At 57.3% G+C, this 106,708-nt stretch carries 86 protein-coding genes, 2 tRNA genes, 2 rRNA genes and 1 pseudogene (1 of these 91 running past the window's edge); 55 read left to right on the top strand and 36 right to left on the bottom strand.

Translation table 11 applies throughout. The annotated features are described in order from the left end of the window. The first annotated feature begins 25 nt into the window (after nucleotides 1-25). The 5 genes from AC3IUF_RS20555 to mrdA all read left to right on the top strand — a co-directional run bounded on the left by AC3IUF_RS20555 (nucleotide 26) and on the right by mrdA (nucleotide 5,731). Nucleotides 26-102, top strand: a tRNA-Ile gene (locus AC3IUF_RS20555). A 30-nt stretch (nucleotides 103-132) separates the two neighbouring features. Further along, a tRNA-Ala gene (locus AC3IUF_RS20550) sits at nucleotides 133-208 on the top strand. A 247-nt stretch (nucleotides 209-455) separates the two neighbouring features. Beyond that, a 23S ribosomal RNA gene (locus tag AC3IUF_RS20545) occupies nucleotides 456-3,349 on the top strand. 151 nt (nucleotides 3,350-3,500) lie between these two features. Then, nucleotides 3,501-3,616 (top strand): 5S ribosomal RNA (rrf, locus tag AC3IUF_RS20540). Nucleotides 3,617-3,838: 222 nt separating this feature from the next. Beyond that, nucleotides 3,839-5,731, top strand: coding sequence for a penicillin-binding protein 2 (mrdA, locus tag AC3IUF_RS20535; protein ID WP_489279164.1), 1,893 nt, complete (start codon nucleotides 3,839-3,841; stop codon nucleotides 5,729-5,731). Between the two features lie 65 nt (nucleotides 5,732-5,796). On the opposite strand, the gene AC3IUF_RS20530 is transcribed toward mrdA, so the two are convergent. From AC3IUF_RS20530 to AC3IUF_RS20510, 5 genes are all read right to left on the bottom strand, one after another. Continuing rightward, on the bottom strand, nucleotides 5,797-6,468 hold the full coding sequence (locus AC3IUF_RS20530) for a hypothetical protein (RefSeq protein ID WP_447786489.1): 672 nt from the start codon (nucleotides 6,466-6,468) through the stop codon (nucleotides 5,797-5,799). A gap of 85 nt (nucleotides 6,469-6,553) precedes the next feature. Beyond that, nucleotides 6,554-6,760: a helix-turn-helix domain-containing protein gene (locus AC3IUF_RS20525; protein ID WP_007910409.1), complete on the bottom strand. Its 207-nt coding sequence runs from the start codon at nucleotides 6,758-6,760 to the stop codon at nucleotides 6,554-6,556. Nucleotides 6,761-6,769: 9 nt separating this feature from the next. Further along, the gene (locus AC3IUF_RS20520; RefSeq protein ID WP_256588454.1) at nucleotides 6,770-7,354 is read right to left on the bottom strand and encodes a hypothetical protein; all 585 of its coding nucleotides are present in this window, start codon (nucleotides 7,352-7,354) and stop codon (nucleotides 6,770-6,772) included. Nucleotides 7,355-7,944: 590 nt separating this feature from the next. Continuing rightward, the gene (locus AC3IUF_RS20515; RefSeq protein ID WP_489279163.1) at nucleotides 7,945-8,349 is read right to left on the bottom strand and encodes a lysozyme inhibitor LprI family protein; all 405 of its coding nucleotides are present in this window, start codon (nucleotides 8,347-8,349) and stop codon (nucleotides 7,945-7,947) included. 57 nt (nucleotides 8,350-8,406) lie between these two features. Continuing rightward, nucleotides 8,407-9,327 carry an ADP-ribosylglycohydrolase family protein gene (locus AC3IUF_RS20510; RefSeq protein ID WP_489279162.1) on the bottom strand — a complete coding sequence of 307 codons (921 nt, stop codon included), beginning with the start codon at nucleotides 9,325-9,327 and terminating at the stop codon, nucleotides 8,407-8,409. Between the two features lie 196 nt (nucleotides 9,328-9,523). Between AC3IUF_RS20510 and AC3IUF_RS20505 the strand changes: the two genes are divergently transcribed. Together AC3IUF_RS20505 and AC3IUF_RS20500 are read left to right on the top strand one after the other, a co-directional pair. Then, on the top strand, nucleotides 9,524-10,012 hold the full coding sequence (locus AC3IUF_RS20505; RefSeq protein ID WP_007910417.1) for an SRPBCC family protein: 489 nt from the start codon (nucleotides 9,524-9,526) through the stop codon (nucleotides 10,010-10,012). Beyond that, complete coding sequence (locus AC3IUF_RS20500) at nucleotides 9,999-10,814, top strand: aminoglycoside phosphotransferase family protein (protein WP_489279160.1); 816 nt, start codon at nucleotides 9,999-10,001, stop codon at nucleotides 10,812-10,814. Before AC3IUF_RS20505 ends, AC3IUF_RS20500 begins: the two co-directional genes overlap by 14 nt. Nucleotides 10,815-11,160: 346 nt before the next feature. On the opposite strand, the gene acnA is transcribed toward AC3IUF_RS20500, so the two are convergent. Next, nucleotides 11,161-13,902, bottom strand: a complete 2,742-nt coding sequence (gene acnA, locus AC3IUF_RS20495; RefSeq protein ID WP_123377059.1) for an aconitate hydratase AcnA — start codon at nucleotides 13,900-13,902, stop codon at nucleotides 11,161-11,163. Between the two features lie 222 nt (nucleotides 13,903-14,124). Here acnA and rlmM point away from each other — a divergent pair, with 222 nt between their 5' ends. After that, a complete protein-coding gene (rlmM, locus tag AC3IUF_RS20490) occupies nucleotides 14,125-15,198 on the top strand; it encodes a 23S rRNA (cytidine(2498)-2'-O)-methyltransferase RlmM (protein WP_007910422.1) in 1,074 nt (357 codons plus the stop codon). Nucleotides 15,199-15,363: 165 nt separating this feature from the next. Then, nucleotides 15,364-15,615, top strand: coding sequence for a sulfurtransferase TusA (tusA, locus tag AC3IUF_RS20485; RefSeq protein ID WP_007910424.1), 252 nt, complete (start codon nucleotides 15,364-15,366; stop codon nucleotides 15,613-15,615). 136 nt (nucleotides 15,616-15,751) lie between these two features. Here tusA and AC3IUF_RS20480 read toward each other — a convergent pair whose 3' ends face one another. Continuing rightward, entirely contained in the window at nucleotides 15,752-17,161 is a 1,410-nt protein-coding gene (locus AC3IUF_RS20480; protein WP_095124316.1) for an MATE family efflux transporter, read from the bottom strand. 159 nt (nucleotides 17,162-17,320) lie between these two features. Between AC3IUF_RS20480 and pdxB the strand changes: the two genes are divergently transcribed. Continuing rightward, entirely contained in the window at nucleotides 17,321-18,463 is a 1,143-nt protein-coding gene (pdxB, locus tag AC3IUF_RS20475; protein ID WP_489279157.1) for a 4-phosphoerythronate dehydrogenase PdxB, read from the top strand. A 113-nt stretch (nucleotides 18,464-18,576) separates the two neighbouring features. Here pdxB and AC3IUF_RS20470 read toward each other — a convergent pair whose 3' ends face one another. After that, on the bottom strand, nucleotides 18,577-18,756 hold the full coding sequence (locus AC3IUF_RS20470; RefSeq protein WP_007910433.1) for a PA1571 family protein: 180 nt from the start codon (nucleotides 18,754-18,756) through the stop codon (nucleotides 18,577-18,579). A gap of 255 nt (nucleotides 18,757-19,011) precedes the next feature. Here AC3IUF_RS20470 and AC3IUF_RS20465 point away from each other — a divergent pair, with 255 nt between their 5' ends. Further along, nucleotides 19,012-20,817: an ABC transporter transmembrane domain-containing protein gene (locus AC3IUF_RS20465; RefSeq protein WP_007910435.1), complete on the top strand. Its 1,806-nt coding sequence runs from the start codon at nucleotides 19,012-19,014 to the stop codon at nucleotides 20,815-20,817. A gap of 71 nt (nucleotides 20,818-20,888) precedes the next feature. Here the strand turns inward: AC3IUF_RS20465 and AC3IUF_RS20460 are convergent, their stop codons facing one another. Beyond that, nucleotides 20,889-22,817, bottom strand: coding sequence for a transglycosylase SLT domain-containing protein (locus tag AC3IUF_RS20460; protein ID WP_489279155.1), 1,929 nt, complete (start codon nucleotides 22,815-22,817; stop codon nucleotides 20,889-20,891). A 214-nt stretch (nucleotides 22,818-23,031) separates the two neighbouring features. On the opposite strand from AC3IUF_RS20460, the gene AC3IUF_RS20455 reads away from it, so the two are divergent. Next, nucleotides 23,032-24,954 carry an ATP-binding cassette domain-containing protein gene (locus tag AC3IUF_RS20455; protein ID WP_489279153.1) on the top strand — a complete coding sequence of 641 codons (1,923 nt, stop codon included), beginning with the start codon at nucleotides 23,032-23,034 and terminating at the stop codon, nucleotides 24,952-24,954. Nucleotides 24,955-25,128: 174 nt separating this feature from the next. On the opposite strand, the gene AC3IUF_RS20450 is transcribed toward AC3IUF_RS20455, so the two are convergent. Next, nucleotides 25,129-25,566, bottom strand: coding sequence for a universal stress protein (locus AC3IUF_RS20450; RefSeq protein ID WP_007910454.1), 438 nt, complete (start codon nucleotides 25,564-25,566; stop codon nucleotides 25,129-25,131). Between the two features lie 103 nt (nucleotides 25,567-25,669). Here AC3IUF_RS20450 and AC3IUF_RS20445 point away from each other — a divergent pair, with 103 nt between their 5' ends. The 7 genes from AC3IUF_RS20445 (at nucleotide 25,670) to AC3IUF_RS20415 (ending at nucleotide 34,077) form a co-directional block, all read left to right on the top strand. Beyond that, nucleotides 25,670-26,107 (top strand): hypothetical protein, encoded by a 438-nt coding sequence (locus AC3IUF_RS20445; protein WP_007910461.1) that lies wholly within the window; start codon nucleotides 25,670-25,672, stop codon nucleotides 26,105-26,107. Between the two features lie 528 nt (nucleotides 26,108-26,635). Further along, nucleotides 26,636-28,783 (top strand): fatty acid oxidation complex subunit alpha FadB, encoded by a 2,148-nt coding sequence (gene fadB / locus AC3IUF_RS20440; protein WP_007910463.1) that lies wholly within the window; start codon nucleotides 26,636-26,638, stop codon nucleotides 28,781-28,783. Nucleotides 28,784-28,812: 29 nt separating this feature from the next. Further along, the gene (fadA, locus tag AC3IUF_RS20435) at nucleotides 28,813-29,988 is read left to right on the top strand and encodes an acetyl-CoA C-acyltransferase FadA (RefSeq protein WP_007910465.1); all 1,176 of its coding nucleotides are present in this window, start codon (nucleotides 28,813-28,815) and stop codon (nucleotides 29,986-29,988) included. Nucleotides 29,989-30,087: 99 nt separating this feature from the next. Beyond that, on the top strand, nucleotides 30,088-30,324 hold the full coding sequence (locus AC3IUF_RS20430) for a DUF1653 domain-containing protein (protein ID WP_007910467.1): 237 nt from the start codon (nucleotides 30,088-30,090) through the stop codon (nucleotides 30,322-30,324). Nucleotides 30,325-30,438: 114 nt separating this feature from the next. Continuing rightward, entirely contained in the window at nucleotides 30,439-33,069 is a 2,631-nt protein-coding gene (gene topA / locus AC3IUF_RS20425) for a type I DNA topoisomerase (RefSeq protein ID WP_007949671.1), read from the top strand. Between the two features lie 143 nt (nucleotides 33,070-33,212). After that, entirely contained in the window at nucleotides 33,213-33,737 is a 525-nt protein-coding gene (locus tag AC3IUF_RS20420; protein ID WP_007910470.1) for a DUF6586 family protein, read from the top strand. Between the two features lie 106 nt (nucleotides 33,738-33,843). After that, nucleotides 33,844-34,077 (top strand): hypothetical protein, encoded by a 234-nt coding sequence (locus AC3IUF_RS20415; protein WP_007910471.1) that lies wholly within the window; start codon nucleotides 33,844-33,846, stop codon nucleotides 34,075-34,077. Nucleotides 34,078-34,171: 94 nt separating this feature from the next. On the opposite strand, the gene sulA is transcribed toward AC3IUF_RS20415, so the two are convergent. After that, nucleotides 34,172-34,645, bottom strand: coding sequence for an SOS-induced cell division inhibitor SulA (gene sulA, locus AC3IUF_RS20410; RefSeq protein ID WP_007910472.1), 474 nt, complete (start codon nucleotides 34,643-34,645; stop codon nucleotides 34,172-34,174). A 10-nt stretch (nucleotides 34,646-34,655) separates the two neighbouring features. Further along, nucleotides 34,656-35,264 carry a transcriptional repressor LexA gene (gene lexA, locus AC3IUF_RS20405; protein ID WP_003226590.1) on the bottom strand — a complete coding sequence of 203 codons (609 nt, stop codon included), beginning with the start codon at nucleotides 35,262-35,264 and terminating at the stop codon, nucleotides 34,656-34,658. Nucleotides 35,265-35,493: 229 nt separating this feature from the next. Between lexA and AC3IUF_RS20400 the strand changes: the two genes are divergently transcribed. The 4 genes from AC3IUF_RS20400 to AC3IUF_RS20385 all read left to right on the top strand — a co-directional run bounded on the left by AC3IUF_RS20400 (nucleotide 35,494) and on the right by AC3IUF_RS20385 (nucleotide 41,423). After that, on the top strand, nucleotides 35,494-36,201 hold the full coding sequence (locus tag AC3IUF_RS20400; protein WP_007910473.1) for a TetR/AcrR family transcriptional regulator: 708 nt from the start codon (nucleotides 35,494-35,496) through the stop codon (nucleotides 36,199-36,201). A gap of 158 nt (nucleotides 36,202-36,359) precedes the next feature. Then, nucleotides 36,360-37,370, top strand: a complete 1,011-nt coding sequence (gene nagZ, locus AC3IUF_RS20395; RefSeq protein ID WP_007910482.1) for a beta-N-acetylhexosaminidase — start codon at nucleotides 36,360-36,362, stop codon at nucleotides 37,368-37,370. Nucleotides 37,371-37,382: 12 nt separating this feature from the next. Beyond that, nucleotides 37,383-38,120 (top strand): S-methyl-5'-thioinosine phosphorylase, encoded by a 738-nt coding sequence (locus tag AC3IUF_RS20390; RefSeq protein ID WP_007910483.1) that lies wholly within the window; start codon nucleotides 37,383-37,385, stop codon nucleotides 38,118-38,120. Nucleotides 38,121-38,129: 9 nt separating this feature from the next. Next, the gene (locus AC3IUF_RS20385; protein ID WP_489279150.1) at nucleotides 38,130-41,423 is read left to right on the top strand and encodes a DEAD/DEAH box helicase; all 3,294 of its coding nucleotides are present in this window, start codon (nucleotides 38,130-38,132) and stop codon (nucleotides 41,421-41,423) included. Between the two features lie 148 nt (nucleotides 41,424-41,571). On the opposite strand, the gene AC3IUF_RS20380 is transcribed toward AC3IUF_RS20385, so the two are convergent. Genes AC3IUF_RS20380 through mfd form a run of 3 tightly spaced genes read right to left on the bottom strand, consistent with a single transcriptional unit; the run spans nucleotide 41,572 to nucleotide 48,300 of the window. After that, nucleotides 41,572-44,262: a DEAD/DEAH box helicase gene (locus tag AC3IUF_RS20380; RefSeq protein WP_463543449.1), complete on the bottom strand. Its 2,691-nt coding sequence runs from the start codon at nucleotides 44,260-44,262 to the stop codon at nucleotides 41,572-41,574. Between the two features lie 11 nt (nucleotides 44,263-44,273). Beyond that, a complete protein-coding gene (locus tag AC3IUF_RS20375) occupies nucleotides 44,274-44,840 on the bottom strand; it encodes a CsiV family protein (protein WP_095114304.1) in 567 nt (188 codons plus the stop codon). 10 nt (nucleotides 44,841-44,850) lie between these two features. Then, nucleotides 44,851-48,300, bottom strand: a complete 3,450-nt coding sequence (mfd, locus tag AC3IUF_RS20370) for a transcription-repair coupling factor (RefSeq protein WP_007910487.1) — start codon at nucleotides 48,298-48,300, stop codon at nucleotides 44,851-44,853. 354 nt (nucleotides 48,301-48,654) lie between these two features. Here mfd and AC3IUF_RS20365 point away from each other — a divergent pair, with 354 nt between their 5' ends. Then, the gene (locus AC3IUF_RS20365; RefSeq protein WP_007910488.1) at nucleotides 48,655-50,118 is read left to right on the top strand and encodes a glyceraldehyde-3-phosphate dehydrogenase; all 1,464 of its coding nucleotides are present in this window, start codon (nucleotides 48,655-48,657) and stop codon (nucleotides 50,116-50,118) included. A gap of 182 nt (nucleotides 50,119-50,300) precedes the next feature. On the opposite strand, the gene AC3IUF_RS20360 is transcribed toward AC3IUF_RS20365, so the two are convergent. Then, the gene (locus AC3IUF_RS20360) at nucleotides 50,301-51,602 is read right to left on the bottom strand and encodes an MFS transporter (protein WP_016986740.1); all 1,302 of its coding nucleotides are present in this window, start codon (nucleotides 51,600-51,602) and stop codon (nucleotides 50,301-50,303) included. Nucleotides 51,603-51,722: 120 nt separating this feature from the next. Between AC3IUF_RS20360 and AC3IUF_RS20355 the strand changes: the two genes are divergently transcribed. Both AC3IUF_RS20355 and sthA read left to right on the top strand, forming a co-directional pair. Next, a complete protein-coding gene (locus AC3IUF_RS20355) occupies nucleotides 51,723-52,709 on the top strand; it encodes an FAD:protein FMN transferase (RefSeq protein ID WP_176472377.1) in 987 nt (328 codons plus the stop codon). A gap of 198 nt (nucleotides 52,710-52,907) precedes the next feature. Next, nucleotides 52,908-54,302, top strand: coding sequence for a Si-specific NAD(P)(+) transhydrogenase (gene sthA, locus AC3IUF_RS20350; protein WP_007910498.1), 1,395 nt, complete (start codon nucleotides 52,908-52,910; stop codon nucleotides 54,300-54,302). A gap of 42 nt (nucleotides 54,303-54,344) precedes the next feature. Here sthA and AC3IUF_RS20345 read toward each other — a convergent pair whose 3' ends face one another. Further along, on the bottom strand, nucleotides 54,345-55,067 hold the full coding sequence (locus tag AC3IUF_RS20345) for a glycerophosphodiester phosphodiesterase (RefSeq protein WP_007910500.1): 723 nt from the start codon (nucleotides 55,065-55,067) through the stop codon (nucleotides 54,345-54,347). A gap of 15 nt (nucleotides 55,068-55,082) precedes the next feature. Then, a complete protein-coding gene (locus AC3IUF_RS20340) occupies nucleotides 55,083-55,664 on the bottom strand; it encodes a PilZ domain-containing protein (protein ID WP_007910502.1) in 582 nt (193 codons plus the stop codon). Nucleotides 55,665-55,758: 94 nt separating this feature from the next. On the opposite strand from AC3IUF_RS20340, the gene AC3IUF_RS20335 reads away from it, so the two are divergent. From AC3IUF_RS20335 to AC3IUF_RS20325, 3 genes are all read left to right on the top strand, one after another. Continuing rightward, nucleotides 55,759-57,009, top strand: coding sequence for a lipoprotein-releasing ABC transporter permease subunit (locus AC3IUF_RS20335; protein WP_489279148.1), 1,251 nt, complete (start codon nucleotides 55,759-55,761; stop codon nucleotides 57,007-57,009). Then, nucleotides 57,002-57,700 (top strand): lipoprotein-releasing ABC transporter ATP-binding protein LolD, encoded by a 699-nt coding sequence (gene lolD, locus AC3IUF_RS20330; protein WP_007910506.1) that lies wholly within the window; start codon nucleotides 57,002-57,004, stop codon nucleotides 57,698-57,700. The genes AC3IUF_RS20335 and lolD overlap by 8 nt, the downstream gene beginning before the upstream one ends. A 63-nt stretch (nucleotides 57,701-57,763) precedes the next feature. Continuing rightward, the gene (locus tag AC3IUF_RS20325; protein WP_034156425.1) at nucleotides 57,764-59,008 is read left to right on the top strand and encodes a lipoprotein-releasing ABC transporter permease subunit; all 1,245 of its coding nucleotides are present in this window, start codon (nucleotides 57,764-57,766) and stop codon (nucleotides 59,006-59,008) included. A gap of 119 nt (nucleotides 59,009-59,127) precedes the next feature. On the opposite strand, the gene AC3IUF_RS20320 is transcribed toward AC3IUF_RS20325, so the two are convergent. Continuing rightward, nucleotides 59,128-60,474 carry a heavy metal sensor histidine kinase gene (locus AC3IUF_RS20320; protein WP_489279146.1) on the bottom strand — a complete coding sequence of 449 codons (1,347 nt, stop codon included), beginning with the start codon at nucleotides 60,472-60,474 and terminating at the stop codon, nucleotides 59,128-59,130. Then, nucleotides 60,474-61,154, bottom strand: coding sequence for a heavy metal response regulator transcription factor (locus AC3IUF_RS20315; protein WP_007910514.1), 681 nt, complete (start codon nucleotides 61,152-61,154; stop codon nucleotides 60,474-60,476). The genes AC3IUF_RS20320 and AC3IUF_RS20315 overlap by 1 nt, the downstream gene beginning before the upstream one ends. A 168-nt stretch (nucleotides 61,155-61,322) precedes the next feature. Here AC3IUF_RS20315 and copI point away from each other — a divergent pair, with 168 nt between their 5' ends. Next, on the top strand, nucleotides 61,323-61,850 hold the full coding sequence (copI, locus tag AC3IUF_RS20310; protein ID WP_414915693.1) for a copper-resistant cuproprotein CopI: 528 nt from the start codon (nucleotides 61,323-61,325) through the stop codon (nucleotides 61,848-61,850). A 61-nt stretch (nucleotides 61,851-61,911) separates the two neighbouring features. Next, nucleotides 61,912-62,742, top strand: coding sequence for an NADPH-dependent 7-cyano-7-deazaguanine reductase QueF (queF, locus tag AC3IUF_RS20305; RefSeq protein WP_414915694.1), 831 nt, complete (start codon nucleotides 61,912-61,914; stop codon nucleotides 62,740-62,742). A gap of 86 nt (nucleotides 62,743-62,828) precedes the next feature. Here the strand turns inward: queF and AC3IUF_RS20300 are convergent, their stop codons facing one another. Continuing rightward, nucleotides 62,829-63,092, bottom strand: coding sequence for a DUF4404 family protein (locus AC3IUF_RS20300; protein ID WP_007910520.1), 264 nt, complete (start codon nucleotides 63,090-63,092; stop codon nucleotides 62,829-62,831). Nucleotides 63,093-63,200: 108 nt separating this feature from the next. Further along, on the bottom strand, nucleotides 63,201-63,821 hold the full coding sequence (gene pcrP / locus AC3IUF_RS20295; protein ID WP_489279145.1) for an HAD superfamily inactivated hydrolase PcrP: 621 nt from the start codon (nucleotides 63,819-63,821) through the stop codon (nucleotides 63,201-63,203). A 198-nt stretch (nucleotides 63,822-64,019) separates the two neighbouring features. On the opposite strand from pcrP, the gene AC3IUF_RS20290 reads away from it, so the two are divergent. After that, complete coding sequence (locus AC3IUF_RS20290; RefSeq protein WP_095114310.1) at nucleotides 64,020-64,709, top strand: MlaA family lipoprotein; 690 nt, start codon at nucleotides 64,020-64,022, stop codon at nucleotides 64,707-64,709. A 51-nt stretch (nucleotides 64,710-64,760) separates the two neighbouring features. Here the strand turns inward: AC3IUF_RS20290 and AC3IUF_RS20285 are convergent, their stop codons facing one another. Beyond that, the gene (locus AC3IUF_RS20285) at nucleotides 64,761-65,060 is read right to left on the bottom strand and encodes a PilZ domain-containing protein (RefSeq protein ID WP_123377049.1); all 300 of its coding nucleotides are present in this window, start codon (nucleotides 65,058-65,060) and stop codon (nucleotides 64,761-64,763) included. A 275-nt stretch (nucleotides 65,061-65,335) separates the two neighbouring features. On the opposite strand from AC3IUF_RS20285, the gene rssB reads away from it, so the two are divergent. Beyond that, entirely contained in the window at nucleotides 65,336-66,517 is a 1,182-nt protein-coding gene (gene rssB, locus AC3IUF_RS20280) for a two-component system response regulator RssB (protein ID WP_042705031.1), read from the top strand. Continuing rightward, nucleotides 66,517-66,999 carry an anti-sigma factor antagonist RssC gene (gene rssC, locus AC3IUF_RS20275; RefSeq protein ID WP_003226553.1) on the top strand — a complete coding sequence of 161 codons (483 nt, stop codon included), beginning with the start codon at nucleotides 66,517-66,519 and terminating at the stop codon, nucleotides 66,997-66,999. Before rssB ends, rssC begins: the two co-directional genes overlap by 1 nt. A 216-nt stretch (nucleotides 67,000-67,215) precedes the next feature. On the opposite strand, the gene tal is transcribed toward rssC, so the two are convergent. Together tal and AC3IUF_RS20265 are read right to left on the bottom strand one after the other, a co-directional pair. After that, the gene (gene tal, locus AC3IUF_RS20270) at nucleotides 67,216-68,142 is read right to left on the bottom strand and encodes a transaldolase (protein WP_007910528.1); all 927 of its coding nucleotides are present in this window, start codon (nucleotides 68,140-68,142) and stop codon (nucleotides 67,216-67,218) included. Between the two features lie 202 nt (nucleotides 68,143-68,344). Beyond that, on the bottom strand, nucleotides 68,345-69,301 hold the full coding sequence (locus AC3IUF_RS20265) for a glycosyl hydrolase family 5 (RefSeq protein WP_123377048.1): 957 nt from the start codon (nucleotides 69,299-69,301) through the stop codon (nucleotides 68,345-68,347). Nucleotides 69,302-69,594: 293 nt separating this feature from the next. Here AC3IUF_RS20265 and AC3IUF_RS20260 point away from each other — a divergent pair, with 293 nt between their 5' ends. The 8 genes from AC3IUF_RS20260 to AC3IUF_RS20225 all read left to right on the top strand — a co-directional run bounded on the left by AC3IUF_RS20260 (nucleotide 69,595) and on the right by AC3IUF_RS20225 (nucleotide 79,362). Beyond that, nucleotides 69,595-70,035, top strand: a complete 441-nt coding sequence (locus tag AC3IUF_RS20260) for a low molecular weight protein-tyrosine-phosphatase (protein WP_007910532.1) — start codon at nucleotides 69,595-69,597, stop codon at nucleotides 70,033-70,035. 39 nt (nucleotides 70,036-70,074) lie between these two features. Then, entirely contained in the window at nucleotides 70,075-72,303 is a 2,229-nt protein-coding gene (locus AC3IUF_RS20255) for a polysaccharide biosynthesis tyrosine autokinase (protein ID WP_007910534.1), read from the top strand. A 40-nt stretch (nucleotides 72,304-72,343) separates the two neighbouring features. Continuing rightward, entirely contained in the window at nucleotides 72,344-73,426 is a 1,083-nt protein-coding gene (locus AC3IUF_RS20250; protein WP_489279142.1) for a glycosyltransferase family 4 protein, read from the top strand. Between the two features lie 15 nt (nucleotides 73,427-73,441). Beyond that, nucleotides 73,442-74,554 carry a polysaccharide pyruvyl transferase family protein gene (locus AC3IUF_RS20245; RefSeq protein WP_489279141.1) on the top strand — a complete coding sequence of 371 codons (1,113 nt, stop codon included), beginning with the start codon at nucleotides 73,442-73,444 and terminating at the stop codon, nucleotides 74,552-74,554. Further along, nucleotides 74,551-75,783, top strand: a complete 1,233-nt coding sequence (locus AC3IUF_RS20240; RefSeq protein ID WP_489279139.1) for an MATE family efflux transporter — start codon at nucleotides 74,551-74,553, stop codon at nucleotides 75,781-75,783. Before AC3IUF_RS20245 ends, AC3IUF_RS20240 begins: the two co-directional genes overlap by 4 nt. Further along, on the top strand, nucleotides 75,774-76,877 hold the full coding sequence (locus AC3IUF_RS20235) for a hypothetical protein (RefSeq protein ID WP_007910541.1): 1,104 nt from the start codon (nucleotides 75,774-75,776) through the stop codon (nucleotides 76,875-76,877). Before AC3IUF_RS20240 ends, AC3IUF_RS20235 begins: the two co-directional genes overlap by 10 nt. Nucleotides 76,878-76,889: 12 nt before the next feature. Beyond that, nucleotides 76,890-77,939, top strand: coding sequence for an acyltransferase family protein (locus AC3IUF_RS20230; RefSeq protein ID WP_489279138.1), 1,050 nt, complete (start codon nucleotides 76,890-76,892; stop codon nucleotides 77,937-77,939). Between the two features lie 292 nt (nucleotides 77,940-78,231). Then, the gene (locus tag AC3IUF_RS20225; protein ID WP_489279136.1) at nucleotides 78,232-79,362 is read left to right on the top strand and encodes an SGNH/GDSL hydrolase family protein; all 1,131 of its coding nucleotides are present in this window, start codon (nucleotides 78,232-78,234) and stop codon (nucleotides 79,360-79,362) included. Nucleotides 79,363-79,504: 142 nt separating this feature from the next. Here the strand turns inward: AC3IUF_RS20225 and AC3IUF_RS20220 are convergent, their stop codons facing one another. After that, on the bottom strand, nucleotides 79,505-79,909 hold the full coding sequence (locus AC3IUF_RS20220; protein WP_489279135.1) for a mannose-1-phosphate guanylyltransferase: 405 nt from the start codon (nucleotides 79,907-79,909) through the stop codon (nucleotides 79,505-79,507). 29 nt (nucleotides 79,910-79,938) lie between these two features. Further along, nucleotides 79,939-80,772 (bottom strand): UTP--glucose-1-phosphate uridylyltransferase GalU, encoded by an 834-nt coding sequence (gene galU, locus AC3IUF_RS20215; RefSeq protein WP_007910549.1) that lies wholly within the window; start codon nucleotides 80,770-80,772, stop codon nucleotides 79,939-79,941. Between the two features lie 392 nt (nucleotides 80,773-81,164). On the opposite strand from galU, the gene galE reads away from it, so the two are divergent. The 6 genes from galE (at nucleotide 81,165) to AC3IUF_RS20185 (ending at nucleotide 87,364) form a co-directional block, all read left to right on the top strand. After that, nucleotides 81,165-82,181 (top strand): UDP-glucose 4-epimerase GalE, encoded by a 1,017-nt coding sequence (gene galE / locus AC3IUF_RS20210; RefSeq protein WP_447786440.1) that lies wholly within the window; start codon nucleotides 81,165-81,167, stop codon nucleotides 82,179-82,181. A 230-nt stretch (nucleotides 82,182-82,411) separates the two neighbouring features. Next, a complete protein-coding gene (locus tag AC3IUF_RS20205; RefSeq protein ID WP_007910552.1) occupies nucleotides 82,412-82,648 on the top strand; it encodes a hypothetical protein in 237 nt (78 codons plus the stop codon). A gap of 90 nt (nucleotides 82,649-82,738) precedes the next feature. Continuing rightward, a complete protein-coding gene (locus AC3IUF_RS20200) occupies nucleotides 82,739-83,854 on the top strand; it encodes a polysaccharide biosynthesis/export family protein (protein ID WP_176472376.1) in 1,116 nt (371 codons plus the stop codon). 11 nt (nucleotides 83,855-83,865) lie between these two features. Beyond that, nucleotides 83,866-84,531: a YjbF family lipoprotein gene (locus AC3IUF_RS20195; RefSeq protein WP_489279132.1), complete on the top strand. Its 666-nt coding sequence runs from the start codon at nucleotides 83,866-83,868 to the stop codon at nucleotides 84,529-84,531. After that, entirely contained in the window at nucleotides 84,531-85,289 is a 759-nt protein-coding gene (locus AC3IUF_RS20190) for a capsule biosynthesis GfcC family protein (RefSeq protein ID WP_489279130.1), read from the top strand. The genes AC3IUF_RS20195 and AC3IUF_RS20190 overlap by 1 nt, the downstream gene beginning before the upstream one ends. Then, nucleotides 85,286-87,364 carry a YjbH domain-containing protein gene (locus AC3IUF_RS20185; protein WP_489279129.1) on the top strand — a complete coding sequence of 693 codons (2,079 nt, stop codon included), beginning with the start codon at nucleotides 85,286-85,288 and terminating at the stop codon, nucleotides 87,362-87,364. Before AC3IUF_RS20190 ends, AC3IUF_RS20185 begins: the two co-directional genes overlap by 4 nt. 673 nt (nucleotides 87,365-88,037) lie before the next feature. Here the strand turns inward: AC3IUF_RS20185 and AC3IUF_RS20180 are convergent. The 3 genes from AC3IUF_RS20180 to AC3IUF_RS20170 form a co-directional block, all read right to left on the bottom strand. After that, the gene (locus AC3IUF_RS20180) at nucleotides 88,038-89,432 is read right to left on the bottom strand and encodes an undecaprenyl-phosphate glucose phosphotransferase (protein WP_007950006.1); all 1,395 of its coding nucleotides are present in this window, start codon (nucleotides 89,430-89,432) and stop codon (nucleotides 88,038-88,040) included. A 391-nt stretch (nucleotides 89,433-89,823) separates the two neighbouring features. Continuing rightward, a complete protein-coding gene (locus AC3IUF_RS20175) occupies nucleotides 89,824-90,456 on the bottom strand; it encodes a winged helix-turn-helix domain-containing protein (protein WP_095114323.1) in 633 nt (210 codons plus the stop codon). A gap of 279 nt (nucleotides 90,457-90,735) precedes the next feature. Further along, the gene (locus tag AC3IUF_RS20170; RefSeq protein ID WP_489281684.1) at nucleotides 90,736-91,476 is read right to left on the bottom strand and encodes a winged helix-turn-helix domain-containing protein; all 741 of its coding nucleotides are present in this window, start codon (nucleotides 91,474-91,476) and stop codon (nucleotides 90,736-90,738) included. Between the two features lie 586 nt (nucleotides 91,477-92,062). Here AC3IUF_RS20170 and AC3IUF_RS20165 point away from each other — a divergent pair. Then, nucleotides 92,063-92,896: an undecaprenyl-diphosphate phosphatase gene (locus tag AC3IUF_RS20165; protein WP_489279126.1), complete on the top strand. Its 834-nt coding sequence runs from the start codon at nucleotides 92,063-92,065 to the stop codon at nucleotides 92,894-92,896. Here AC3IUF_RS20165 and AC3IUF_RS20160 read toward each other — a convergent pair whose 3' ends face one another. Both AC3IUF_RS20160 and dusA read right to left on the bottom strand, forming a co-directional pair. Continuing rightward, complete coding sequence (locus AC3IUF_RS20160; protein WP_489279124.1) at nucleotides 92,897-93,268, bottom strand: DUF2388 domain-containing protein; 372 nt, start codon at nucleotides 93,266-93,268, stop codon at nucleotides 92,897-92,899. Nucleotides 93,269-93,343: 75 nt separating this feature from the next. After that, nucleotides 93,344-94,339 (bottom strand): tRNA dihydrouridine(20/20a) synthase DusA, encoded by a 996-nt coding sequence (dusA, locus tag AC3IUF_RS20155; RefSeq protein ID WP_489279123.1) that lies wholly within the window; start codon nucleotides 94,337-94,339, stop codon nucleotides 93,344-93,346. Between the two features lie 795 nt (nucleotides 94,340-95,134). Here dusA and AC3IUF_RS20150 point away from each other — a divergent pair. The 3 genes from AC3IUF_RS20150 to AC3IUF_RS20140 are packed head-to-tail and all read left to right on the top strand — an operon-like array spanning nucleotide 95,135 to nucleotide 99,203. Next, nucleotides 95,135-97,327 (top strand): ATP-binding protein, encoded by a 2,193-nt coding sequence (locus AC3IUF_RS20150; RefSeq protein WP_489279121.1) that lies wholly within the window; start codon nucleotides 95,135-95,137, stop codon nucleotides 97,325-97,327. Beyond that, entirely contained in the window at nucleotides 97,324-98,523 is a 1,200-nt protein-coding gene (locus AC3IUF_RS20145) for a hypothetical protein (protein WP_489279119.1), read from the top strand. Before AC3IUF_RS20150 ends, AC3IUF_RS20145 begins: the two co-directional genes overlap by 4 nt. A gap of 17 nt (nucleotides 98,524-98,540) precedes the next feature. After that, nucleotides 98,541-99,203, top strand: a complete 663-nt coding sequence (locus AC3IUF_RS20140; RefSeq protein ID WP_489279118.1) for a hypothetical protein — start codon at nucleotides 98,541-98,543, stop codon at nucleotides 99,201-99,203. 65 nt (nucleotides 99,204-99,268) lie between these two features. Here AC3IUF_RS20140 and AC3IUF_RS20135 read toward each other — a convergent pair whose 3' ends face one another. Then, entirely contained in the window at nucleotides 99,269-100,333 is a 1,065-nt protein-coding gene (locus AC3IUF_RS20135) for a DNA cytosine methyltransferase (protein WP_489279117.1), read from the bottom strand. A gap of 778 nt (nucleotides 100,334-101,111) precedes the next feature. Here AC3IUF_RS20135 and AC3IUF_RS20130 point away from each other — a divergent pair. Continuing rightward, a complete protein-coding gene (locus tag AC3IUF_RS20130; protein ID WP_489279115.1) occupies nucleotides 101,112-101,474 on the top strand; it encodes a DUF6124 family protein in 363 nt (120 codons plus the stop codon). An 86-nt stretch (nucleotides 101,475-101,560) separates the two neighbouring features. Here the strand turns inward: AC3IUF_RS20130 and AC3IUF_RS20125 are convergent, their stop codons facing one another. The 3 genes from AC3IUF_RS20125 to AC3IUF_RS20115 form a co-directional block, all read right to left on the bottom strand. Beyond that, nucleotides 101,561-102,976 carry an amino acid permease gene (locus tag AC3IUF_RS20125; RefSeq protein WP_134177026.1) on the bottom strand — a complete coding sequence of 472 codons (1,416 nt, stop codon included), beginning with the start codon at nucleotides 102,974-102,976 and terminating at the stop codon, nucleotides 101,561-101,563. A gap of 127 nt (nucleotides 102,977-103,103) precedes the next feature. Beyond that, complete coding sequence (gene ocd / locus AC3IUF_RS20120) at nucleotides 103,104-104,156, bottom strand: ornithine cyclodeaminase (protein ID WP_489279114.1); 1,053 nt, start codon at nucleotides 104,154-104,156, stop codon at nucleotides 103,104-103,106. Between the two features lie 50 nt (nucleotides 104,157-104,206). Then, the gene (locus AC3IUF_RS20115; RefSeq protein ID WP_489279112.1) at nucleotides 104,207-105,241 is read right to left on the bottom strand and encodes a histone deacetylase family protein; all 1,035 of its coding nucleotides are present in this window, start codon (nucleotides 105,239-105,241) and stop codon (nucleotides 104,207-104,209) included. Between the two features lie 119 nt (nucleotides 105,242-105,360). On the opposite strand from AC3IUF_RS20115, the gene AC3IUF_RS20110 reads away from it, so the two are divergent. Continuing rightward, nucleotides 105,361-105,861 (top strand): Lrp/AsnC family transcriptional regulator, encoded by a 501-nt coding sequence (locus AC3IUF_RS20110; RefSeq protein ID WP_007915532.1) that lies wholly within the window; start codon nucleotides 105,361-105,363, stop codon nucleotides 105,859-105,861. 216 nt (nucleotides 105,862-106,077) lie between these two features. Beyond that, nucleotides 106,078-106,708 (top strand): annotated as a pseudogene (locus tag AC3IUF_RS20105) (methyl-accepting chemotaxis protein) (its annotated part continues 644 nt past the right edge of the window); the annotation flags it as partial.

The following is a 106,708-nucleotide window of genomic DNA, read 5'->3' as shown; positions in this document are numbered from 1 at the left end:
AGGTCGGCCTTAGTAGCTCGAAATTGGGTCTGTAGCTCAGTTGGTTAGAGCGCACCCCTGATAAGGGTGAGGTCGGCAGTTCGAATCTGCCCAGACCCACCAATTTTGTGTGGGAAACGCCTGTAGAAATACGGGGCCATAGCTCAGCTGGGAGAGCGCCTGCCTTGCACGCAGGAGGTCAACGGTTCGATCCCGTTTGGCTCCACCACTACTGCTTCTGAAGTTTGAAAGCTTAGAAATGAGCATTCCATCGCTGTGATGATGAATGTTGATTTCTAGTCTTTGACTAGATCGTTCTTTAAAAATTTGGGTATGTGATAGAAAGATAGACTGAACGTTACTTTCACTGGTAACGGATCAGGCTAAGGTAAAATTTGTGAGTTCTCTTAATTGAGAAATTCGAATTTTCGGCGAATGTCGTCTTCACAGTATAACCAGATTGCTTGGGGTTATATGGTCAAGTGAAGAAGCGCATACGGTGGATGCCTTGGCAGTCAGAGGCGATGAAAGACGTGGTAGCCTGCGAAAAGCTTCGGGGAGTCGGCAAACAGACTTTGATCCGGAGATGTCTGAATGGGGGAACCCAGCCATCATAAGATGGTTATCTTGTACTGAATACATAGGTGCAAGAGGCGAACCAGGGGAACTGAAACATCTAAGTACCCTGAGGAAAAGAAATCAACCGAGATTCCCTTAGTAGTGGCGAGCGAACGGGGACTAGCCCTTAAGTGGCTTTGAGATTAGCGGAACGCTCTGGAAAGTGCGGCCATAGTGGGTGATAGCCCTGTACGCGAAAATCTCTTAGTCATGAAATCGAGTAGGACGGAGCACGAGAAACTTTGTCTGAATATGGGGGGACCATCCTCCAAGGCTAAATACTACTGACTGACCGATAGTGAACTAGTACCGTGAGGGAAAGGCGAAAAGAACCCCGGAGAGGGGAGTGAAATAGATCCTGAAACCGTATGCGTACAAGCAGTGGGAGCCCACTTTGTTGGGTGACTGCGTACCTTTTGTATAATGGGTCAGCGACTTATTTTCAGTGGCGAGCTTAACCGAATAGGGGAGGCGTAGCGAAAGCGAGTCTTAATAGGGCGTCTAGTCGCTGGGAATAGACCCGAAACCGGGCGATCTATCCATGGGCAGGTTGAAGGTTGGGTAACACTAACTGGAGGACCGAACCGACTACCGTTGAAAAGTTAGCGGATGACCTGTGGATCGGAGTGAAAGGCTAATCAAGCTCGGAGATAGCTGGTTCTCCTCGAAAGCTATTTAGGTAGCGCCTCATGTATCACTGTAGGGGGTAGAGCACTGTTTCGGCTAGGGGGTCATCCCGACTTACCAAACCGATGCAAACTCCGAATACCTACAAGTGCCGAGCATGGGAGACACACGGCGGGTGCTAACGTCCGTCGTGAAAAGGGAAACAACCCAGACCGTCAGCTAAGGTCCCAAAGTTATGGTTAAGTGGGAAACGATGTGGGAAGGCTTAGACAGCTAGGAGGTTGGCTTAGAAGCAGCCACCCTTTAAAGAAAGCGTAATAGCTCACTAGTCGAGTCGGCCTGCGCGGAAGATGTAACGGGGCTCAAACCATACACCGAAGCTACGGGTATCACCTTCGGGTGATGCGGTAGAGGAGCGTTCTGTAAGCCTGTGAAGGTGAGTTGAGAAGCTTGCTGGAGGTATCAGAAGTGCGAATGCTGACATGAGTAACGACAATGGGTGTGAAAAACACCCACGCCGAAAGACCAAGGTTTCCTGCGCAACGTTAATCGACGCAGGGTTAGTCGGTCCCTAAGGCGAGGCTGAAAAGCGTAGTCGATGGAAAACAGGTTAATATTCCTGTACTTCTGGTTATTGCGATGGAGGGACGGAGAAGGCTAGGCCAGCTTGGCGTTGGTTGTCCAAGTTTAAGGTGGTAGGCTGAGATCTTAGGTAAATCCGGGATCTTAAGGCCGAGAGCTGATGACGAGTGTTCTTTTAGAACACGAAGTGGTTGATGCCATGCTTCCAAGAAAAGCTTCTAAGCTTCAGGTAACCAGGAACCGTACCCCAAACCGACACAGGTGGTTGGGTAGAGAATACCAAGGCGCTTGAGAGAACTCGGGTGAAGGAACTAGGCAAAATGGCACCGTAACTTCGGGAGAAGGTGCGCCGGTGAGGGTGAAGGACTTGCTCCGTAAGCTCATGCCGGTCGAAGATACCAGGCCGCTGCGACTGTTTATTAAAAACACAGCACTCTGCAAACACGAAAGTGGACGTATAGGGTGTGACGCCTGCCCGGTGCCGGAAGGTTAATTGATGGGGTTAGCTAACGCGAAGCTCTTGATCGAAGCCCCGGTAAACGGCGGCCGTAACTATAACGGTCCTAAGGTAGCGAAATTCCTTGTCGGGTAAGTTCCGACCTGCACGAATGGCGTAACGATGGCGGCGCTGTCTCCACCCGAGACTCAGTGAAATTGAAATCGCTGTGAAGATGCAGTGTATCCGCGGCTAGACGGAAAGACCCCGTGAACCTTTACTATAGCTTTGCACTGGACTTTGAATTTGCTTGTGTAGGATAGGTGGGAGGCTTTGAAGCGTGGACGCCAGTTCGCGTGGAGCCATCCTTGAAATACCACCCTGGCAACTTTGAGGTTCTAACTCAGGTCCGTTATCCGGATCGAGGACAGTGTATGGTGGGTAGTTTGACTGGGGCGGTCTCCTCCTAAAGAGTAACGGAGGAGTACGAAGGTGCGCTCAGACCGGTCGGAAATCGGTCGTAGAGTATAAAGGCAAAAGCGCGCTTGACTGCGAGACAGACACGTCGAGCAGGTACGAAAGTAGGTCTTAGTGATCCGGTGGTTCTGTATGGAAGGGCCATCGCTCAACGGATAAAAGGTACTCCGGGGATAACAGGCTGATACCGCCCAAGAGTTCATATCGACGGCGGTGTTTGGCACCTCGATGTCGGCTCATCACATCCTGGGGCTGAAGCCGGTCCCAAGGGTATGGCTGTTCGCCATTTAAAGTGGTACGCGAGCTGGGTTTAGAACGTCGTGAGACAGTTCGGTCCCTATCTGCCGTGGACGTTTGAGATTTGAGAGGGGCTGCTCCTAGTACGAGAGGACCGGAGTGGACGAACCTCTGGTGTTCCGGTTGTCACGCCAGTGGCATTGCCGGGTAGCTATGTTCGGGAAAGATAACCGCTGAAAGCATCTAAGCGGGAAACTTGCCTCAAGATGAGATCTCACTGGAACCTTGAGTTCCCTGAAGGGCCGTCGAAGACTACGACGTTGATAGGTTGGGTGTGTAAGCGCTGTGAGGCGTTGAGCTAACCAATACTAATTGCCCGTGAGGCTTGACCATATAACACCCAAGCAATTTGCGTCGAAGAGACCAGATTGCGGTGTGTGAAGACGAAACGAACCGAAAGTTCGAAAGACTCACAAAACACCAGCTGTCACATACCCAATTTGCTGAAGCGAGGCCACAAGGCCACGACTCAGTACCCGAATTTCTTGACGACCATAGAGCGTTGGAACCACCTGATCCCATCCCGAACTCAGCAGTGAAACGATGCATCGCCGATGGTAGTGTGGGGTTTCCCCATGTGAGAGTAGGTCATCGTCAAGATTAAATTCCGAAACCCCAATTGCGAAAGCAGTTGGGGTTTTGTTTTGCCTGTAGAAAAGTTTTCGCGGGACAACGCTGTCCCAGCCGTCGCAAGAAACGGCCATTGGGGAAATTCCTTCTGAAATGACCGGGCAGTTTTTGGTATGGTGCAGCTCGTTTTTTAACGGACTGATGTCATGCCCACGGATCGGCACTCATTTATGTCAAAGAGTTGCTGTAGAAATGCCTGAACCCATCCCGATCAAGGACCACGAAAAAGAGACGCGCCTGGTCAACAAACGGCTGATCGCCTGCGCCTTGTTCGTCTTCGCCATCAGCTGCGCCCTGGTCGTGCGCCTGTACATCCTTCAGGTGGTGGAATTCGACTATCACTCGACCATCTCCGAAAACAACCGCGTCCACGTCTTGCCGATCCCGCCTACACGCGGTTTGATCTACGACCGCAATGGCGTGTTGCTCGCCGATAACCGCCCCAGTTTCAACCTGACCATCACCCGCGAACGCGCTAACGACGTCAATCAAGAACTGGATGAGGTCATCAATCTCCTGCACCTGCCTGCAGAAGATCGCACAGTCTTCGATAAAGCCATGAAGCAGTCCCGCCACCCGTTTACGCCGGTGACGCTGTTCTATGAGCTGACGGAAGAGCAAATTGCCGTACTAGCCGTCAATGAGTTCCGCCTCCCCGGTCTGGATGTCGAGCCACAGTTCGTCCGCCATTACCCACTTGGCGCGCACTTTGCCCACTCGATCGGTTACGTCGGCCGGATCAACGAAAAAGAATCCAAGACCCTCGACTCGGTCGAATATCGCGGTACCCAATCCATTGGCAAAACCGGCATTGAGCGTTTCTACGAAGCGCAGTTACACGGCCACGTCGGTTACGAGGAAGTCGAAACCAACGCCCAGGGTCGCGTACTCCGCGTGCTCAAACACACCGATCCGGTGCCTGGTCAGAACATCGTCCTGAGCCTCGACATCAAGCTGCAGGAAGCTGCCGAAGCCGCGCTTGGCGATCGTCGTGGTTCGGTGGTAGCGCTCGATCCGTCGACCGGCGAAGTGTTGGCCATGGTCAGCAATCCCAGCTTCGATCCGAATCTGTTCGTCACCGGTATCAGCTCCAAGGAATATTCGGCACTGCGAGATTCGATCGACCGGCCTTTGTTCAACCGCGTACTGCGCGGTCTCTATGCACCGGGCTCGACGATCAAGCCAGAGGTGGCCATCGCCGGTCTAGACGCTGGTGTTGTGACGCCGCAAACCCGCGTCTTCGACCCCGGTTATTACCAGCTCCCGGACTTCGATCACAAGTATCGCAACTGGAATCACAGCGGCGACGGTTGGGTAGACATGGACGCGGCAATCATGCGTTCCAATGACACCTATTTCTATGATCTGGCCCACAAGCTCGGTATCGATCGACTGCACGATTACATGGCGATGTTCGGCCTCGGCGAGAAAGTCTCGCTGGACATGTTCGAAGAGTCGCCCGGCCTGATGCCATCGCAAGCATGGAAACGTGCGACCCGCCGGCAAGCCTGGTTCCCTGGAGAAACGGTCATCCTCGGCATCGGCCAGGGCTACATGCAGGTCACGCCGCTGCAACTGGCTCAAGCCACGGCATTGATCGCTAACAAAGGTGTATGGAACCGGCCGCACCTGGCTAAAACCGTCGATGGCATCGCCCCGGTCGATGAGCATCCGATGCCGAACATCCTGCTCAAGGATCCGCGAGACTGGGAGCAGGTCAATCACGGCATGCAGATGGTGATGCACGATGCCCGGGGTATCGCGCGTGCGGCCGCCGCCGGTGCGCAATATCGCATCGCCGGCAAGAGTGGTACCGCGCAAGTGGTGGCGATCAAGCAGGGCGAGCGATACAACCGCGAGAAAACCCTGGAACGCCATCGCGACAACGCCTTGTTCGTTGGCTTCGCCCCGGCGGAGCATCCGAAGATCGCGATTTCGGTGATGATCGAAAACGGCGAGGCTGGCGGTCGTGTCGCAGGCCCTGTGGTGCGGCAGATCATGGACGCCTGGCTGCTTGATCAGGACGGCCATCTCAAGCCGCAGTACGCCGCGCCGACCAAAGCGCCGGGTGACCCGCACGTTTAACCTTCAACAGTTCACAGTACCGGCTCATGCAAGCTGAGCCGGTACTGTGAACTGTCCTGCAAAGCCTATTTGCAGCGGTAACCCTCGGGCATCGTGACGGTGTAATTGCGCTGCAGACGGTCCTCGAAGTTCAGGTTCTGCAAGCCTTGTTCCACTAGAAAGTCTTCAACCTTGGAGGATTGGCAGTCCTCGTTATAGGACGAAGCGCGGAGCAGGTAGACCGGGCGCTTACTGACATCATCGCGGGCAGTGGCAACAAAGGTGCTGAGCGTGGTGTAACCGGTGCGCTCCGAGGTCCCTACCGGTCCATAGGTCGTGTTCGGTTTACTCGTGCAGGTCAGCCGGTCGTTTTTTTTCTTGCTGGTCTTGCACACGGTAGAGGTGCTGGTCGGCACTTGCCCATAGTCGGTGGCGGTATAGCGGTAGGTCACCTGTCGGCTGCCGACATCGAGGCTGACGGTCATTTTTATCGGCGCATGGTTCTTCGGCAGACTGGCGTCGGTATAGACCTCCTGGAAACCCCTGTCTTTCAGCGCGTTAACCATGTCGCGAAGATAGTAGCGGGCATTAAGAGCGTTTTCGTCGCTGCCACTCGCAGACGTCACCAGCACAATCGCCTTTCGGTCAAAATGATAGTCCGGATCGGGTGTCGCATTTAGCGCTACGTCCATTTGCGTGGCGCAGCCGCTGATCAACGCTGTCAGTAAAAACAGCGCGCAGAGTAAAAACCGGGTCATGACAAAGCCGCCTTATAAACTAAGGATTGAATAAGAGTTAAACGGTGTGGACTGGCGACAATTAACTTGCGCGCCTGCGCAAGGCTCAGTCTTTCTGGTATTCCAGCAAATCGCCTGGCTGGCAATCGAGTGCTGCGCAGAGCTTGTCCAGGGTGGCCATCTTCACGCCCTTGACCTTGCCATTCTTCAGTAATGACAGATTGGCCTCGGTGATGCCCAGCAGGCTGGCCAACTCTTTCGAGCGAATTTTTTGCGTGGCCATGACAACGTCAAGGCGGACGATAATGGTCATTGTATTGTTCTATATGTATTGGCTTTGCTCATCGCTGAGTACTTTTGCATCGCGCATGATAATTGAAAACAAACAGAGCAATACGCCTTTGACAATCTCGTAGGCAGAAGTGGAAGACAGGCCGATCGAGAACTGAAAAATGCGATCTCCAGGTGGCAGATCAATCGACAGTGTCAAACCTTGCAAGGTCTCTACCAGCGGGTAGGCGGCCGGAGAAATGATGCACAGAATCCCTACTCGCCACAGCAGCTTGATGTTGCGCTCGGTCCAGGTTTCGCCGCGGGACAAGCGCAGGAAAAACAACCCTGTCAGCCAGAGTACGTAGGTCGAAAGCAGAACGGGCAGGAAATCCAGAACGACGAGCAGCGCAGTGACCAGTGGCGAGAGCCATGTGTCAGGGGCAAGCAGCGCACCTTCGACAAACGGATCAAGCAATTGCGGCGAGTTTTCGGCGAAGGCGTAGAGCAGAGCCGCGAGCATTTCATCCGTTTTGAAGAACCAGATCGAAGCGTTGCCACCAACCTCGGTCACCCCCAAAACCCAGACAAGAATCGCTGCAAGTAGTCCGACCCAATGCATGCGTTGCAGTGCCAATCCGTTGTTACGAGTACTCATGAAAAATCCTTGCGGTGTCATTGGGAATGACTAATTCTCGATGTTAAATTATCGAATCGCAATAATAAATTGTTCATATTTTGTGAAGATCGCTCTTGGTGTCGAGGTGCCGGGGCTACAGCAGCATCTTCAGTGCATTCGCTTTGGGGGATTTCAATGTCGATAGGCTGTCGAATTCGAAGCAAGTCGAGAGCAGAGGAGGGGCGCGATCCACTCGGTGGGCGCTGGTATCGATGACGGGGCAGGGATTGATTAGAGCGGGGACACACGCCACAGGCATGCTTCAGTCGCCCGCTCGTATAGGGCTTACTTGATTTCGGTAATGAAGTTTTCCCGCGAGCGGCGAACCTTTTTCAAGTTGACCGACCAGTCCCCCTCAGTTGCTTGAGGAAAGTTTGCGCAGTGGTGCACCTGTCGTGTGCGCGAGTGTGCACAGGGCCGAGTCGTAACGGCCTGAGCAGAACATGATCACGCGCAACGCATTGCACGGGCGTTAACCCACATTTGAAATGCATTCCGATGTGGGAGAGAGCCTGCTCGCGAAAGATCCCTCAACACCGCCGCAAAAATCAGGCCCCCGGCACCGGGCAGCTCATGTCACCTTCTTCACACTTCAAATACTGTTTCAGCGCCTCAACCCGCACCTTGGTCACGCTCGTCAGGCAGTTGCTGTAGATCAACGGATAAACGCTCCCGCCAGTAACTCCGGACGATGAAAACTTGCACTCTGCATCGCGAAACCCGATCCACGCCCGTTGTGCACTGACCAACAGCTTCTTGCCATCCGGGTTGTCCTTCAAACGCCCGGTGATTTGCTGATACACCGCGTTCAACGCCTTGTCCGCCGCTTTGAAGTCCTCCCCGGCGCATTGATTCATCGTCGCCTGATCGCTGGCATTCGCGCAGTCGACGGCGGCGTGGGCGAGGGGAGTCAACAGAAAGGGTGACAGGGCCAGAAGCAGGCGTGGGGACATGGTCAAATCTCGCTGTATCGAAGGTAAGTGCCGAGCAGTGTAGCGGCTGTGTCGCGTCTATTCTTGCGGGCGCATTCGGGAAGCCGCGAGCAAACGGTCGGCGGTCGCCGCAATCTCTTCACCGTCGTGCAGCTTTTCCAGCCAGTGTTCAGGAATCCCCCGCACGCCGTAATAGGCGCCGGCCAACTGACCGGTAATCGCGGCGGTGGTGTCGGCGTCATTGCCCAGGTTGGCGGCTTGCAAAATGGCGGCTTCGAAGCTGTTCGTGTGATGAAAGCACCACAACGCCGCTTCCAGCGACTGTACGCTGTAGCCGCTGCCCTTGATGTCCGTCTCGGACAGGCTGAGATAATCACCACGCGCGATGGAAGCGACCTTGGGCTGCGAGAAACTGGCGAATGGCAGTTGACGCAGTTCTGCTTTGCTCGCGCCTTCAAGCGCACTGGCGATCACCGCGGCCAACAATTGGCAGCATTCGATGGCTTCAGGTGCTGCGTGGGTGGTTCGCGAGCTGTCGGCGGCAAAGCTCTGGATTTGCCGGGCGTCGGGAAAGTAGAACAGCACCACCGGTACCAGGCGCATCAGCGAACCGTTGCCGGCGCTGTACGGGTCGGGCGAACCGGCGAAGGGATCAGCGGTTTGTTGATATTGCGCCAGCGCCTGACTGACGGTCATGCCGATATCGAAACACTCACCGGTCGAACTCAGATAACCCCATTGCCACCAGTTGAGGTAGCGGCCCATTTGATCAGCAGCATTGAAACCATTTTTGTTCAACAGGCTTTCCGCCAGACACAGCGCCATCGAGGTGTCATCGGTCCATTGCCCGGGCTTGAGGTGGAATGGGCCACCACCGATCATATCGGTCAACGGTTGGAATGATCCCCGTGGTTTGAACTCAACCGTAGTACCGACAGCGTCGCCGCACGCAAGACCGAGCAGAGCACCGCGGTAACGTTCAGCGAGGGATGGCGGCATGATTCGTCCTTGTAGATTCAAATTCGCTGGAAAAGGTAACAGTTTCGTTGGGCGCAGGGTGTCTGGAACCATCACGGCACCGGTAAAAAAGTGCAGCTTGATGTGTCCTTGCTGGTGAACGACTGCACCGCCCTGATACAACTTCACATTGGACATGTGGTCATACAGGCCTAGTGTTCAGAACAGGAGGTGACGTATGAAACCAGTACCCAATAGTTTCGAACGCAAAATCACGCTCAAGGCGCCGCGTTCGCATGTCTGGCGTGCATTGGTCGATGCCGAAGCGTTTGGCCAGTGGTTTGGGGTGGCGCTTGAGGGCAGACGGTTTATTGCCGGTGAATGGACGCAAGGGCAGGTCACGTATCCAGGTTATGAACATGTGTTGTGGAATGTGCTGATCGAGCGGGTCGAGCCGCAGCAGTTGTTTTCGTTTCGCTGGCATCCGTATGCGGTGAACCCGAAAATCGACTATTCCCAGGAGCCGACCACGCTGGTCAGGTTCGAGCTGGCAGACTTCGAGGGCGGAACGCTGCTGAAGGTCTCTGAATCGGGCTTCGCGCACATTCCCGACATTCGCCAGAAAGAGGCGTATTACATGGATAGCCGTGGCTGGGAAGAACAGTTGAGCCGACTCGAACAGTTTCTTGTCGAGAGCGCCAAGGCCCGCGAGCGTGACGGTGGCTGATATTTTCGAACCTTGGCTCGAGCGCTGGGCACTGGTGCCGGACGGTGCGCCGATCATCACACCCGGCAGCCGTTTGTTGCCGGTACGCCTGAACGACACGCCGGCGATGCTCAAGATTGCGCTGGATGTCGACGAGAAGTACGGCAATCGGTTGATGACCTGGTGGGGCGGTGATGGTGCTGCGCAAGTGTTGGCGCATCACGAAGATGGCTTGCTGATGGAGCGCGCCATGGGCAGCCGCTCGCTGATGCACATGGCGATGAACGGCGAAGACGTCGAGGCGAGCCGGATTCTGTGTTCGGCGCTGGCGCGATTGCATGCCCCGCGCGAAACGCCGCCTCCGCCGTTGGTGGAGTTGCGGCCATGGTTTGCTTCGCTGCGCGTTGCTGCTGACCAACATGACGGTCTCTACAGCCTGAGCCTGCAAACCGCCGAAACCCTGCTCGCCGATCCACAGGATGTGGTGGTGCTGCACGGCGATATGCACCACGACAATGTGCTGGATTTCCAATCGCGCGGCTGGCTGGCCATCGATCCGAAACGGGTCAGGGGCGAGCGCGGTTTTGATTACGCCAACCTGATTTGCAACCCGGACTTGCCGACAGCCACCGATCCCCAGCGCTTTCGCCGGCAACTGGATGTGATTGTCGAGGCTGCCGGGCTTGATCGACGCAGGCTGCTGCAATGGGTATTGGCGTTCGCCGGTTTGTCCGCTGCGTGGTTTCTGGAGGGTGACGCGCTGGAGCAGACCTCAGGGCAGCTGAAAGTCGCGCAGATCGCCGCTTCCATGCTTGATGCCTGACAAGGCTAGGGGTTTTCGGAAGGGTTGCTATGGCGAATGTCTTACACGCACTGGTAGCTTTTACGACTATTGCCGATTGGATCCAGTGGGTAATCTACACACATCAACTGAGACACAGGGAGTGTTTCAGGATCACGGATGATCGACCATTTGCAAGGATCGCTGCCGACAGGGAGTCGATAATGGTCTTGGGAAAAACCCGCTTCGGCGGGTTTTTTTTCGTCCACAGAAAAGTGCACCCCTTTGTAGGAGCTGCCGCAGGCTGCGATCTTTTGATCTGGTTTTAAAGATCAAGATCAAAAGATCGCAGCCTGCGGCAGCTCCTGCATCGGTTATGCGTGATTCATCATGAGGCGATCAGTTGGCGCAGGACGTAATGCAGAATTCCGCCTGACTTGAAGTACTCCACCTCATTCAACGTATCGATCCGGCACAGCACCTCGATCTTTTCCTGACGGCCATCCTCACGGGTGATCACCAGCGGCAAATTCATCCGCGGTGTCAGCTCGACGCCGGTCAGCCCTTGGATCTCAAAGGTTTCCTTGCCGGTGAGGTTGAGGCTCTTGCGATTCTGATCGAGCTTGAACTGCAGCGGCAATACGCCCATGCCCACCAGATTGGAACGGTGAATCCGCTCGAAGCTTTCGGCGATCACCGCTTTCACCCCCAACAGATTGGTGCCCTTGGCCGCCCAGTCGCGGCTGGAACCGGTGCCGTATTCTTGCCCGGCAATCACCACCAGCGGCGTGCCCGAAGCCTGATACTTCATCGCCGCGTCGTAGATCGCCAGTTTCTCGCCGGTCGGAATGTAGATCGTGTTGCCACCTTCTTCACCACCGAGCATTTCATTGCGGATACGGATATTGGCGAAGGTACCGCGCATCATCACTTCATGATTGCCGCGACGTGAGCCGTAAGAGTTGAAGTCCCGAGGCTCGACACCCTTTTCGCGCAGATAACGTCCGGCCGGGCTGTCAGCCTTGATGTTGCCGGCAGGGGAGATGTGGTCGGTGGTTACCGAATCGCCAAGCAGGGCCAACACCCGCGCACCTTTGACATCCTTGATTTCCGGCAGCGGACCGGAAATGTCGTCGAAGAACGGCGGATGCTGGATGTAGGTGGAGTCGTCCTGCCACACGTAAGTCGCGGCCTGCGGCACTTCGATGGCCTGCCATTGTTCATCACCGGCGAACACCTCGGCGTATTCCTTGTGAAACATTGCCGTGCTGACCTGATTCACCGCATCGGCGATCTCTTTGCTGGTCGGCCAGATATCCCGCAGATACACCGGATTGCCTTGCTGATCTTCGCCCAGCGGTTCGCTGCTGATGTCGCTGCGCACGCTGCCAGCCAAGGCGTAGGCGACCACCAAGGGCGGCGAGGCCAGCCAGTTGGTTTTCACCAACGGATGCACGCGGCCTTCGAAGTTGCGGTTGCCGGAGAGCACCGATGCCACAGTCAGGTCGGCTTTCTGGATGGCTTTCTCGATCGGTTCCGGCAGCGGCCCGGAGTTGCCGATGCAGGTGGTGCAACCATAGCCGACCAAGGAAAACCCGAGCTGATCGAGGTATTGCGTCAACCCCGCAGCCTTGTAGTAGTCGGTGACCACTTTCGAGCCCGGCGCCAGCGAACTCTTCACCCACGGTTTGCGGGTCAGGCCTTTCTCCACGGCTTTTTTCGCCAGCAGTCCGGCGGCCATCATCACGCTCGGGTTGGAGGTGTTGGTGCAGGAGGTGATCGCGGCAATGACCACGGCGCCGTTTTTCAGGCGATAGGTGTGGCCTTCGTACTCGTATTCGGTTTCGCCGACCAGATCGGCATTCCCTACCGCGACACCGCCACCGCCCTCACTTTCCAGGCGTCCTTCTTCTTTGCTGGTGGGTTTGAATTGCAGATCGATGAAGTCGCTGAAGGCTTGCGGCACATTCGGCAGCGAGACACGATCCTGCGGTCGTTTCGGCCCGGCCAGACTGGCTTCGACGCTGCCCATGTCCAGCGCCAGACTGTCGGTGAACACCGGTTCCTGACCGGGTAGGCGCCACAGACCCTGAGCCTTGGTGTAGGCCTCCACCAGCTTCACCACCTCAGGCGGCCGACCGGACAGGCGCAAGTATTCCAGCGTCACGTCATCAACCGGGAAGAAGCCGCACGTCGCGCCATATTCCGGGGCCATGTTGGCGATGGTCGCACGGTCGGCCAGGGGCAGATCAGCGAGGCCGTCACCGTAGAATTCGACGAATTTGCCCACTACGCCTTTCTTGCGCAGCATCTGTGTGACGGTCAGCACCAGGTCAGTTGCAGTGATGCCTTCCTTGAGTTTGCCGGTCAGTTTGAAACCGATCACCTCCGGAATCAGCATCGACACCGGTTGCCCGAGCATCGCCGCTTCGGCTTCGATCCCGCCGACGCCCCAGCCGAGTACGCCGAGACCGTTGATCATGGTGGTGTGCGAGTCGGTGCCGACCAGCGTGTCGGGGAAGGCGTAGGTGCGGCCGTCCTCATCCTTGGTCCACACGGTGCGGCCGAGGTATTCAAGGTTGACCTGGTGACAGATGCCGGTGCCCGGCGGCACCACGCTGAAGTTGTCGAAGGCGCTTTGGCCCCAACGCAGGAAGGCATAACGTTCGCCGTTACGTTGCATCTCGATGTCGACGTTCTGCTCGAACGCGCTGGCGGTGGCGAACTTGTCGACCATTACCGAGTGGTCGATCACCAGATCCACTGGCGACAACGGATTGATTCGCTGCGGATCGCCGCCGGCCTTGGCCATCGCTGCGCGCATGGCGGCGAGGTCGACCACGGCGGGTACGCCGGTAAAGTCTTGCATCAAGACGCGGGCAGGGCGGTACTGGATCTCCCGGTCGGAGCGACGCTCCTTGAGCCACGCGGCAATGGCCTTGAGGTCGGCACCGGTGACGGTTTTTTCATCTTCCCAGCGCAGCAGGTTTTCCAGCAGGACTTTCAGCGACATCGGCAGCTTGTCGAGGTCGCCCAGGCTTTTGGCGGCATCCGGCAAACTGAAATAGTGGTAGGTCTTGTCGTCGATTTGCAGGGTTTTGAGCGTTTTCAGGCTATCGAGGGACGGCATTACAATCACTCCTTTGAATCCGCACGGCTACGGATTGAGGGGACGGGCAGAGCTATCAACGTAGCCCTGTTTTCATTAGCTGGCTAATAACTGGACTCTATGGGCAAGTCCAAGGTTCCGACATCGGCTATCATGCGCCGGTTTTCGTGACAGGCTTTGCTTCAGCGCAAGGCCTGAGCATCGCGCAGGGGCCGAATCATCGCCCTCTGCCCAGGAGTAAGAATGAACACCCTATTCATGCATTGCCGGCCAGGCTTCGAAGGCGAAGTCTGTTCGGAGATTTCCGACCTCGCCGCCCAACTCAATGTGGCCGGCTACGCCAAGGCCAAAGCGGCCACCGCGTGCGCCGAGTTTGTCTGCACCGAAGAAGACGGCGCCGAGCGCCTGATGCGCGGCCAGCGTTTTGCCGAGTTGATCTTCCCGCGCCAATGGGCGCGCGGCGTCTTCATCGATCTGCCGGAAAACGATCGCATCAGTGTGATCCTTGCGCACATGGCGGATTTTCCGGTGTGCGGCAGCCTGTGGCTGGAGGTCGTCGACACCAATGACGGCAAAGAGCTGTCGAACTTTTGCAAGAAATTCGAAGGTCCGCTGCGCAAGGCTCTGATCGGTGCCGGCAAACTGGTGGAAGACGCGAATAAACCGCGACTGCTGCTGACCTTCAAGAGCGGTCGTGAAGTGTTTCTCGGCATGGCCGATGCCGGTAATTCGGCGATGTGGCCGATGGGTATTCCGCGCTTGAAGTTCCCGCGTGAGGCGCCCAGCCGTTCGACGTTGAAGCTGGAAGAGGCGTGGCACCATTTCATCCCGCGTGATCAGTGGGAAGATCGGCTGCACAGCGACATGACTGGCGTTGATCTCGGCGCTGCGCCGGGTGGCTGGACCTGGCAACTGGTCAATCGCGGCATGCTGGTGACCGCCATCGACAACGGCCCTATGGCGGAAAGCCTGATGGACACTGGTCTGGTGCAGCACCTGATGGCCGACGGTTTTACCTTCAAGCCCAAGCAACCGGTGGACTGGATGGTCTGCGACATCGTCGAGAAACCGGCGCGTAATGCCGCGATGCTTGAAGAGTGGATCGGCGAGGGGCATTGCCGCGAGGCGGTGGTTAATCTGAAGTTGCCGATGAAACAGCGTTACGCCGAAGTGAAGCGCTTGCTCGAACGCATTGCCGATGGTTTCAAGGCGCGCGGGATCAAGGTCGATATCGGCTGCAAGCAGCTGTATCACGACCGCGAAGAAGTGACCTGCCACTTGCGTCGTCACGACACCAAGAAAGTCAAATCCCGCTGATACACCGCAAAACCCCTGTAGGAGCTGCCGCAGGCTGCGATCTTTTGATCTTAAAAAGCAAAGATCGCAGCCTTCGGCAGCTCCTACACAGGGTGTGGCGTAACGCCACAGATGACCGAATACCTGGCAATGCGCGACAATGCCGGCCAGTTTCAGGAGTGAATCATGAGTGAAATGATCGATACCCCGGTCGACGGCACCCTTGACGCCACCGGCCTCAATTGCCCGGAGCCAGTGATGATGCTGCACCAGCACATCCGTGACCTGGTACCTGGCGGCCTGCTCAAGGTGATCGCCACCGACCCGTCGACCAAACGCGATATCCCCAAGTTCTGCGTGTTTCTCGACCATGAGTTGGTGAGCCAGCACGAAGAGGCCGGTACTTATCTGTACTGGATTCGCAAGAAACACGCCTGAATCCCAGGCGAACGCAAAACCAAATGTGGGAGCGAGCCTGCTCGCGAAGCGGTATCTCAGTCACTATTGATGGCGACTGATTCACCGCATTCGCCAGCAGGCTGGCTCCCACATTTTTTGTCCCGGTTTTAAGGGTTTAGCCCGCCGAGCGACTGATCCGAATACGCTTGCGTGCACTGCGTGTCAGGCGGATCGACAGCATCAACGCCGCGCAGCTCAGGCCAACGATCAGACCCTGCCACAAGCCGCTCGGGCCGCGTGGCTCGCCGAGCCAGTCGGTCAGGCCGAGGGCGTAACCCACGGGCAAACCAATCCCCCAATAGGCGAACAGGGTCAGGATCATCGTCACCCGCGTGTCCTGATAACCGCGCAGTGCGCCGGCAGCGGTCACCTGGATGGCGTCGGAAAACTGGAACAGCGCCGAGTACACAATCAACATCGCCGCAATGTGAATCACCGTCGGGTCAGCGGTGTAGATCGCCGCAATCGGCTCGCGCAGCAACAGCATCATGCTCGCCGACAGACAGGCGTAGGCCAGCGCGGTGCCCATACCGACGCCAGCGGCAAAGCGCGCCTCACGCGGTTCTTCGCGACCCAATGCCTGACCGACGCGCACGGTCACCGCCATGCCCAACGAGTAGGGAATCATGAACACCAGCGAACTGACGTTCAGCGCAATCTGGTGCCCGGCCACTACCGTGGCGCCGAGGCTGCCGATCAACAACGCGATCACGGCAAAAATACTCGACTCGGCAAACACGGCGATGCCGATCGGCAGACCAATTGCCAGCAACCGCTTGATCACTGTCCATTGCGGCCAGTCGAAACGGCTGAAGATTTCGCTCGAACGATAGGCCGGTGCCCAGCGCTCATAACCGGCCAGCCCCAGCGCCATCACCCACATCACAATCGCCGTGGCCCATCCGCAACCAACGCCGCCCATCGCCGGCACGCCGAAGTGGCCATAGATGAAGATGTAGTTCAGCGGAATGTTCAGCGCCAGACCGCACAGGCCCAGTACCATCGCCGGACGCGTACGGCCAATGCCGTCACTGGTGCAGCGCAACACGTGATAGAACGCCACTGCTGGCAGACCGCTGGCGATGCCGTGCAGGTATTGCATGCACGGGCCGATCAGTTCGGGATCGACCTTCATCAGGTGCAGCACCGGTTCGGCGGCCACCAGCATCGCCGTCGCAATCAGTCCGACCACCAGTGCCAGCCACAACGCCTGACGTACAAGCGGGCCGATTTCGCTGTGGGTACCGGCACCGAAGCGCTGGGCAACTTTCGGCGTGGTTGCCAGCAGGGTGCCGGTCATCAGCAGAAACACCGGCACCCAGATCGAGTTGCCCAGCGCAACGGCCGCCAGATCCTTTGGCCCGACGCGGCCAGCCATCACCGCATCGACGAAGCCCATGGCCGTGGTCGCCAGTTGCGCGATGATGATCGGCAACGCCAGGGCGAGCAGGTTCTTGAACTCCAGGCGAATCCGCGCCGGGCGGGTCAGGGAAACAGCGACAGGTTGATCAGTTACAGAATTCACGGGCAAAACGTCCACAGGTGTTGATGCGCAAGGCGCCGCATTCTACGCCGCTGACGCCTTGGTCAGGAAAAATCCTCTGTTGCGGATTTGTAAGCGCAAAGCTCGCTGGCTCAGCGACCGATCTGCACCTAAACTGCCGATCCGCCAAAGGAGCCCGCCATGCTGATTGTTGCCGACGAAAATATCCCGCTGCTCGATGCCTTTTTTGCCGGTTTCGGCGAGATCCGCCGGGTGCCGGGCCGTTCCATCGACCGAGCGACGGTCGAGCAGGCTGACGTATTGCTTGTGCGCTCGGTGACCAAAGTCAACCGTGCTTTGCTTGAGGGTAGCAAGGTGCGCTTTGTCGGCACCTGCACCATCGGCACTGATCATCTGGATCTCGACTACTTCAATGAGGCCGGCATCACATGGTCGAGTGCGCCTGGCTGCAATGCCCGCGGCGTGGTTGATTACGTGCTGGGCAGTCTGATGACACTCGCCGAAATCGAAGGCGTCGATCTGACTCAGCGCACCTACGGGGTCGTCGGCGCGGGTGAGGTCGGTGGACGGCTGATCAAGGTCCTGAAGGGCCTGGGCTGGAACGTCAAAGTCTGCGACCCGCCACGGCAGGCTGCCGAAGGCGGCGATTACGTCAACCTCGAGCAGATCATCGAGCAGTGCGATGTGATCAGTTTGCACACGCCGCTGACGCGCAGCGGCGACGGCGCGACCTGGCATCTGTTTGATCAGCAACGTTTGCAGCAACTCAAGCCCGGCGCATGGCTGATCAACGCGGCCCGTGGTCCTGTGGTGGATAACCTTGCTCTGCGCGAAGTGTTGCTGGAGCGTGAAGACCTGCAAGCCGTTCTCGATGTCTGGGAAGCAGAACCTGAAGTGGATGTTGCGCTGGCCGAACTCTGCGTCTTGGCCACCCCGCACATTGCCGGTTATAGCCTTGATGGCAAACAGCGCGGAACGGCGCAGATCTATCAGGCTTACTGCACATTCCTCGGTCAAGCGGCGAGCATTCAACTCAGTGATCTGTTGCCGGCACCGTGGTTGTCGGAAGTTTCCCTGCACGGTGACAGCGATCCGGCCTGGGCACTGGCGATGTTGTGCCGTGGGGTGTACGACCCGCGCCGCGATGACGCGGATTTTCGCCGCAGCCTCGTAGGCAATGTCGGCGAGCAGCGTGCGGCGTTCGACGTGTTGCGCAAGCAATATCCGGTGCGGCGCGAGATTGAAGGACTGAAGGTGCGCATTGAAGGGGATTCACCGGCGTTGGCGAAGATCGTGTCGGCGCTGGGTGCGGTAGCTGTCTAGAAAGCGAGATGGGCGATTCGCGAGCTTGCTCGCGAATGCCGCGCCACAAATACCTGATCTGCAGACAGAAAAAACCCGGCCAAAGGGGCCGGGTCAGGAAGACGGTGGCTATATCACTCTTGTTCGGCAGGCTTGATCAATCGCTTCTCCAGCTCGCTGCACGCTTGCTGGATCATTTCTTCAGTGATCGGTACTTCACGCCCATCCTTATCCAGTATCGAGCAACCCAGAGATTGGCCGGGCTTGGTGCGGATCACTTGAATCTTGTCATCGCTGCTGTGTTGCAAGGACATGGCCTGTCTCCTCATCAGGTTGTGTACCCAGATTAAAACCGCCACGTGACCAGGCTGTGACAGCGCCTTCGATCCGTCATGAGCGGCCATTCCAGTCCAACAGAAATGACCGTTCGTCTCAACCGCGACGTTAGACCGATAGCAACTATGGCCTAGTCTTTGGGGGCATATTTAACCTGACTCATTGTGATTTACAGAGTTCCACCCCAAAGAAGGTTTACGCTAGCCCTTTCATCAACACGGATGCGTACCTGAATGACCCCGAAGCTTTCTTCAAGGCACCGGCGCGCCCTGCGTCTGACCACTCGATTTCTGGCACCTTACCGCTGGCAAGTCATCGGCGCGCTGCTGGCGTTGATCGTCACCGCCGCCGTTACGTTATCGATGGGGCAGGGGATCAAACTGTTGGTCGACCGCGGCTTCATGACTCAGTCGCCGCATCAGCTCAATCAGAGCATCGGCATCTTCATGTTAATGGTGCTGGGCCTGGCGGTCGGCACGTTCGCACGGTTTTACTGGGTATCGTGGATCGGCGAGCGCTGCGTCGCCGACATTCGCCGTGAGGTGTTCAACCATCTGGTCTATCTGCATCCGGGCTTCTATGAGAACAATCGCAGTTCGGAGATTCAGTCGCGGCTAACTGCCGACACGACACTCCTGCAATCGGTGATCGGCTCGTCGCTGTCGATGTTCCTGCGCAACCTGCTGATGGTCATTGGTGGTGTCATCCTGCTGTTCGTGACCAATGCGAAACTCACCAGCATTGTGGTGATTGCGCTGCCGTTCGTGGTCGCGCCGATCCTGATTTTCGGCCGACGCGTACGCAATCTGTCGCGATTGAGCCAGGACCGCGTCGCCGATATCGGCAGCTATGTGTCGGAAACCCTCGGCCAGATCAAAACCGTGCAGGCCTACAACCATCAGGTGCAGGATGAGCGGCGTTTTGCGACAACGGTCGAGGACGCCTTCGACACGGCACGCAAACGTATCTTCCAGCGCTCATGGATGATCACCATGGTGATCGTGCTGGTTTTGGGCGCGGTGGCAGTGATGTTATGGGTCGGCGGCATGGACGTGATCGCAGGACGTATCACTGGAGGCGAACTGGCGGCGTTTGTTTTCTACAGCCTGATCGTCGGCAGTGCGATCGGCACCTTGAGTGAGGTGATCGGCGAGCTGCAACGTGCGGCAGGTGCCGCCGAGCGGATCGCTGAATTGCTGGGTTCGGAAAATATCATCCAGCCGCCAACCGCCGGGCTTGTGACCCTGCCGGAGCGCGTGCGGGGTGAACTGCAATTACAGGAAGTACGTTTTTCCTATCCGTCGCGTCCTGAAAGCTATGCCGTCAACGGCTTGAACCTGACCATTCGGGCCGGCGAGACGCTGGCGCTGGTGGGGCCATCGGGCGCCGGCAAGTCCACGGTGTACGATTTGCTATTGCGCTTTTATGACCCCGTGGAAGGGCGGATTCTTATCGATGGTGTGCCGCTGACCAGCCTCGACCCGCTGGACCTGCGCCGTCACTTCGCTTTGGTATCACAATCGCCGGCGCTGTTTTTCGGCAGCGTTGAAGAAAATATTCGTTACGGCAATCCGCGGGCGACGCTGGAGCAAGTCAAGGAAGCGGCAAAAATTGCCCACGCTCATGACTTCATCGAAAAAATGCCCAACGGTTATCAGACCCATCTCGGCGATGGCGGTCTCGGTCTTTCCGGTGGGCAGCGTCAGCGTCTGGCGATCGCCCGGGCGTTGCTGGTCGACGCACCGATCCTGCTGCTGGACGAAGCCACCAGCGCCCTCGACGCGCAGAGTGAGCATCTGATTCAGGAAGCTTTGCCGAGCCTGATGCAGAACCGCACCACGCTGGTGATCGCGCATCGACTGGCCACGGTGAAAAACGCTGACCGGATTGCGGTGATGGATCAGGGCAAGCTGGTGGCCATTGGTACTCATCAGGAGCTGATTGCCAGCAATCCGCTGTATGCACGGTTGGCGGCGTTGCAGTTCAATGATGGCAAGAGCGCTTCAACGAATCCTGTCACCGATCCTGCCATTCACTAAGGCCGTGCCCATAAAAAATGCCCGTATCGCGAGATACGGGCATTTTTCGTTATCCGGCACTAAGCGCTGGATCACTGATCATCAAAATACCGCTCATGCCAATCCACCAGCGGCTGTGGCGAGTTGAGCTTCTGGCCGTAGATCACCGAATAAGACAGCACGTTCTGCACGTACTGACGGGTTTCATCGAACGGGATGCTTTCCACCCACACGTCAAAGCTCAGGTGATCGGCGCCGCGCAGCCATTGGCGTACGCGACCCGGTCCGGCGTTGTAGGCGGCGGAAGCGAGGACGCGGTTGCCGTTGAACTGGCTGTGCACCTGGCTCAGGTAAGCGGCGCCGAGCTGGATGTTCTTGTCCGGGTCCAGCACTTGCTGCGGCGAGGCCAGCGGAATGCTGAATTTGCGCGCGGTTTCCTTGGCGGTGCCGGGCATCAATTGCATCAGGCCACTGGCGCCGACGCCGGAACGGGCGTCGTCCATGAAGGCACTCTCCTGGCGGGTAATGGCAAACACCCAGCTCGAATGCAGGCCACGTACCTTGGCTTCACGCACAAGCGTTTCGCGGTGAGCCATCGGGAAGCGAATATCCAGATCGTCCCAGTACTGCGCCTGACTGATGGTGCGGATCGCCGGGAAGTACCATTTCAGGTCGTAAGCCAGTTTCGCCTGGGCAACCATTTCATCGCGATTGAAGTGACGGCTGACGTGGTACCACTCGCGGCGCCCATCGACGATCTGTCCGCGAGCATGGAATTCCAGCGCGCGACGCACGCCCGGCGTGTTACGCACCTTGTTGATCAGCGCCTGACTGAGGACCAATGGCTTGTTGTTCAGCGAGTAGGGCGATTGCGAACGGTCGGCGGCGAGGAAACCGTAGAAATCCCGTTCGCGCGCAAGGTTTTTGTACAGGGTCTGCGCTTCCGGGTTCTGCGGCTGGGCCAGTTCCAGGCTGCGCGCCTGCCAGTAGCGCCAGCGGTTGGTGGTGGCCAGGTCCTGCGGCAGACGGCGAGTCAACTGATACGCATCGTCCCAGCGCGCCAAACGCAACAGCAAGCGCAGGCGCCATTCTGAAACGGTGTTGTCGCGCAGCTCCGGGTCGTATTTGGTCATCACGTCCAGCGCGCGGCTGTCGAAACGCCTCGCCAGAGTCAGGCCGATTTCCCGGGCGATCGCGACTTTTTCATCGCGGGAGAAATGCATGCTGCTGGCGTAGCCGTCGAGCAGCGCCATGGCCTTGTCCGGATCCTGACGCGCGAGGCGGCGCAGGCCGAGGCTGACCACATCGGACATCGGCTCGTCGGCCGGGGTGAAGCGTGAAGGCTGATTGAGCAGTTCCGGCTTTTGCGCCACATCCACCAGTAAATGGCCGCGCGGGGCGAGGGTGGTCAGGCCGTTGACCAGGCTGTTGGCCAGGGGATAGTTACGCGTCTGAGCGGCGAGTTTGGTGCGCTCCCAGCGTTTCTGCTCAGTGAGTTGACCATCGGCGGCCCAAATCCCGAACAGCGCGTCACACGCGGCGGGTTGCGATTTGCCCGTCAGCCACAGCTTGTCGGCGTTGGCATAGCCTTCGGCTTTCTTGTCGTGAGTGATCTGGTACTGCGCGTTGAGGCAGTCCAGTTCAGTGAAGTTGAGTTTCGGGTCGTAGTATTTGACGAAGGTTGCCCAGTCGCCACGGTCGGCGAGCCAGCGCAACCAGCGCAGTTTCATCCAGTTGGCCTGGGGCAGGTCACCGTGTTCGGCGAGGAATTTCTCGATTTCCGCATTGCTCGCGGACTTCAGGCGCGCGGTCAGTTCGTCGTAAGCCAGATACGGTTCCAGCGGATAATCGGCGAGCGCCTGGCTGTAGCGGAAATACGGGCCGGTATCACCCTTGGCCAAGGCGCGCTTGGCTTCATCGTAATACTGGCGTTGGGTGGACAGGTCCACCGCCTGGGCGGATTGAGCGGCAGCGGCGGTAAGTAGCAAACAGGACAAAACACTGAAAAGGCGACTGCGCATGAGACATCCGGGCAGAGAAATCATGACAAGTGCCGACACGAATCAGCACTGAATTGTCTGTAGCTTAGCCTTTTGCCAGCAAGCGGCGAAAGCTTTGCGGGCCTCGCAGCACAAGTTCGCAACAAATGTTGTGCAGAGTGCTTCGACAGACAAATTGCCGGCCTGTTGAAGCCCTAACTCAGGTAGAATGCGCGCCCGGTTTTTGGAGAAGCTCATGACCCTGCTCAAATTCAGCGATGTGTCCCTTGCGTTCGGCGCTATGCCGTTGTTGGACAAGGTGTCCTGGCAGATCGCCCGTGGTGAGCGGGTGTGCATCATCGGCCGCAACGGCACTGGCAAGTCCAGCATGATGAAACTGGTCAAGGGCGACCAGAAGCCCGATGAAGGCTCAGTGTGGCGTGCCCCCGGTCTGAAAATCGGCGAATTGCCGCAAGAATTGCCGGTGGCCGACGATCGGACGGTGTTCGACGTGGTCGCTGAAGGCCTTGATGGCGTGGGCGCGTTGCTCGCCGAATACCATCACCTCGCGCAGAACTGCGTTACTGAAGATGACCTGAACAAGCTGATGCACGTTCAGCAAGACCTCGAAGCCCGTGATGGTTGGCGCTTGCAGACTCTGGTCGAGAGTACTTTGAGCCGCCTGCAACTGCCGGCGGACAAGACCCTCGCCCAGTTGTCCGGCGGCTGGCGTCGTCGCGTGCTGCTGGCACAGGCGCTGGTGTCCGAGCCGGATCTGCTGCTGCTCGACGAACCGACCAACCACCTGGACATCGGTGCAATTGCCTGGCTCGAAGAAGCGCTGAAAGATTTCCAGGGCGCCGTGCTGTTCATCACGCACGACCGTTCCTTCCTGCAAAACCTTGCTACACGCATCCTCGAACTGGATCGCGGTGGCCTGATCGACTGGAACGGCGACTACGCCAGCTTCCTCGTGCACAAAGAAGCCGCACTGGCCGCTGAAGAAACCGCCAACGCGCTGTTCGACAAGAAACTGGCCCAGGAAGAAGTCTGGATCCGCCAGGGTATCAAGGCGCGCCGCACCCGTAACGAAGGCCGCGTCCGCGCCCTGAAAGCGTTGCGCGTCGAGCGTAGCGAGCGTCGTGAGCGCACCGGCAAGGCCAACATTCAGTTGGACACGGCCGACAAGTCCGGCAAGCAGGTGATGGTTCTCGAGAACGTGAGTTTCGCTCACCCGGGCGGCCCGTTCCTGATCAAGGATTTCTCGATGGTGCTGACGCGCGGCGACCGTATCGGTCTGCTCGGCGCCAACGGTACCGGCAAGACCACCCTGCTGAAACTGATGCTCAGCGGTCTGCAACCGACCAGCGGCAAAGTGGAAGAGGGCACGCGGATCGACGTGGCGTACTTCGATCAACTGCGTCATCAACTGGATCTGGAAAAGACCGTGATCGACAACGTCGCCGAAGGTCGCGACTTTATCGATATCGATGGCCAGAGCCGTCACGTGTTGAGCTACCTCGGCGACTTCCTGTTCAGCCCGCAGCGTGCCCGCACGCCGGTCAAGGCGCTGTCGGGCGGTGAGCGTGCGCGTCTGTTGCTGGCCAAGTTGTTCAGCAAGCCGGCGAACCTGCTGGTCCTCGACGAACCGACCAACGACCTCGACGTGGAAACCCTCGAGCTGCTCGAAGAAGTGCTGCTGACTTTCAACGGCACCGTGCTGATGGTCAGCCACGACCGGGCATTCCTCGACAACGTGGTCACCAGCACGCTGGTCTTCGAAGGTGAAGGCAAGGTGCGTGAGTACGTCGGCGGCTATCAGGACTGGATCCGTCAGGGTGGTTCGCCGCGCCTGTTGGGCGTGACTGAAAGCAAGTCGGGCAAGGCTGACTTGAATTCGGCGGTGGTCACTGCCGAGCCTGCTGTAGTTGCAGCACCTGTCGCTGCTGCCCCGGCTGCCAAGAAAAAGCTGAGCTACAAGCTGCAACGCGAGCTGGAAGCGTTGCCCGGTGATATCGACGCCAAGGAACAGCAGATTGCTGCCGTGGAAGCCGAAATGGCTGAAGCTGGCTTCTATCAGCGCCCTGCGGCTGAAACAGCCAAGGTGATTGCTTCGCTGGAGCAGTTGCAGGCTGAGCTGGATGCGTTGATGGAACGTTGGGCCGAGCTGGATGCCTGATTGTTCCTGATGTGAAAAAGCCCGGCGCTCAGTAATGAGCGCCGGGCTTTTCATATGTAAACGCAGTTCCCTTGTAGGAGTGAGCCTGCTCGCGATAGAGGTTTAGCATTCAACGAACTCGTCGAGTGTCAGAACGTTATCGCGAGCAGGCTCACTCCTGCATGGAATGGTATTTCAGCGTTTGACCAAGTGTACCGCCAATACATCGCATGGCGCGCCGTGCAGCACGTCATTCGCGGTCGAGCCGAGCAACAGCGCCAGACCGTGACGGCCATGACTGCCGACCACGATCAGATCGCATGCTTGTTCCTTGGCGAAATGATGGATTTCCTGGCGTGGCTGGCCATAAGTCAGGTGACAATTGGCGCCTTCGAGCTCGGAGTACTTGAGTTTCAGGCGCTCGAGGCGTTCCTTGGCCTGATCGAACTGCTGTTGTTGCAGTTGTGACAGATCCATCGGCACGTCGCCGCCGAACGCCATGGCCATCGGCTCGACAATATGCACCAGCGACAGCTTGGCGCCATTGCTCACCGATAGCTCTCGGGCGCGGTGAATCACAGGGTCGCACTCTTCGGTCAGATCTACGGCGACCAGGATGTGGTGGTAGGGCATGAGGTGCTCCTCGTGAGATTTCAATATTGTTAAGTATGGCTGGTTTCAAGCGCATTGGTTCCAAAGTGACACAATGCGCTCACCAAGAATTGGGAATAGAGATATGACGGTCTGGTTGGTGGTGTCAATCCTGCTAGTGGTTTTAAGTCCGCTGGCGTGGCTGCGCCCATCGCGCGCGCAAAGCGGTCGCATCGCCCTGCGCATGGAGGCGCGACGCATCGGTCTGGCCATGCAGCTGGCCCCTCAGGAATGGCCGCACTGGCTGGCGCAAGAGCCGCCGAACCCGTGTGCGCAATATCATCGACCGCGCCGTAGCAAGCAGCCCGTCTGCTGGACTTACTGGCAGAAATCGCCGGGTGTATGGGTCAATCAATGGCAGGAAGTCTGCGAGGATCGTGCGCTGCTCAATCATTTCGAAAAGTTGCCGGGCAACGTTTTCAAAGTCGAGGCAGACAAGCAGATGATCGCTCTCTATTGGGGCGAGAAGGGTGAAGCGACGGTTTTGCAGGATATCGACGCCACTCTGAAAGCACTGGCGTGACGCGCGGACTTTTCGCACTGCAATGGTGTGAAACGTCCGGCAGACGCGCAATAAAAAGCCCGACATGATTCATCGGGCGGGGTTGGCCAGGCAGGCCGGAAACGTTTTTTGATGCTGATGGGGCTTGGAGCGCTCAGCGCATTTCTCTGTAGTCCTCCCAGCGTAGCCCTTTAAACAAGGGCCGCCGCGAATTAGGGCGACTTTTCTAACTATTGATTCTATGAATGGCTTCACATGCAGACGCGTGTTGCGGGTCTTCGTCTGACGGAAATGACCGCAAAGTCGCATTTCAACCCGTATTTTGGGCGATTGACAATTGTTGGAAATTCCGTGAAGGTGACGTACCCAAATCAAACGGGCGTATGAATTGAGCGTTTGTCTTACAGACTGCTCCTACAGAATCCCGACTATCGCGTTGGCGGGTGTGCCGGGTGGATTGGCGTTAGCATCGACGAAAAAGCGTCCTGCCGAGCCATTCGCCTGCGTCCGACGTGTACTGTTCAGCTTCCATATCGTGGAGATCAGTTGATGATTTACGAAGGTAAAGCCATCACGGTTAAAGCTCTTGAAAGTGGCATCGTCGAATTGAAATTCGACCTCAAGGGTGAGTCCGTCAACAAGTTCAACCGTCTAACCCTGAACGAACTGCGTCAGGCCGTAGACACCATCAAGGCAGATGCTTCGATCAAGGGCGTGATCGTCAGCAGTGGCAAGGACGTGTTCATCGTCGGCGCCGACATCACCGAATTTGTCGACAACTTCAAGCTGCCGGATGCCGAGCTGGTTGCTGGCAATCTCGAAGCCAACAAGATCTTCAGCGATTTCGAAGACCTCAATGTCCCAACCGTAGTGGCCATTAATGGCATCGCACTGGGCGGCGGTCTGGAAATGTGCCTGGCGGCTGACTATCGCGTCATGTCGACCAAGGCCAAGATCGGTCTGCCGGAAGTCAAACTGGGCATCTACCCAGGCTTCGGCGGCACCGTGCGTCTGCCGCGCCTGATCGGTGTCGACAACGCCATCGAATGGATTGCCTCCGGTAAGGAAAACCGCCCTGAAGACGCCCTGAAAGTCAGCGCCGTCGACGCCGTGGTTGCTCCGGAGAAGCTGCAGGAAGCCGCTCTTGAACTGATCAAACGCGCCATCTCCGGCGAGTTCGACTTCAAGGCCAAGCGTCAGCCGAAACTTGAAAAACTCAAGCTGAACGCCATTGAACAAATGATGGCTTTCGAAACCGCCAAAGGTTTCGTTGCCGGTCAAGCTGGTCCGAACTACCCGGCACCGGTTGAAGCGATCAAGACCATCCAGAAAGCCGCGAACTTCGGTCGTGACAAGGCGCTGGAAGTCGAAGCTGCCGGTTTCGTCAAGCTGGCCAAGACCTCTGCCGCGCAGAGCTTGATCGGTCTGTTCCTGAACGATCAGGAGCTGAAGAAAAAGGCCAAGGCCTATGACGAAATCGCCAAAGACGTGAAGCAGGCCGCTGTACTCGGCGCCGGCATCATGGGTGGCGGTATCGCCTATCAGTCGGCTTCCAAAGGGACGCCGATCCTGATGAAGGACATCAACGAGCACGGTATCGAGCAGGGGCTGGCCGAAGCCGCCAAACTGCTGGTTGGCCGCGTTGATAAAGGTCGCATGACCGCTGCGAAAATGGCTGAAGTGCTCAACGCCATTCGTCCGACCCTGTCCTACGGCGACTTCGGTCACGTCGATCTGGTTGTCGAAGCTGTGGTCGAGAACCCGAAGGTCAAGCAAGCCGTGTTGGCTGAAGTGGAAGGTCAGGTCAAAGAGGACACCATCCTCGCGTCCAACACCTCGACAATTTCTATCAGTTTGCTGGCCAAGGCCCTCAAGCGTCCGGAAAACTTCGTCGGCATGCACTTCTTCAACCCGGTGCACATGATGCCGCTGGTGGAAGTGATCCGTGGCGAGAAGTCCAGCGAGCTGGCTGTTGCCACTACCGTTGCCTACGCCAAGAAAATGGGCAAGAACCCGATCGTCGTCAACGACTGCCCGGGCTTCCTGGTCAACCGCGTACTGTTCCCGTACTTCGGCGGTTTCGCCAAGCTGGTCAGCGCCGGTGTGGACTTCGTCCGTATCGACAAGGTCATGGAAAAATTCGGCTGGCCGATGGGCCCGGCATACCTGATGGACGTGGTCGGCATCGACACCGGTCACCACGGTCGTGACGTGATGGCTGAAGGCTTCCCGGATCGCATGAAGGATGACCGTCGTTCGGCCATCGACGTGCTGTACGAAGCCAAGCGCCTGGGCCAGAAGAACGGCAAGGGCTTCTACGCCTACGAGGCCGACAAGAAAGGCAAGCAGAAGAAAGTTGCCGATCCGTCGGTGCTGGAAGTGCTCAAGCCGATCGTTTACGAGCAGCGCGAAGTCACTGACGAAGACATCATCAACTGGATGATGATCCCGCTGTGTCTGGAAACCGTGCGTTGCCTGGAAGACGGCATCGTTGAAACCGCCGCCGAAGCCGACATGGGTCTGGTTTACGGTATCGGTTTCCCTCCATTCCGTGGCGGTGCGCTGCGCTACATCGATTCGATCGGTGTTGCCGAGTTCGTTGCCCTGGCTGACCAGTACGCTGATTTGGGCGCGCTGTACCACCCGACCGCGAAGCTGCGTGAAATGGCCAAAACCGGCCAGAGCTTCTTCGGTTAAGCGCCCCCAACTAGAGTGAGAGTGAACTTATGAGCTTGAATCCTAGAGACGTCGTGATTGTCGACTTCGGTCGTACTCCGATGGGCCGCTCCAAGGGCGGCATGCACCGCAACACCCGCGCTGAAGACATGTCGGCGCACCTGATCAGCAAACTGCTGGAACGCAACGCCAAGGTTGATCCTGCTGAAGTCGAGGACGTGATCTGGGGCTGCGTCAACCAGACCCTGGAGCAGGGCTGGAACATCGCGCGCATGGCGTCGCTGATGACCCAGATCCCGCACACCTCGGCCGGCCAGACCGTCAGCCGTCTGTGTGGCTCGTCGATGAGCGCACTGCACACCGCTGCGCAAGCGATCATGACCGGTAACGGTGACGTGTTCGTGGTTGGCGGCGTCGAGCATATGGGCCACGTGAGCATGATGCACGGTGTCGATCCGAACCCGCACATGTCGCTGTACGCGGCGAAAGCCTCGGGCATGATGGGCCTGACCGCGGAAATGCTCGGCAAAATGCACGGCATCACTCGCGAACAGCAAGACGCTTTCGGCGTGCGTTCCCACCAGTTGGCCCACAAGGCAACCGTGGAAGGCAAGTTCAAAGACGAAATCATTCCGATGCAAGGCTACGACGAGAACGGTTTCCTGAAACTGTTCGACTATGACGAAACCATTCGTCCGGAAACCACCCTGGAAAGTCTGGCGGCTCTCAAGCCAGCCTTCAATCCAAAGGGCGGCACCGTGACTGCCGGTACTTCGTCGCAGATCACTGATGGTGCTTCGTGCATGATCGTGATGTCGGCGCAGCGTGCACAGGACCTGGGTATCCAGCCAATGGCGGTTATCCGTTCGATGGCAGTGGCGGGTGTGGATCCGGCGATCATGGGCTATGGTCCAGTTCCGGCGACACAAAAAGCCCTGAAGCGTGCGGGCCTTGGGATCAACGATATCGACTTCTTCGAGCTCAACGAAGCGTTCGCCGCACAGGCCCTGCCAGTGCTGAAAGATCTGAAAGTGCTCGACAAGATGAACGAGAAGGTTAACCTGCACGGCGGCGCGATCGCCCTGGGTCACCCGTTCGGTTGCTCCGGTGCCCGTATTTCCGGCACCTTGCTGAACGTGATGAAGCAGAATAGCGGCACCTTCGGGGTGGCCACTATGTGCATTGGTCTCGGCCAAGGCATCTCCACCGTCTTCGAACGCGTTTAAGCGTCTCGTCGATGGAAGCCGGGGCCAAGTGCCCCGGTTTTTGTTTTTGTGGATTTATTTTGTTTTTATTTTTGAAAAAATTTGAGTGAGGGCCAAACCATGCCGATACAACCTGGGCTCTACCAACATTACAAAGGTCCGCAGTACCGCGTATTCAGTGTTGCGCGGCACTCCGAGACCGAAGAAGAAGTGGTCTTTTACCAAGCCCTGTATGGCGATTACGGCTTTTGGGTGCGCCCTCTGAGCATGTTTCTCGAGTCGGTCGAGGTTGACGGCGAGCAGGTGCCACGCTTTGCTTTGGTGCAAGCCGAACCGAGCCTTTTTTCCAAGGCATGAGGCGAGTGTGCACAGAACCCTGTGCTTGACCTCACCTTGTATCAACTATATATAGCGGTGCCGCGTCAGGCGCCAACCGCCTTTCACTTCTAGAATTCAGGAATTTTCTGATCCATGGGCAAATCGCTGGTCATTGTGGAATCCCCGGCTAAGGCCAAGACCATCAACAAGTATCTGGGTAACCAATACGTGGTGAAGTCGAGTATCGGCCATATCCGAGACCTGCCCACCAGCGGTTCGGCTAGCGCCAGCAAAGAGCCAGCCGCCAAGCGCGGCAAGGCTGCTGCGGGCGAAGGTCCGGTGCTCTCGCCGAAAGAGAAAGCGCGCAAGCAGCTGGTCTCGCGTATGGGTGTCGATCCCGATCATGGCTGGAAAGCCAAGTACGAGATCCTCCCGGGTAAAGAGAAGGTCATCGAAGAGCTGCGCCGGCTCGCCAAAGATGCTGACACCATCTATCTCGCAACCGACTTGGATCGCGAGGGGGAAGCCATTGCCTGGCACCTGCGCGAAGCCATCGGTGGTGACGACAGCCGCTACAAGCGTGTGGTGTTCAACGAAATCACCAAGAAGGCGATTCAGGAAGCCTTCTCGGAACCGGGCGAGCTGGACATCGATCGTGTCAACGCTCAGCAGGCCCGTCGTTTCCTCGACCGCGTTGTGGGTTACATGGTCTCGCCGCTGCTGTGGGCGAAGATCGCCCGTGGCCTGTCTGCCGGTCGCGTGCAATCGGTTGCCGTGAAGCTGGTGGTCGAGCGTGAGCGTGAAATCCGTGCATTCAACCCGGAAGAGTACTGGGAAGTGCATGCCGATCTCGGCACCACCAAAGGCTCGACCGTGCGTTTCGAAGTGGCTCGCGAGAAAGGCGAGGCCTTCAAGCCGCTCAACGAAGCCCAGGCCATGGCCGCGCTGGAGAAGCTCAAGTCTTCCAGCTACAGCATCGTCAAGCGCGAAGACAAGCCGACCAGCAGCAAGCCTTCGGCGCCATTCATCACCTCGACACTGCAACAGGCTGCGAGTAACCGCCTGGGCTTCGGCGTGAAGAAAACCATGATGATGGCCCAGCGTCTCTACGAAGCCGGCTACATCACTTACATGCGTACCGACTCGACCAACCTCTCGGCTGATGCCGTGACGATGGCGCGTACTTACATCGAAGACGAGTTCGGCAAGAAGTACCTGCCGGAAACGCCAAACGTCTACAGCAGCAAGGAAGGCGCACAAGAGGCTCACGAAGCGATTCGTCCGTCCGACGCCAACACCATTCCGAGCAAGCTTGCAGGCATGGAGCGTGACGCTGAGCGTCTCTACGAGTTGATCTGGCGCCAGTTCCTCGCTTGCCAGATGCTGCCGGCGCAATATCTGTCGACCACCGTCAGCGTGGGTGCTGGCGATTTCGAGCTGCGTGCCAAGGGTCGTATCCTCAAGTTCGACGGTTACACCCGCGTTATGCCGCAAATTGCCAAGCCGGGTGATGACGACGTTCTGCCCGATATGGCGCAGGGCGACGTGATGAAGCTGATCAAGCTCGATCCGTCCCAGCACTTCACCAAGCCGCCGGCGCGTTACTCGGAAGCGAGCCTGGTTAAAGAAATGGAAAAACGTGGCATCGGTCGTCCTTCGACTTACGCTGCGATCATTTCGACCATTCAGGATCGCGGCTACGTGACCCTGCACAACCGTCGTTTCTATTCGGAAAAGATGGGCGACATCGTCACCGAGCGTTTGTCGGAAAGCTTCTCCAACCTCATGGACTACGGCTTCACTGCCGGCATGGAAGAGAACCTCGATGACGTGGCACAGGGTGAGCGCGACTGGAAAAGTGTGCTGGACGAGTTCTACGGCGACTTCAAAAAGAAGCTCGAAGTAGCCGAAAACCCGGACAGCGGCATGCGTGCCAACCAGCCGGTCATGACCGACATTCCGTGCACCACTTGCGGCCGTCCGATGCAGATTCGTACTGCGTCGACCGGCGTGTTCCTTGGTTGCTCAGGCTACAGCCTGCCGCCGAAAGAACGCTGCAAGGCCACCGTCAACCTGGTGCCGGGCGACGAAATCGCTGCGGACGACGAAGGTGAGTCGGAATCGCTGGTGCTGCGTGGCAAGCATCGTTGCCCGATCTGCAGCACGGCGATGGACGCTTACCTGCTGGACGAGAAGCGCAAGCTGCACATCTGCGGTAACAACCCGGATTGTGCTGGCTACGAAATCGAAGAGGGCAGCTATCGCATCAAGGGCTACGAAGGTCCGAGCCTGGAATGCGACAAGTGTGGCAGCGAGATGCAGCTCAAGACTGGCCGTTTCGGCAAGTTCTTCGGTTGCACCAACCCTGAGTGCAAGAACACCCGCAAACTGCTGAAAAGCGGTGATGCAGCGCCGCCGAAGATGGATCCGGTGAAGATGCCTGAGCTGAAATGCGAAAAGGTCAACGACACCTACATCCTCCGTGACGGTGCCTCTGGTCTGTTCCTGGCCGCCAGCCAGTTCCCGAAAAACCGTGAAACCCGCGCTCCGCTGGTGATCGAGATTGTGCCGCACAAGGACGAAATCGATCCGAAGTACCACTTCCTCTGCGACGCGCCGAAGAAGGATCCTGATGGTCTGCCAGCGGTCATCCGCTACAGCCGCAAGACCAAGGAGCAATACGTGCAGACTGAAGTCGACGGCAAGCCTACTGGTTGGAAAGCTTACTACGACGGTGGCAAGTGGACGGTTGAAGACAAGCGTACGAAGGCCAAAGCTGAATAAGCATTAGCCTGATACTGAAAGGCCGCATGAGAACCCTTGGGTTTTCATGCGGCCTTTTTGTTTTGTGCTTGCGGTGGGATCGGCTGATCCATGACACTGTCCGGCCTGTGTGAAGCAATTATTTCGTTGTGGGGAGCGCCGTCATGGCTCACGAACTCTATACCCGTACCAATCAGAAGATCTATTTCGCTGGCCTGTCGCTCGAAGCCTTGGCTCGCGCTGAGGAGGGGCGGGCGATGAATTCACTGGCGTTGATTCAGGCCGGACGTGAATCGGCGCTGTTTCACCTGTACGGCGCCTTGCTGGGTCTTTGCCACGAGATCGCGGGTTTCTATCGTCTGCCGCAGGCCAATGCGCCACGGGCTGAGATGCTGCTGACGCGTGAAGTGCTGGAGTCGATTGCGATTCCTGAACTCGCCGAAATGGTTGAGTTGGCGGGCAACTCTGAAACCTGGCTGGCAAAACTGCTGGCTGCGCATTCGGCGCTGTTCCAGCCGCCACGGGTGCCACACAAACCGAAAGGGGATGTGACTCAACCGTTGATTCAGGCGATTAATCTGGATGAAGAGGAAGCGCCGGAAGAGTTGAGTCGAGAGGAGCTGGAGAGCTGGCGGCAGAACTTGAAAGGTCTGGCGATACGTTTTCGCGAAGGCTTGAACGAGTGCTGAGGGCGATTGACACGGTGGCAATCTGAAACATGCTGCTGGTCAAGATCCCGAGCGAAGCCTGAATGATGTCTATATAATGCCTGCCTTTCGTGGAGAACAGACCTTTATGCCAACGTCCTTTCTAGAAATTGTCGAGTTACCAGACGGCCGAATCGAACTGCGCAGGGCTGAGGACGAGGGTTCTTTGGTGACGCTGGATTTCTCCGACGATGCCAAGGCGTTCCTGCAAGGTCAGCATGTGGAAATCGCTAAAGCGATGTTGAGCGTCGGCGTGCAAATGGCCGGTCGTATGGTCGAAGGCGAGTTTGATAAGGAAGAGGGGCCGCGGGTTCTTCATTGATCCCCGCCTTTCTACTGTTTGACGTTACCGCTTCAGATCGGCTTCTCTGTCCCTGGAGAAGCCCTGCGCTTCACACAGCGCGTGCTGCCAGCAATCAACCCAAGCGGATGTTTAGACTCTGAGCGTCGCCCGTGCGTGCAGCGCTGATCAGTTGTTGCCGCGAGTGGGTGTTTAGCGGGTTGAGCCAAGTGACCACGGTATGACTGCGACCCAGCTTCAGAGCTTCGCACGCCAGTTGTTGAGCGCTCTGAGCGCCCCTTGGTTGCAGTAGCAGAATGCGTTCGCGATTCAGCCCGGCATCTCGCAGCCATGTCTGGGTCAGGCTGGCAGGTGGTGCGATCAGCGTCAGCCAGCGCGCGTCCTGATCTTCACTGAGTTCGCGCAGGATCGGGGCGAGCAGGTTCAGGCAGTTCCCGGCAGCACCGCGCAGTGACAGCTCACTGAATACTTCGGGTTCGGCATTCCAAGGGCGTTCGACCACGTCTTTCAGGATCGGCGCCATCGGTTGCGCCAGAAACGCTTCGAATAAAGGCAGTTGTGTTTGCTGAGGGGTGTGTGGGAACTGCATAAAGCCTCCTTTAGCGGCGAATGACGCCGACACTCAAGCCTTCGATCACCAGTTCCTGATCTTTCAGGTCGACTTCGATCGGGGCGAACTCAGGGTTTTCGGCAATCAGCCAGACCTTGCTGCCTTCACGCTTGAAGCGTTTGACCGTCACTTCATCGCCGATGCGGGCGACGACGACCTGGCCATTGCGCGCTTCGCGGGTGGTGTGCACGGCGAGCAGGTCACCGTCGAAAATGCCGATGTCCTTCATGCTCATGCCGTGTACACGCAACAGATAATCAGCGCGTGGATGAAAGAAGGCCGGATTGATGTTGCAGGATTCTTCGATGTGCTGCTGGGCGAGGATTGGCGCGCCGGCAGCGACCCGGCCAATGATCGGCAGAGTGGAGTCGTCGGCCTTGGCTTCGAAGCCGGGAATGCGAATACCGCGAGAAGCGCCAGGGGTCATCTCGATGGCACCTTTGCGGGCCAGTGCCTTGAGATGTTCTTCAGCCGCGTTCGGCGATTTGAAACCCAGTTCCTGAGCGATTTCCGCGCGGGTTGGCGGGTAGCCGTTGTCTTCGAGGCAGCGTTTGATAAAGGCCAGAATCTCGGCTTGGCGTGGCGTCAGCTTTAGCATATTGATCGCTCTGTCTTTTTATACAGTGGCTGGGATTATATACAGTGAATCGCCCTTGGCAATGCCCGTTTTTTCCTGCGCCGCCGGACGGTCGGCTTTCGTGCTTATTAATGCACTGGGCTTGTGTGGTTAAATAGCTGACCGACCATTCCCAAAACGAACAGGCGGGCTTGACAAGGCACAGGCTGAAACGTATGTTTCAAACAAGTGTTTGTCAGGCGGAGTAGCCATGGCCCAGTCGGAAACCGTTGAACGCATTCTTGATGCTGCCGAGCAGTTGTTCGCGGAGAAAGGTTTCGCTGAAACCTCATTGCGTTTAATCACCAGCAAGGCTGGCGTCAACCTGGCAGCAGTGAACTATCACTTCGGCTCGAAAAAAGCGCTGATTCAGGCGGTTTTCTCGCGCTTCCTCGGGCCGTTCTGCATCAGCCTGGACAAGGAACTGGAGCGCCGTCAGGCCAAGCCTGAAAACAAACCGACGCTCGAAGAACTGCTGGAAATCCTCGTCGAGCAGGCGCTCGTGGTTCAACCACGCAGCGGCAACGATCTGTCGATCTTCATGCGCCTGCTCGGTCTCGCGTTCAGCCAGAGTCAGGGCCACTTGCGCCGTTACCTGGAAGACATGTACGGCAAGGTGTTCCGTCGCTACATGCTGCTGGTCAACGAAGCCGCACCACGCATTCCGCCGATCGAACTGTTCTGGCGCGTGCATTTCATGCTCGGCGCCGCCGCGTTCAGCATGTCCGGCATCAAGGCCTTGCGCGCGATCGCTGAGACCGATTTCGGCGTCAACACCTCCATCGAGCAAGTGATGCGCCTGATGGTGCCGTTCCTCGCTGCGGGCATGCGCGCCGAAACCGGTGTCACTGACGCCGCGATGGCCACCGCGCAACTGCGTCCGCGCAGCAAATCTACGCCGGTCGCCGCCAAGGTTTAACCGCGCACGGGTGGGCGCGGCAGCTTGTATCCGCTAAGCTAGCCGCCCATGCCGACTCTCGTTCTGAACCCGAAATCCATAGAAATTGCCGACCTGCCGAGCATGGCTCACGGTAGCGATTTGTTGCGGATCGGGTTTTTCGTTTTCAAGGAATCTCTATGACTGCTGGCCTGCAAGGCTCGTTGATGGTGGACGTCGCCGGTACCTGGCTGACGGCCGAAGATCGCCAATTGTTGCGTCAGCCCGAAGTGGGCGGCCTGATCATTTTCGCGCGCAACATCGAGCATCCGCGCCAAGTGCGTGAGCTGAGTGCGTCGATTCGCGCAATTCGCCCGGATCTTTTGCTGGCAGTGGATCAGGAGGGCGGTCGCGTGCAGCGTCTGCGTCAGGGCTTCGTGCGGCTGCCGGCCATGCGCGCGATCGCCGACAACCCGAATGCTGAATACCTCGCCGAGCAATGTGGCTGGATCATGGCTACCGAAGTGCTGGCGGTCGGTCTCGACCTGAGTTTCGCCCCGGTGCTCGATCTGGATTACCAGCGCAGCGCCGTGGTCGGCACCCGTTCGTTCGAAGGCGATCCTGAGCGCGCCGCGTTACTCGCCGGCGCATTCATTCGCGGCATGAACAGCGCTGGCATGGCCGCTACTGGCAAGCACTTCCCCGGTCATGGCTGGGCTGAAGCCGATTCCCACGTGGCGATTCCGAATGACGAGCGCAGCCTCGACGAAATCCGCGCCAACGACCTCGTGCCGTTCGCCAAGCTGAGCAAACAACTGGCCGCGATCATGCCGGCGCACGTCATCTATCCGCAGGTGGATTCGCAGCCAGCCGGATTCTCCCGGCGCTGGTTGCAGGACATTCTGCGCGGCGAATTGCAGTTCGACGGCGTGATCTTCAGCGACGATCTGTCGATGGCCGGTGCCCACGTGGTCGGCGACGCCGCCAGTCGCATCGAAGCCGCACTGACTGCCGGCTGCGACATGGGCCTGGTGTGCAACGACCGCGCCGCTGCCGAACTGGCCCTGAGCGCCGCACAACGTATGAAGGTCAAGCCATCGGCCCGAATCGCCCGCATGCGCGGTCAGGCCTTCGCCAGCACCGACTACCGTCAGGATCCGCGCTGGCTCACCGCCATTGGCGCGCTCAAAGACGCTCAACTGATCGATTAAGGATTTTTCGCTATGACGGTTTACGCAATCATCGGTGGCACCGGCCTGACCCAACTCGAAGGCCTGACCATTCGCCAATCGCTGGCAGTGGACACGCCCTACGGCGCGCCGTCGGCCGACGTGCAGATTGGCGAATACGCCGGCAAGGAAGTGCTGTTTCTCGCCCGTCACGGTCACCCGCATCGCTTCCCGCCGCATAAGGTCAACTACCGCGCCAACCTGTGGGCGCTGAAGCAGGCCGGGGCCGAAGCGATCATCGCGGTGAACGCCGTGGGCGGGATTCATTCGGCCATGGGCACAGGACATTTCTGCGTGCCACACCAGATCGTCGACTACACCAGCGGGCGCGAGCACACCTTTTTCGCCGATGATCTGGAGCATGTCACCCACATCGACTTCAGCTTTCCTTACAGCGAGCCGCTGCGTCAGCAATTGATTGCCGCGGTAGCTGCCGAGGGCTGCGAGTACAGCGATCAAGGCGTATACGCCTGCACCCAAGGCCCGCGTCTGGAAACGGTCGCCGAGATCGTGCGTCTGGAACGTGATGGCTGCGACATCGTCGGCATGACCGGCATGCCGGAAGCCGCACTGGCCCGCGAGCTGGATCTGGATTACGCCTGTCTGGCGCTGGTGGTGAATCCGGCGGCGGGCAAGACCACGGAAGTGATCACCATGGCCGAGATCGAGCAGGCGCTGCATGACGGCATGGGTAAGGTGAAATCGGCGTTGGCGCGGGTGCTGGCTGGCTAAGGACTGCCCATGAGCATTCTCATCGAACGGCTTAAGTCGTTGGCCTGGCCCCGGGCATTCACTAGCGGCGCGCTGGCCAAGGCCCGGGCTTATGCCGCTGATGATCGGGTAGAGATCATCGAAATCGATGACAGAAAGATTGAGGCGTTCTGCGTCGGTTCGGAAAATCAGGCGTATGAACAAACCATTTACCTGTCCGAAGATCGGCTGGGTTCTGTCAACTTGCGTTGCCTGTGCACCTGTCCTGTCTCAATCGACTGCAAACACTGCGCTGCGGTGCTCTATCACCTGCAGGGCAGTGATCATGAAGCGTCTGAAAGTGACGCACAGATCCCGTTGGGGCGGGCGCTGGAACATTGGCTTTCGACCATCCCCGTTCCGGCCAAGCCTGCCGAAGAAGGCGCGCAAACCGCAGGCACGCGCCTGTTTTACAAACTCAAGCCAACGCCTGTGAGCGGCAAGTGGCTGCTCGATATTTTCAAGGTTTCCCAGCTCAAGAGCGGCGAGTTACGCGAAGTCAAACCGATGTATTCGCTGGCGGAAATGCTCATGCGTCAGCCCGGCTACCTGTCCGAGCTGGATCTGCGTGTCGCCAGGCTGCTGGTTGCCATGCACTCTCACCACGCCTATTACAGCGGCTATCCGCTGGAAGGCAGCAGCGGCGCCGAACTGCTGGAAATGCTCCTGCGTACCTCGCGGCTGTTCCTCGATTTCGAGGATCTGCGACCGTTGGTGCCGGGCGCGAAGCGCATCGGCCAGTTCGCCTGGGCCGAGCAGGCCGACGGCGGTTTCCGCGCGCAGTGGAGCAGTGCCGAGGCTGCGCAGGAAACTGTGCTGGCGCTGGAGCCGCTTTATTACCTGGATCGTGAACAGCGGCAGATTGGCCCTCTGTTCAATGAACTGGAAGAAAAACTGGCCAGCCATTTGACTCTGGCGCCGGACATTCCGGCGCGTCAGGCCATGCAGTTCAGCCATCGCATGAGCGCCGCGACGAGAATCCCGCCGCCACACCAACTGACCGAACGAATCATCGACGACGTATTACCGCAGCCACAACTGACTCTCGTCAGCGGTCGGGAGCGCTCGCGCTGGGAATACGTTCTGGAGCACCGCGCTGCCCTGGTGTTTACCTACAACGGCCAGCCGACGGTGGATCGCAACCCGGAAGTGATGATCCTCAACGGTACCGAAACCCAGCGCATTCAACGCCAGCCGGCGGTGGAAAAGAAACTGCGCCAGATCCTGCAAAAGCTCGGCTTCAAGAAAGCCACGCGCAAGAGCTCGCTGGATCGTCCTGGTGAGATGTTCACGTTGCCGGATGATTCCGCCTGGCTGGGGTTTATGCACGAAGGGCTTGCCACGTTGCGCGCCTCGAACTGGGAAGTGGAGATGAGTCCCGGCTTTCATTTCAATGTGCAACCGGTTGAGCATTGGTACGCTGAGGTCGAAGAAGAGGCCGGGCATCAGTGGTTTGATTTGCAGTTGGGTATCGTCGTCAATGGCCAGCGCTATAGTTTGCTACCAATCCTTCTGCACTTGTTGCGCACCCAGCCGCGCTTGCTTGACCCGGTCAATCTGGCACAGCGCAGCGATGACGAAAAGCTCTTGATCGAACTGAAGCCCAGCGGCTTTGGTGACTCTTCGGGCGCCAAGGTCGCGCTGCCGCTGAGTCGGGTCAAGCCGCTGATGGCCACGCTGGGCGAGTTGTACCTGGGCGGCCATCAGGGCGATGCACTGCGTTTGAGTGTCCCGGATGCCGCGCGCTTGAGTATGCTCGATGGCGTGCCGCTGGATTGGCTGGGGGGCGAGCGGCTGCGCACCTTCGCCAAGCGCTTGCAGAATTCCAGTCACACCCAGGTCGCTGCGCCGGCCGGCCTTAACGCGCAACTGCGCCCGTATCAGCTCGAAGGCCTGAACTGGATGCAAACCCTGCGCGAGCTTGAGGTCGGCGGCATTCTGGGCGATGACATGGGGCTGGGCAAAACGCTGCAAACCCTGGCGCATCTGCTCACGGAAAAACACGCCGGTCGCCTTGATTGTCCGGCTCTGGCGGTGATGCCGACCAGCCTGATTCCCAACTGGCTCGACGAGGCCGAGCGTTTCACCCCCCAGTTGAAAGTATTGGCGCTGCACGGCTCGGGGCGGCAAAAGGATTTCGCTGATCTGGCTGAGTACGATCTGATACTGACCACTTACGCGTTGCTGCCAAGGGATTTGGAGACATTGCAGCCGCAGCTGTGGAGCGTATTGATTCTCGACGAAGCGCAGAACATCAAAAACCCGATCAGCAAAGCCGCGCAGGCCGCACGCGACTTGCAGGCCCGCCAGCGCTTGTGCCTGAGCGGCACGCCATTGGAAAACCACTTGGGCGAGCTTTGGTCGCAGTTTCATTTCCTCATGCCCGGTTGGCTTGGCGACAGCAAGTCCTTCAATCGCGATTACCGCACGCCAATCGAGAAGCACGGCAATGTTCAGCGCATGCAGCACCTGACAGCGCGCATCAAGCCGTTTTTGCTGCGCCGCAAAAAGGATCAGGTGGCCACCGAGTTGCCGCCGAAAACCGAGATTGTCCATTGGGTTGATCTCAGCGACGGCCAACGCGACGTCTATGAAACGGTGCGCGTGGCGATGGACAAAAAAGTCCGCGACGAAATTGCCCGCAGTGGCGTGGCGCGCAGTCAGATCATCATTCTTGATGCCTTGCTCAAGCTGCGGCAGGTCTGTTGCGACTTGCGTCTGATCAAGATGCCGCTGACGGCGAAGGCACTGCGCTCCGGCAGTGGCAAGCTGGTCAGCTTGATGGAGATGCTCGAAGAACTGCTCGGCGAAGGTCGCAGGATCCTGCTGTTCTCGCAGTTCACCTCAATGCTTGCCTTGATCGAGGAAGAATTGCAGCAACGTGACATTGCCTATTCGTTGTTGACCGGCGACACCACGGATCGGCGCACGCCAGTGAAGGACTTTCAGGGCGGTAAGGTGCCGCTGTTTCTGATCAGTCTGAAGGCCGGGGGTACCGGTTTGAACCTGACCGCTGCGGACACGGTGATCCATTTCGACCCTTGGTGGAATCCGGCAGTGGAGAATCAGGCCACCGATCGTGCCTATCGAATCGGGCAAAACAATCCGGTATTCGTTTACAAGCTGATCGCTCGCGGCACAGTAGAGGAAAAAATACAGGCGCTGCAGCAGGAGAAAGCAGCGTTGGCCGGGGCGGTGCTTGAAGGCGGGACGACGGGTGGCTGGAAGCTGGAGCAGAGTGACATTGAGGCGCTGTTTGCGCCGTTGCCTGTTGCCAAGGGCTGAGCCCTAAGTAATAGAGCAATATCTGATGGCCCCATCGCTGGCAAGCCAGCTCCCACAGGGTTTTGAGTCGTACACAAAACTGTGTTCCAACTCGATACCTGTGAGAGCTGGCTTGCCAGCGATAGCTATCTAACCGGCTACGCAAATCTCAACGCTTGTCGAGCTTGTCCGGCAGCGGCGCAAACAACGCTTCGATATCATCACTCTGCAACTTCCAGTCCCCGGCCTTGCGCCCATCCAGCACGCCCGCCGCCAAGTCGGACTTTTCCTTCTGCAGGTGCTGAATCTTCTCCTCCACCGTACCCCGGGCAATCATCTTGTAAACGAACACCGGCTTTTCCTGACCAATCCGGTACGCACGATCCGTCGCCTGATTTTCGGTCGCCGGGTTCCACCACGGGTCGTAGTGAATCACCGTGTCCGCTTCCGTCAGGTTCAAGCCGACACCGCCAGCCTTCAGGCTGATCAGAAAGATCTGACGCTTGCCACTCTGGAATTCCTTCACCGGCGTCCGTCGATCGCGGGTCTGGCCGGTCAACAGCGCGTAGGAAACGTTACGTTTTTTCAGCTCGTCTTCGATCAATGACAGCATCGAGGTGAATTGCGAAAACAGCAGGATCCGCCGGCCTTCCTCGAACAGTTCTTCGAGCATTTCCATCAAGCTGTCGAGCTTGCCGGAGGTGCTGCCGCGAGCGGGCAGGGTGGCGTCGTTGACCAGGCGCAGATCGCAGCAAACCTGACGCAGCTTGAGCAGCGCCTCCAGAATGATGATCTGGCTGCGCGCCACGCCTTTGCGGGTGATCTCGTCGCGGACTTTCTTGTCCATTGCCAGGCGCATGGTTTCATACACATCGCGCTGCGCTTCGTTGAGATCGACCCAGTGGATGATCTCGGTTTTCGGCGGCAACTCGGTGGCCACTTGTTCCTTGGTGCGGCGCAGCAGAAACGGTTTTATCCGACCGTTGAGGTGCTGAAGTCTGACTTCACTGCCGCGCTTTTCAATCGGCACGCGGTAATCGGCGTTGAAGCTTTTCACGTCGCCAAGCCAGCCCGGCAACAGGAAGTGAAACAGTGACCACAACTCGCCCAGGTGGTTTTCCAGCGGCGTACCACTCAAGCACAAGCGCTGACGTGCATTAAGCTCGCGCGCGGCTTGAGCGGCTTTGCTGTTCGGATTTTTGATGTACTGCGCTTCATCCAGCACCAATACGTGCAGCGGCTGCTTGGCCAGCCGTTCGACGTCCTTGGGCAGCAGCGCGTAGGTGGTGAGGATCAGGTCGAAGTCACCCAGGTTGTCAAAATGCTTCTTGCGAGTGGCGCCGTACAGCGCGACTACTTTCAGTTGCGGGGTGAAGTGCGCCGCCTCATCCAGCCAGTTTGGAATCAGGCTGGTCGGCATCACCACCATGCATGGTCGATCGAGACGCCCGGCGTTTTTCTCGCTGAGAATATGCGCCAGGGTCTGTAGGGTTTTACCCAAACCCATGTCGTCCGCGAGAATCCCGCCGACTTCCAGTTGTCGCAGCGATTGCATCCAGCTCAAGCCTTCAAGCTGATACGGGCGCAGCGTCGCATTCAAGCCTTTCGGCGCTTCAACGCTGAAATCACGAATGTCGCGCAGACGTTGAGCGAACGTGCGGATCTGCTCGCCGCCTTCCCACAGTAGCGGAATGCCTTCCAGCGAGTTGAGTCGCGTAGCGTCCGCCTTGCTCAGGCGCAGGGTGGTTTCGCCCGGCTCCTGCAAATAGAACTCGCCGAGCGTCATCAGCACAGGTTTCAGCCGGCCTAGCGGCAACGCCACCTGCAGTGGCCCGTGCTCAATGTTGCGTTGTGGGACGTTGACCAGAATCAGCTCGTCATCGCGGCGGCGCGCAAGGCGTTCGGGATTGAGAATCTCCGCATGCGAGCGCATCAGATTGAGCAGGATCGGTAGCAGGCTCAGGCGCTCACCGTTGACGATGATCCCCAACTCCAGATCAAACCAGTCACGCTCCGGCGCCTGCTCGACCGTGGCGTACCAGTCATCCACAGCGGTCAGGTCAAAGCCGAACTCTTCATCGATCTGCAATTCCCAGCCCTGCGTTCGCAGTTTCGGCAGATCGTTAAGGGTGAACGTCAGCCAGGCGCTGTCGTTGACCATTTCGTACAGCTCGCCCGCGCTCTCCGGTAGCGCTTTGCTCTGGCGAGTGGCGATACGAAAGCCGAGGATTCTTAACTGTTCGCGGTAGGACTGTTCGACTTCCGGGTGACGTTTTATCCGCAGCGTCTGGGTTTCCTGACGGATCAGAATGTCGCTGTTCTTCTGCCCGCTGACGTATTCGTCGAGATAGCTGAACGACAGCGCCGCGCGATGCTGAATATAACGCTGCATCTTGCCGTTGCGTGGTTCGAAAGCGCTGAATTCGACGCTGGCCAGCCACAGGCGCGGCAGCGGCTGAACATTATCGACCAGCACTTGCGGCGGTGCTTTCGGGCCACGATTCTCCAGCACGGCTTGAAGTTTCTCCAACAGCTCGGCGTCTTTCGCAGCGGCGGGGTAATCAAGGGTTTCCTGCACTTTCAGCAGTACCGCTGCGCAGTGTTTGCAGTTGCTGCGAACGGGGCAGGTGCAGCCGGCATCGACCAGCAGCAAGGTGCCTTTGGCTGACTCGCGCAGGTGAATGGTCTGACGGTAAACGTTACCGCCAGAGCCTTCGCAACTGGCGGTGATCGTTGCATCGCCGACCTGGGCGATGCGTACTCGATTTTCCAGGGCGTAGCGTCGGCCACGTTCCAGGCTCTGTTCCTTGAATCGGCTGACCCAGGAGGGCGCCAACGGTTTACTCAGCGGCGGGTTCATAAGGACTTCGATCAGTCCGGAATCGCTTCAGGCGCTTCCCGTGGCGCAGGTGCGGTCAGGGAAGTGATCTTGATCAGCAGGGCCAGATGGCCGTTGTCGAGATAGTTGAGTTGGCCGTTCTTGGTGTGGCTGTCCTGTTTCAGGCGTTCGCTGGCTGTGACCATGCCGTTGCTGTCGATCTGGTTGACCCAGAAATCGGCGCTCACGTCGGTGAAACGCCCCAGTTTCATTTCCAGCGTGCCCTCGATCGGGAACTGACCGAACTGTTCCTGACCGTCGCTGACCGCAACTTTTGCCGGTGCTTCGCCAAGGGTTTGCTGCCAGGCCTTGTGCATCAACACGCTGTAGTCGCCGCTGGCGGTAAGCTTGCTGACAACGTCATTCAGCGCAGGCGTGCGCTTGCTGTCGTCGCCCAAGCGCTGGGCGCCAGCGGCCCAGTCTTCCGGCGCGGCGCGGCTGACGATGGCCGGTACGGCGTTCTGGCGCACCAGAATCATTTCGACCTGATACAGGTCATCGGCGAAAACCGAGGGTGCTACCAAGGTGAGCAGCAAAGTCAGCGAACGAAACAGGCGCATTGGGCGTCCTTCAAACAGATTTCGGGAGGAGGCGCTCAAACAGCGCCTCTACAGTATTAAAGCGCTCTTCCGGGCGTTCCATCGGCACCTGGAACTTGAACATCGTGGCGCCTTCGAATTTGTAGCGTTTTGGCTGGCTCTGGATCAGCTTGATCAGCGTCATCGGATCGACCGGCGTCTGCGCTTCGAACTCGATACGTCCACCTTGCGGACCGCCATCGACTTTTTTGATGCCCAATTGCTCGGCCTGCAACTTCAACGCGGTGATGCGCACCAGATTCTTGGTCGGTTCCGGCAGCAGGCCAAAACGGTCGATCATCTCGACTTGCAGATCCTTCAAGCCTTCCTCGTCGGTCGCCGAAGCAATGCGCTTGTACAGAATCAGGCGAGCGTGAACGTCCGGTAGATAGTCTTCCGGAATCAGCGCCGGCACCCGCAGATTGACTTCCGGGCCACCGCCGAGGGGTTGATCGAGGTTCGGTTGTTCGCCCTTGCGGATCGATTTCACCGCACGTTCAAGCATCTCCATATACAGCGTGAAGCCCACGGCCTGAATCTGCCCGCTCTGGCCATCGCCGAGCAGTTCGCCGGCGCCACGGATTTCCAGGTCGTTGGTGGCCAGGACGAAACCGGCGCCGAGATCCTGAGTATTGGCAATCGCTTCCAGACGCTTTTCCGCGTCCGAAGTGATTTGCTGGCGCGGCGGCGTCAGCAGGTACGCGTAAGCCTGGTGGTGACTACGGCCAACGCGACCGCGTAACTGGTGCAGTTGCGCCAGACCGAACTTGTCGGCGCGCTCGATGATGATGGTGTTGGCGCTCGGCACGTCGATACCGGTTTCGATGATGGTCGAGGCGATCAGCACATTGAAACGCTTGTGATAAAAGTCGCTCATCACCTGTTCGAGTTCGCGCTCGCGCATCTGTCCGTGACCGATGCCGATGCGTGCTTCCGGCACCAGTTCGGCGAGGTCGGCGGCGCACTTCTCGATGGTTTTCACATCGTTGTGCAAGTAGTAAACCTGGCCGCCACGCAACAGTTCGCGGAGCAGGGCCTCTTTGACCGTGCTCTTGTTCTGCTCCATGACGAAGGTGCGCACCGACAGGCGTCGCGCCGGCGGCGTGGCGATGATCGACAGGTCGCGCATGCCCGACACCGCCATGTTCAGCGTGCGCGGAATCGGTGTGGCGGTCAGCGTAAGAATGTCGACTTCGCTGCGCAGGGCCTTGAGCTGTTCTTTCTGACGCACACCGAAGCGGTGCTCTTCGTCGATGATCACCAGCCCGAGGTTTTTGATTTTTACGTCGTCGGACAGCAGTTTGTGCGTGCCGATGACGATGTCGATCTTGCCTTCCGCGAGGTCGGCGATCGCCGCGTTGACTTCCTTGGCCGACTTGAAGCGGCTCATCACTTCTACGGTCACCGGCCAATCGGCGAAGCGGTCGCGGAAGCTGTTGTAGTGCTGCTGAGCGAGCAGGGTGGTCGGCACCAGAATTGCCACTTGGCGACCGCCGTGCACGGCGATGAATGCCGCACGCATTGCCACTTCGGTCTTACCGAAGCCAACGTCGCCGCAGACCAGGCGATCCATCGGTTTCGGCGCGAGCATGTCTTCGCGCACGGCTTCGATGGTCGATTGTTGATCCGGGGTTTCTTCGAACGGGAAACCGGCGCTGAACGTCGCGTAATCGGCTTTCGGGTCGGCGAACGCGTAGCCTTCGCGAGCGGCGCGACGGGCATAGATGTCGAGCAGTTCGGCGGCGACGTCACGCACCTGTTCGGCAGCTTTGCGTTTGGCCTTCTGCCAGGTCTCGGAGCCGAGGCGGTGCAGCGGGGCCAGCGCATCGTCGCTGCCGGTGTAGCGTGCAATCAAATGCAGGTTGGCTACCGGCACGTAAAGCTTGGCGTTCTCGGCATATTCGAGGGTAAGGAATTCGGCAGCCTGATTGTCGATTTCCAGAATCGTCAGGCCCAGATAACGGCCGACACCGTGATCGATGTGCACCACCGGCGCGCCTTCGCGCAGCTCGGTGAGGTTTTTGATCACCGCATCGTTATTGCCGTCGGCACGCTTCTCGCGGCGGCGACGCTGCATCACGCGTTGGCCGAACAGCGGACTTTCCGCGACCAATGCCAGCGCCGGATCGTCGAGCATCAGGCCTTCGTCGAGCGGGGCAATGGTGATCGCCAGACGATCCTTGCTCGCGACGAAGTCTGGCCAGCTGTCGACGGTTTTCGGTCGCAGCTTCAGGCGCTCAAGCAACTCCAGCAGCACTTCGCGACGGCCGGCGGACTCTGCGGTGAACAGCACGCGACCGGGGAATTCATCGAGAAATGCCGACAGCGCCGCCAGCGGTTGTGTGGCTTTGGCTTCGATCGCCAGATTCGGCAGTGCTTGTGCCGGGAAGCGCTCGCGACCTGCACCGCCTTCTACATCCTGTTGGCTGGCGACCACGCGCGGCCAACTCTTCAGGCGGGCGAAACAATCTTCCACCGGCAGGAACAATTCCGCCGGTGGCAATAAAGGACGCGATGGATCGACGCGGCGCTCTTCATAACGATTGCGCACGTCGTTCCAGAAGTTTTCCGCCGCTTGCTCGATGCCCGGCAGGGAGAACACTTGCGTGTCCTGCGGCAGGTAGTCGAACAGCGTCGAGGTTTCGTCGAAGAACAGCGGCAGGTAATACTCGATACCGGCCGGGGTAATCCCGCTGCTCAGATCCTGAAAGATCGGGCAGCGCCGGAAGTCGACGTCGAAGCGCTCGCGAAAGCGCGCCTTGAAACGGGTGACCGCGTCTTTTTGCAGCGGAAACTCACGGGCCGGCAGCAGCTTGACCGACTCGACCTTGTCGATGGAGCGCTGGTTTTCCGGATCGAAGGTGCGCAGGGTTTCGATTTCATCGTCGAACAAGTCGATGCGATACGGCAGTTTGCTGCCCATCGGGAACAGGTCGATCAACGCACCGCGCACGGTGAACTCGCCGTGCTCATACACCGTGTCGACGTAACGATAGCCGCTGGCTTCGAGCCGCGAACGCATTTGTTCGACATCGAGTTTCTGCCCGACATCCAGCACCAGGCTGCTGCCAAGCAGGAATTTGGTCGGCGCCAAGCGGTGCAACGCTGTGGTGATCGGCACCACCAGCACGCCATGCGCCAGTTCCGGCAGCCTATAGAGGCTGGCGATGCGCTGGGAAATGATGTCCTGGTGCGGCGAGAACAGGTCGTAGGGCAGGGTTTCCCAGTCGGGGAAATGCAGCACGGGCAAATCCGGGGCGAAGAAACTCAGCTCCTGTTCCAGTCGTTCAGCACTTTGGCTGTCGGCGGTCAGTAGCAGGGTGAAGCGCTTGGCAGCGCTGGCAGCCTCGGCAATCGCCAGGCTGAGGGCAGCGCCGGGCAAATTGCCCCAATGCTGTTTACCTGCCTCGGCAGGGAGTTGCGGTAGACGCAGAACGGGCACGGAAGGTTGAGCTCCAGGCTTTGCGACAAAGTCGGTAATTGTAGCGGCGTCCGGTGTCGCCTGTCAGTTGCAGACTACGTCTATCTTCGATGTTTGCGAGAAATGTAGTGGTAACCATAAAAACCAGCGCTTTTTTAGCGATTATGTAGTGCCAAAAGTGGTTGGTGTTACGGAGGGTTACAGACATCGTCTAACAGTCGTCGAAAAATTGACAGCGCTGGAAGCCGCGTATTTACTGGGCTGGCGCGAGGTGTGATTTTTTTGAAAGGAATTTTGTTACCGATTTCGCGACAAGCGCGCATTGCTGAATGAGGTTGTGGGCGGCATAATGTAGCCCCTTTTTTCTGCCCCTACATGTGGAAGGTTACCGTGACTCAGAAGCCCGACCAGTGTCTTGGTGAATGGATCGACCGTGAAGCACTCGCAGAAGCGATGATTCCGCTAATCGGTCAGCTCTACCGCAATAACAACGTGGTGAGCTCGATCTATGGCCGCAGCCTGATCAACCAGTCTGTCATCGCGATTCTCAAAGCTCACCGCTTTGCGCGCCACCGTTCTTCCGACGACAGCGAACTCTCCGTCCACGAAACATTCCCACTGCTCAAAGCCATGAGCGAGCTCAAGCTCGGCGCGGCTTCGGTAGATCTGGGCAAGTTGGCGTTCAAATTCCGCAACGAAGGCAACGGCCGCAGCGCCGAGCAATTCGTTCGTGAAGAAATGGCTGACGTGGTTGGCCAGCAAAACGCTTCCGCACGTAAAGGCACTGACGTTGTGCTGTACGGCTTCGGTCGTATCGGCCGTCTGCTGGCGCGCATCCTGATCGAGAAAACCGGTGGTGGCGACGGTCTGCGTCTGCGTGCCATCGTCGTGCGCAAAGGCGCCGACAACGACCTGACCAAGCGCGCCAGCCTGCTGCGTCGCGATTCGGTACACGGTTCGTTCAACGGCACCATTACCATCGACGAAGAAAACAACACCATCACCGCCAACGGTAACCTGATCCAGGTGATCTACGCGAAGAACCCGACCGAGGTGGATTACACCCAGTACGGCATCAAAGACGCGCTGCTGGTGGACAACACCGGTGTATGGCGTGACGCTGATGGCCTGGGCCAGCATTTGCAGTGCCCGGGTATCGATCGCGTTGTTCTGACCGCGCCTGGCAAGGGCAAGCTGAAGAACATCGTTCACGGCATCAATCACGGTGAAATCACCGCTGATGACAAGATCGTCTCTGCCGCTTCCTGCACCACCAACGCCATCGTGCCGGTGCTGAAGGCTGTGAATGACAAGTTCGGCATCATCAATGGTCACGTCGAAACCGTTCACTCGTACACCAACGACCAGAACCTGATCGACAACTTCCACAAGGGCGATCGCCGTGGTCGTAGCGCCGCGCTGAACATGGTCATCACCGAGACCGGTGCTGCCACCGCTGCTGCCAAGGCCCTGCCTGAGCTGGCCGGCAAGCTGACCGGTAACGCGATCCGTGTTCCGACGCCGAACGTATCGATGGCCATTCTCAACCTCAACCTTGAGAAAGCCGCCACCCGTGAAGAAATGAACGAGTACCTGCGCTACATGGCGCTGCACTCCGATCTGCACAAGCAAATCGACTTCGTTAACTCGCAGGAAGTGGTTTCGACCGACTTCGTGGGCTCGCGCCACGCCGGTGTGGTCGACGCTGAAGCGACCATCGTTCAGGACAACCGCGTTGTTCTGTACGTCTGGTACGACAACGAGTTCGGTTACAGCTGCCAGGTTATCCGCGTGATGGAAGACATGGCTGGTGTAAACCCGCCAGCGTTCCCGCGCTAAGCGATAGCTGCACATGAAAACGCCCCGACCTAGGTCGGGGCGTTTTTTTATGCCTGCTAAATCTCGATTGACTGTTGCGGCCTCATCGCTGGCAAGCCAGCTCCCACAGGGTCTTGGGGTGTGAATGCAATCGTGTAACCGCCAAATAAACTTGTGGGAGCTGGCTTGCCAGCGATGGCGTCCTATCGGGCGCCGCCGGGTATGGCTGCCTGCGCCGTGCGCAGTTCATGCTTATTGCCCCGGAACAACACCAGCGTCGCAATCAACCCCAGCACCGCCGCACCACTGAGCCAGATCCCCGGCGCAGCCTTGTTATCCAGCACATGAATCAGATACGTACACGCCGCCGGGGTAAACCCGCCGAACGTCGCTGTCGCCAGGCTGTAGGCCAGCGAGAAGCCGGTCGTGCGCACTTCAACCGGCATGATCTCGGTCAGCGCCACCACCATCGCGCCGTTGTACGAGCCATACAGGAACGACAGCCACAACTCGACGATCAGCAAATGGCTGAAACTCGGGTTCGCCACCAGCCACGACAGGGCAGGGTAGGCCGTCAGAATCGCCAGAATCGTCGCCGCGAGCAGTAGGGGTTTACGTCCGATCTTGTCGGACACTGAACCCATCACCGGCAACCAGAAAAAATTAGAAAGGCCAATGCACACGGTAACCAGCAACGCGTCGAAGTCCGACAGGTGCAGTTCAGCCTTGCCGAATGTCGGGGTGTACGCGGTGATCAGGTAGAAAGAAACAGTGGTCATCACCACCAGTGCCATGCCTGCGATGACGATGCCAAAGTTCTGACCGATCGAGCGGACGATTTCCCGCAGGGTAGGGCGATGTTTTCTGGCCTGGAACTCTGGGGTTTCCTCCAGTGAGCGACGGATCACGAAAATGACCGGCACAATCATGCAGCCGATCAGGAATGGCACGCGCCAGCCCCAGTCACCCATCTGTTCCGGGCTCAGCCAATGGTTGAGACCCACACCGAGCAATCCGGCGAAGACCACTGCCGCTTGCTGACTCGCCGACTGCCAACTGACGAAGAAGCCCTTGCGGCCCGGTGTGGCGATCTCTGCCAGATACACCGACACACCACCCAGCTCCACGCCGGCCGAGAAGCCTTGCAACAAGCGACCGAACAGTACGATTAATGGCGCAGCGACGCCAAGGGTCGCATAGCCCGGAACGCAGGCAATCAGCACCGTGCCGGCAGCCATCAACGCCAACGTGATGATCAAGCCTTGGCGACGGCCATGACGGTCGATGTAGGCGCCGAGGAAAATCGCCCCCAGCGGACGCATCAGAAAACCGGCACCAAACGTGGCCAGTGAAAGCATCAGCGAAGCGAAGGCACTGTCGGTGGGGAAGAAGGTTTTGGCGATGGCCGTGGCGTAAAAGCCGTAGACCATGAAGTCGAACATTTCGAGAAAGTTGCCGCTGACAACGCGAAAGATCGCTTTGCCTTTGCCCGTGGTGGAGGACATGTTCAGGTACTCGCTATTGGATTTTGTATAAAGATGTTGCAGATCCTTTAATTCATAATGGCCGCCGCGGTTTTACGGAGAGATGAATAATTGTTCACTGGACGCTTGTTTTGGCTTGTGATGCTGGCTGGCGTATTGGCTGGCTGCGGTAATGGCGAGTCCATGGAAAGCTTCGGCGGGCCTACCATGGGCAGTACGTATTCAATCAAGTACGTACGCCACGCCGGCATGCCTGAATCAACTCAGGTTCGCAGTGAAGTGGAGGGCATCCTCGGCGAAGTCGATCGACAGTTGTCCACCTATCGCAATGATTCGGATATCGAGCGCTTCAACGCTTTGCCCGCCAACAGCTGTCAGAAAATGCCTGGGTCGGTACTCGAATTGGTCCGAACTGGCGAACAACTGTCAGCGCAAAGCGAGGGCTCCTACGACCTGACCGTCGAACCGCTGATGAACCTCTGGGGGTTCGGCCCACAAGGCCGCGAGGAGAAAGTCCCTGACGCCGCTGCGCTGGCCGAAGTGATGCAGCGGGTCGGCCATCAGCACCTGCACGTCAATGGCGATCAATTGTGCAAAGACGCCGCCGTCGAGGTCGACTTCAATAGCATCGCCGCCGGTTATGCCGTCGACACCATCGCGGCCAGACTCGACGCCCTGGGTATCCACGATTACCTCGCTGAAGCCACGGGTGAGTTGAAAGCCAAAGGCAGAAAGCTTGATGGCTCACCGTGGCGCATTGCTCTCGAAGAGCCCCGTGACGATCAACAGGTCGCCGAGCGCATCATCAATGTCGACGGCTACAGCGTTTCCACCTCCGGCGACTACCGCAACTATTTCCTGCAGGACGGTCGGCGCTATTCCCACACTTTCGATGCGCACACCGGTGCACCTGTCCTACACGATCTGGCGTCAGTCACGGTGATTCATCCTTCAGCGTTGATGGCCGATGGACTATCGACGCTGTTGTTGATTCTCGGCCCTGAAAGGGCCTGGGACTATGCCGAAAAGCATGACATTGGTGCATTCTTTGTGATTCGTGCCGATACAGGTTTTGTCGTCCGCACCAACAAGGCTTTCGAACGCCTCAGTGGCGAAAAAACTGACTGAGAACAATACGAAAGCTGGCGTTGTAGTGCAGGCAAAAGTAGCCTACGACGCGACCAAGGGTTAATGTGCGCGGCGTTGACGCTTCTATAGACTGTGTCCGGGTTCTTGATTGACCCCCCAATTGTTCCTTCGCGCCGCCGTTCGGCGTGATTTAGCCGCCGGTGCTGCTGGCACCGCGGCCTGTTCTGAGGAGTACGCATGGCTGTCTACAACTACGACGTGGTGGTGCTGGGTTCCGGCCCGGCGGGAGAAGGCGCGGCAATGAACGCCGCCAAAGCAGGGCGCAAGGTCGCGATGGTCGACAGCCGTCGCCAGGTCGGCGGCAACTGCACCCACCTCGGCACCATCCCGTCCAAGGCACTGCGTCACTCGGTGCGGCAGATCATGCAGTTCAACACTAATCCTATGTTCCGGGCGATCGGCGAGCCACGCTGGTTCTCCTTCCCGGACGTGTTGAAAAGCGCTGAAAAGGTTATTTCCAAACAAGTCGCTTCGCGTACCGGCTACTACGCCCGTAACCGCGTCGACGTGTTCTTCGGCACCGGCAGTTTCGCCGACGAGCAAACCATCGAAGTGGTCTGCGCCAACGGTGTGGTCGAAAAACTGGTGGCCAAGCACATCATCATCGCCACTGGCTCGCGTCCTTATCGTCCGGCGGACATCGATTTCCACCACCCGCGTATCTACGATAGCGACACCATCCTCAGCCTCAATCACACCCCGCGCAAACTGATCGTTTACGGCGCCGGCGTGATCGGTTGCGAATACGCATCGATCTTCAGCGGTCTGGGTGTACTGGTCGAGCTGGTCGACAACCGTGGTCAGTTGCTGAGCTTCCTCGACTCGGAAATCTCCCAGGCGTTGAGCTACCACTTCAGCAACAACAACATCACCGTGCGCCACAACGAAGATTACGATCGCGTTGAAGGCGTCGACAACGGGGTGATCCTGCACCTGAAGTCCGGCAAGAAGATCAAGGCCGACGCCTTGCTCTGGTGCAACGGCCGTACCGGCAACACCGACACGCTGGGTCTGGAAAACATCGGCGTCAAGGTCAACAGCCGTGGCCAGATCGAAGTCGACGAGGCGTACCGCACCTGCGTGCCGAACATCTACGGTGCCGGTGACGTGATCGGCTGGCCGAGCCTGGCCAGTGCCGCCCACGACCAGGGTCGTTCGGCTGCTGGCAGCATTGTTGATAACGGTAGCTGGCGCTTTGTGAATGACGTGCCGACCGGCATCTACACCATTCCGGAGATCAGCTCGATCGGCAAGAACGAGCAGGAACTGACCCAGGCCAAAGTGCCGTACGAAGTCGGCAAGGCGTTCTTCAAGAGCATGGCGCGTGCACAGATCGCCGGCGAGCCGCAAGGCATGCTGAAAATCCTGTTCCACCGTGAAACCCTGGAAGTGCTGGGCGTTCACTGCTTCGGTTATCAGGCGTCGGAGATCGTCCACATCGGTCAGGCGATCATGAACCAGCCGGGCGAACTGAACACCCTGAAGTACTTCGTCAACACCACGTTCAACTACCCGACCATGGCTGAAGCCTATCGGGTAGCAGCGTACGACGGCCTCAACCGGCTTTTTTGACGGGCTCCGGCCGGTGGCCTGAGCCGGCCGGGGAGACCGATTTCAGCAATTCTCGAGGGTGGCAGTGGCCAAACCGGGAAAGTCTGTAATCAGGCTGTCAACGCCGAAGTCGGCGAGTCTGCGCATCAGCGCAGGCTCGTTGACGGTCCACACCGACACATGCAGCCCCTGACGCTGCGCCTTCTGCAGGCGTTCCGGCGTACACAGCGTCCAGTTCAGCGCAAGAATCTCACAGCCATAGCTGGCCGCGACCTTCAGCGGGTCGAGCCAGGCGTATTCGGCCACCAGTCCGCGCGACACGTCCGGCACCAGATCCAGCGCCGCTTTCAGCACTTCCCGCGAACTCGAGGTGATCGTCACCTTGTCGAGCAGGCCATGCCGTTGGGCCATTTCACGAATCGCCAGCACGGTGGTTGCTGCGCGAGTACGCGAAGCGCTTTTGACTTCCAGTTGCCAGTGCTCGAAATCGCATTTTTCGAACAGCTCTTCCAGTGTCGGAATCGGGCAGGGTTTGATCCAGCCAGGACCGCCCTTGCGCGCGTCGTAAGTCACCAGCTCGGCCGCGGTGTGCTCGACGACCTTGCCACGCCGTTCCGTGGTGCGCTTGAGGGTCGGGTCGTGGATGACCATCAACTCGCCGTCCTTGGACAGGTGCAGATCCAGTTCGCAGCGGCGCACGCCGTGCTTGAGACATTCCTGAAAGCTGCTCAGGGTGTTTTCCGGTGCTTCGCCCTTGGCGCCGCGGTGGCCGTAGATGAGGGTCACGGTTCTTCCTTAAATTTAAATGCCTGATTCGTTCTGTTCTCGGGCCAGACGTCGTTCCTGGGCCTGCTTCTGCAAGATGTAGCGGGCGAGCAACTGGCGTTGGGCGTCGGTCAAGTGTTCGAACTCGGTGCCTATGTCATAACCTTCGCCCTTGCGATCGCAATGGGTGACGCGGGCGCGCAGCAGCAGGCCCAGCGCTTGCGGCATCAGCACCAGTTTCACCGACAGGTGTGCGCCGGTGGCAATCGGCGTCGGGTGCTGGAAGTCGATCCCCCCCTCGGAAATGATCACCGGTTGCGGCTCGCCGATATGGCCGAGCACAGTCAGGGCGACCACTTGGCTGAGCAGGTCTATGCGTTTGTTCTGCGATTTCAGGAACGCGGCGATGGCCCGGTCGCGCTCGCTGATCTGGCGCAACAGGTGCTGCGACTCGAATTCGCTCAGGTGCAGTTCACTGAGCAGGTTGAACAGCGGGGAAGCATCCTGCAACACTTCCTGGCCTGCGGCTTCGGGAGCGGACAGGGGCCGAATTTCCAGTGCGATCGTGTCCTCGATACGGTAGTATTCGCGGCGATCTTCTTCATCTAATGTCGACATGGCGAACCCATGGTAGCGGCGGTGGTCTGAGTGTAAAGCTGGTTATCGACCCCCGCCACAAGGACGTTCCTTTTCCCTCCGAACAAGCCCCGACATGTTCAGACCTCTCTTCGTATTTATCGGCACGCGTTATACCCGTGCAAAGCGTCGCAATCATTTTGTGTCATTCATTTCCCTGACTTCGATGATCGGGCTCGCCCTTGGCGTGGTCGTGATGATCGTCGTGCTCTCGGTGATGAACGGCTTCGATCATGAGATGCGCACCCGCGTGCTGGGCATGGTGCCCCACGCGACCATTGAATCCACTGAGCCGATCAACGATTGGCAAAGTCTGGCCAACAAGGTCAAGCAGAACCCGCAGGTGACGGCGGTTGCGCCGTTCACCCAGATGCAGGGCCTGCTGACCAATAACGGTCAGGTGTCCAAGGTGTTGCTCAACGCCATCGACCCTGCGCTCGAGCGCAACGTGTCGATCATCGACAACTTCATGAAGCAGGGCAAACTCGACGAGTTGACGCCGGGCAGCTTCGGCATCGTCATCGGCGACAAGGCCGCGACCAAGCTCGGCGTGGGCATCGGTGACAAGGTCACCTTCGTCGCGCCGGAGGTCAGCGTGACTCCGGCCGGGATGTTCCCGCGCATGAAGCGCTTCACCGTGGTCGGCATTTTTCATGTCGGCGCCGGCGAACTCGATGGCTATCTGGGCGTCACCAACCTGCAGGATCTGGCGAAGATGCACCGCTGGAAGCCTGATCAGGTGCAGGGCATCCGCCTGAAGTTCGACGACCTGTTCCAGGCACCACGCGTGGCATGGAACATCGCCCAGCAACTCGGCGAAGATCATTACTACGCCCGCGACTGGACGCGCACCCACGGCAATCTGTATCAGGCGATCCGCATGGAAAAAGCCATGATCGGTCTGCTGTTGCTGCTGATTGTCGCCGTAGCGGCGTTCAACATCATTTCCACGCTGGTGATGGTGGTCAACGACAAGAAGGGCGACATCGCCATTCTGCGCACCTTGGGCGCGACGCCGGGCACGATCATGCGCACGTTCATGGTGCAAGGCACGGTGATCGGTGTGGTCGGCACGGCGATTGGTGCGGTGGTCGGGATTTTCGCGGCGCTTAATGTCAGCGCCGCGATCTCGGCACTGGAAGGCCTGATCGGCCACAAATTCCTTAATGCTGACGTGTATTTCATTGATTATCTTCCGTCGCAGGTGCAGAGCCAGGATGTGGTCATGGTCTGCGCGGCGGCGTTGGTTCTGAGTTTCCTCGCCACCCTGTATCCCGCCTGGCGTGCCGCGCGCACCCAGCCGGCGGAGGCGCTACGTTATGAGTGAGTCGGGCATGAGTGAACAAGCAATCTTGAGCTGCCGTAATCTGGGCAAATCCTACGAGGAAGGCCCGGAATCGGTAGAGGTATTGGCCGGCCTGCAACTGGAGTTGCACCCGGGCGAGCGTGTGGCGATCGTCGGCACCTCGGGTTCGGGCAAAAGTACCTTGCTCAACCTGCTTGGTGGTCTGGACACGCCGACCAAGGGCAGCGTCTGGCTCGACGGCGAAGAGTTGTCGGCACTGAGCGAGAAGAAGCGTGGCCTGTTGCGTAACCGTGCGCTCGGTTTCGTTTACCAGTTCCACCACTTGCTGCCGGAATTCACCGCACTGGAAAACGTCTGCATGCCGCTGCTGATCGGCAAGACGCCGATCCCGGAAGCCCGTCAGCGTGCCACGGCACTGCTGGAGCGCGTTGGCCTCGGTCATCGTCTGGAGCACAAGCCGGCGGAACTGTCCGGTGGCGAGCGTCAACGTGTGGCCATCGCTCGCGCCCTGGTGAACAAGCCAGGCCTGGTGATGCTCGATGAGCCAACCGGCAACCTCGACTCCCACACCGCCCAGGGCATTCAGGATTTGATGCTGGAACTCAGCACCTCGATGCGCACGGCGTTCCTGGTGGTGACTCACGACATGAACCTGGCCCGCCAGATGGATCGCGTACTGCACCTGCAAGAAGGTTGCCTCACGCCTATCTGATTGGCTGAAACCTGGCGCCTGCAAAGGCGTCGGGTCTTTTATTTTTATACGGTGCCCCAGCGAATGTTCAGACCGTTATCGATCTTTATCGGCACGCGCTATACCCGCGCCAAGCGCCGCAATCGCTTTGTTTCGTTCATTTCGATGACCTCGATGATCGGCCTCGCCCTCGGCGTGCTGGCGATGATCGTGGTGTTGTCGGTGATGAACGGCTTCCAGCGCGAAATGAGCTCGCGCATCCTCGGCATGGTGCCGCACGCGACCATCGTTGGCGTCAAGCCGATAGATGATTGGCAGCCGGTCGCCGCCGCCGCGATGAAGAATCCTGAGGTGACTGCCGCCGTGCCGTTCACTGAGATGGAAGGCATGCTGTCTTACAAGGGGTTGATGCAGCCGATCCAGATCAGCGGCGTTGATCCGGCGCAGGAAGGCAAGGTTTCCATCGTTGCCCAGCACATTGTGCAGGGCCGTCTGGATGCCTTGAAACCCGGCGAGTTCGGCGTGGTGATTGGCGAAATCACTGCGCGGCGTTTCCGCCTCAATGTCGGCGACAAGATCACCCTGATCGTCCCGGAAGTCAGTACTGCGCCGGGCGGCATCACCCCGCGCATGCAGCGTCTGAACGTGGTCGGTGTGTTCAAGGTCGGCGCTGAGCTGGACGGCTCCATGGGCCTGATCCACGTCGCCGATGCCGCGACCATGCAGCATTGGGAGCCGAATCAGGTTCAGAGTGTGCGTCTGGCGGTCAAAGACCTGTACGCCGCACCGAAAGTCTCCTCGGATATCGCTGCCGGGTTGGGCGCGGACTTCAAGGCTGACGACTGGACCCACACCCAGGGCAGCCTGTTCAGCGCGATGAAAATGGAAAAAACCATGATCGGCCTGCTGTTGCTGATGATCGTCGCGGTGGCGGCGTTCAACATCATCGCGACCCTGATCATGGTGGTGAACGACAAGGGCGCGGACATCGCGATCCTGCGTACCATCGGCGCGACGCCCCGGCAGATCATGGCGATTTTCATGGTGCAGGGCACGGTGATCGGCATTGTCGGTACGATCATTGGCGGCGTGTTGGGCGTGATCGCCGCGCTGAATGTCAGTCAGATCGTCGGCTGGATCGAGCGAGTCAGCGGGCAGCACATCTTCAGTTCGGATGTGTATTTCGTCAGCAATTTGCCGTCGGAATTGCAGGGTGGGGATGTGCTGTTGATTTGCTCGGCGGGCTTTATTCTGAGCTTCCTGGCGACGGTGTATCCGGCGTGGCGGGCGGCGAAGATCGAGCCGGCTCACGCCCTGAGATATTCGTAAGCGACTCCATGCTCGTTCCCACGCTCTGCGTGGGAACGCCTCAACGGACGCTCCGCGTTCGGCTCTGGAAGGGACGCGGAGCGTCCCGGGCTGCATTCCCACGCAGAGCGTGGGAACGATCAGGTTCGAGGCAACTCAATCACAAACCGCGTCCATCCCGCCTCTGATTCGCAATGAATCTGCCCACCATGGGCACGGACGATGGACTGAGTAATCGCCAATCCCAATCCCGCATGCTCACTGCTGCCTTCCTGCCGCGCCGGATCGGCCCGATAAAATCGATCAAACAGGCGTGGCAACAACTCCGCAGAAATCCCCTCGCCACTGTTCTCGACTGAAATGCGTACCGCGTTCGGTTGATCAACGATCCGCAAGCTCACATCGCCCTCAGCCGGGGTAAACCGCAGCGCGTTATCCAGCAGATTCGACAAGGCCCGGCGCAACATACTGCGATCACCCTCGATCCGCGCATTGCCCTCACGCGTCAGTTTGACCCCGGCGTCCTCCGCCAGCGGCGCAAAAAATTCCAAAAGCACATCTGTTTCATCCGCCAGTTCCAGCGGTTCCCGCTTGGGCATCAGCAAGCCATGATCGGCCTTGGCCAGATACAACATGTCGTTGACCAGTTGTGCCATCCATTGCAGTTCTTCGAGGTTGCTGTGCAGCGCTTCGCGGTAGTCCTCGATCGGCCGGGGGCGGGTGAGGGTGACCTGAGTGTGGGTCAGCAGGTTCGACAGTGGTGTACGCAACTCATGGGCAATGTCGGCGGAAAACGCCGAGAGCCGCTGAAACGAGTCGTCGAGGCGTGCGAGCATGGCGTTGAAGCTGCGGGCCATTTCCGCAAGTTCTGGCGGCATTTGCGCTTCGGGCAGTCGCGCATTCAGCGATTGTGCGGAAATCCCACGGGCGACTGCACTCATGCGTCGCAATGGCCGTAAGCCGCTGCGTGCGGCCCAGGCACCGAGCAACGCCGTCGCCAGCGCTGACAACCCGACGGTCAGCCAGATCAGGTGCTGCATGCGTTGCAGGAAGTGTTGGTGATGGGTGATGTCCAGCAACAAGGACAGTTGCGGTGAATCGGCTTTGTCCGGGTAGAGCGGGGCGTTAAACACGCGGTAATCGGTGCCGTCATGGCTGATGGTCGACAGGCCGGATTGTTGCGGCAAATCCTTGGGGATTTGCGTCGAACTGTCATACCAGCGCTGGCCGTCAGTGCCGGTAATGCGCAACGACAGATCGGCCTGACGGCTCAGCTCATCCGCCAGCCGTGCTTCACGTTGACCGGGCTGAAGATCCTGCAAGGCGCGGCGCAGGCCGATCAGCTTGCCGTCCAGTTGTTGCTGGTCGAGTTCGATAAAGTGCGCTTCGCTGGCGCGGTTGAACAACACCCCGGCGAACAGCGAAACCACAGCGGTGCAAGCGGCAAACAACAAGGCCAGGCGCGAACTCAGGGACAATCGGCGCATCAGGCGCCACGCTCTTCGAGCACGTAACCCATGCCGCGCACGGTGTGGATCAGTTTGTTGGGGAATTCGTCGTCGATCTTCAGGCGCAAACGGCGGATCGCCACTTCGATGACATTGGTATCGCTGTCGAAATTCATGTCCCAGACCTGTGAAGCGATCAGCGACTTTGGCAGCACTTCGCCTTGGCGACGCAGGAGCATTTCCAATAGTGCGAATTCCTTTGCCGTCAGGTCGATGCGCTGGCCGCTGCGTTCGACGCGGCGACGGATCAGATCCAGGCGCAAATCGGCCAGTTGCAGGCTGGTTTCCTGGGTTGTAGCACTGCCGCGACGCAACAGGCTACGTACCCGCGCCAGCAGTTCGGAGAAGGCGAACGGTTTGACCAGGTAGTCGTCGGCGCCCAGTTCGAGGCCGTGAACCCTGTCCTCTACGGCGTCTTTGGCTGTCAGAAAAAGTACCGGCGTATCCAGCCCGGCGCTGCGCACCGCTTGCAGGATCTGCCAGCCACTGCGCCCTGGCAGCATCACGTCGAGGATCAGCAGCGCGTAATCACCACTCAGCGCCAGATGCTGACCACTGTTGCCGTCGGCCACCAGTTCCGTATTGAACCCGGCCTCGGTCAGGCCCTGACGCAGGTATTGGCCGGTTTTCGCTTGGTCTTCGACGATCAACAGTTTCATGGGCGACTCGGGTGGGTTCGGGGGTGTTGTAGTCACGAAAGCTTTATACCGTGAGCGCTGGCGACAAACGTCAACCTGACAAAGTTGTAATCTGCCTGTCAGGTAGATGCCAGCGCAGGCCGGCTAAAGTTTCCCATAAGCTGAACCTTATCTTGTTGGAGTACGACCATGTTTTTACGCCAATCCCTGGCCTTCTGTTTGTTGGCAATGAGTTCGTCGGTGTTTGCAGCTCCCGCGCACACCTATGATTTCGGCCAGCCAGCGCCTGCCGCCAAAGCCTCGCGCAGCATTGAAGTGGTGATGGGCGATATGTCCTTCGATCCCAAGACCATTCAGATCAAGGCCGGTGAGACCGTTCGCTTTGTGCTGGTGAATAAAGGCCAACTGCTGCACGAATTCAACCTCGGTGACGCGGCGATGCACGCCAAACACCAGCAGGAAATGTTGCAGATGCAGCAAAGCGGCATGCTTACGCCTACCGGCATGAAGGAAATGTCCCACGATATGGCCGGCATGGATCACGCAGCGATGGGCCATGGCATGAAACATGACGATCCGAACAGCGTGCTGGTCGAGCCGGGCCAAACCGCTGAGTTGACCTGGACCTTCAGCAAGGCCACCAGTCTGGAATTTGCCTGCAATATTCCCGGGCATTATCAGGCGGGCATGGTCGGCAAACTGACGGTCAGTCAGTAAGCACTCAAAGGCGCGGGCAAAGGCTGGTAGAATCCGCTGATTATTCAGTCAGGTTTCCGCCATGCATCCCGCAGCCGAACACTCGCCGCTGGGCAAATCCAGCGAATACATCGCCACGTACACGCCGTCCCTGCTGTTCCCGATTCCGCGCACCGCGAAATGGGCCGAACTGGGCCTGACCGCCGACACCCTGCCGTATAAAGGTGTGGATTTCTGGAACTGCTTCGAGTTGTCGTGGCTGCTGCCGTCGGGTAAACCGGTGGTGGCGATCGGCGAATTCAGCATCCCGGCGGATTCGCCGAACATCATCGAATCGAAGTCGTTCAAGCTGTATTTGAACTCGCTGAACCAGACGGCGTTTGCCGACGTGGCATCCTTGGAAGCGACCCTGATCAAGGATCTGTCGGCTGCCGCCGGCAAACCGGTGGGGGTGCGCGTTCGCAGCCTCAAGGACGTTGAAGCGGAAGGCGTTGTGGCGTTGCCGGGCGTGTGCATCGATGATCTGGATATCAGCGTCAGCAACTACGAGCATCCGCGCCCGGAATTGCTGCGTTGCGATGAGTCGCGGATCGTCGAGGAGACGGTGTATAGCCATCTGCTCAAATCCAATTGCCCGGTGACCAGTCAGCCGGACTGGGGCACGGTGGTGGTGGAATATCGTGGATCGGCACTGGATCACGCCAGTTTGCTCGAATACATCGTCAGCTTCCGCCAGCACTCAGACTTCCATGAGCAGTGTGTGGAGCGGATTTTCCTTGATCTGCAGCGCTTGCTGAAACCGGAGAAACTCACGGTGTTTGCACGTTACGTGCGTCGCGGTGGATTGGACATCAACCCATATCGCAGCACCGAAAGCGTACAGCTGCCGAATCACCGCCTCGTGCGTCAATAAAGATCAACTGTAGGGGAACGCATTGCCAAAGTTGAAATGAAAAAGCCCTGCCAGTGATGGCAGGGCTTTTTGCGTTTCGGGGAGAATCAGATCCCCATGCTGCCCAGCGCATTAACGATGTTGCGCAGGGTGCCGGCAATGGCCGGATGTTCGAGTTCAAAGCGATCAACCGCCAGATTGACGCCGTCAGCGATGCTGGCGTCTTGCGTGGCAGTCTCCAGTTGAATTTCGGATTCAATCTGCGCCATCAGCGCATGCAAATCCTCACGCTCGGCTTCCGACAGCGGCGGATTCTGCTCCAGCTGCTCGCGCAGGGTATCGAGCTGTTTTTGCAGTTCTTGGGCGGGCATGGTGTTTTCCTTTTATCAATAGGCACTGGCATTGACCGCAGCCGCGCGCCAAAGGTCTATGGCTGACCTTTAGATTAATCCACTCCCGGCAAACCTGCATGATCCCGATCAGGGCTTTTCGCCTTTGTGACGGCGCAGGCTGATGTCGGCCAGGCAGGTGTCGAGTTCACCCAAGTGATCGATAACCGAATGCACGCCGAGGCCGAACAACTGCATCGTCGCCTTGCCACGCAGTTGTTCGCGTTCTTTCTGGCTCAGCGCTTGCCATTCGCCCGGCGCCAGGCCGCACAGCGAGCCGCAGGAGGCGAGGCCGATCGTCCACAGACCGGCGTTAAGGCCCGATTGCAGCAAGCGCGGCTCACCACTGACCAATACGCAGCCGTCCAGACTGCTGACGTTCAGGTCCATCAGGGCCTGCCAGCAAGCGTTCGGTGCAGGCCATGGATTGATTGTTGCCGAATGTTGCGCAGGTTTGATCCACGTCGGCAGTGAGGCCGACAACGATTGGGCGAGGGCAGGGGACAGTTCATCCAGCCAGGCGCAGGGAATCTGCTGGCGCTGCAAACTGTGCAGACTGTCGAGCGCGCCCGGCGTGGCCTCAGCGTATTCAGGCAGGGCGATCGTCTGTTGCCGGGCGCGGGCACCGAAATCCACCAGGCAACCGCTGAGTCCAAACAGTACCGCAGTCAGTCTGGGCGCGGCGACGGGCAAGGTTTCGGCGTGTGTCATGGCAACATCCCTGAAATAACGATCAGGCTAGGGCGTATCAGTGACAGTTGGATGACAGCGGTGTGAAGGGCGATGCACGAAGCGTCCTACAGACTGCTGCATTGCGCGGACTGTCCAAACGGGCTTTTACGCTTATACTAGCGACCTGAATAGCCGGGCCCAGAGGTCCGCGACAGTACCATTCCAAGGAGTTTTTCTATGCGCTGGAGCAATCCGCTCGCTCAGCTTTGTGTATGTGCCGGCCTGTTGCTGGCTCCGTTCGCCACTCAGGCGGCAACGGAAGAAGACCCTTGGGAAAGCGTTAACCGTCCAATTTTCCAGTTCAACGACTTCGTTGATACTTACGCGCTGAAGCCATTGGCGCAGGGCTATGAGTTCGTCACACCGCAGTTCCTCGAAGACGGCATCCACAACATGTTTCGCAACGTCGGTGACGTCACCAACCTTGCCAACAACATCCTGCAAGCCAAACCGGCTGCCGCTGGCGTCGACACCGCTCGCCTGATCTTCAACACCACCTTCGGCCTGCTCGGTTTCTTCGATGTCGGCACCAAGATGGGCCTGAACCGTAGCGACGAAGACTTCGGTCAGACTCTCGGTTACTGGGGCGTCGGCAGCGGTCCGTATGTGATGCTGCCGCTGATGGGTCCGAGCACCTTGCGTGACGCACCGTCGAAATACGTCGACAGCTACACCGGTATGTACCGCTACATCGACCACGTGCCTACGCGTAACTCGATCTTCGGTCTGAACATCGTCGATACCCGCGCCAGCCTGCTGTCGAGCGAGAAGCTGATCAGCGGCGACAAATACACCTTCATCCGCAATGCCTACTTGCAGAACCGCGAGTTCAAGGTGAAGGATGGCCAGGTCGAAGACGATTTTTAATCTCGACCGATAAAAACAAGGCGACCTCAGGGTCGCCTTTTTTGTGTGTAGCTATTTCATCTTCAGGATGGTCAGGCCGAGCTTTTGGCCGCCGCCATCCTGTGCACTGACCCAGACCACTTCGGTCTCTGCCTCAAGGCCGCGGAGTGCGGCGAGATCGGAGTCGATGCGTACGCTCAAACGGTCGCCGACCGCGAACCGACGCGGCGCTTCGACCTGCATGCCACTGCTGGAGAGGTCGATGCACACCCCTGAAATCTGATCGCCTTCATGAATCAACACGATATCGGCATCGACCCGCATGCGGATGAAATCGCGCTTTTCGCTGTAGTCCCGACTGGTTTGACTCATGGTTACGTCCTTCCATTGGGTTACGGTTTGAGCTGTTCTTATAACTCTCGGTGATTTGACAAGTAAAGTCGTCAAGCGACCATCGGCGCATGCTTGAAACGCTCTGCGGATGGGAGTACCGTCTGCGCCTTAGAAGGGCACCTCTGATGTAACCGCGTTTGCAGACAATGCTCGAAAGCGGTGCAGCAGAGAGGCTAGAAAGCGAATCCAGTAGTCTGCGCAGGGCCCGATGCCCCGCCAACTACGCCAACCTAATTCTGGCGCCGTTTGCCCACATGCCAAAAACCAGTGCCACGCTGCTGATAATCGATGATGACGAAGTAGTGCGCGCGAGCCTCGCGGCCTATTTGGAAGACAGTGGTTTCAGCGTCCTGCAGGCCAGCAACGGCCAACAGGGTCTTCAGGTATTCGAGCAAGAACAGCCCGACTTGGTCATCTGCGATCTGCGCATGCCGCAGATGGGCGGTCTCGAACTGATCCGTCAGGTTACCGAGCGTTCACCGCAGACGCCGGTGATCGTGGTGTCGGGTGCCGGCGTGATGAACGACGCGGTCGAGGCTCTGCGCCTGGGCGCGGCGGACTACCTGATCAAGCCTCTCGAAGATCTGGCTGTGCTCGAGCACTCTGTGCGCCGGGCCCTGGATCGTGCGCGCCTGCTGGTGGAAAACCAGCGCTACCGCGAGAAGCTGGAAAAGGCCAACCGCGAGCTTGAGGCCAGCCTCAACCTGCTCCAGGAAGACCAGAACGCCGGTCGCCAGGTGCAGATGAACATGCTGCCGGAAAGCCCGTGGAGCATCGACGAGTTCAAGTTCGCGCACCAGATCATCCCGTCGTTGTACCTGTCGGGTGATTTTGTCGACTATTTCCGTGTCGACGAGCGCCGGGTCGCGTTTTACCTGGCGGACGTCTCCGGTCATGGCGCCTCTTCAGCCTTCGTCACCGTGCTGCTGAAGTTCATGACCACGCGCTTGCTGTTCGAATCCAAGCGCAACGGCACATTGCCGGAATTCAAGCCTTCGGAAGTCCTTGGTCATATCAACCGGGGGCTGATCAGTTGTAAGCTGGGTAAACACGTCACAATGGTCGGTGGAGTCATCGACGAGGAGACCGGTTTGTTGACCTATAGCATCGGCGGCCATCTGCCGTTGCCTGTGTTGTACACGCCTGACAGTGTTCGTTATCTCGAAGGGCGTGGTCTGCCGGTGGGGCTGTTCAATGAAGCCACCTACGAAGACCACGTGCTTGAGCTGCCGCCGACATTCAGCCTGACGCTGATGTCCGATGGCATTCTGGATCTTTTGCCAGAACCTACGCTCAAAGAAAAAGAAGCCGCTTTGCCTCAACGGGTGAAGTCGGCGGGCGGCAGCCTGGATGGTCTGCGGCAAGTGTTTGGATTGGCCACGCTAGGGGAGATGCCGGATGATATCGCCCTGTTGGTGTTGAGCAGGAATCTTTAATGAGTACCGGTAGAATCCAGTTCGCCGAGCAGGACGGCACCTTCGTCCTGAAGTTCGTCGGTGAAGTTCGCCTGACCCTGTGTTCGGCGTTGGATGCGACTATTGAGAAAATCTTCACCGCGCTGAATTTCAACGCGATCGTGATCGATTTGACCGAAACCCGCAGCATCGACAGCACGACATTGGGCCTGTTGGCCAAACTGTCGATCCTGTCGCGGCAGAAGGTCGGCCTGCTGCCGACCGTCGTCACCACCCACGAAGACATCACCCGTCTGCTGCAGTCGATGGGCTTCGAGCAGGTGTTCAACATCGTCAATCACCCGGTGCCATGCCCGGAGTGCCTGGACGACCTGCCGGATCAGGACCAGTCGGAAGAAGTGGTGCGGATCAAGGTGCTCGAAGCGCACAAGATCCTCATGGGCCTCAACGATTCCAATCGTGAAGCGTTTCATGATCTGGTGAATGCCCTCGAGCGGCATTGATCCGCTGAATTGAGGGTAGGCCCTGCTGGCCTCATCGCGAGCAGGCTCACTCCTACAGGGTTCTTCATTCGACACACAATCGCGATCAGACCACAGATCCCCTGTAGGAGTGAGCCTGCTCGCGATAGCTCTCGCAAGAACACTGATGTAATCCAGCGCACACAAAAAAGGGCGAACCTGTGAAGGTTCGCCCTTTTTGCATTTCACCCACTCAAATCACAGCTTGGCCTGCAACAGCGCCTCAAGCTTCTCCTGATCGCGAGCAAACTGACGAATGCCCTCTGCCAGTTTCTCGGTGGCCATCGCGTCTTCGTTGGACAACCAGCGGAACTGCGCTTCATTGAGGCTCAAACGGGCTTCACCGGCGTTGCCTGGGGCCAGTTTGCGCTCCAGCTTGCCGGTATCGGCCGCCAGCTTGTCGATCAGGTCCGGGCTGATGGTCAGGCGGTCGCAGCCGGCCAGTTGCTCGATCTGATTGAGGTTACGGAAGCTCGCGCCCATGACCACAGTTTTGTAGTCATTGGACTTGTAGTAATTGTAGATGCGGGTAACCGACTGTACGCCCGGATCATCGGCGCCGGTGTAGTCGTTGCCATTGGCCTTCTTGTACCAGTCGTAGATGCGGCCCACGAATGGCGAAATCAGGAACACACCCGCGTCGGCGCACGCGGCAGCCTGTGCGAAGGAGAACAGCAGGGTCAGGTTGGTCTGAATGCCTTCCTTTTCCAATACTTCGGCGGCGCGGATGCCTTCCCAGGTCGAGGCGATCTTGATCAGTACGCGATCACGACCGATACCGGCCTTGTCGTACAGCTCGATCAAGCGATGTGCGCGTTTCAGCACGGCATCCTTGTCGAACGACAGGCGCGCATCCACTTCGGTGGAAATACGGCCCGGGATCACTTTGAGAATTTCCTGACCCACCGCGACGCCGAAACGGTCACTGGCCAGGCCGACATCGCCCTTGCAGTCGCTGACGCAGGCGTTCAGCAGCTCGGCGTAGGCCGGAATGGCCGCCGCTTTGAGCAGCAGGGAAGGGTTGGTGGTGGCGTCGACCGGTTTGACTCGGGCGATCGCTTCGAAGTCGCCGGTGTCGGCAACCACGGTGGTGAATTGTTTGAGTTGTTCCAGCTTGGAGGTCATGGGCGTGCTCTGTCCTATGGGTCTGATGACATTACCCGAGCGCTGACGGCCACTCAAGGGTAGGTGCGTGTATCGATGGCCCCTGCGGCAACAACCTGAAAACAATTGTTTGAAAGGCGGGGCGCGGTATCGATGAATACGATGCCAAAACGGCCAACAGGTTCAAAGCAACCGACCTGTGTACAGATCGGTTGCCCAGGAACTACCCGGCGTTCAACAGGGCTTCGACCGACATGCGCGCCGGTTTCGGCTGGCCGTCAGAAGTCAGCAGGCCGAAGTTCTTCTCGCGATCGTTACTGCCGGAATCGCTGTTCTTCCATTCGTAGATGGAGGTCAGCGGGATATTGAGTTTTTTAACATCGCCAATAAACGCGTTGATCTTGCTCGCTTGTCCTTCCGGCCCGCCATTGGAGGTGAGCGCCGAAATCCCCCATTCACTGATGATCCCCGGCAGATGGAAGTTTTGCTGAATGAAGTTTTGCGCGTTGCTGATCTGCGTGGCGGTCATGCCGTAGGGGTGATAGGACACCGCGCTCAGGCATTTGGGATATTCGCTGACGATGCGGTTCAGCGCCACGGTTGAAGCCGAGCCGGCGCTAGGTGGGCGGGCGAAGCCGTAGCCGATCACCGGTGTCGATGGCGGTTGCGCCTGCAACGCCTTGCACACGCCGCTCATGAACGGCACAAACGTCGTGTCGAACTTGCCTGTCGGCCAGTAGGTTTCCAGATCGGGTTCATTCCATAGCTCGATCGCCACCAGTTGCTTGCCGTACGACTGTTGCAGCCCTGTCACGGCGTTGCCGAAGCCTTCACCGGCGGAGGTCAGCTCTGCGCTCGATGTGGCCGGCAACGGCTTGATCGCGCGGACCGTCAGTAACACCGGCAGGCTCGCCGATTGCGCCACCGCAAAGGCGTCGCTGACCTGTTTCTGATAAGCCTTGGCCGTCAGGCTGTCGCTCCACACACCGAAGCGTACAAACCCGAAGCCAGCCGATTTGATCTGCGCGGCGTCGGCGGCCGTGAAGTTCTGGATCTTTACTTGTACGCCGATGTTCTTGGCCGGAAGGTTGGGAAACAGCTCGCTGGCGTGAAGCTGGGTCGTAGCCCCCGCCATCATTAACGCCAAAGCGCCGAGTTTTTTGAGAGGTGTTGATTTCATGTCTGTTCTCCCGAAGAGAAGTGACAACTGCGAATAAATGATCTCGTTTCTCAATTTTCGAGTGAGGTAATGGCACTTAGTGCACGAATGTTATTTTTTGTCGGAAAACAATCACTCGAAAATCACAGTTATTTTTAGTCCGCTAATTGTGGTTGGGGGCTTTTAAACGCTGTGGTACTTAATACTTCGGTACTAACAGGGCGAATCTATTTCTGAGTGCAGGAAGATCTTGAGGGTTCATTCAATTGCTCTCGAGATGTTGGCCGTTTGACATTACACAGGAAAGTAAAACCTTGTTCAGAAAGATCCTTGTCGTTTGCGTGGGCAATATATGCCGTAGTCCGACGGCAGAACTGATGCTGCGTAACGCGCTGGCCCCTTCAGCGATCACCGTCTCCTCCGCAGGCCTGTCGGCGCGGGTTGGCGAAGGTGTCGAAGCTTCCGCCCGGCAAGTGCTGGAAGACCATGGGCATAGCGCCGAAGGCTTCAGGGCACGGCAACTGACCGCCGACATCGTCAATGAATCAGACCTGATTCTGGTCATGGAAAAACAGCATGTTAATCAAGTACTGAAGATTGCCTCTCACGCCAGAGGCAAAGTGTTTCTGCTCGGCAAGTGGCAGAGCGAGCGCGAAATACAAGACCCGTATCGTCAAGGCAAGGCCGCTTTTATTCATGCCCATGCATTGATTGAAGATGCTGTTAGCTCATGGGCGCAACGCCTCGCGCGTTGATAAATATTCTTCAGATCAATGAATGGTAAGAACAGACTTATGCAGTTACCGTCCGTCATCGGCACCCGCGACAATGATCAAGACAGTATTGATCTTCTCGGCATATTCGGCAGTTTGATCGACCAGAAATGGTTGATCGGCGCGCTCACCGGCGCCTTTATGGTCACCGGTGTGGCCTATGCAGTGTTGGCCACGCCCGTGTACCTGGCGAATGCGCTGGTGCAGGTCGAGCCGAAAAAGAACGACATGCTAGGTTTTTCCGACCTCAATAGCATGCTCGGCGGGCAATCACCGTCGGTGACCGAAATCGGCATCATCAAATCCCGCGCGGTGATCGGCAAAACCGTCGACGACTTGCGCCTGGACATCGATGTCACCCCCAACACCTTCCCGATGATTGGCGGCTTTCTCGCCCGGCGTTATCGCGGCGAGACCGAGACCAGCGTCGCTGCGCCGCGTTTCGGTTTGACCAGCTACGCCTGGGGTGGTGAACGCCTGGAGTTTGCCCGGCTGAATCTGCCGAAAGAACTGCTGGGCAAGAAACTCACCCTGATTGCTGGCGAACAAAAGCGCTTCCAGTTGCTCGATGACAACGACAACCTGCTGGTAGAAGGCACGGCGGGCGAAGCCTTCGCGCAGGATGGCGTAGAAGGGCAGATCACTCAATTGTTGGCTAACCCAGGTACGCGTTTCGAAGTGGTGCGCAACCCGCGAATCGTGACCATTCAAGGCTATCAGGACGCGCTGGACATCTCCGAGCAGGGCAAGGAATCGGGGATTATCAAACTGGCGCTGGCCAGCAGCGACGCCGCTGAAGCGGTGAAGATCCTCAACAAGATTGCTGCGCTGTACGTCGATCAGAACGTGCGCCGCACCTCGGCGGAAGCGGCGCAAAGTCTGGCTTTCCTGCAAAGCCAGTTGCCGCAGGTCAAGCGTGATCTGGCCAAGGCCAGCGATGCGTTGAACGCCTACCAGACCCACGGCAAGACCGTGAACATCTCGCTGGAAACCCAATCGGTGCTCGGTCAGTCGGTAGCGCTGGAAACGCGGATATCCGAGCTGAAAATGCAGCAGGCGGAGATGGATCGCAAGTTCACCAAGCAGCATCCGGCCTATCGCGCGTTGATGAGCCAGATTGGCGAACTGACCCAGCAACAGAAATCGCTGGAAGGCAAAGTCGGCGATCTGCCCGCGACACAGCAGGAATTGCTCAACCTGACCCGCGATGTCGAAGTGGCCTCGCAGATCTACACGCAGTTGCTGAACAAATCCCAAGAGCTGGACATCGTCCGTGCCGGCGCGGTGGGTAACGTGCGGCTGGTCGACGCGGCGGATGTCGACCTGACCAGTCCGGTCAAACCGAAAAAAGCTCTGATCGTTATCATCGCCACCTTCCTCGGTGCCTTCGTTGGTGTGGCGCTGGTGCTGCTGCGTAAATCCCTGAGCCGTGGTCTGGAAGGCCCTGAGGCCATCGAGCAACTCGGTTTGCCGGTGTACGCGTCGATTCCGTACAGCGCCTTGCAGGATGAAGAAGACAACAAAAAAGGCCGCGCCCGCGACGGTGTCGACAAACCGGCGTACCTGCTGGCCCTGCGTAACCCGACGGATCTGTCGATCGAATCGATCCGCAGCCTGCGCACCTGCCTGCACTTCGCCGGACTGGATTCGACCAACAACCGCATCATGATTTCCGGGCCGAGCCCGCAGGTCGGCAAGACCTTCGTCTCGTCCAACCTCGCCGCCGTCATGGCCCTGAGCGGCCAGCGCGTGGTGCTGATCGATGCCGACATGCGCAAAGGACACCTGCACAAAACCCTCAACACGCCGATCACCAACGGCTTGTCCGACCTGCTGGTCAAGCGCTGCAGTATCGATCAGGCGATCAACAAAATCGAAGTCGACAACCTGCACTTCATCAGTCGTGGTCAGGTGCCGCCGAATCCTTCCGAACTGTTGATGCACGCCAACTTCCGCGAGCTGCTGGCGGAACTGAGCGAGCGCTACGACCTGGTGATCATCGATACGCCGCCGCTGCTGGCGGTGACCGATGCGGCAATCGTTGGCCGTGAAGCCGGGATCAGCCTGATCGTCACGCGCTTCGGGGTGAACCCGGCCAAAGAGATCGAACTGACCATTCGCCGCTTCGCGCAGAACGGCATCGAGCTCAAAGGCGCGGTGTTCAACGGCGTCGAGAAGCGCGCCGCCAGCTACTACGGCAACGGCGGCTACGGCTATTACAACTACGAATACGCGTCCGACAAATCCTGACTGTCAGCGACTGTTTTTTCCTGTTTGAAGTGGGTGATTTGTGAAAAAAATACTGCACGTGGCAGAGACGATCAAAGGTGGCGTCGCGACCGTTATCCGGACGATTTCGGCTTCGCCGGAAGGCGACGCGGCGAACTACGAGCTGGTGTATCTGGTCCCGGAGGATCAGGCCAAAGAGTTGCACGGCATCGGTGCGCAACAGATCCGCACCTTCCCGCGCACCGGGCGCAATGTACCGTCGTTGCTGCGTTTCGCCTGGCGCCTGACCCAGGTCATGCTCAAGGAAAAACCCGACGTGGTGCATTTGCACAGCACCTTTTCCGGGGTGATCGGCCGTTGCGTGTGTGTGCTGCTGCGACCGTGGCGCAAGCCGAAAATCGTCTACTGCCCGCACGCGTTTTCGTTCCTGATGGAAAGCTCGCCGACCAAGCAGAAAGTCTATGCGTGGATCGAGCGAGTACTGCAGAAAGTCACCGACGTGATCATTTGTGTCAGCCAGTACGAACTCGACAAAGCCGCACGCTTCGGCATCGAGCGCAAGCGCATGAAGCTGATCTACAACGGCATTCACCGCAAGGATGACGCGCCGAAAGCGGCGAGTCCCGAGCCGATTCATCTGCTCTTTGTCGGTCGTCTCGATTACCAGAAAGGCTTCGACGTGTTGCTCAAGGCCTTCGCCAATGTGCAGCGCAAAGACTTGAAGCTGACCGTGGTCGGCAGCGCGGTGAACGAGGACGCGGTGGAGTGCCCGCCGATGGACTCTGTTGAATACCTGCCATGGGTCACGCCGAGCGAAGTGCAGGCGCTGTATCAGCAAGCCGATGCGCTGATCGTGCCGAGTCGCTGGGAAGGTTTCGCCATGGTGCCGCTTGAAGGCATGGCCATGGGCTTGCCGGTGATCGCCAGCAACTGCACGTCGCTGCCTGAACTGGTCACCAATGAAGTCTCCGGTTATGTCTTCCCGTCCGGTGATCACAAGGCGCTGGCCGATGTCCTGACGATCATCCAGAAGCCGCGCCTGCTCGACCTCGGCAACCAAGGTCGGAGCATCGTCCGCGAGCGTTTCAGTGCCGCGTTGATGATTCGCCAGACCTACGACCTGTATCGCGCTCCCACTTTTTAAGTAGAACTCAAGCATATGAACGTAACGATTTTGCATGGCTACAGTGCGTCCAACTCCGGTGACGGTCTGCTCGTCGATCTGGCCATCGCGCTGGTGCAGCGCAACTTTGGTGAAGACACCGCGATCAGTGTCGTGGCGTCCGATCCGGACTCTTTCAGCTACTTGCCGCACCCGCGTTTCGACGCGCCGGTGATGGCGGCCAAAGGTTTGGGCCGGGTCAAGCAAGCGGTGTTCCTTAATCAGTCCTACGCCGGGCTGGCGGATCTGTTGAAGAAAACCGACCTGATCGTCGGTGTCGGCGGCGGCTACATGCGCTCGAAAAGTGCTTTCGAACACATCAAGCTGAAACTCGGCCACGCCAAACAACTGGAAACCGCGATCCTCAGCAAAGTGCCGTCGGTGTACCTGCCGCAAAGCATTGGCCCGTTCCACGGTGAGAGCAGCAAGATCGTCGAGCACTACGCCAGTGCTGATGCGGTGTTCGTCCGCGACAATCGCTCTTCGGCGATTTTCGATGCCTGCGCCAACGTCTACCGCGCGCCGGATCTGGCCGTGCAGTCGTTGGCGAGCAAAATCCTCCAGCAAGCAAAATTCACCCGCTGCGCGTCTTCGCCAGCCACCGTGTGCGTGGTACTGCGCAAGCCGCCGGAGTGGAGCAAGGAAAAGAAAGTCGCTTACGTGGCCAATCTGAAGTTGCTGCTGCAGCGTTTGAAGAACAAAAGCAAAGTGGTCTGCGCCGTGCAGAGCGCGGTACGCGGCAACGATGACGGCGCGTTCTATCGCGAACTGGGCATCAGCGAAGACTTGTTGTCGTTGAAGGCGACGATTGCCAAGTATCAACCGGACCTGGTGATTTCCGTGCGTCTGCACGGCGCCATCGAATCGCTGCTCTCCGGCGTGCCGGCGTACCACATCAGCTATGAACGCAAAGGCTTCGGCGCCTATCAGGACATGGGCGTGGAAGATTGGGTAATCAACGGCGGCGACATCAATATCGACACCATCATCAACACGGTTTACGCGCCGAATGCACTGTCGGATTTCGGCAAGCGCCTGACTGACACCTGCCGTGAAATCGAAGCGAAAACCGTGGCCATGGACGACATCATCAAGGGTGTCGTTCGATGATATTTCGGCTGCTGCTTCGCGGCGGAGCGTTAGGCGCGAAGTTTTTGCTGGTGTTGGCGATCACCCATTACCTCGGTTATGAGGCGCTGGGCTTTTACGGTGTGGTGGTCGCGGCGTCGCTGATTGCGTCGAAGTTCTACAGCGTCGGTTTCAGTTCCGAGATCAATCGCTTGATCAGCGTCGGCGGCAGTTCGCGCCGCGTGGTCGACAAAGTCCTGCTGCTGTATCTGGCAGTGGGGCTGGTGCTGTCAGTGGTAACGGTGTTGATTTATTCGCTGTTCCAGACAGTCGAAGCGACCGCCACGCTGATTCTCTGCGTGACCTTGGTGTTGCTCACAGAGCACCTGTCGTTCGAGATCAACTCGTTCGTGTTTTCCGCGCAGAAAGCCACGGCCGGCGCATTGCTGTTCTTCATCAAGACCGGTCTCTGGGCGGTGTTGGCGGTGGGCGGGATGATGCTCGGTTGGGTCTCGGGAATCGCCAGCGTATTGTGGCTGTGGGTCGCCGCCAACGTGCTGGTGATCATCGCCGGTTACTTGATCGTGGTGAACGTTCATCACGGCCGAGAAGCCGGGACACTGGCCACCGCCACTGTGTGGAAAGCGGGACTACCGTTTTACCTCGGCACCGGGTTGATCGCCTTGAGTCAGTACGCCGAGCGGTTTCTGATCGCCGACCTCGAAACGTACGCCAAACTGGGTCAATACGTGTACGCATGGTCGGCGGCGAACACCTTGCAGGCGTTGTCTTACGCGGTGGTGGCGGTGGTCGGGATTCCGCTGTTGGCCAAGCGTTTTCAGGCGGATCAACAGCCGTTCACGGTCAAGCAACTGTTCATCAACAAGTGGGTCATGCGCTCGCTGGTGGTGTCGGCGGCGGTGGCGGTGGCGATCTATGTGTTTTTCAACGTGGTTCTCGATTACGTCGCTACCAGCGTGCCGCGCCCGGATAACGGCATTCTTGGCGTGCTGATTTTTTCCTTCGCCTTACGGGCGATTGGCGACATTGTCTGGGGCGGTTTGATTGCCTCGAAAAACAGTCGGGTGTCGCTGGCCAGTGCGGCGATTTGCCTGCTGGTGTCAGTGCCGGTCAGCTATCTGCTGATCAAGCATTATTCGATTTACGGCGCGGCGTGGGGCAATGTCTTCGCGATCATCGTGCAGCTTGTGGTGATTGCTGTGTTGACCCGTGCGACCCAGGCGAAAAAGGCCGCATTGTCATGGGCCTGAAGCTGCCGTGCATCGAGTTTCGTGGCAAGCGACTCGATTCGTATGTGTCGTTCCTGATCCTCTTCACCGGGCTGTTTCTGTCAGTGGCCATGCCGCTGCTGATCCCGCGTGATCCGGGTCCGGATGCGATGACCTTGTGGTCGTCCTACGCGCGTGCCGACAACTGCAACTTCTGGAACCCGTTCTCGCCGGATCGCTCGTCCTACGAGTGTTCGGCGTTCCTGCTACGGCCCACCGGGATCAACCTGACCAATGCCTGGGCCTACGGCATGTTCTGTAATTTTTTCCTCACGGCGATACCGGTGGTGGTGTTTCGGCGCATGCCGTTGGCGATCTTCGGCACCTTGTGTCTGTGGGGGATTGTGCGCTCGTTTTTCCTGGAGAACCTGACCAAGGAAATCATTGTGTCGGTGGCGGTGTTGAGCATTCTGCTCAGCTCGCTGACGCGCAAATATCGCGGCGGTTTTTTTCTCTCGGCAGTGATCTACGGCGTGCTGATCCGGCCTTACTGGATTCTGTTTTCGCTGTCGTGGGTCGGCGTCTGCGTGATGAAAAAGTACGTGTCGCGCACGACCTTCTTCCTGATGTTGTTCCTGTTCTACCTCGCTGTTGCGATGTCGATCCAGATCGCCCTGGGCTTTCCGGTGTCATCGATTCGCGCCAGCAACAACGAGTTGCGCACGGCGGGCGAGGAGGGCTCGAAATCGTTGATCGTGTCGTGGCTCAGCGGCAGCGACTTCGTTTCGCAGGCGCTGGACTCGATGATCATCTTCTTCCGACTGTCGTTTCCGGTGGAGCTGATTCTGCTCTCGGGGCCGGGGCAGGTGATCTTCGTGGCGCTGATGATCATGACCGCGTTGCTGCTGTTCAAAGTCATCACCTCGACTGATTACAAAGGCGCGCCGATCCAGACCAAACCCAAGGAACTGATCGCGATTCCGCTGGCGTTTCTGCTGGTGCAAGGCCTGTTCGAGCCGGACTTCGGCTCCTTCGCCCGGCACTTCTCGATGGTGGTGCCGGTGTTGTTCGTGGGCCTTGGCTTGATGCTGCGGGCGAACAAACCGGTGCAGGTTGAATCACGAATTCTGAATTGAGGCAGGTGCTTTATGTCGAGCAAGAAAAAGTCCCTGGAGATCGAAACCCTGCGGGGTCTGGCGTGCCTGTTGCTGGTGCTCTATCACGTCATCGGGCCGTTGGGCGGCGGGCTGAAGATCGATATCGGCTCGCCGTTCCGGGTGATCGCCGATTCGATGGTCTACGTGCGCATGCCGCTGTTCACGTTTATTTCCGGGTACATCTATTCGATCTACAAAATTCGCGGCAATGACTTTTCCGCGTTCTTCAGCGGCAAGGTGCGCCGCTTGATCGTGCCGCTGTTTTGCGTCGGTGTACCGTTCTCGGTGTTGCAAGCGGTGGGGCCGGGGGTGAACAAGGATGTCGGGGTGATCGACGCGTTGTTGTCGTTCTGGGTGCCGATCAACCACTTCTGGTTCCTGCAGGCGGTGTTCATTATTTTCATGTTCGTCGGGCTGCTGGAGTGGCGCGGGATGTTGCGTTCGGCGACGCGCTTGTATGGGCTGTTTGCGTTTGCGGCGCTGTTGTTTCTGCTGCCGCCGTTCAAGTTCGATGCGTTCGGAATTAACGGCGCGATTTATCTGCTGCCGTTTTTTGTCGCGGGGATGATTGGCCAGGAGAATGTCGACCGGTTGAAGCAGACATTCAAAGTGATCGGGCCGCTGGTGTTTGCGCTGATTTCGCTGACGCTGTTGTATGTCGCGGCGATTGATCGTGAGTTGATTGTTGATCGTCGCAGTCTGATCGGTTTGACCGTGGGTTGCGTGTCGTGCATCGCCTTGCTGTCGAGTGATATGCGCTCGAAAGCGCTGACCTGGCTCGGTGGTTATTCCTATGCGATTTTCCTGTTTCATGTGCTGTTCGCGGCGACGTCGCGGTTTGTGCTGGGGCGGTTGGGGGTGAAGGATGAGAGTTTGCTGGTGCTCGGTGGCTTGAGTTGTGGCTTGCTGGGGCCGGTGGTGTTGTCGATGGTTTTCAGCCGGTTCAATTTCACTTCGGTGTTGTTTCTTGGCGAGCGCGCGGCGAAGAAGAAACCCTTGGTGCCTGCCACCCCGGTGGTGCAGACCCAATCATCCCTGTAAGTCACACCATCCCTGTGGGAGCTGGCTTGCCAGCGATAGGGTCGGGTCAGATACAAATTTGTTGCCTGACCCACCGCTATCGCTGGCAAGCCAGCTCCCACAGGATTTCTCGGTGTACACAGATTTAGCGGGTGACCGCGATAAATGTAGGCCTTCGCCTGCTCGCGATAGCGTTGTGTCAGTCAATGCATTTGTATTGGATGGACCGCAATCGCGAGCAGGCTCACTCCTACAGTTGATCTCTGTACACCCAAGCATCCAGTGGGCCATTCCAGACTGAAGGAAATTTTGCATGGTGGCAGTAGATGATGCGCAACCCGTCGCAGCGTCGGTGGTTCAGGTGGGCGATGCCCGCGAGCGATTCGTGCAGTGGCGTGAAGGCAAGGCCGGCAAGGTGTTGTCAGTCTCGGTAATCGGTGACAGCTACACTGCCGGGCAGGATTTCTACCTGAACAAACTGGTGCAACGCGTGGCCGGGGAGGTCGGTTTTGCCGGGCCGGGTTACGTCGGTTTCAACCACGGTGCCGCGCTGGGCGGCACGCATTTCAAATACACCCGCAGCAGTGACAAGTACTTTGGCGGTGACTGGAAGGTTTCAGAGTTGGGGCAAGCAAGCCCGGACAGCCGCACAGTGACGGGCCGGCCCGGTGCGTGGTTGCAGGTGGATGCCAATCCTTCGCCGCGCATCGATACGGCGGTCACTCAGGCGAAACTGCTTTATCTGGGTAACGGCGAATCCAGCGAGATCCGCTACCGCTGGACGCCCACGCAAGACTGGCAACCCTTGAAACTCGAAGGTTCTGGTGTTCAGGAAGTCCCGCTCACAGGACTCTCGGCAGCGAAAGACTGGTCCTTCAAACTGGAAGTGGTGAAGGGCGCGCCGACGTTGTTCGGCTTGTGGATGAGCAACGATCAGAGCGGCGTGCGGGTTTCGAAACTGGCGGCATCGGGCGCAGCGTCTGCGGATTTCTATCACAAGGATCCGCAATGGCAGGTGCAGTGGAAAGCTGCCGTGTCGAAGATCCCCGCTGATGTTTACCTGATCATGCTCGGTGGCAACGATCAGGGCTTCGGCGTTAAACCCGCGCAGTACTTGCAGAATGTTCAGGGGCTGGTGGGCATGCTGCGTGAGATTCAACCGCAGGCGAGCATCAACCTGATCATGCGTCAGGACACCACGCGCTCCAGTGCTTACCCGATGTCAGCGTATGCGCAGGTGCTTGAACCGTGGGCGCGCGAGCAGCATCTGGGGTATGCCAACCTGCAATGCGCGTTCGGGCCGGACGTCAAACGCTACGCGGCGGCGATGATTGGCCCGGACAAGATTCATCCACTGCCGGCCACAGGCGGGAAAGTGATTGCCGATTACTTTTATGGCTGGATCATGGGCGCCAAGGATCGTTGCGACGCCGCCCCGAAATAACACGCAAACCTCAGAGCGGTGATCGTTCCCACGCTCCGCGTGGGAATGCCGCCCGGGACGCTCCGCGTCCCCTCGCTGTGTGACGCAGAGCGTCACTGGATGCATTCCCACGCAGAGCGTGGGAATGATCAGGTGAGAGGAGTTATTCGAAGGCGTCGACCTGCTCGAGCAACTCCGCCATCTTCTGCGGCATCAACCGCGTATCACAACGGGTTTCCACGTTGATGATGATCGCCGGGTCGTTACAGCAAATCCGCACGCGAAAGCGCCAGTCGCTGAAGATCACCTTCAGCCCATCACGGTCATCCATCTCCAGCGCCTGCTCGCCGTACAGCTTTTTCAAATGCGCGAGCAGCGGATAGGGATCGCGCATCGGCCGGCGGATATCCCCGGACGCGGGAAACACGCCAATCCGCTCCACCAGCAGAATCGTGCCCAGCCAGGACTCGTTGGCGCTGGGCAACGGCTGATGGCGTGACAGCCAGCTCATCACCCCGAGGTTACCCACCTCGCGTTCAATCTCTACGGAATGTTGTGCAATGTTCATGGTGGCCTCGTTGAGTGATGGGAGCCGTCTCAGCGGCCCTTGAGATAGACGTTTTCGTAGCAGAAATTGGTCGCCTGCAAGTAGCCCTCGGCGTCACCGCAGTCAAAGCGCAGGCCTTTGAACTTGTAGGCCAGCACGCAGCCGTTCTGCGCTTGCTTCATCAGCGCGTCGGTGATCTGGATTTCGCCGCCCTTGCCCGGTTGGGTGTCGGCGATCAGGTCGAAGATGTCCGGAGTGAGGATGTAGCGACCGATGATCGCCAGGTTCGACGGCGCGTCTTGCGGGGCCGGTTTTTCCACCATGTTGTTGACCCGGTAGATGCCGTCGGACATCAGCTCGCCGGCGATCACCCCGTACTTGTGGGTCTGGTCGGCCGGGACTTCCTGGATGGCGACGATCGAGCAGCGGAATTTCTTGTACAGCTCAATCATCTGCGTGAGTACGCCGTCACCTTCGAGGTTCAGGCACAGGTCATCGGCCAACACCACGGCGAAGGGTTCGTCGCCGATCAGCGGACGACCGCTGAGAATCGCGTGGCCCAGGCCCTTCATTTCCACCTGACGGGTGTAGGAGAAGGTGCAGGTGTCGATCAGCTCACGGGTGCCGGCGAGGAACTTCTCTTTCTCGGTGCCGCGGATCTGGTGTTCGAGTTCGTAGCTGATGTCGAAATGGTCTTCCAGCGCACGCTTGCCGCGACCGGTGACGATGGCCATGTGTTGCAGGCCGGCGTCCCGTGCTTCTTCAACGGCGTATTCGATCAACGGCTTGTTGACGATTGGCAGCATCTCTTTAGGCATGGCTTTGGTGGCCGGCAAGAAACGCGTGCCGTAGCCGGCAGCGGGGAACAAACATTTACGAATCATAAAAGTATCCTGGACAGTCATGGAACACAGGCGACAGATGCGCGCACTAATAAAGGGCGTACAAGTTTCAATGTTGAATTGAAGGCTTACTTTAATACCTGAGTCAGGTTATTAATGGCAAATGCTCGTGACGGTAAAACACGACAATGTTATGAGATGTCGGTAAGTGCGTTGTTAGTTATTTTTAGTCGGTATCTGTTGATAGTGATGAGTGCACAGGGAGTGCTAATAAGTAGCGGGCAATACAGTGTGACCTGCAAAAATATTTATTGCCAGTCATTGAACTAGTTTTGTTTTCGGTTGTTGTCGCCTTGTTTGTGTGGATTGTGACACATCTTCAATGAATCAGGCTTGACACGCTACTTGTCACTCATTCAAAGACGGATCGCGCTATGAAGATTCTGGTAACGGGTGGCGCCGGCTATATCGGCTCGCACACCACACTTGCTCTACTTGAAGCAGGTTATGAAGTTGTCGTACTGGATAACCTTTGTAACAGCAGCGAAGCATCGTTGCACGCCGTTGAGGGCATTTGCGGCAAGAGTGCCTGGATGATCCGCGGCGATGTCTGTGACCGGGCACTGCTCGACCGGATTTTCCGTGAGCACAACATCGACGCGGTGCTGCATTTTGCCGGCCTGAAAGCGGTCGGCGAAAGCGTGCGCAAACCGCTCGAGTACTACGAGACCAATGTCAGCGGCAGCATTAATCTGTGCCAGGCAATGGCGGCGGCGGGGGTGTTCCGACTGGTGTTCAGTTCGTCGGCCACGGTGTATGGCGAGCCTGAGCAGATGCCGATCCGCGAGGATTTCCCCACTGGTAATCCGACCAATCCTTACGGCCAGTCCAAGCTGATCGTCGAGAACGTGCTGCGTGACCTGAGCCTGGCCGAGCCGCGCTGGAGCATCGCTTTGCTGCGCTACTTCAACCCGATCGGCGCCCACGCCAGCGGCCATATGGGCGAAGACCCCAACGGCATCCCGAATAATCTGGTGCCTTACATCAGTCAGGTGGCGGTCGGCAGCCTGCAAGAGTTGTCGATTTTCGGCAACGATTACCCGACTGTCGACGGTACTGGCGTGCGCGATTACATCCACGTCGTCGATCTGGCGGACGGTCACTTGAAGGCGTTGCAGTCGATCTCCGGACGCACCGGCATTCATACCTGGAACCTTGGCACGGGCGATGGCTACAGCGTGCTGCAAGTGCTCCACGCGTTTGAACAGGCCTGCGGGCAACCGGTGCCTTACCGGATGATGCCGCGCCGTTCCGGGGATATCGCCGAGAGCTGGGCCGACGCCTCCAAGGCTGCGAAGGAACTTGGCTGGAAAGCCACGCGCAACTTGCAAGACATGGTCACTGACACTTGGCGCTGGCAATCGAACCATCCCAAAGGCTACTTGGGATGATGGCCATTTAACTCAATGTTATTTTCAGTCAGGTTGTTAGATAACGTCGGGAAATTACACTGGCAATGCCTTTTGCAAGTCCGTAGATATAAACCTGCCGTTCGACTTTTATCAGTTGGGTAAGACTGTGAAAGAACGACGGATCATGTTCGCGCTTTTTGCGGACTTGAACTCACCACCGCTAACTCAGGCCGGTTTTTTAACAGGTCGAATGTTAGAAAGGAGTTGATATGAAAAAAGTGATGGCAGTTGCCCTGTTGACGATGTTGAGCAACTGGGCTGCCGCCGCTGAAGCACCGCTGACAGCGGTAACCAATGTAGGTGGCAACGTGGCGGCTTCTCAAGCGCCCGCAGCCAGTACTGCAATGGTTGCCAGTGCTGTAGCGGCGTCTAACAGCGGTGGCAGTGCCAACGGCGGTACCACCGGTACGACGGGTACCACCGGTACCACCGGCACGCATAACTAACAGGAAGTTCTGTTAGTGCAGTACAAGGTCGCCCGACGCAAGTCGGGTGACTTTGTTTTTGGATTCGCCCTTGAATAGCGTAGTGCCATTATGACTCGTAGTGTTTATCTTTTAATGTTGGCAAGTCTCGCTTTGCAAGGTTGCATGTTTTCCCCCGGTCAATACCTCAGCACCGGCAGCATCACCCGCCAGGGCGCCAGCGAAAGCAGCCGGGTCGAGCTGATTCCGATCACACCCAAGCTGATTGCCATGAACCGCGCCACGCAAAAGCGTGAGTCGCTGCCGCCGGAGTTGTTGGCGACCCCGGCCGAATACCGCATCGGCAACAACGATGTCCTGTACATCACCGTGTGGGATCACCCCGAGCTGACGGCCCCGTCCGGCGCGCAACAACAGATCGATGCCAACGGCCGTCTGGTGCGCTCCGATGGCACGCTCTATTACCCGTTCATCAAGGAAGTCCAGGCCACCGGCCGGACCATCCAGCAACTGCGCTCGGACATTGAACAGCGGCTGTCGGCATTCATTGCCGAGCCGCAGGTGGATGTCGCGGTGTTGCGTTTTGCCAGCCAGAAAGTCGTGGTCACCGGCGCGGTGGCCAAGGCCGGCCCGCAAGCGATTTCGACCAATCCGCTGAGCGTGGTCGAAGCCCTCGGTTCGGCCGGCATCGATACCAACAATGCCGATTTGTCCGGGCTGTTGCTGACCCGCAACGGCCGCACGTATCCGCTCAACCTCGACTCGCTCAATCAGCAGGATTCCGAGTTGCAGAACGTCTTCCTCAAGGGCGGCGATCAGCTGTATCTGCCGTACAACGACAACAAGCGCATCTACGTGATGGGCGAGGTCAACCAGCCGCGCGCGTTGAGTTTCAAGACCGCGACGATGAACCTCACCGATGTGCTCGGTTCGGTCGGCGGCTTGAGCCAGACCACCTCCAACGGCAACGCGGTGTACGTCATTCGTGGCGTGGAAAACCTCGATGTCGAGCCGGCGAAGATCTACCAGTTGGAAGCTGAATCGCCGACTGCCATGGCGCTCGCTTCGCACTTCGAAGTCCGCCCGCAGGACGTGGTGTATGTCGGGCCTGCCAACGTGACTCGCTGGAACCGTCTGATCAGCCAACTGGTGCCGTCGGCATCGATTGTCGGCACTGGCGCTTCCGCTGCGAAGAACTGGAGCGAATACAGTAACAACAGCAAATAAGGTCGCCGACTTTGAATATTTTGAAAGTTGGCCTGTGCCTGATGGCGGCCTCGTTGCTGTGCGGCTGTAACCCGCTGATGAGCGCTTCGTTGAATAACCTTAAAGCGGCAGTCGTCGGCCCGGATGAGGTCGACGTGTCGGCGGCTGAAGTGGCCGGGGTCAATTATCCGCAAATGAAACTGACCACGCCGTTCGGTTCCGGGGTGCTGGCGCTGGTGCGCGAGCGCGAAGACCTGCAGTTCTGGGTCGCCTCGGGCAAACAGGTTCTGCTGCTGCGCAATGGCCTCGCCGTGCGCAGCATTGGCCTGGGGCTGGAAGGCGATCTCGATGGCACGCGGCTGGCCGATGACTCGCCGTTCAAACAAGGTCTGCATCACGTCGCCGACGGTTTCACCACGCGGCGCTGGATCGACCTCTACAAGGGCCAGGAAGTCGGGGTGATCGTCAACAGCCGCTTCTCCCGCCGCTCCGAACAGACCCTGCAGATTCTCGACAAGGAATACACCGTGCTGCGTGTCGATGAACAGATTGACGCCCCGGCCATCGGCCTGAGCGCGACCAATCGTTACTGGGTCGATCCGCGTGACGGTTTCATTTTGCAGAGCGAGCAGCAACTGACCTCGCAGTTACGCGTCAAGGTTGTGCAACTGACCCCTGATCGCAGGCACCTGCCGTGATGCGCCTGAAAATGTTATCGGCGAGCTTGTTGCTGGTCGCGAGTGTGAGTCAGGCGGCCGTCACGGTGTCGGGCGATGTCGCCAATCCCGGGCCGGTCGCGTTACCAGCCGGCGGGCGCTTGCTCGATGTGATCAGCGAAGCCGTGCCGAATGCCGAAGGTTATTGGCTGGCGGGCGGGTTGCTGCGTCAGTCGCTGATCGAGGAGCAAACGCGGCTGAAGGTCGGCGTGTTGTTTGATCTGGATGTGCTGCAGCGCATGTCGATGCTGTTCGATCTGCCGAGTCGGGCGGCGCTGGCGCAGCGTATTGCCGAAGAAGTGCGGCGGATGCCGGTGACCGGACGGCAGATTGCCGATCTCGATCCGGTGGCGCTGGAGGTTGGCTTCGCGCGCAACATTCGCCTCGATGACGGCGATCGTCTGATCTATCCGAAGCGTGTCGACGAAGTGCAAGTGCTCGGTGCCGTCGCCGAGCCGTGCCACTTGCCGTATCAGCCGTTGCAGGAGGCCCGTGAGTATTTGCAGGGCTGTTCGATCCTGAACGATGCCGAAGCCGATTACCTCTGGCTGATCCAGCCCAACGGCGCTTCGCAACGTGTCGGCATTGCCCACTGGAATCGCGAGTCCGGGCAGTTTCCGGTGGCCGGCAGCAAGATTCTGGTGCCGTTGAAGAATGATGATCTTGATCCGCCTATCCCTGAGCTGAATCAGCAGTTGGCTGAATTTATTGCCACGCAGCTGGCCGAGGTGGTTCGTTGAAGTTACGTTTTGCAGCTGTGTTGTTATTGCCGTGTGGTTTGGCTCATGCAGAGCCGCGCATTACCCAGAATGACTTCGGTGGCACCGGTCTGTTGCAGACGCCGACCGCGCGCATGGCCCCGGCCGGCGAGTTGAGCGTCAACGCCAACCGCACCGATCCGTACAGTCGCTACAGCGTGTCGTTGCAGCCGCTGGACTGGCTCGAAGGCTCGTTTCGGTACACCGCGATCACCAACCGGCCGTACGGCTCGGAGGCCCTCAGCGGTAGTCAAAGCTATAAGGACAAGGCGGTCGACGTCAAAGTCCGGCTGTGGCAGGAAAGCCACTGGCTGCCCGACGTGGCGCTGGGCTTCCGAGATATCGGCGGTACCGGTTTGTTCTCCAGTGAATTTTTCGTCGCCAACAAGCGCTACGACAACTTCGATTTCAGCGCCGGGATCGCCTGGGGTTACCTGGGTAATCGCGGCGATATCGACAACCCGTTGGGTTACGTCAGTGATCGTTTCGATACCCGTCCGGCCCTGGAAGGCACCGGTGACGTCAACTCGGGTTCGTACTTTCGTGGGCGGCCGTCGTTCTTCGGTGGCGTGAGCTATCAGACGCCGTGGGATCGCCTCAGCCTGAAACTCGAATTCGAAGGCAACGACTACAAGCACGAGCCGAAGGACAACGAGATCAAACAGGACTCGCCGATCAACCTTGGCGCAGTGTTCAAGGTGACTGATTCGGTCGATGTCAGCGCGGCGTGGGAGCGCGGCAACACGGCGATGTTCGGCGTGACCTTCCACACCAATTTCGTCAGCCGCAAGGCACCGGCGAAGACTTACGATCCGACCCCGGAACCGCTGCCGGCGAAGGCACCGACCACGGCGATGGATCAGGTCAACTGGGCCAACGTCTCGCAGCGTTTGCAGCAGAACGCCGGCTACAAGGTCGAGCGCATTGCCCAGCGTGATTCCGAACTGATTGTGTATGGCGAGCAGCAGCGCTACTTCCATTCGTCCAAGGCAGTCGGGCGGGCGAGCCGGATTCTCGACAACAGCGTCAACGACGACATCGACTGGTTCACCGTGGTCAACAAGCGCTACGACTTGCCGCTGGAAGAAACCAGCGTGCCGCGCCAGACCTTCCGCGAAGTGATCAACAACGAGGAGCCTTTGCAGTCGTTGCACCGCACCACCGAGATCAACCCGGCGATGCCGCACAATGAGAAAACCCTTTACACCGAAGCGCCGCAGCATTTCAGTTATGGCGTGGGATTGGGCTTCAAGCAGAACGTTGGCGGTCCGGATGGCTTGCTCTATCAATTGAGCGCCGATGCCGACGCCGAATACCGCTTCAATCGCAACACCTGGTGGAGCGGCTTGCTCAGTGCCAACCTGGCCAACAACTTCGACAAATTCACCTACGACGCGCCGAGCGGCTTGCCGCGTGTGCGCACGGATTTGCGCCAGTATCTGACCACATCCAACACGACCATGCCGTTGTTCCAGGTCAGCCATGCCGAGCAGTTGGATAAAGACTGGTACGGCATGGTGTATGGCGGTTATCTGGAGTCGATGTTTGCCGGTGTCGGCGGTGAGGTGTTGTTCCGCCCGACCGGTGAGCGCTGGTCGGTGGGCGCGGATCTGAACTGGGTGCGTCAGCGTGATTTCGATCAAGGCTTTGCGCTGCGCGATTACTCGGTGGTGACCGGGCATGTCACGGCGTATACCGATTTGCCATTCGATACGTTGGCGGCGGTTAGTGTTGGGCGTTATCTGGCCGGAGACTGGGGCGGCACGCTGGACATCTCGCGCGAGTTTTTCAATGGCGTGCGTTTTGGCGCGTGGGCGACGATCACCACGGCGGGCAGCGCGGAATATGGCGAAGGTAGTTTCGACAAAGGCATCTACCTGTCGATCCCGTTCGACGAAATGATGAGCATGTCGACCATGCGCCGCGCCAACCTGGTCTGGGCCCCACTGACCCGTGACGGTGGTGCGCGACTGAATCGCGGCTACCAACTGCACTCGATGACCGATAGCCGGGAAGGGGATATGTTTTATCGGAATTTCGAGAAGATCACCGAGTAAACGCGGATCTCCAAAACACCTCTGAAACCTGTGGGAGCTGGCTTGCCAGCGATGAGGTCGGCACATTCAAGATTGATATTGGCTGACCCACCGCCATCGCTGGCAAGTCGAATCGTCGCACCGCAGCTCCCACAGGTTATGTGTCTAGCCACAAGGCCTGAGCCAACCACAAATCCCCTGTAGGCCTTCGCCTGCTCGCGATAGCGTCCGACCAGTCGACATTCTGTTGCCTGACCCACCGCCATCGCGAGCAGGCGAAGGCCTACATTGGTTATTTGTCACGCCACAAATCCCGAGCCAATCCCGAATCCCTGTGGGAGCTGGCTTGCCAGCGATGAGGTCGGCACATTCAATATTGTTATTGGCTGACCCACCGCCATCGCTGGCAAGCACCTGCAACATTGATGTCGCCTGACACAGCGCCATCGCTGGCAAGCCAGCTCCCACAGGTTACGTGTCTAGCCACAAGGCTTGAGCCAAACACAAATCCCTGTGGGAGTGAGCCTGCTCGCGAAGGCGTCGGCACAGTCAGCATCATCATTGCCTGACCCACCGCCATCGCGAGCAGGCTCACTCCCACAGTTTTTGCATCCATCCAAGATCCGATTCCATCCCCAAATCCCAGGCACAAAAAAGGGGACTTTCGTCCCCTTGCGGTATACAGCTTCGAACCTCAGTAAATATCCTTCGACAGCAACGTAAACGGCGTCTTCACCAGGATCTTCAGGTCCAGCCACAACGACCAGCTGTTGATGTACTGCAGGTCAATTTCCACACGTTTCTGCATCTTGTCGATGGTGTCCGTCTCACCGCGGCAGCCGCTGATCTGGGCCAGTCCGGTGATCCCCGGTTTAATCCGGTGGCGCGCCATGTACGCGAGGATTTTCCCCGAGTAGTAGTTGTTGTGCGCGACGGCATGCGGGCGTGGGCCGACCAGGGCCATATGCCCCTGCAACACGTTGAACAGTTGCGGCAACTCATCCAGCGAAGTGCGGCGGATGAAGCGACCGACTGCGGTAATGCGCGAGTCATTACGGCTGGCCTGCTTCACATCACGGTCATCGTGAACACGCATCGAGCGGAACTTCCACACCTTGATCACCTTGCCGTTCCAGCCATGGCGATCCTGTTTAAAGAACACCGGGCCGGGCGAGTTGATCTTCACCGCCAACGCAATGATCAGCAGGATCGGACTCAGCGCGATGATCGCCAGAAACGCCACGGTTTTCTCGACCAGGCTCTTGCTTAAAGCAGCGGTAGGGCGGCTGGTCAGCGGGCTCTCGTTCAAGTAGATCGCCGGCAGACCATCCACGACCTTCACCGAGTGATTCAGCAGGGTCAGACTGTTCAAGTCCGGCACCCACACCACATCAACGTTGGCTCCTAGCAAGTCACCATAAATCGCCTCGATTTTCGCGGCTTCACACAGCGGCAGGGTGATATACAAGCGGCGAATGTCATGCGCCTCGATCAGCTCCAGCAGTTGCTCCTGATCGCCAACCACGCGCGGTGCATCCGAACCCAGCGCAGACACATCACCATTGCTGACCAAACCTACCAAAGGCAGGTTTTCCAGTTGGCTGAGCTTCTTCGCCAGACCCAACGCCAGTTCGCCGGTGCCGACGATCAGCGTCTTGTGCTCGCTTTTACGCGAGCGTTGGTAGTACTTGGAAAACGCATGCAGCGGAGCGTACAGAAAGGCCTGACCAAGGAAGCCATACACCGCCCAGCTCAGAATCACCTGTCGTGAAAACAGCTCATCGGCCTGGCAGACAAAGGCGATGCACGCCAGCGCCGCCATGGTCATCGACCAACCCATAAACAGTCGACCGAGACCGGTGAGGTAATTGTCACGCTTGCGATACACACCGCTAAACGTATAAGCCGGCACCGACGCCAGTACCGCCAGCGTTGCACACATCCGGTAGTAAAACGCGACCGTCCCGGTGTGCTGCTCAGCGAGTATGAACAACAGCGTCACCACAAAGCCCTGTGCCAGCGCCCATTGGCCCCAAAAGGTCAGTCCCTTGAGGCCTGTGCTTCGATTGATACTTAGAGAAAGATCCATACGGTATCCCCAAAAGACGTCCATTCAGGTTTCAACAGTTGAAAACCGAGTTGTTATGCAGACTTATTGTTTTTGTTCTAACGAGTGTCCTGAGGTAACAACATCGATATGCCGAACTGTCGTCAGTCAATAGACTAAGTTATTGCCGGGAATGGTGTCTGACGAGTTCTAACAAGATGGCACAGTGCCAACTTTTTAATAATTAAATATAAGAGTGTTAGAAAAGGTCGCAGAGGAAGGGGTGAATAAATGATGTTGTATTTGTTACTGTTGGAGGGTGGAGGCAGGGAGTGTTCAAATCAAGGAGGAAGATGAAATCAAACAGAGTGCTCTTGTTGTTTTTGTAATCGCACTTTTTTCTGTTTGTTCTGTTCGTGGAGGTCTTGCGAGGTTACGCGACGATTTCCTGAATCAGGCAATAACCGCGGTTTCTGACGGCACGAAACAGTCGTTCGCCATGACTGGCGCTTTTGAACTTGTCTTGCAGGCGACTCAGGCACATCTCCAGGCCGCGATATTGTTCCGGCTCCCGGCCGATGCTGAGAATCAGCTCGTCACGACTGACAACACGCTCTTCATGGCTGAGCATTTTCCTGACCAGTGCTGTTTCCAGGCCAGTCAGGCTGATTTCGACACCTTCTTTGACCAGTGCACCCTGATCAGGGTCGAGATGCCAGGTTTCATTGCCGGGCATATCACCTTCAACGGCAGGTGGCATGTTGCGGGTTTCCCCGGTAATGGCCGGGACATTCTGGAAAGGATTAGCCGATTGCGCTGCGCGCCATTCGGACTCGAGCGTGGCCAATATTCGCTGAGTATCGTGTTCGATACTGCGCGGGGCATTTTTTCGACTGATGCCTGGATATGTGAACTCCATCACCATTGGAGCGGAAGAGGGCGAATCCACCCCTTCAAACGAATTGAAACGTTCGCTGGACAGCATGCTCTCCAGTTCGCGTTGCGACGTTGTACTGTGAGTCACGACAACAAAATATTTCCTTGGGAGGGTTGTACTAGTTTCCATGTCTCTCTCCTGAATACATACCAAAATTGGCTAAAAGATAAATCGGCAGGCGAGCAATGACTTCCTCGGAAGTAATCGATAGGCAGGGTCTGGGCCCAAGATTGGCCCTCGATAAATTCCACTCGATCTGCTGCTATGTTATGGAGTTTTATTGTTATGGGTCGTGTTGTCGCGCTCATTCAATTGCTTGATTTCAAACAGGCGTGAAGCAGAACGGGAGCTATATGGTTGCATTAGACGATCCTTCGTACGTATGCAAATGGGATGGCTGCCCGAGAGTCAGGCAGTCGATATCAGACCCCGCAGCAGGCGATAGCCATAGCCGCGAATGCTCTGAATCGCGTTTGTACCATACATGTCCTTGATTTTTCCACGCAAGCGACTGATTGATTTTTCCAGTGCTCGAGGGTCGTAGAAATTGGCGTTGAGGCCCATGATGCTGGCGATTTCATCATGGCTCAGAATGTGATTGCTGGTTTGCGCGAAGGCTTCGAGGATCTTCATTTCGGCAAACGAGATGTCGAGTTTCTTGCTGGTGCCCATCAGGCAGATACGGGTCGGATCAAGCGTCAGATCGATATCGCGTTGCCATTCTTCACTGTTGAAGAACTCGCCCAGCAACTCGGCGCCATCCTCGGAAAGGGTATTGAGCTTGATACAAACATCCGCGCCAGCCAGATAATATTTGATCTTGTTGAAGGCGCCGCGACCGGTGATGACCGCGCAAATGATCGGCTTCAAGTTGTCGCTGCGCAGGTTCTCGACCAGCGCCAGATTGTCTTCGAGGGCCTGTGGGCTGTCGATAATCAGGAAGATCGCTCGATACGAACCAGACTGTTCATTCAACTGATATGCACTAGTGTACGCATTGGCTTCGAGCGCCATATCGGTACGTAAATGCTGGGCGACTAGCGCTTTGAAATGTTCAGCCACGCCACGGGTACGACCCAGAGTAAGAACACCAGGTTCGTCGTTTGTCGGGCGCGGGCTTCTAGTCGCTAAGTTCGCTGAGAGCATCATGCATTGACTCGAATTAAGTGCTGACATCGGGATGTTAAAGCACCGGTTCTCATCTGTGACTGACAATTGGTAACATTCACGCGATTTTTAGACGTGGCTCCCGAGTTTTCTAACAATAATTAAGCTTTTCAAGCTTTTAGTTGATTTTCTCGGAAGGGTGAACTACTGCTTAGATGGTGGCGATATGCAATGGTGCCACTATTTTGAGCTTATTGCGATGGCTTTGTCTATGTCCATCTGCCACTGTCTGGCCATCTCTGGATAATGTGATATTGATCACACTTTATTGTCAGGGCAACTTTTTTCTGCAAAAAGGCCTAAATATTTTCTGCGTAGTTCGTCGGCCGACGATTACTAACATGTCTTGAGTGTGGCAATTCATAAGACCTATTCTTCAAGATCAAAAGATCGTCCGATCGCGGCCCGAACCTTCGGCAGTTCCTACATTTGAAATGCATTCCCCTGTAGGAGCTGTCGAAGGCTGCGATCTTTTGATCTTCATATACGCCAATTGTGTAACTTCAGATACTCAACCCCTGAGTGTTATTACCCGGTCGCTCATCAAGAGCGCTCTGACGGAGGATTAATGGATTTCTGGACCCTTTTCCAGGTGTTGATATTAGGTGCGGTAGAAGGCCTGACCGAGTTCTTGCCGATCTCGAGTACCGGCCACCAGATCATCGTTGCCGACTTGCTGGAATTCGGCGGCGAACGCGCCATGGCCTTCAACATCATTATTCAACTGGGTGCCATTCTTGCTGTCGTCTGGGAGTTTCGACCGAAGATCTTCGAAATCGTCAAAGGCCTGCCTACTGAACGTAATGCCCAACGCTTCACCCTCAACTTGCTGATCGCCTTTCTACCTGCCGTGGTCTTGGGCGTATTGTTCGCCGACGCCATCCACGAATACCTGTTTAACCCGATCACCGTTGCCGTGGCACTGGTCGTCGGCGGCGTCATCATGCTGTGGGCCGAACAGCGCAGCCATGTGATCAGCGTCGAACACGTCGACGACATGCGCTGGTCTCACGCACTGAAAGTCGGATTCGTACAATGCCTGGCGATGATTCCCGGCACCTCGCGCTCCGGCTCGACCATCATCGGCGGTCTGCTCTTCGGCCTGTCGCGCAAAGCCGCCACCGAATTCTCGTTCTTCCTCGCCATGCCAACTATGGTCGGCGCCGCCGTGTACTCCGGCTACAAATACCGCGACCTGTTCCAGCCCAACGACCTGCCAGTCTTCGCCCTCGGCTTCGTCACTGCGTTCATCTTCGCGATGATCGCCGTGCGTGGCTTGCTCAAGTTTATTGCCAACCACAGTTATGCCGCGTTCGCCTGGTACCGAATCGCGTTTGGTTTGTTGATTCTGGCGACGTGGATGTTTGGCTGGGTCAACTGGACCGCAGCAGCGGCCGCCTGATCACTGAGCGCTGATCAACGCCGCAATGGCGAGATCGTTTAACGCCGAATCCGGCGACTCCTGGCGGTAGCGCTGCAAGGCCGAGGTGAAATACGCGGCCTGCAGCATGCCGTCGCTGGCCAGATAGAGTCGCGCGTCTTCTTGCTCCTCGGCAGAGTAAACACGCTTGTGACTGTCGGTGGTTTCCTGGCTAGTCGAAATAGGTGCGAGGATTAAAGACACCAAGGTGAAGCCGGAAAACTGCGTCACCTCCCACGGCGTATCAGTACGGCCCATGCAAAAGCCATCGCAGTGCGCATAAACGTCGGAAGTGAAGCTGAACAAGGCGAGGAGGGTGAAACGCTTCAAAGCAGAAAAAGTAAACGCGGGCATAAACAAAAGACATCCTGTCAGTACATCAAAACACCGGGCAACGCTCATGCGTCACCCGCACACTCAAAACTTCAATCAACGACCTTCAAGCAACTCAGCCGCCTGATCCAGCAACGCCAGCGGATCCGTGGCCTTGTGAATATCCACCGACAACAACTGACGGAATTTCCGCGCCCCCGGGAACCCCGTGCCCAGGCCCAGCACATGCCGCGTGATGTGATGCATCGCCCCACCGGCCAGCAAATGCTCGGCTATATAAGGACGCAACTGCGCCAACGCCTCAGCCCGACTGATCACCGGCGCCAAACTGCCGAACAACTGCTGATCCACCTCCGCCAGCAAATACGGATTGTGATAAGCCTCACGCCCCAGCATCACACCGTCGAACGTCTGCAAATGCTCGTGGCAAGCCTCCATCGTCTTGATCCCGCCATTCAGCACAATCTCCAACTCCGGAAAATCCGCCTTCAGCTGCGCCGCCACGTCATAGCGCAACGGCGGAATGTCACGATTCTCCTTCGGCGACAACCCCTCCAGAATCGCAATCCGCGCATGCACGGTGAAACTCGTGCACCCGGCATCGCGCACTGTGCCGACGAAATCGCATAGCTCCGCGTAACTGTCCCGACCGTTGATGCCGATGCGATGCTTGACCGTCACCGGGATTGTCACTGCGTCTTGCATTGCCTTCACACAATCCGCCACCAGTTGCGGGTGACCCATCAGACACGCGCCGATCATGTTGTTCTGCACACGATCGCTCGGGCAGCCGACGTTCAGGTTCACCTCGTCGTAACCGTGTTCCTGAGCCATGCGGGCGCAGGCGGCCAGATCCAACGGAACGCTACCGCCCAACTGCAACGCGAGAGGGTGCTCGGCTTCGTTGTGACGGAGAAAGCGTTCGTGATCGCCGTTGAGGAGTGCGCCGGTGGTGACCATTTCGGTGTAGAGGAGGGCGTTCTTCGACAGGAGGCGTAGGAAGAAACGGCAATGGCGGTCAGTCCAATCCATCATCGGGGCGACGGAGAAGCGGCGGGAGAGTGGGGCGGGTGTGGCGGTGATAGGGGACATTGGAGGTTCTGGGTTGGGGGGGCTGGGAGGTGGAGAGTTTATCAGGATTGGACTATTGGGACTTAGGTGGGTCTTCCTAGTGATTGTTCGAGATATCTTACCGGTGGCGTACGGACCTTCTGGAGAAATAGAGCTATCCCTGAGAAATCCCGCTTTTTCCTACGAGATATCAAGTAGCTGGACGCTGAAGAAGCCCGCTATCGGGCAACGAAAATCGCTTTCAAAGCAATGGCCTCAAACACAGACGAGCGTTATCTCCGTGGCGACTGTGGCTGGGGATTGGCTCAGCCAACGCGGTTCAAGCTCTCGAACACCCTAAAGGGACTTGAGCGCGCGTTGCGAGTCGAGGTACATCAACAGGCGCAGGCGTTGAGGTAGATTTGTAGGGATCCCTGAGCTTCTGAGTCCTTTCCGGTTCCTGGTGTAATCAGGTTGTTGAAGCGACCATTTCGCTATGGATATTTTTCAGTTGTCGGTCCTACTCAGATCCATTGATCCCGCTGATGTCGCCCCGAAGTATGCTCTGGGTGAAGGCGGCGGTCAGTGGAGAAATTCATTTCTCTGAATGAAGAGGTCCAAAGCATGGCTTTTTGATATAAGAAGCGGTGAAGCTGAAAGGTTAGGGCTCATCGTATGGATGAAGCAGCTGATGGACGGGTGACTGATTCCACTGTTTTTACGAACCGATTTGGAGGACGCCTACCTACGTAGCTTCAAGATGAAGAGCATGTGCTACCGTTAAGCCTGTTTTATATTTGCGACGGGTGTTACAGGTAAACGAAAAGGACAAAGTAAATGCAGGTTATAACAGCTGACGCTTTAGTTGGGAAAGAGTTTAAAGAGTTTACAGTTGACGCAGCATTGTTGCGGGAGTTGGGGGAGCGCTTGGTTGGTAAGCCACATGTGGCTTTGGCAGAGCTAGTAAAAAATAGTTACGATGCGGATGCTACAGAGGTTTGTATAAGTTTTGATGATGAAAGTATTACCGTAACCGATAATGGCGATGGAATGTCGAGGGATGAATACGTCAATTATTGGTTGCGAGTCGGTACTACTCATAAACAAGATAAAATGGAAACGGCTCGAAATCGCACCGTTACAGGATCGAAAGGTATTGGTCGTTTAGCTGTGCAGTTTTTAGGCGATAGCTTGGAGCTCATTTCAAAAAAAGATGGCTCTTTAACTTTTCGTGCTGACGTAGATTGGGATAGTGCTCGGAATTCAGGCGACTTAATTAAGGCCGGTGCTCATATTAGCCCATCAAAAGATATTGCTTTTGGTGTTGGTAGCTCTCATGGTACTTCGGTAAAAATTACAGGTTTAAAGCAAGAGTGGGATGCGCCGAAGCTTAAAGATTTGGCGCGCGAGTTGTGGTTTCTCAAACCTCCGGATAGATTGATTGATGATCTGGATGAAGAGGATAAATTTGATATCACAGTAGAAGGCCTTCCGGATGAAGCGATTGAGGCGTTCTCTGAACAAATGGGTAAGGCCCTCGATAATTGGATCGCTACAATACGCGGCTCACTAAGAAATGGTCGGTCTGGAGGTGTTAATAAGGTCCAAGTGAACTTTAGAGATGGTGATAAATATAAAGTAGAGCATAGGCAAGTCGGTGGGCTTCTAGATAAAGTAACATTTAAGATATATGTTTTTAAGCTTTCAGGTAAGCAAGCTGGGGGAGTGGGAGTCCATGAGGCGCGCGAATATTTTCGTAGGTTTGGTGGTATTCATATTTACGATAATGGGTTTAGGTTGCCTTTCTATGGTGGCGATGAACAGGATTGGTTGCAACTTGAAATTGCACACTCTCACCGACTTAACAAGTCCTCGCTATTGCCTTCAGAACTTCAGGTTCAAAGTGGCTTGAATGATCTGCCAACTAATAGTCGCATCTTCGGCATAGCCAGTATTTCTACCTCGCATGAAAGGAAAACAGCATCAAAAAGAAGTGTTGACTCGGGGAATTATTTAAATGTACAGGTCACACGAGATCGTTTGATTGATAATGATGCATTTGCAGAGCTTCAGAATTGCGTCAGGTGGGCTATTGACTATTACGCAATGCGTTCTTACGAGCGTAGGCAACGGGCTATTGCTTCTGAAAAGCTAGATATTCCAAAGACGGATGAGAAAATATCAGAGATTAGAGAACAAATATTCCAGCTGTCAATGCGAGTCCCTGATGCATTGAGGAAAGAAGTAATATCTGTTTCCGATAGATTTGAAGAACTAGAAAGTTTAGAGCGGCAGCGTCAAGACGGTATAAATGCAGAAAGAATCCTGTTGGCGACTTTAGCGACCACTGGTATGGCTGCAATTGCGATGGAGCACGAGTCAGGCAAGGAGATTTCGGCACTCAATGAAATTCGTCGTGAGTTGACCAGTCGTGGTGGTAGTCTTTTGGACGAAAAACTAATATTGGCAATTGATGCGTGGGCGGTGCGGTCAGCAAAAGTAAGAAAGCTCTTTTCGCCGCTGATGAATGAATATGATCGCGAAAAGCGAAATAAGTACAAAGTTAGAAAGGTGCTTGAAAGGATTGTTTTGAACTCAGAAGCCCTTCTCCGAAACATACATGTAGATTGTTCTGGTGTGGACGCTGGGTTGATGTTTCCTGAAGCAACGTTGGCCGCTTGGAATGCGGTTTTCCAGAACGTGTTCATAAATTCCATAAATGCCATGATAGATTCGCCGGAAAAAACCATTCGTTGTGTATCTCGCGTAAATGGTACATCTAGGAAGCTTTATATTCTAGATACTGGTGTTGGTGTAAGTTTAGAGGATAGCGCAGAATTATTTAAACCTTTCGTTCGTCGGTTGGAAATACCAGAAGAAAGGAAAGCTCTTGGGCTCGGAGGGATGGGTATTGGTTTGACAATAGTTAAGATGGTATCAGACTCATTAGGGTGCGATATCGGATTTGTAAAGCCCTTTAATGGTTATAGCACATCTTTTAAGATTGAGTGGGAGCAAGAGGAAGAATGAAGATTTTGATATTGGATGATGAAACTACCCGAGCGGAGTCGTGGAAGAAGAAAATTGAAAGCTATGGAGATTTTGAAGTGGTTGTTCCTGCGACTGGAGAAGTCTCTGGAATAATCGCAGATCTTCACGCGAAGCGTCTAGAGTCTAGAAAATTACAGTTTCGCGCCTCTGATGTACTAAGTGGTTATGATCTTGTTATGGTTGATTATGATCTTTTAGGACTAGAGGCTGTCGCTGGTGGGTCAGCTTGGTCTACAGGAGCTGAGGTGGCCTATGCAGGTAGGCTAATGTGCGACGTCGGCCCGATCGTGGTAATAAATCAGTTTGGCACCAATTCGTTCGATTTGACTATGTCCCGGACTTCCTCTTCTTACGCCGACCTTGATGTAGGTAGTGAGCAAGTAGCGGAACCTTCACTCTGGTCGATTAATGGATTCTCCGGGTTCCGTCCATGGCACTGGCCTAACTTAATATCTGAGAAGGCTAGATTTTCTCAAATACATGAGTTCGTTGTGAACAATTTTGAATCAGCAATTACGGATGCTTTAGGGTTTGAGGTGGCTGATGTTGAATCGCCGCGTTTCATAGGGCATGAAATACTAGGATATCTAGGTATAGAGAGTACCGAGGCTGTAACTTTTCGGCAGTTGTTGACAGAGCGACGAGATATAAGGGTTTTCAACGTTCTAGAAAAAGATTTACCCTTGTTAAGAAACATGGATGACTATTCACTTGCTCGGGTCTGTGCAGTCGTGGTTTCTCACTGGTTGGAAAAAATAGTCTTGCCTAACCAAGAAGTTGTCGCAGATTTGCCCCATCTTATTCCTCAGTTGCCTTGGGTTCTACCGAATTACTCGAATGAAGAAAGTTGGGGTGAACTATGTGTTTTGAGTGGGGATGTACTTATTCCAGAATCTATGGAGAAGTATAGGTTTGAACCGTCTTTCATGTTTAGTAGGCCGGTGTTCTGGGCGGAGGAAGCTAAGGCGGGGTTGGATGGATATAGTGAATTTGATATTCATAAGATGCCAGATTTAAAATTCTGTGAAGATATTTCCTCTTTTAAGCAGGCTGCCGAGGCAAAAAGTTTTCCAAGTGATTTGCTTTCCTTTGATAAAGAACGGTGGGTTCATGGTGATCTAAAATGTGGGAATACATCAGTGAATTATGAGCCGCAATCTTATTTGTTGATGTAATTAGTTTCGGGGATTATATGGACAAAACCCAAGCGTCAGCGTTGGCTAAGTTTTTAGTTGACCTACATAATGATAATTATGGAAAAATTTCCTCACAACCCACTCTGCATAAATATAGTGCGCTCAAAGCAGGAGAAGCACGCAAGAATCAAACAAAAATTTTCTATTCTGACTCGCCAAAGATTAAGTTGGAAGTAGGGCTGGCTGCTTTTTTTATGAATCCAAGCGCGCAGTCGCCATATGTAATTGTTGATATAGATCGGCGAAATGAATGGATAAAGTTATTGCGTTTTATAACAACGGAGCATGGTGATATAAATGCCGAAGCTGTTTGTCTAAGTGGGGAAGATGCTTTTCATCTGCGAGGATTTGGATACAGGTTCGAACATCCGGAAAGGTTTCCAGATAATAAGCATGGTTTTTTCCATGTGCAACCTATTGCTGTTACGGAAACTGCTGTCGAACTGCCCGTAAGGCCTAATTGGCTGCCAGCTACGTTTCCAACATTTTATATGTTCGCTAGTTGTGCTTATGAGTTGATACTGTATGCGATACACTCTTTGTCGGGTTGGGAGCCGTTGAGTAGATATCGGAATAAACATGTTGATAAAAATCCGGTGTTATCTATGCTGGTTCGTGTGGGTAGCCATGCGAACACTCCGTATCCTGGCTTAACTTGAAGGGCTGAGCTAATTACAGTGCCCAGTTTATATCTGGGCACCTCGATAAAGGTACAATGCATTATCTAGTTGAGGGATTTTTCTGCTTTCGCTTTTATTCTGCTTTCGTAGGATGCAACGTGTTGCATCAAACTCTCTCCGATTACCTCGCCTAGCCGCACCGGAACTGCATTTCCGATCATTCGACCAACTGCTTTGAAGGTTATCTTCTCTGGCGGCATAAAAACATATTCTAGAGGGAACGATTGAAGAACTGCTGCCTCACGAAGCGAAATTGCGCGCGCTTGATCTGGGTGTCCGAAGCGACCGTTACCAAAACCATAGCATAACGTAGTCATGGTGGGGCTAGGCTGATCTGCGCGCATACGTCCGTAGACGCTTGGGTATGTTTTTCCACTCGGCTTTTTGTGACAATCAGCAACTAAATGCGTAGGCCAATCATTCCAAGTACCACCCTGACGGGAATGGATAATTCGTTGCATATTTATAGGGGTTAGCGTTGCAGCTCGGTGCAATGGATCATTAGGATCACACTCTCCAGCAGCAAGGCTAGGAAGGCCGCCAATTGCTTCTTGTACAGTTAGCGGTTTTTTGGCGTGAGTTGGAGCGATTAACTTAATCTCTCCAAGTTTGGATGCAAGTAATACGTGCCGGCGTCTCTGTTGTGGTAAGCCATAATCTACACAGGCTACACGATCCGCCCATACTGAATATCCTTGGTCAATAAGGCCTTTAACGAAGTCATGATATACCTCATGCTTTGTAACATCAGGAACATTTTCCATCGTAACTAGATGAGGTTGAGTTTCTTCAATTAATCGCCGGAAAGCGTACAGTAGCGGCCACTTACGGTCGTTACGCGTATCCTTACCTTGGTTATAGCTGGAAAATGGTTGGCAGGGAGCGCAGCCCGCCAATAGCCTATAGCTGGCTGGTTGATACCATGCTAAGAGTTCCTCAGCTGTGACGTCTTCCACGTTTTTAGCGACAAATGAAGCGCCATTATTTTCGCGATAGGCATATTCGCATTGCTGCTCAATGTCGTAACCCGCCTTTACTGAAATACCGGTGTGCCGTAAGCCTGCGGTGAGTCCGCCGGCACCACAGAACAGGTCAACTGCGTCAATCATAGGAAGAGGTCTCATAGTCGAGGCGCATTTTAGCCGTTCGTACCACCAAGTCTAGAATTCATTCACCTCCATGCGTATGTATAGCCTACGTGCTCTGCGCTCTCTAGGACGAGTTTCTAGCGCTTGACATGAGCCATGTAATGCTTAAAGCCTCGTGCCTATTTCCGTACCAATCAGCGCGTTTCGGCAAGAAAATTGATGTATTCGAAGGTACAAAGCGCCGAATTCATTCTCGCTGAGAACCGGGCAGAAGGCCGCCGTACACTCCGATGTAGTTCTATTTACGGTTTTTTGACGGATAGGCCGGTTCTTTCTATACCAAGGCGGACTGATCAATTTATGTCTAGGGTTGACTTGGGCACGACAGCGGATCGGATCTGGGACGCCGCCATGACGAATTGTGGACGATTTAAACGGCGATTTTGATTTAGTTTAATGGGTATCTGTTGTTGCTAGATCTTGCCTACACTCCCTTGCGCCTCCCCCTACACCTAAGACAGAATCCCCCGGCTTGTGCCTCTAGCCCGCACCTTCTATCGTCCCCACATCACTGAAACCCAGTGATCGGGTTTGGTAGCCCGCTTCGTGTCTAGATGCATCGCATCACCTGATTCAGTCGCTTTTCCAGGACTCGGATTTCATGGTGGTCATGCGTGGGGCCCATTCGTGGGCGCCGGGTTCTAGTGCGACCGGTCTACCAACCCGCGTATGGCCGCCACCCATCGTTTGGTAGCGTGGGTGATGGCTTCTTTTAGTAATCGCGCTAGAGGTTCCATCTATGTTCAAAGTAACGCCCAACCCACCAGAAACCGATCCCGCATCCCCCTACGATTCCCTCAACCCCAAAAAACTCCACGAAGCCGCCGAGCGCGCGCTCGATCACTACCTCCTTCCCGCCGGCCACATCATGGCCAGCGTCAACGAACCCGAACGCATGTACCTCGCCAATCCGAAGTACGACTCGGAATCCCTGCTGGCCAATGCCAGTGAAACGCTGAGTTCCGCCTCGGAAATGCTCAACAACTTCGCCGCGTCGCTCGAACCCTCGCACCGCAAAACCGCGCTGGGTATTGCGCAGGTAGTTATGTTGGGCGAGTTGGCGGTGAATCAGGCGTTGGATAACGTTGAGGTGAAGGCGTAAAGCCTGTCCCGCCGTGGGCGGGTGAAATGCTCGTTCACTGATAATAAAAAGCCGTCACTTCCAGGTGACGGCTTTCGCTCGCAGATCTAGCCAAACTGACTAGCCGACTCAACCGCAGATTTCGGCTTCCTCAACCGCGTCAACTGGTAAGCAATCCCCAACCAGACAAACCACCCCGGCATCACCATCAGCGCAATCCTCGTGTCAGGCCGCAACGCCAGCAACCCCAGCACAAACCCCAAAAACGCCAACGAGAACCAAGCCATCGGCACACCGCCGGGCATCTTGTAAGCCGACTTCGCATGCAGATCCGGGCGTTTTTTCCGGTAGGCGATGTAAGACGCGAGGATGGTCGACCAGGTGAAGATCACCAGAATCGCCGACACGGTAGAGACGATGGTGAACGCGGTCATGACTTCCGGCACGATGAACAGCACCAGCACGCCGACCAGCATCAACAGCGTGGTAAACGCCAGGCTCAGCAGCGGCACGCTGTTGCTCGACAGTCGGCGGAATAGGCCGGGGGCGTTGTCTTGATTGGCCAGCCCGAACAGCATGCGGCTCGAGGAGAACACGCCGCTGTTGGCCGATGAGGCGGCCGAGGTCAGGACGACGAAGTTGACGATGCCGGCCGCTGCGGGGAACCCGGCGACGAGGAACAGTTCGACGAAGGGGCTCTTGACTGGAGAAACCTGTTGCCACGAGGTCACGGCGATAATGCAGGTCAGCGCGAGTACGTAGAACAGGATGATCCGCAGCGGAATCGAGTTGATCGCTTTGGGCAGGGTCTTCTCCGGCGAGCGGGTTTCGGCGGCGGCGGTGCCGATCAGCTCGGTGCCGGCGAAGGAGAAGATCGCCATTTGAAATCCGGCGAAGAAGCCGAACAAGCCATTCGGGAACGCCGCTTGTTTGTCCACCAAATGACTCAGGGACGCGGTGACGCCACTGGGCGAGACGAAGGAGCTGGCGATCAGCACGCTGCTGACGCCGATCAGGGTCACGACGGCAATGATCTTGATGATCGCGAACCAGAATTCCACTTCACCGAACAACCTGACGGTCAGCACGTTGAGGGCGAACAGGGTTGCCAGCATGCCGACGGCGGGTATCCACGCCGGGACGTCGGGGAACCAGTACTGGAAGAATCCGCCGACCACGACGGCGTCGCCGATCACCGCCACGCTCCAGCTCAGCCAGTACGACCAGCCGAGGAAGAACGCCGCGCGCGGTCCGAGGTAGGCGCCGGCGAAGTCGGCGAAGGTTTTGAAGTTGAGGTTGGACAGGAGCATTTCGCCCATGGCGCGCATGACGAAAAACACGAACAGACCGATGATCATGTAGATGAGGATGATCGACGTCCCGGAGAGGGCGATGATCTTTCCGGAGCCCATGAACAGGCCGGTACCGATGGCGCCGCCCATGGCCATTAACTGAATGTGACGATTGCTGAGCGTGCGCTGCAGCGCGGGCTGTTCAGGCAGCCCGGAAGGGGTCGATTTCATTGCAAAACCTCTTGATTTTATGTTTTTGAGTTTTGGCAGAAAGTAGGTGTCGAGCGTTCTTGTTAGAGGTGCAGCGGCTAATCACGAGGTGAGTCGCCCCCTGTGGCTTGGGGGCGCTAATTACCGATCAACTGACGGTGCGCAGACGCGAGGTTTTGGCCGGTTGCGGATCGAGCAGTTGGAAGAGGTTTTTGATGTTGGCCGGCGTCGGCACCAGGTGGATGCGCTGGCCGATTTGCTGTGCCTGCGCCAAGTCTTTCAGGTAGCGCAGTGACGAAAAGTCTTCCAGGGCAAAGCCCACCGAATCGAACACCGTGACCTGCGCAGCGTTTTCGCGTCCGGTGACTTCGCCCTGCACAATGCGGAAAAACTCGATTACTGGGGAATCGGCCTCCAGTTGCTGAATGTCGCCTTCAATGCGCGTTTGCGGCTCGAACTCGACGATGACCCGGGCGTTGCGCAGGATGTCGGCGTGCAGTTCGGTTTTACCCGGGCAGTCACCGCCGACCGCGTTGATGTGCATGCCGGGCTCGATCATCTCCGGCGTCAGAATGGTTGCGTAGGCTTTGTCGGCGGTGACCGTGGTGACGATGTCCGCACCCTTGACCGCGTCCTTCACCGAGCTGGCCAGAATCACGTCGATGTTCGGGAACGCCGCGAGGTTGTGCTTCAACTTGAGTGAAGCGTCGCGATCGATATCGAAGATGCGGATTTCGTTGATGCCCAACATTTCGTGAAAGGCCAGCGCCTGAAATTCACTTTGCGCACCGTTGCCGATCAGGGCCATCGAGGTCGCACCCGGACGAGCCAGCGATTTCGCCACCAGCGCCGAGGTTGCGGCGGTGCGTACGGCGGTGGTCAAGGTCAGTTCGCTGAGCAGGGTCGGATAGCCACTCTGCACATCGGCCAGCAGACCAAAGGCCATGACCGTGAGCAAATTCTGCTGGCCGTTGTTCGGGTGGCCATTCACGTATTTGAACGAGTACTGCTGGCCGTCGTCGGTGGGCATCAACTCGATCACGCCGTCTGCCGAGTGATTGGCCGTGCGCGGTGATTTATCAAACTGCGCCCAGCGTGCGTAGTCCGCTTCGATGTAGCCGGCCATTTCGCGAATGGCGCGGCGGATACCGACTTGGGTGAACAGGTGTGCAGCATCATCGACATCAATAAAAAGCGTCATGTTCTTGTTCTCCGATTCAGATATTGAAAGGCTGTAGAGCGCGGGTAGGCTCAGCTGCGTTTGCTCTCGAAACCGTGCAGCACGTTGACGGCATTGATGCCGATTTCATCGACCATGTAGCCGCCCTCCATGACGAACAGGGTCGGGCAGCCGACGCTGGCGATCAGTTCACCGATGCCAATGAAGTCCTCGCTTTCCAGCAGGAAGTGGCTGATGGGATCGTCCTTGAACGTGTCGACACCGAGGGAAATCACCAGCACTTCAGGCGCGAACTGCTGGAGTTTTTTGCAGGCGTGGAGCAGGGCGTTGCGATAGCTCTCCCACGTGGTGTTTTTCGGCAGGGGATAGTTGAGGTTGTAACCTTCGCCGACCCCCGCGCCGACTTCGTGGCTGTAGCCCGAGAAGTACGGATAGGACACCGCCGGTTCGCCGTGCAACGAGACGAACATGACGTCGCTGCGCTGGTAAAAAATGTTCTGCGTGCCGTTGCCGTGGTGGAAGTCGACGTCCAGCACCGCGACGCGTTTGGCGCCTTGGGTGATGGCTTGTTGTGCGGCAATGGCGGCGTTGTTGAGGTAGCAATAACCGCCCATGTATTCGCGCGCAGCGTGATGGCCGGGCGGGCGGCACAGGGCGAAGGCGCTGTCGTGGCCTTCATCGATCAGGGCCAGGCCGGTGAGGGCGATGTCGGCGCTGGTTTTCACCGCTTGCCAGGTCGTCGCGGTGATCGGCGAACCGGCATCCATCGCATAGAAACCGAGTTTGCCGTCGATGAACGTCGGCACCTCTTCGCCGGCCAGATCGCGCACCGGCCAGACCAGCGGCAAGGCGTCGTGGGTGCGACCGGTTGCGCACCATTCGCTCCAGGCAGTTTCGAGAAAACTGACGTAGCGCTCGCTGTGCGCGTTGACGTAGCACGAGCGATCAAATGCGCGCGGTTCGACGATCTGCCCGAGGCCGACCTGTTTGACGCGGTTGTGCACGGTATCGGCCCGACTTGGTTGCTCGAATGAGGGTTTGAGCACGCCGTCTTTCAATTCGGTGCCATGGTGCAACCGGTGGGAATCACTGAAAACTGTAAACATTCTGCGCATCCGTTATTGTTAGCCAGTGCAAATATTCTGTTCCGGCTGGGCTGCGCTTTCTTTGCTTTGTGTTCGTGATTAAGTCGATTATTCGGGCGTTTTTACTCAGGAATGGCGTCATGCAGAAAAAAATATCCAAACGCATCAGCCTCGACGAGACCGACCTGGCGATTCTTGAGTTGTTGCAGGAAGACGCCAGTATTTCCAATGCTGAACTCAGTGAGCGGCTGTCGTTGAGCCTTACGCCGTGCTGGCGGCGGCGCAAGCGCATGGAGGAGGCGGGGGTCATCAAGGGCTATCAGGCCAATCTGGATCGGCGAATGCTCGGGCTGGATATCATGGCGTTTGTGCACATTCGTTTTTCCACCCACGCCGACCACGCGCCGGACGCTTTCGAGGCGGTGATTGCGCAATTGCCGCAGGTGGTGGCCTGTCACAAGATCACCGGCGATGCCGATTATGTGTTGCAGGTGTTGGCGGAAGATCTTGATCACTACAGTGACTTTATTGAGCAGGTGCTCAGGCGTCAGGTGGGGATTGCGTCGATCCAGTCCAGCCTGGCGTTGCGTGAGGTCAAGTCCGGTAGCCGTATCGCTATTCCCAAGCCGGGAAAGGACTGAGTCGGCAGGCATTTAAATCAGCCTTTTCAACTGCGGTTTACCCCGATAGCGATGTGCCACAAATCGTGATGGCAATGCGTCATCACGCCGCTCAAAAAGTTCAACGATTGTACAAAAATATAAAGTTGTACAAGTTTTCACAAAATTACTAGCATCCCTCCAGACACCTTTGCTGAAACGATAAATCCAGCGTGCAGACGCCCTGTCTGCGACGCGATGGTTTTGTCTGCCGATGCTCGCGTCGGGTTTCTTTTCGACGCTTCAACCGCATCCGCATTTTGCATTCCCGGGACAGCTGGAGCGTCCCGTATTACGCCTTGGATGACGACCCCCGAATGTCTGGACGGTGACTGTGGTCACCGGAGATCAATTTTTTGTGCCTGGCGTTTCGCGTCAGGGCGTTTGAGGCTGAATATGGCAGTTGCATCGAATTTCCTCGGAGATATCAAAGTTTCCCGCAAGCTGGGCACCGGCTTTGGCATTCTTTTGCTGGCTGTTTTGGCGGTGGCCTTCATTGGCTATAACAGCAACAGCGTGCTGGTTGATCGCTTGAGCACGACGCGTCTGATCGGCACGCTGAATGACGCTACGCAAGATATGCGGCTGTCCGAGAAACAGTACGAAGCCGCCGCTGACGCAGCGTTCGCCGATTCCTATAACGCTCAGTTGAATGTTTTGCAGGGTCTTGTCAGCAAGGCCCTGGAAACGTTGACCCGCGCTGAAAACCAGCAAGCCTTGAAGGCCTTGCAAACCACGATTGTCGCCTACGACCAGAAGGTCAAACGGCTGATCGCTGCCGATAAGTCGACCACCGATGCTCTGAAACCGCTGACTGCACTGTCGGACA

Source organism: Pseudomonas sp. KH_040 (assembly GCF_057839305.1).
Note: the sequence above shows the minus strand (reverse complement) of the source record. Positions and strands in the feature narration are given on the sequence as shown.

What these genes read in the sequence shown, in the direction of transcription:
- AC3IUF_RS20360 (WP_016986740.1), bottom strand. Translation starts at nt 51,602, where the DNA reads ATGTCCTCCACCACGGGCAAAGGCAAAGCGATCTTTCGCGTTGTCAGC.
- AC3IUF_RS20325 (WP_034156425.1), top strand. Translation starts at nt 57,764, where the DNA reads ATGTTCAGACCGTTATCGATCTTTATCGGCACGCGCTATACCCGCGCC.
- AC3IUF_RS20455 (WP_489279153.1), top strand. Translation starts at nt 23,032, where the DNA reads ATGACCCTGCTCAAATTCAGCGATGTGTCCCTTGCGTTCGGCGCTATG.
- AC3IUF_RS20445 (WP_007910461.1), top strand. Translation starts at nt 25,670, where the DNA reads ATGACGGTCTGGTTGGTGGTGTCAATCCTGCTAGTGGTTTTAAGTCCG.
- AC3IUF_RS20125 (WP_134177026.1), bottom strand. Translation starts at nt 102,976, where the DNA reads ATGAAATCGACCCCTTCCGGGCTGCCTGAACAGCCCGCGCTGCAGCGC.
- AC3IUF_RS20375 (WP_095114304.1), bottom strand. Translation starts at nt 44,840, where the DNA reads ATGCGCCTGTTTCGTTCGCTGACTTTGCTGCTCACCTTGGTAGCACCC.
- topA (WP_007949671.1), top strand. Translation starts at nt 30,439, where the DNA reads ATGGGCAAATCGCTGGTCATTGTGGAATCCCCGGCTAAGGCCAAGACC.
- AC3IUF_RS20365 (WP_007910488.1), top strand. Translation starts at nt 48,655, where the DNA reads ATGTGGAAGGTTACCGTGACTCAGAAGCCCGACCAGTGTCTTGGTGAA.
- mrdA (WP_489279164.1), top strand. Translation starts at nt 3,839, where the DNA reads ATGCCTGAACCCATCCCGATCAAGGACCACGAAAAAGAGACGCGCCTG.
- queF (WP_414915694.1), top strand. Translation starts at nt 61,912, where the DNA reads ATGCATCCCGCAGCCGAACACTCGCCGCTGGGCAAATCCAGCGAATAC.
- AC3IUF_RS20245 (WP_489279141.1), top strand. Translation starts at nt 73,442, where the DNA reads ATGAACGTAACGATTTTGCATGGCTACAGTGCGTCCAACTCCGGTGAC.
- AC3IUF_RS20420 (WP_007910470.1), top strand. Translation starts at nt 33,213, where the DNA reads ATGGCTCACGAACTCTATACCCGTACCAATCAGAAGATCTATTTCGCT.
- AC3IUF_RS20380 (WP_463543449.1), bottom strand. Translation starts at nt 44,262, where the DNA reads ATGAACCCGCCGCTGAGTAAACCGTTGGCGCCCTCCTGGGTCAGCCGA.
- nagZ (WP_007910482.1), top strand. Translation starts at nt 36,360, where the DNA reads ATGACTGCTGGCCTGCAAGGCTCGTTGATGGTGGACGTCGCCGGTACC.
- AC3IUF_RS20200 (WP_176472376.1), top strand. Translation starts at nt 82,739, where the DNA reads ATGACTCGTAGTGTTTATCTTTTAATGTTGGCAAGTCTCGCTTTGCAA.
- sthA (WP_007910498.1), top strand. Translation starts at nt 52,908, where the DNA reads ATGGCTGTCTACAACTACGACGTGGTGGTGCTGGGTTCCGGCCCGGCG.
- copI (WP_414915693.1), top strand. Translation starts at nt 61,323, where the DNA reads ATGTTTTTACGCCAATCCCTGGCCTTCTGTTTGTTGGCAATGAGTTCG.
- AC3IUF_RS20140 (WP_489279118.1), top strand. Translation starts at nt 98,541, where the DNA reads ATGGACAAAACCCAAGCGTCAGCGTTGGCTAAGTTTTTAGTTGACCTA.
- AC3IUF_RS20110 (WP_007915532.1), top strand. Translation starts at nt 105,361, where the DNA reads ATGCAGAAAAAAATATCCAAACGCATCAGCCTCGACGAGACCGACCTG.
- AC3IUF_RS20115 (WP_489279112.1), bottom strand. Translation starts at nt 105,241, where the DNA reads ATGTTTACAGTTTTCAGTGATTCCCACCGGTTGCACCATGGCACCGAA.
- AC3IUF_RS20220 (WP_489279135.1), bottom strand. Translation starts at nt 79,909, where the DNA reads ATGAACATTGCACAACATTCCGTAGAGATTGAACGCGAGGTGGGTAAC.
- AC3IUF_RS20265 (WP_123377048.1), bottom strand. Translation starts at nt 69,301, where the DNA reads ATGAAATCAACACCTCTCAAAAAACTCGGCGCTTTGGCGTTAATGATG.
- AC3IUF_RS20385 (WP_489279150.1), top strand. Translation starts at nt 38,130, where the DNA reads ATGAGCATTCTCATCGAACGGCTTAAGTCGTTGGCCTGGCCCCGGGCA.
- AC3IUF_RS20255 (WP_007910534.1), top strand. Translation starts at nt 70,075, where the DNA reads ATGCAGTTACCGTCCGTCATCGGCACCCGCGACAATGATCAAGACAGT.
- AC3IUF_RS20355 (WP_176472377.1), top strand. Translation starts at nt 51,723, where the DNA reads ATGCTGGCTGGCGTATTGGCTGGCTGCGGTAATGGCGAGTCCATGGAA.
- AC3IUF_RS20235 (WP_007910541.1), top strand. Translation starts at nt 75,774, where the DNA reads ATGGGCCTGAAGCTGCCGTGCATCGAGTTTCGTGGCAAGCGACTCGAT.
- AC3IUF_RS20290 (WP_095114310.1), top strand. Translation starts at nt 64,020, where the DNA reads ATGCGCTGGAGCAATCCGCTCGCTCAGCTTTGTGTATGTGCCGGCCTG.
- AC3IUF_RS20450 (WP_007910454.1), bottom strand. Translation starts at nt 25,566, where the DNA reads ATGCCCTACCACCACATCCTGGTCGCCGTAGATCTGACCGAAGAGTGC.
- tal (WP_007910528.1), bottom strand. Translation starts at nt 68,142, where the DNA reads ATGACCTCCAAGCTGGAACAACTCAAACAATTCACCACCGTGGTTGCC.
- dusA (WP_489279123.1), bottom strand. Translation starts at nt 94,339, where the DNA reads ATGTCCCCTATCACCGCCACACCCGCCCCACTCTCCCGCCGCTTCTCC.
- AC3IUF_RS20230 (WP_489279138.1), top strand. Translation starts at nt 76,890, where the DNA reads ATGTCGAGCAAGAAAAAGTCCCTGGAGATCGAAACCCTGCGGGGTCTG.
- tusA (WP_007910424.1), top strand. Translation starts at nt 15,364, where the DNA reads ATGAGTGAAATGATCGATACCCCGGTCGACGGCACCCTTGACGCCACC.
- galU (WP_007910549.1), bottom strand. Translation starts at nt 80,772, where the DNA reads ATGATTCGTAAATGTTTGTTCCCCGCTGCCGGCTACGGCACGCGTTTC.
- AC3IUF_RS20510 (WP_489279162.1), bottom strand. Translation starts at nt 9,327, where the DNA reads ATGCCGCCATCCCTCGCTGAACGTTACCGCGGTGCTCTGCTCGGTCTT.
- AC3IUF_RS20145 (WP_489279119.1), top strand. Translation starts at nt 97,324, where the DNA reads ATGAAGATTTTGATATTGGATGATGAAACTACCCGAGCGGAGTCGTGG.
- AC3IUF_RS20315 (WP_007910514.1), bottom strand. Translation starts at nt 61,154, where the DNA reads ATGAAACTGTTGATCGTCGAAGACCAAGCGAAAACCGGCCAATACCTG.
- AC3IUF_RS20460 (WP_489279155.1), bottom strand. Translation starts at nt 22,817, where the DNA reads ATGCGCAGTCGCCTTTTCAGTGTTTTGTCCTGTTTGCTACTTACCGCC.
- AC3IUF_RS20320 (WP_489279146.1), bottom strand. Translation starts at nt 60,474, where the DNA reads ATGCGCCGATTGTCCCTGAGTTCGCGCCTGGCCTTGTTGTTTGCCGCT.
- AC3IUF_RS20160 (WP_489279124.1), bottom strand. Translation starts at nt 93,268, where the DNA reads ATGCCCGCGTTTACTTTTTCTGCTTTGAAGCGTTTCACCCTCCTCGCC.
- AC3IUF_RS20340 (WP_007910502.1), bottom strand. Translation starts at nt 55,664, where the DNA reads ATGTCGACATTAGATGAAGAAGATCGCCGCGAATACTACCGTATCGAG.
- AC3IUF_RS20400 (WP_007910473.1), top strand. Translation starts at nt 35,494, where the DNA reads ATGGCCCAGTCGGAAACCGTTGAACGCATTCTTGATGCTGCCGAGCAG.
- fadA (WP_007910465.1), top strand. Translation starts at nt 28,813, where the DNA reads ATGAGCTTGAATCCTAGAGACGTCGTGATTGTCGACTTCGGTCGTACT.
- lexA (WP_003226590.1), bottom strand. Translation starts at nt 35,264, where the DNA reads ATGCTAAAGCTGACGCCACGCCAAGCCGAGATTCTGGCCTTTATCAAA.
- AC3IUF_RS20525 (WP_007910409.1), bottom strand. Translation starts at nt 6,760, where the DNA reads ATGACCATTATCGTCCGCCTTGACGTTGTCATGGCCACGCAAAAAATT.
- lolD (WP_007910506.1), top strand. Translation starts at nt 57,002, where the DNA reads ATGAGTGAGTCGGGCATGAGTGAACAAGCAATCTTGAGCTGCCGTAAT.
- AC3IUF_RS20285 (WP_123377049.1), bottom strand. Translation starts at nt 65,060, where the DNA reads ATGAGTCAAACCAGTCGGGACTACAGCGAAAAGCGCGATTTCATCCGC.
- AC3IUF_RS20415 (WP_007910471.1), top strand. Translation starts at nt 33,844, where the DNA reads ATGCCAACGTCCTTTCTAGAAATTGTCGAGTTACCAGACGGCCGAATC.
- AC3IUF_RS20165 (WP_489279126.1), top strand. Translation starts at nt 92,063, where the DNA reads ATGGATTTCTGGACCCTTTTCCAGGTGTTGATATTAGGTGCGGTAGAA.
- AC3IUF_RS20205 (WP_007910552.1), top strand. Translation starts at nt 82,412, where the DNA reads ATGAAAAAAGTGATGGCAGTTGCCCTGTTGACGATGTTGAGCAACTGG.
- pdxB (WP_489279157.1), top strand. Translation starts at nt 17,321, where the DNA reads ATGCTGATTGTTGCCGACGAAAATATCCCGCTGCTCGATGCCTTTTTT.
- rssC (WP_003226553.1), top strand. Translation starts at nt 66,517, where the DNA reads ATGAGTACCGGTAGAATCCAGTTCGCCGAGCAGGACGGCACCTTCGTC.
- AC3IUF_RS20225 (WP_489279136.1), top strand. Translation starts at nt 78,232, where the DNA reads ATGGTGGCAGTAGATGATGCGCAACCCGTCGCAGCGTCGGTGGTTCAG.
- pcrP (WP_489279145.1), bottom strand. Translation starts at nt 63,821, where the DNA reads ATGACACACGCCGAAACCTTGCCCGTCGCCGCGCCCAGACTGACTGCG.
- fadB (WP_007910463.1), top strand. Translation starts at nt 26,636, where the DNA reads ATGATTTACGAAGGTAAAGCCATCACGGTTAAAGCTCTTGAAAGTGGC.
- AC3IUF_RS20465 (WP_007910435.1), top strand. Translation starts at nt 19,012, where the DNA reads ATGACCCCGAAGCTTTCTTCAAGGCACCGGCGCGCCCTGCGTCTGACC.
- acnA (WP_123377059.1), bottom strand. Translation starts at nt 13,902, where the DNA reads ATGCCGTCCCTCGATAGCCTGAAAACGCTCAAAACCCTGCAAATCGAC.
- rssB (WP_042705031.1), top strand. Translation starts at nt 65,336, where the DNA reads ATGCCAAAAACCAGTGCCACGCTGCTGATAATCGATGATGACGAAGTA.
- AC3IUF_RS20180 (WP_007950006.1), bottom strand. Translation starts at nt 89,432, where the DNA reads ATGGATCTTTCTCTAAGTATCAATCGAAGCACAGGCCTCAAGGGACTG.
- AC3IUF_RS20170 (WP_489281684.1), bottom strand. Translation starts at nt 91,476, where the DNA reads ATGATGCTCTCAGCGAACTTAGCGACTAGAAGCCCGCGCCCGACAAAC.
- AC3IUF_RS20470 (WP_007910433.1), bottom strand. Translation starts at nt 18,756, where the DNA reads ATGTCCTTGCAACACAGCAGCGATGACAAGATTCAAGTGATCCGCACC.
- AC3IUF_RS20390 (WP_007910483.1), top strand. Translation starts at nt 37,383, where the DNA reads ATGACGGTTTACGCAATCATCGGTGGCACCGGCCTGACCCAACTCGAA.
- AC3IUF_RS20240 (WP_489279139.1), top strand. Translation starts at nt 74,551, where the DNA reads ATGATATTTCGGCTGCTGCTTCGCGGCGGAGCGTTAGGCGCGAAGTTT.
- AC3IUF_RS20505 (WP_007910417.1), top strand. Translation starts at nt 9,524, where the DNA reads ATGAAACCAGTACCCAATAGTTTCGAACGCAAAATCACGCTCAAGGCG.
- galE (WP_447786440.1), top strand. Translation starts at nt 81,165, where the DNA reads ATGAAGATTCTGGTAACGGGTGGCGCCGGCTATATCGGCTCGCACACC.
- AC3IUF_RS20190 (WP_489279130.1), top strand. Translation starts at nt 84,531, where the DNA reads ATGCGCCTGAAAATGTTATCGGCGAGCTTGTTGCTGGTCGCGAGTGTG.
- AC3IUF_RS20175 (WP_095114323.1), bottom strand. Translation starts at nt 90,456, where the DNA reads ATGGAAACTAGTACAACCCTCCCAAGGAAATATTTTGTTGTCGTGACT.
- AC3IUF_RS20515 (WP_489279163.1), bottom strand. Translation starts at nt 8,349, where the DNA reads ATGTCCCCACGCCTGCTTCTGGCCCTGTCACCCTTTCTGTTGACTCCC.
- AC3IUF_RS20335 (WP_489279148.1), top strand. Translation starts at nt 55,759, where the DNA reads ATGTTCAGACCTCTCTTCGTATTTATCGGCACGCGTTATACCCGTGCA.
- AC3IUF_RS20530 (WP_447786489.1), bottom strand. Translation starts at nt 6,468, where the DNA reads ATGACCCGGTTTTTACTCTGCGCGCTGTTTTTACTGACAGCGTTGATC.
- AC3IUF_RS20430 (WP_007910467.1), top strand. Translation starts at nt 30,088, where the DNA reads ATGCCGATACAACCTGGGCTCTACCAACATTACAAAGGTCCGCAGTAC.
- rlmM (WP_007910422.1), top strand. Translation starts at nt 14,125, where the DNA reads ATGAACACCCTATTCATGCATTGCCGGCCAGGCTTCGAAGGCGAAGTC.
- AC3IUF_RS20150 (WP_489279121.1), top strand. Translation starts at nt 95,135, where the DNA reads ATGCAGGTTATAACAGCTGACGCTTTAGTTGGGAAAGAGTTTAAAGAG.
- AC3IUF_RS20135 (WP_489279117.1), bottom strand. Translation starts at nt 100,333, where the DNA reads ATGATTGACGCAGTTGACCTGTTCTGTGGTGCCGGCGGACTCACCGCA.
- sulA (WP_007910472.1), bottom strand. Translation starts at nt 34,645, where the DNA reads ATGCAGTTCCCACACACCCCTCAGCAAACACAACTGCCTTTATTCGAA.
- ocd (WP_489279114.1), bottom strand. Translation starts at nt 104,156, where the DNA reads ATGACGCTTTTTATTGATGTCGATGATGCTGCACACCTGTTCACCCAA.
- AC3IUF_RS20300 (WP_007910520.1), bottom strand. Translation starts at nt 63,092, where the DNA reads ATGCCCGCCCAAGAACTGCAAAAACAGCTCGATACCCTGCGCGAGCAG.
- AC3IUF_RS20130 (WP_489279115.1), top strand. Translation starts at nt 101,112, where the DNA reads ATGTTCAAAGTAACGCCCAACCCACCAGAAACCGATCCCGCATCCCCC.